The following is a 111132-nucleotide window of genomic DNA, read 5'->3' as shown; positions in this document are numbered from 1 at the left end:
GGGCCGGGTAGCCGACCCCGTAGTAGGGCCTATCCGCGGCGGGGAAGCCGGTCGTCGCGCGCTTGGCGTGATCGGCGACCACGCGCACGTCACGGGGGAAGAACGACTGGTAGTTCTCGTCCGCTCGCGCGGCGATATTCGTCCACCACAGGAACGTCCGGGTCCGCTCGCCGCGGTTGTACAGCCGCACCCGCAACTCCATGACGGCGCTGTCGGGCCGCATCCGGACGCCGTGCATCCCCTTCATCCGGTCGAAGGGGTCGTGGTCGGAGCACCACACGGTCACGGCACCATCGGGCTCGTGCTCGATCTCGACGTCGGCAGGCAGGAACGTGGCGGGGCGATGGTGCTGCGGCCAGTTGAACTCGACCCCGCCGGAGACCCACGGACCGGCCAGGCCGACGAGAGCGGGCTTGATCACCTGATTGCGGTAGAAGAAGTCGTAGTTCCGGGTGCGGTCGAAAGCGACGTGGATGCGGCCACCGAGTTCGGGCAGCACCATCAGCCGCAGCCAGCGGTTCTCCAGGTGCACCGCGTCCCACTCCGCCGGGGCCTTCACCGGGCTGATCCGGTCATGGAACGGCAGTGGGTACACCCGCCCGGAGGAGCCCTGATAGACGCGCCGGTCCAGGTAGGCGGGATACCGGCCGGGCGCCTCGGGAAGGTAGCTGTCGATCGTCACCCCCGCCCGCCACGCCGCGACCCCGGCCTCGGCGTGCTCGGCGGGTCGGGGCGGCAGGATCAGCGTCGATTCACCCTGTGACATGCGGCAACGCTATGCCGGGGCACCCGTTCGGCGGGATGGCCGATTCGACCGAGTCACCTGGACGATTCGACTGCCGGCTGTACGGTGAGCGGATGCTGCTGCCCGATGGCTTCCCAGGTCAGCGGTTGCGCGTGGTGCCGCGGCCGCTGGTGGCGTCGGCCCTGCGCAGGGCCCCGACCTCGGGCCTGCTCGTCACCGACGCCGGGTACTTCCCCAGCGCGGCCAACCACGGCATGCGCCGCCCGCGCAGCGCGCCGGAAGCCATCGTGATCGTCTGCACCGACGGGGTCGGGCACTGCGAGGTCGACGGCAGGGTGAGCGTGATCAGGCCGGGAAACGCCCTGGTCCTGCCCCCGTCCCGCCCGCATTTCTACTGGGCGGACTCGCGCGACCCCTGGACGATCTGGTGGCTGCACGCCGCGGGCTCCCAGGTCTCGGAACTGCTCTCGGTCGTCACGCCGGACGGCGGAGCAGCCATCGTCGAGGTGCGCGACGCCTACCGGGCCGTCGCGGCGATCGACGACGCCATCGGCTTCCTCGAACGGGACGAGACCTTCCCGCACCTCATCTCGGCCTCCGGCGCGGGCTGGACCCTGCTGTCGCAGCTGGCCGCGGACGCGCTGACCGAGGTCCACCGGCCCACCGAGCCGGTTCGCCAGGCGCTGGAGTACCTGCGGCACAACTTCGCGAAGCCGGTGATCGTCAAGGAGCTGGCGCGCACGGCGGGACTGTCTCCCTCGCACTTCGCGGCCCTGTTCCGGATGGCGGCGGGCTGCGGCGTGGTCGAATACGCCAAACGCCTGCGGATGGCCCGAGCGCGCGAACTGCTGGCCACCACGTCCCGCGACATCTCCGAGATCGCCAGGACCATCGGCTACAACGACGCGTTCTACTTCTCGCGCACTTTCCGCAGAGAACACGGTTGCAGCCCCAGCGAGTACCGGCGCGGAACCGGCCACAATGGACAGTGAGCCCTGCCGGTTCTGGTGCCCTCGGCCGCACTTCGGGATGTCTCAAAGGGGGCCTTCAGGACGTTGAACGTCTCAAAGGGGGCCTTCGAGACACGGTGCCCCACCGTCGGAAGTCAGGCTCGGGTGCCGATCACCGCGTTGTTCCGTTGCTCCGGTTGGGGGGCAAGTTCACCCGGTTGTAGGACATGACGGCTGCTGCGTCTGCGTGCCAAGGTGATCTCTTGTCCACAGGGTTGAGTGGGGCGGAAAACCCAAGCACCTCATACTTGTGATCAAGATCCATCGGCCTGGCCTGGGGAGGGGCAGAGACGGTGCCGTCCAGAACGCAACCCGCTGGTGTGTCGGTTGCCGAGTTACCGGAAACGCTGGCCAGGATCGCCGAGGACGGTGACTGGTCCGCGCTCGAAGCCTTGTGCGACCAGCACATCCTCGCCGTGGAGGGTGACCTCGCCGGTCGGCTGCTTTTCGTGCTCAGCCAGGTGCCGGACGAGGAGCTGCGCGCTCGTCCGCGCCTGATGATCTCGTGGATCAGCGCCTACCACGCGATGAACCAACCCCACGTCAGCGAACTCAGGCCCTATCTGCGCCACTACACGGAGCTCGGCACCCGCTTGGCCGCGACGATGGACATCGCGGGCGAGACTTCGGTGGCGACACTCGTCACCGTCGGCACCGCGGCGATGATCGGGTTGCGTATGCGAGGGGCGAGCGCCGAGGCCGAGGAGCTGGGCGAGCGCCTCATGGTCCGTGCGGCGCAGCTCAGCTCGCTGCCCGGCGCCGATGTGGAACCGCGCACCGGATGGCTTGCCATGCAACGAGGTCTGACGCGTTCGCTGATGGACGACTTCCCGGCCGCGGTGGGGTGGTACCGCCAGGCGTACGAGCGCGCGACGGTCGCGCCGGAAACGGCGGCCACCGCCCTCAACGCCGCCGCGAATCTCGCCATGATCTTCGCGCATCTCGGTCACGGTGCCCTCGCTCATCAGTGGCTTGAACGGATGCGTGGTTTCGAGTCGCCCTCCGAGCGGGTCCGTTTCTTGCTCACCGTCGGCGGGACGATCGCCGAGGGCTGGGACGCGCTGGACCGCCACGACCAGGCGGGCCTCGCGGACTGCCTGGAGATCACCGGGGACGGTACGAAGCAACTGGAGGTCTGGCCGTTCGTGGCGGCCTTGACGTTCGCGCACGGGTTGTACCTCGGAGATCCGGCGACGTCGCTGGCCCATCTGGGCACGCTCCCGTTCGGCCACGCGCCCGAGCTCGTCGAGCAGGGCACCGCCTTCCAGGTGATCCGACGTGCCCACATCGAGCTGCTGATCGCCACCGGCCAGGCCACCCGCGCACTGCGGTTGATCAAGGAGGCGGACCCGCAGGGATCGTGGCTGGCGCTGCCGACCGCCCGGCTCCGCCTGCTCAACGGCGAATACGAGGTGGTCCGCGCGATGGCCTCGCGTACGTCCTGGCACGAAACCACATCGCGCCGGGACGTCCGGCAGATGCTGCTGCTCAAGGCGATCGCCGCACTGCGTATGGGTGACGAGGACGAGGCACGCCGGTCGCTCGTGCCGGTCCGCCGCGTGCGGACGCCGGATGAGGTGCTCTCGCTCGCCTCGTTGTCGCCGGGCGATCGCGATGAGGTGATCCGGCTGGGCGAGCTTCCCCTGACCGATGAGGCGGTACAGCGTCTGGCGCGGGCCCGTCCGGTGTTCCCGGAACGCGTCGAGCTGGTGGAGCTGACCAACCGGGAGCAGGTGGTCCTCGGCGAACTGGACGCGGGCCTGACCATCGCGGAGGTCGCGCGCAAGCTCGTCGTGTCCGTCAACACCGTGCGCACGCAGGTGAAAAGCGCCTACCGCAAGCTGAACGCGTCCAGCCGCGAGGACGCGCTGATGCGGGCTTACGAACTCGGCGTGCTCTAGCGGAAGAGCGTGGCGCCAAGCGGCTTTTGCCGGTCGAACCCTGGGAGGATCAGGAAGCTCGCGCCGACGGTGGTGGTGGTGAACGGCAGCAGCGCGTCGCCGCTGTCCATCCGGGTGAGGGTGTTGGTGAATGTTCGGATGTCGTTCTGGAAGCTGACGAAGAGCAGGCCGGGTGCGGGTTCGTCGATGTTGTAGGAGCGGCGCAGCATGAGGCCGACGCCGACCGCGGTGGGGTGCGCTCTGCGCAGGTGGGCATCGGCCGGGATCAGATAGCGCCCGTCCGGCGTTTTGGCGCCGAGGTCTGGATCGGCGGCGATGGCGCCGCCGGAGAGGGGGGTGCCGGTGTCCCGGCGTCGACCGAAGACCGCCTCCTGTGCGGCGACGGGCAACGCGGCGAACCGTGACAGGTCGAGTTCCATGCGCCGGAGCACGGCGATGGTGCCGTGGGTGACCGGGGACGGCCCGGCCAGCCACAGGTCTCGTTCCTGTTCGGCGGCGGTGTGCGGACCCACGATGCCGTCGATGAAACCGAACACGTTTCGGGGCGCGGTAAGGCCCGGAGCCACTGGAATGGTCGAACCGCGACGCCCGGACTGGCGCCAGCGTTCGCGGACCCTGTCGCCTGCCTGGTGCAGGAGTGCGGCCGCGACGACCGGTATGACGACGGCGTCGCCGGCACAGATCTGCATCAGCAGGTCCCCGCCACGTGCCTGTGGGGCGATCCGTTCGCGGGAGAACTCGGGGAGTTCCGTGGTGCCGGGTAAGGCAGGATCGGCCATGCGCACCAGCCGGGGGCCCACCCCGATCGTCACGGTGAGATCGCCCGGTGACAGGCCGAGAAGTCGTGTGTCGGTCCCCGCGGTGAGGGTGCCGACGGCCTCGCCGAGTTCGGCCAGTAACGGGCCCACCGCCACACCATCGGCGACGTCGGCCACGACGGCCAGCAGGTTGGGCTGGGCTTGTTGCGGGAGCGTGATTCCAGCTTGATGAAGACCTGCCGGCGGCACCGGCGTGGTCGACGCGGAAGTGTCGGCCCGGCCCGGCTGGGCGGAATCCGATTCACACCCCGCGGTGAGGCCGGCGGCCAGCACGGTGGCGGTGGCACCGAGAAACGCACGGCGTGACGGGTTGTTTTCGGCTTGGCGCACGGATGTGGAGCGTGCCATATCCGCCCAGCCGCGGGCGAATTCGGCGGTGGTGCCAAACTGGAGAGCATGCCTCGTTTCGGTTTTCGCGTGATCGTGGCGGTATTCGGCACACTGACCCTCATGGTGGCGGGCTGCGCCGTCGATGCCGGATCGGGCCAGGGCAGCAGGCCGGCCGGTGCGCACGTGACGATCCGAGTGCCGTCCGACGCCTCGACGATCTCCGCCGCGGTATCCCTCGCCCAGCCCGGCGACCTGGTCTTGGTCGCGCCCGGTGTCTACCACGAGTCGGTCAAGGTCGGCACGGCTCAGATCACTCTTCGCGGCGAGTCACGCGACACGGTCGTGATCGACGGGCAAGTGCGGCAGCCGAACGGGATCGTCGTCACCGCGCCAGGGGTGGCCGTGGAGAACCTGACCGTGAAGAACAATACGCAGAACGGGGTTCTGGTCACCGGTTCGGCGAAGGCGGCCACCGGAACTCCGGGGCAGGGCGGCTACGACACCGGCGACGAGCCGGTCGCCTTCCTGAAGTCGTTCCTGGTTTCCCACGTGACCGCCACCCGCAACGGGCTGTACGGCATCTACGCGTTCTCCGCCCAAGACGGTGTCATCGAACACTCGTACGCGTCAGGTTCGGCTGACTCCGGGATCTATGTCGGGCAGTGCAAGCCCTGTCGCATCGTGGTGCGGGACAACATCGCCGAACTCAACGCGGTCGGTTACGAAGGCACCAACGCCAGCGGGGACATGTACGTGGTCGGTAACCGGTTCGTCGGTAACCGGGTCGGGCTCACCACCAACTCCGACCATCAGGAGAAGCTTCTCCCGCAGCAGGGTGCCCATGTCGCAGGCAACCTGATCGCGGCCAACCAGCAGACCCCGACTCCCGAACAGGCGGACGGCGGGTGGGGGATCGGCATCGGCATCGATGGCGGCAGTGACAATCAGGTCGTCCGCAACCGGATCGACGGCAATGTCAACGCCGGGCTGGTGCTCACCGCGACCGCCGACATCCCGCCGAACGGCAACCAGATCGTGGACAACACCTTCGCCGCCAACGGTGTCGATGTCGGCTGGACGTTCCCCACCGCCACCCAGGGACAGGGCAACTGCCTGCGCGGCAACGGTCTCGCGACGACGGTGCCCGCTCAGCTCGCGACGACCGCGTCCTGCCCGGTCGCCGACCGGTCGTCCGCGCCGTCCGGCACGTGGACGAGCCCGAAGCCGCCTCGCGGTATCCCGTTCACCGACGTGGCCGCGCCCGCCCCGCAGCCGCTGTTCCCGAATGCCGCCACCGGCGCCACCGCTGTTCCGGCCGTTCCCGTGCTACCGGACATCGCGAAGATCCCGCTGCCGTCGGCGTCACTGCTGGCCGATGGCGCGCTGGTGCGGACATCCTGAGCGGCGGCTACCGCGCCGGGGTGACTCCGGGTGCCGGCTGGACCGGAACGTAGGCCCTGGTGTCGAAGTCGATGGTCACCGGCTGCGGCTCGGAAGCCACGTCGGCCTGAACCCGGTGCATGGTGCCGTCCGAGCCGATCCAGTAGCGGACGTTGCCCGCTGTACCGGGCTTGGCAGGAGTGCCCGGCCCGGACATCACGTCCACCTGATGGCCGCTCACCTGGTCCGGACCAACCCAGGCGGCGCCGTTCTGCGGCAACAGTTCGGCGTTGTCCGGCCGGTCGCTACCGAGACCGAGCGCGATGAGCAACGAACTGTCCAGCGAACTGCCTGCCGTTTGCAAAGGGCGGCGATGCCAAGCAGATCCGGGTGGCGATGCCGGTGCCTCCGTCGGCGCGTTCGTCATCGGATGGACGAACACGGTGGCGGTATCCCATTGGATCAGCCCGTCGCCGGACGTATCCCGCCCGGTGCCGCGCACCACTCCGTAACCGAGTTTGGCCCGGTAGTCGATGGATCCGGTGATGACCAGCCCGCCGGCGGTGGTCGGCACGGTGATCGTCACCGCGCGGCCTCCCGCCTCGTAGTTGCGGAACCGCGTGATCGCCAGCCGGTTCACCTCGTCCGAGGTCAGCGCACGCGGACCAGAAGGCCCGGAATCGCCGCCGATGACGACGAACGTGGCAACGCCGACCGCCGCGATGACGATGACGGCCACCACCCAGCGCGGCCGCAGCCGTCGGTGCAGTGGGAAACGTCGCCGGGTTCTCGTGGTCCGCACGCGGCGCGACGTTAACAGGTTCGCTGATTCACCCCCTGATTCACCCGATTTCCGACACACGGGACAACGCCGCTCTGGTTGGCTATGACGGTTCACGACGACTTCACAAGGGGATACCGATGAGCCGAGCCGGCAGGAGAGTGAGCCGGAGAACCCTGGCGCGTATGGGTTTGCCGGCGCGGGTGGGGTTGGCTGGTCTGTTGTTGGCAAGCAGCGCCACCACCGGGGCGACGGCCGGGACAGCCGCCGCGTCGCCTGCTGACGGAACGCTGACGGTCCAGGTGTTACGGGACTTCTTCGGCACCGGCGTGATCAACACGACGATGGACGTGCCGCAGCAAGGCATGCGGGTCGACGTCTCCGACCCTGAAGGTCGTCACGTCACCGGCGTCACCGATGCCACCGGAAAGGTCGTCGTGCCGCCGTCCGCCGTGCTGAACGGTGGCCACTACCGCGTCGACGTCACTGTCCCGGCGCCCTACAGCAACTATTTGCGGGCAGCACCTGCCTCGACGGCGGCCAATCATTTCGACAGCTTCACGACCTTTGTGGACGTGTCGAACGGCGAGAACGATTCGGTGATCACCGGGGTCTGGAATCCCGCCGATTACAGCCTGCCGGATACCCGGTATTTCGTGCCGATCCAGAACGGTGCCGGCGGGGCGGACACACGGGCGCTGGTGGCGTTCGGGGTGAACACCCGCGGTACGTGTCCTGAGGATGTCGCGTGCCCGACCACGCTCGCCACCCAAGCCCAAGTGGGCACGACGTTCGGGCTGGCCTACGACAAGCACCGTCGCCAGTTGTTCCAGAGCGCGTTCGCCCGGCGGCACGCCTTGTACGGGCCGGGTGGCGGGGACGCGATCTACACCGTGCCGGTCGACGGCGGCGGCGCACCGACCCTGTTCGCGAAGGTGCCGGGCACCGCGGTGACGCCCCATGAAACCACCAACATGATCAAGGACGGCGGGTTCGTCGACGCGCCGGGCAAGGAAAGCATCGGCGGCCTGGCCCTCTCAGAGGACGGCTCCTCGCTGTACGCGCTGAACATGTTGACCCGGAGCCTGGTCAGCTTCGACGCCACCAGTGCCACCGCGCCGGCAGCACGGGCCACGGTCCCGGTCCCGGACCCTGGCTGCGCGGCGCCCACCGACTGGCGGCCCTTCGCTGTCGCCGCACACGACAGCACCGTGTACGTCGGTGGTGTGTGCAGCGCGGAAAGCACGCAGAACCGCGCGGATCTGAAGGCTGTCGTCTACGCCTACGACGGCACGCGGTTCACCACCGTGCTGACCCAGCCGCTCGACTTCAAGCGCGGCGAGGTCCTCAGCGGCCGGTCGGCTCCCGGCCAGACCGACCACTGGAACCCGTGGAACAACGACCTGGCGACCTGGGACGAACACGCCGTGGGCAGTGGCGGCACGATGATCGGTCCGCAGCCGGCACTGGCCAGCCTGGCCTTCGCGCGTGACGGGTCGATGATCCTCGGCTTCCGCGACCGGTTCATGGACGTGGTGGGCTGGGATTCGCTGGACCCCCGTCCGGGCAGGGACACCACGGAACGCGGCTTTGCCGGTGGTGACATCAACATGGCCTGTGTCAACCCCGCCGGTGGGTACTCCTGGGAAGGCACCGGGAACTGCCCCAACCACGCGAACAACGACATCACCGGCGGCCAGACAGGCGACGTGGTCGAGTACTTCCCCGGTGACTACTTCCGGCGCCCGGCAGCGCACCAGGAATCCGCACTGGGATCGGTCGCCTACATTCCGCAGCAGCAATGGGTCGTCAGCACGCAGATGGACCCGACCGTCAACGTCGCCACCGCCGGGACCGGTTACTACGACATCAAGACCGGGGTGGGGCCCGGTAACAACCCTGCCGCCAACGCCCACGAGTTCGTCGGTCGAAACCCGAGCCACGGGTTCGGCAAGGCCGGTGGGCTCGGGGCCATCGCGTACCAGGCGGCGAACGCGCCGATCCAGATCGGCAACCTGGTGTGGTTCGACGGCGACCACAACGGCATCCAGGATCCGGCGGACGTGCGGCTACCGGGCGCGACGATCAGCCTGGTGGACTCCACCGGTAAGAAGGTCGCCACGACCAAGACCGATGCGGCGGGCGAGTACTACTTCGGTGGTGTCGGTGCCGCCTACCAACTCGAGCCAGGCGCCAAGTACACCGTGCAGTTCGACGTCTGCACCGTGGACACCGGCAAGGTGCCAGGCCGCCCGCCGGCCACCGACCTTCGGTTCACGCTTCCGCTGGTCAAGACCGACCGGGTACACGACTCCAATGTGGACCCGCCGACCACCGGGCGACTCTGCGACGGATATGCCCCGGTCACGGCACCGGCAATCCCCGGAGGCGTTGATCACACGATCGACGCCGGTGTCTACATCCCACAGGCACCTCCGACGTCGACACCACCCGCGTCGACACCACCGACGTCCGTCCCGCCGACAACACCGGCCCCGTCCGGGAAAGCCTCGGGGCCACTGGCCTCCACCGGCATCTCCGGCCTGCCGTGGATTCTCCTCCTCGGTGTCCTGCTCCTCGGCACAGGCGCGACACTCGCGTTGCTGAGCCGGAAACGCCGCGCCAAGCAAGGCTGACAACAGGTGGTCTGCCCGCTCGCGATCCGGAGTCGCGCGGGCGGGCAGACCGCGTGCCGCGGCAGACGACACCAGCGTGTTGCCCTGCTTGGCGCATAACGGCGGAGCTGGCACTGGAAGCGGCCCGTATGCGCGGCCAGGCAGGCAAGAAACACGCCCGGCGACAAAGGAGACCGGAGTCGACGCAAAGAAGGCCAAGAAATAAAAGAGTGGCTGGTACGGCCCCACTCATGAGCAAAGCCCACCGGCAAGATCCTCTTCAAGGAGAAATCCTGCAGGTGGGCTTTGGTTTCTTACTGTGCGCCATCAGGGACTCGAACCCCGAACCCGCTGGTTAAGAGCCAGCTGCTCTGCCAATTGAGCTAATGGCGCCTGCTTGTTCCGTCGCTTTGGTGTTCCCCTTGGCGACGTGGAAAACATTAACACAGGGTTGCAGAGGCCCGTTTCAGGGGGGTCCCCTTACGGCGGGCCTGCCTGGATTCGGCCATCCGGCCGCAGGCGTTGCGGCCGGTCAGGCACACTATAGCCAGACGTTGGGGTTGGTACCACGCGAAACGGGCGGTGTGCATGAGGGTCTGGGGAGCGACGGGGCGGTCGCGGGTGGCGTTGGTGGCTTTGGTGGCCGGGTTCACACTGGCGGCCTGCACCAGTACACCGTCGGGTGAAACGCCGTCTCCGGGTGGCGCTCCTGGTGGCTCGCAGCAGAGCGGCGCGCCCGCTCCCGAGCCGAGGCCCGCCGCGGTGACGCTGACCCCGGCGCAGGGTGCGGCGGACGTGGCGCCCGGCGAGCCGGTCACGGTCGCCGTCGCCGACGGCAAGGTGGGCGAGGTCAAGCTGGCCGGCGCCGACGGCAAGGTCGTCGCGGGCAAGCCGAAGGAGGACGGTTCGGGCTGGGAGTCGGCGGAACCGCTCGGCTACGGCAAGACCTACACCGTCACCGCGGCCGCGACCGGGACCGACGGCAAGCCGGTCACCGCGACCTCGACGTTCTCGACGTCCAAGCCGGGCAAGCAGATCGGTGTCTCGATCAACCTGGTCGAGGGGGAGACCGTCGGTGTCGGGTTGCCGTTGATCTTCACCTTCACCGGCAACGTGCCGGACAAGGCGGCGACCGAGAAGGCGCTGAAGATCGTCACCGAGCCGCAGGCCGAGGGCGCGTTCCACTGGTTCGGCGAGAAGACCGTGATGTGGCGGCCCAAGGAGTACTTCAAGCCGGGCACGAAGATCTCGGTCAACGCGGCGATCTACGGCAAGAACCTCGGCAACAACACCTTCGGCCGTGAGGACAAGCCCGCCAAGGTGGTCGTCGGCGACAAGCTGGTCGCGACCGCGGACGGTGGCACGCACCAGATGAAGGTCGTGGTGAACGACCAAGAGGTCAAGCAGATGCCGATCTCGATGGGCAAGCCGTCGAGCAGCACCCCGGCCGGGACCTACACGGTGATGAGCGAGCACACCGGGTACACGATGGACTCGGGCACCTACGGCGTCCCGTCGGACAGCAAGGCCGGTTACCGGACGTTCGTGAAGTACGCGGTGCGGATGTCGAACAGCGGCATCTTCTACCACTCGGCGCCGTGGTCGGTCGGCTCGCAGGGCAAACGGAACGTGAGCCACGGCTGCATCAACCTGTCGACCGAGAACGCGAAGTGGCTGATGGACACTTCCAAGAAGGGCGACATCATCACGGTCGCCAACTCCGGCCCGCAGGTGCTGGAGCCGACCGACGGCTGGTCGGTGTGGCAGATGTCGTGGGACGACTGGAAGACCGGCGGCGACCGGAACTGACCTGATCCCCTGAGGGGTCCCCTTAGGACGATTTCCGTCCCAAGGGGACCCCTCATGGCGTTCCGGGCAGAGGTGTTCCGTTGAAGTGTTCCCACTGTGTCTCGCCGCTGGTCTTGTAGCGGCACTTCTGTGTGTGGGTGTCCCAGATCTTCTCCGGATCGCGTCGGCACTTCTGGTACTCGAGGTCGGCGAGGTACTTCTGGGACTGAGCCTTCGTGCAGTTCGGATAACCGGGCTCGCATCGCCACGGTGACTTCAGCGCCGAGGTCGACGGCTTCGCCGGTTTGGGCGGGCTCACCGTCACGGTCACCGGCGGCGGCGCCGAAGTGGACGGCGTCGCTGTCACGGTCGTGACGGGTGTCGACGCCTTCGCTGGTGCTGGTACTTGGTCCGGCGGGTAGGCCGTGCAGGCCCCGGCCAGTACGAAGAGTCCCGAGATCATCAAGACCGGCCATCGTCCCATGGCGTCCTCCGCGCGAGTTCTCCTCTGAACTCGCGTGAGGGCCACGCCGCGTTACCGGTACCCCTGGAAAAGCGAAACCCCAGCCTGCCGGAAAGACCGGCCGAACTGGGGTGATGGGGTGAGCGACGGGTTTCGAACCCGCGACCTCCTGGACCACAACCAGGTGCTCTACCAGCTGAGCTACGCCCACCATCGCCGGGCTCGGGAAGCTTCCCATCACCTCGGCCGCACTATATTAGCGTGCCCGTTTCCGGGGCTCGCAACGGGTTACCGTTCGTGGCGTTCCTGCACTTCAGCGGCCGCGGCCTTGGCCTGTTCGGTGGTCGGGCCGGGCTGCGGGACGAAGGCGGCGCGCCGGTAGTAGTCGAGCTCGCCGATGGACTCCTTGATGTCGGCGAGGGCGCGGTGCGCGAGGCCCTTTTCGGGCTTGGCGTAGTAGATCCGCGGGTACCAGCGCCGGACGAGTTCCTTCACCGACGAGACGTCGACCATGCGGTAGTGCAGGTGCCCGTCCAGGGCGGGCATGTCGCGGGTGATGAAGCCGCGGTCGGTGGCGATGGAGTTGCCGGCGAGCGGGGCGACGTTGGCCTCGGGCACGTGCGCTCGGATGTACTCGAGCACGCGCTGCTCGGCTTCTTCCATGGTGACGGTGGAGCGCCGTACCTCTTCGGTGAGGCCGGAGCGGGCGTGCATTTCGCGGACGACCTCCGGCATGCCGTCGAGGGTTTCGTCGTCGGTGTGGATGACGATGTCGACGCCTTCGCCGAGGACGTTGAGCTCGGCGTCGGTCACCAGCGCGGCTATTTCGATCAACGCGTCCTTGCCGAGGTCGAGCCCCGTCATCTCGCAGTCGATCCAGACTAGGCGGTCGTTCACTCCGAAACCCTAACCCGACACGGGGATTCGCGGCGCGCGACGTGCGGGTTCGGCGCGTTGCTGGCAGCGTGTGCATCCTCAGGTGAGCCATATCACAGACCAGGGAGCGACAGTGGCCGAACAGGGTCCAGCCCAGGAGATCGCGCAGGGTTACGTGAGCGAGGGGGCGGCGGTGGAGCTCGGCGCCGTCGTGATCGACGGGAAGGCCGACGCCGGGGCGACGGTCCGGCTGCCGCTGGCGACGCTGAACCGGCACGGGCTGGTCGCGGGCGCGACCGGTACCGGCAAGACCAAGACCTTGCAGCTGATCGCCGAACAGCTGTCGGCCGCCGGTGTGCCGGTGATGCTGGCGGATGTGAAGGGCGACCTGTCGGGTCTGGCCGCGCAGGGCGAGAGCAACGACAAGATCGCCAAACGCGCGGACGAGCTGGGGGACTCCTGGGAGCCTGCCGCGTTCCCCGTGCAGTTCCTGTCGCTGGGGACGGGTGGCAAGGGGGCGCCGATCCGGGCGACGATCACGAGTTTCGGCCCGATCCTGCTGTCGAAGGTGCTGGGGCTCAACGATACCCAGGAGTCGACGCTCGGCCTGATCTTCCACTGGGCCGATCAGCGCGGCTTGGCGCTGCTGGACACGAAGGACCTCCGCTCGGTCATCACGCACCTGACCAGTGACGAGGGCAAGGAGGACCTCAAGGGCATCGGCGGCGTCTCGGCCGCGACGGCCGGGGTGATCCTCCGGTCGTTGTCCAATCTGGAGGCTCAGGGCGGCGAGGACTTCTTCGGCGAGCCTGAGCTGGACGTCCACGACCTGATGCGCGAGGTCGACGGCAAGGCGATGGTGACCCTGCTGGAGCTGGACAACCTCCAGTCGAAGCCCGCGCTGTTCTCGACGTTCCTCATGTGGCTGCTGGCCGAGTTGTTCGAGGAGCTGCCCGAAGAGGGTGACCTCGACAAGCCGAAGCTGGTGTTCTTCTTCGACGAGGCACACCTGCTGTTCAACGGGGCGTCGAAGGCGTTCCTGGAGCGTATCGAGCAGACCGTGAAGCTGATCCGGTCGAAGGGCGTCGGCGTGTTCTTCTGCACGCAGCTTCCGACGGACATCCCGAACAACGTCCTGTCCCAGCTGGGCGCGCGGGTGCAGCACGCGTTGCGCGCGTTCACGCCCGAGGACCAGGCGGCGCTGACGAAGACGGTGAAGACATACCCGAAGACGAAGCACTATGAACTGGACTCGGCGCTGACTTCGCTCGGTATCGGCGAAGCGATCGTCACCGTGCTGTCCGAGCGTGGTGCTCCGACGCCGGTCGCGTGGACCCGCCTGCGCGCGCCGCGTTCGAAGATGGGGTCCATCGGCGCCGAGGCCATCTCCGCGGCGACGGCCTCTTCGGACCTGCACGCGAAGTACGCCGAGACGATCGACCGTGAGTCGGCCTACGAGAAGCTCGCCGCGAAAGTGGCGGCGCCGCCCGCCGGTGAGGCTCCGCCGCCGGAAGCGCCTCCCGCTCCGAAACCGGAGAAGGAAGCGCCGGGAATGGTCGAGCAGGCGATGAGCAACCCGGCGGTGAAGTCGTTCCTCCGCTCGGCGGCGAGCGCGCTCGGGCGGGAGATCACGCGCGGCCTGTTCGGGAACCGGAGGCGGTGAAAATACCTGACGCGTTCTGTCAGGTATGTCCGGCAGACTCGGAGTCATGACCAACACCGCGACAGCCGCGTTCACCGTGGACGGCTGGGACCCGCAAGCCACCGAGAAGCCCGAAGGCACCGAGTTCTCGCGTGTGCTGCTGACCAAGACGTTCACCGGAGCCGTCGAGGGGACCAGCGCCGTCGAGATGCTCACGGCGGTGAACGAGACGTCGTCGGCGTACGTCGCCTTCGAGCGGCTGACCGTGTCCGTCGACGGCCGCAAAGGTGGCTTCGTCCTGCATCACTCGGCGGGGGAGAACGGGCATCACCTGATCGTCTTGCCGGGCTCCGGTCACGGTGAACTGGCCGGCATCACCGGGACGGCGGAGATCGTCCAGGACGACGAGGGAAACCACACCTTCACCCTCACGTACGAACTCTGAAATCCGTGAAGGCCTCCTTCCCTACCCTGAAGGTAGGGAAGGAGGCCTTCACGGACATCGCCTGCTGGGCCGCCCCCTGACAGCGGTCCAGACGGCCGGGTCAGCCGACGATCTGCTCGACGATCTTCTTCGCGTCGTTGATGGGGATCGCGAAACCGATGCCGATGCTGCCCGTCGAGGACGGGTTGTACAGCGCCGAGTTGATGCCGATGACGTTCCCTTGCGCGTCCACCAGCGCTCCGCCCGAGTTGCCCTGGTTGATCGGGGCGTCGGTCTGGATCGCGGTGTAGCTCGGCCCGGCTTCGTTCGTGGTCCTGCTGTACGGCGAGCGCCGTTCCTGGCCGCTGCTGAGCTCGTCGAGCTTGCGGTTCAGCGCGCTTACGATGCCGGTGGTCACGGTGTTCTGCAGCCCACCGGGCGAGCCGATCGCGACGACCTGCTGGCCGACGGCGAGCTTGCCGGAATCGCCGAGCGAAGCCGCTGTCAGCCCGCTCGCGCCCTTCGCCTGCAGGACGGCGATGTCGGCCTTCGTGTCGGCGCCGACCACGCTCGCCTTGTACTGCTTGCCATCCGACAGTGTGACGGTGACGTCGCCTTGGGCGTCGGCGACCACGTGGGCGTTGGTCAGGATGCGCCCGTCCGCCGTCAGGATGACGCCGGAGCCGACAGCCTCACCCTGCGCGGTGGTCACGTTCACCTGGACGACGCTCGGCGTCACCTTCGCGGCGACCCCGCTGACGTCACCCGAAGTGGTGTTCCCGACGGACTGCCCGGTGGCCACCGTGGACGAGCCCGTGCCGGACGCCGACGACGCGGAGTTGAAACCGACGAGCGCCGCGCCGCCGACCCCGCCGACGAGGGCGGCGGCGAGCGCCGTCGCGCTGACGAGGACGGCGACCCGGCCGCCCTTCTTGCGCGGCGGCGGTGTCGGCGCCTGGGTCTGGGCCTGCTGCGGCGTGAAGAGCGGATTCGGCGCGGCCTGCCAAGGGGTGTAACCGGGGTACTGCTGCTGATGCGGCGGCTGGTGCCCACCGGTGGAGGCGGGGCCGGGCCGACTCTCGTTCTCGGTCATGGAACAAGATTCGCGCCCGTACTTGTGAACCTCCTGTGGAAAACCCCTGTGCTTTCCTGAGAAGAATTTCCTGAGAAAACTAAGCGTTCCTCAGCCAAAGAACGTGGGCACGTCCAGGGCGCCGCCCGACGCCTCGAATTCCTCGTGCACCGCGGCGCGGAGTTCCGCGTCGGCCAGATAGTCGACGGCGGTCAGTGCCAGTCCCAGCGCGCCGTCGACGACCGCGCGATCACCGTCCGGAGAACCGGCCGCGGCCGCGAATTCCTTGGTGTGCAAGGCGGTCGTCGGCCCGGCGATGGCGATCATCGGGTGGATCGCGGGCATCCGATAGGAAAGGTTTCCGAGATCGGTCGAGCCGGTGAGAAACTCGGGCACGATCCCCGGCGGCAGCGGTTTGCGGCCGGCGTCCACCTGATGCACCGACCAGCGCCCGGCGAGCGTGGTGTTGAACCGGATCGGCAGGTACGCGGGCTGGGCGTCCCATTTCAGTTCGACACCGCAACCGGTCATCTCCGCCGCGCCGCGCGCGATCGCGGAAACCCGCTCGGCGAGGTCGCGCAACGTGTCCGGCTGTGCCGACCGGAGGTAGAACAGCAGCGCCGCGCGTTCGGGAACGACATTCGGCCGCGCTCCACCGTCGGTGAAGACGCCGTGCGCGCGGTCGCTGGAGGGCAGATGCTGCCGGAGTGCCGCGACACCCTGGTACGCGGCGACGGCGGCGTCGAGCGCGTTGCGTCCCATGAACGGCTGAGCCGAAGCGTGCGCGCCGACACCGTGGAACACCATTTCCAGCTGCCGCCTGCCGAGGAACGGATGCATGGCGATGTCGTGGCTGAACGGGTGCAGCATGACCACCGCGTCGACGTCGTCGAAGACGCCCGCGCGGGCCATCGTCTCCTTGCCGCCACCGCCCTCCTCCGCAGGCGTGCCGATCAGCGAGACCCGGCCGCCCAGCCGCTCGGCGACCGCCGCGGCGCCGAGGAAACCGCCCGCGCCCGCGGTGCAGATGACGTTGTGCCCGCAGCCGTGCCCGAGTCCGGGAAGGGCGTCGTACTCGGAGAGGACCGCGATGTGCGGGCCGCTTCCTGGAGTGGTCGCGACCAGGGCGGTGTCCAGCCCGCCCGCGCCGATCGTCACCTCGTGACCGTGCCGCCGGAGCAGGTCCCCGAGAGCGCGAACCGAGCGGTGCTCGGCGAAACCCTCTTCCGGATGAGCGTGAAGGTCTTGGCTCAGCCCCACCAGATCCGCGGTCAGCGCGCGGATCTCGGCGCTTACGGCGTCACGGGTAGCGGGGTCCGCGCCCTCGTGCGGTGAGCCGAGCGGTTCGGCCGCGGCGACGGCGTCCGCGGTCGCGTCGACCAGCGAACGGAGGTAGCTGTCGTCGGGAGGAGTCGGCGAAGCGTGCTCAGAGCGGATCATTTCCGGATGTTAACCGGTAGCTGCCCCGCGACGATCTGCGTGACACCGGAATACCGCTCGTCGACGTGGCCGAATCCGCGCCGGAACAGCTTCAGCGCGATCTCGCCGCGGTCGAACATCCGCTGTCCGCTCAGCCTGCCGAGGAAGGTGTCCGCCAGCCGCATCGGCTGGTCACTGTGCCGGGCGCTGGTCAGCAGCACCAGTGAGCCACCGGGCTTCAGCACGCGGGTGAAGGAGTCCAGTGCCGCGTCGGGGTCGGCGAACATGTGCAGCGCGGCGAAACAGCAGACGGCGTCCACAGTGGAATCTTCGAGCGGAAGGTCGACGGCGTCGGCACGCAGATAGGTCACCGCGGCCGGATTGGGCGCGGCGAGCGCCTTCTCCAGCATGGTGACCGAACCGTCGAGCCCGATGGACAGCCCGTCCGGGCCGACCGCTTCGCCGAACGCGCGGGTGAACCGGCCGGTGCCGCAGGCGACGTCCAGCGCGACTTGGCCTTGGCCGAGGCCGAGCGCTTCGATCGCGATCCGGACCTCGTCCGCCATGCTCGGGCCGGTCAGTCCTTTCGCGACCCTGCCCAGCGTCGGCCGCCAGTACCGCTCGTAGATCATCGGCACGGCGGAGGTGCGCATCAGCCGCTGCGCGAGTCCGGTCGGCGGTCCCGCCTGCGGGATTTCGCCCAGCAGATCCAGGAAATCCTGCTCCGGCCCGGCAGTCGTGATGCCCGGCCGCAGCAGGCTCTGAAGACGTTCGCGATGGTCCGGCATGACTGCTCCCTTCACGGTGGTCACCCGAGAATCTGCCATGACCGGCCCGTTCGCGACATTCCCGCCGCCGCGACCCGAAACTGTCGGTGGCCGTCTCTAATCTCCCGTGAGTCGCCGTTCCCAGCCAAAGGAGCCCGAAATGACCGGCTCGATCCTGCAGCACACCGCCTCGACCACGCTTCGCATCCCGGTGCGCGGCCCGTTCGATCTCGACAAGTCCATCCGCTTCCTGACCGATTTCCCGCCCGCGTGCCGCACGGACGCCGCCGCCGAACCCGGCACCCTGCGCTTCGCCTTCCCCGCCGAAGCGGGTTGGGAGCACGTCGGTGCGGCCGTCAGACAGAGATCGCCGGGCTCGATCGAGGTGGAGGTCTTCGCCGAAGAAGGGCTCGCCGTCGAGGTCGGCGCCCAAGTGCGGCGGATCCTCTCCGTGGACGTCGACGGCGTCGGCTTCGCCAAGATCGGCACCGCGGATCCGGTGGTCCGCCGCCTGCAGCAGACGTTCCCAGGGCTGCGGCCCGTCCTGTTCCACTCCCCGTACGAAGCGGCCTGCTGGGCGATCCTGAGTCACCGGACGCAGATGTCGCAGGCCGCCACGGTGAAACGACGGCTCGCCGAGGAGTTCGGCAGGCCGGTGGACGTCGGCGGGAAGGTCCTCATGTCGTTCCCGGCGCCCGACGTCCTGGCCGGGCCGGAAGCCGGGCGCGGACTGCCGGAGGTGAAGGCCGAGCGGTTGCGCGCGGTGGCCAACGCCGCCAAGGACGGTCTGCTCGACGCCGCGTACCTGCGCGCGATGCCGGTCCCGGACGCGTTGCGCTGGCTGCAGCGATTGCCGGGGATCGGCCCGTTCTCGGCGCAGCTGATCCTGATCCGGGGCGCCGGGCATCCGGACGTCTTCCCCACGGGCGAGCCTCGGCTGCAGGAAGCCATGCGGGCCGCGTACGACCTGCCGGAGGCGCCACCGGAGGAACTGGAGGAGCTGTCCGCTGTGTGGCGGCCGTTCCGGAGCTGGGTGGCCTTCGCCCTGCGGAACGACCGGAGTTTCGCACGCGCGGGAACGGAGGTTCGATGACCGCCTGACACGGGACATATCCGGTCTGTGGTGAGCTGGTGGGGTGAGCTCGTCTCCCGCCGAAACGGTTTCCGACATCGCCCAGTCCACCCCGCCCGGCACGATCACTCTGGTCACCGGTGGTCTCGCACTGCTCGTGGTGCTGTCGGGCAGGCCATGGCGGATCGCCCGCAACCTGATCACGCTCGTCCACGAGGCGGGCCACGCGCTCGCGGCGGTGCTGGTCGGCCGTCGGCTGCAGGGCATCAAGCTGCACTCGGACACCTCCGGGGTCACCGTCTCCCGCGGCAAGCCGGAGGGACCGGGGATGGCGTTCACCGCGCTGGCCGGGTACCCGGCGGCCGCGGTGCTCGGACTGGTGTTCGCCGGACTGCTCTCGTCGGATCTGATCACCGTCGTGCTGATCGTGATGGCGCTGATGCTGCTGGGCGTGCTGGTGATGGTGCGCAACACCTACGGCGTGTTCGCCGTGGTCGCCAGCTCGGTGGTGCTCGGACTGGTCGCGCTGGTGGCGCCGTCGTGGTTCCAGGCGATCTTCGTCTACCTGCTGACCTGGTTCCTGCTGTTCGGCGGCGTCCGGCCGGTGGTCGAGCTGCAGATCAAGCGGCGCCGGGGAGCGGCGAGGGATTCGGACGCCGATCAGCTCGGCAGGCTCACCGCGGTGCCCGCGGTGCTGTGGGTGCTGGTGATGGCCGTGCTGACGGTGAGCTGTCTCTTCGCAGGCGGGTTGTGGCTGCTGGAGCCGACCGTCGCCTGACCGGGGCGGTACGGCAGACTGATGGCTCGTTCCGCGCGGAAGGAGTCGGAGATGGACGAGGTCGCCAAGGCCGTCGAGGAATGCGCTCGGTCGGCGAAACGGGCCGCGCCGTCGCTGGCCGCCGCCTCCGCGGAGGCGATCGACGCCGCGCTGAACGCCATGGCGGACAAGCTGGTCGAGCACGCCGACGTCGTGCTCGAGGCGAACCAGGCCGACATCGCCAAGGCGCGCGAGGACGGCATGAGCGCGGGCCTGCTCGACAGGCTCACCATCACCCCCGAGCGGCTGACAGGCATGGCCGAGCAGCTCCGTCTCCTGGCCGGTGCGCCGCACCAGGAGCGGTCCGTCGACGTGTCCACTTTGGACGGTGGACTGCGGCTGGTGGAACGCCGCCGCCCGGTCGGCGTGATCGGCGCGAACTACGAGGCGCGCCCGAACGTCACGGTCGACGTCGCCTCGCAGCTGGTGAAGTCACGCAACGGTGGCGTGCTCCGCACGGGTTCCGCCGCGCTCGGTTCGGCCCAGCGCCTGCGCGAGACCGTGATCGCCCCCGCGCTCGCCGAAGCGGGTATCGACGCGGACGTCATCCAGCTGGTGCCGCGCGCCGAGCGCGAAGCGGCTTCCGCGCTGGTCCGGTTCCCCGCGCTCGTGCCGCTGGTCATCCTGCGCGGCAGCGGTGACAGCACCCGTGCGCTGGCCACCGAGGCGGCCGTCCACGGCGTCCGCACGCTCGCCCACGCCGACGGCGGTGGCGTCCTGTACGTCGACGAGGCCGCCGACACCGACAAGGTGAGTGACCTGGTCTTCAACAGCCTCGACAGGCTGGGCGTCTGCAACCGGCTGAACCTGCTGCTGATCCACGAAGACGCCCACGACCGCGTCTGGCCCGGTATCTCGGGCGCGCTGGCCGAACGCGGCGTGACGCCGTCGCTCGCCCCGCACGAGCACGCCATCGGCTACGAATGGGCGCTCGACTCCGACCGCGAAGCGACCGTCACCGTCGCGAAGGTCTCGGGCCTGCCCGAAGCGGCCGAGATCGCCAACGAGCGCACCTCGGGCCTGGCCGCTGGCATCGCCACTGAAAGCAGCGAGGCCGCCGACGCGTTCTTCGACGCGTACACCGGCACCGGCGTGTTCTGGAACGCGCCCACCCGGCTGCTCGACGGCTTCAAACTCCTCGCCGTCCCCGAGACCGGCATCAACCTGGACAAGGTCCCTGGCCCGCGCGGTCCGGTCACCTACACCGACCTCTACGTGCGGCAATACGCCGTTCTCCCCGCCTGAACTCGCTTCACTCCGGCGGCTCCGCGGCTCCTCACTTGAGTGTCCCGAGCGCCACGCTCGGGACACTCAACGTCTCAAGCGTGGCGCTCGGGACACGAAGGCTGGCAGGGAGTCAGCGGCGTCGACGTCGCTTGGGCCGGGGCGGCAAGGAGGCCGCGGTGGCGTCCTCGACCTCGTCCACGACAGGGTCAGGAGCAGGAGTTGAGTCACCCAGCCCCAGCATCTCCGAGGCAAGCTGCTGCGAAGACGCGAACATGCCCGAAGGCCGCTCCCGCGCTCGACGCAGGGAAGAAGGCCGAAGCCGGTTGTAGCCCCGCACCGAAACCGGCCGCCGCGTGCGGACCTCGTACTGCGGGAGCCCCAGGAGTTCGGTGGCGAGTTCCTTGTCCACCAGGATGGTGCCCGGCCGCGCGGTCGAGGTGAGGCGGGCGGCGAGGTTCACGACCGAGCCGTAGACGTCGCCGAACCGGCTGAGGATCCGGCCCGAAGCGAGGCCGGCGCGCACGGCGGGCAGGGTCTCGTCGGCGTCGGCGCGTTCGGACAGGGCGAGGGCGATCTCGGCGCCGTCGACGGCGGAGTCGGCGACGAACAGGACCTCGTCGCCGATCATCTTCACGATCCGCCCGTGGTGATCGGCGACCACCTCGCTGGCGACGGATTCGAACCGGTCGAGGATGTCGGTCAGCTCGTCCTCGCCGACCTGCCTGGTCAGCCGGGTGTAGCCGACCATGTCGACGAACCCGACCACCTCTGTCCTCGCTTCGAGGTCTTCGTCGGGCAGGGCCAGCGCGCGGCCGGCGTAGGCGGCGAGGTGGCGGCGCCAGACGAAGTCCTGCACCTTCTGCAGTTCGGGAAGCAGCCTGTCGACGAGCCGCCCGATCTGGCGTTCGCTGCTGCCGATCTCCTTGTTCTCGGTGATCATCGTCCACAGCATGTGGACTTGCCATTCCGCGAGCCGCGAAAGGTGCTGGCCCAGCGCGCGCGTCACCGCCAGCTCGATGCTCGGGTCGACCAGCCCCGAGCTCATCAGCTGGTCCGCCGTGCGGATCGCCTCCACGTCGGCGTCGGTGAAGACGACCTCGTCGTCCTCGACGGTCGCGAAGCCCAGCGCACGCCAAAGCCGCCGAGAGCGTTCCTCGGAAACGCCTGCCTTCTCGGCGACTTCGAGCCGGGTGTACTTGCGCTTTCCGCCGAGCAGGATCCGTTCGAGACGCTGTTGCAGCGCGTCGGACGAGATCTCGCCGGGTTCGGGCATCAGGTGGTGTGGACGATGAGCACGTCCACCCCGGACTTTCGCGCGACCTCGGACGGTACGGAGCCCAGGATGCGGCCCGCGAGCGTGTTCAGCCCGCGGTTGCCGACCACCAGCAGGTCCGCGGAACGGTCGGCGACGACCTTGCGCAGCGCATCGACAGGGTCGCCGACGACCGCGGCGGTCTCGATGTTCTTCGCGCCGGCCTTCGCCGCCCTGTCGCGGGCGGACAGGAGGGTGTCCTCGGCCGGTGCCGAGCCCACCACCTGGTACGCCTCGTCACCGAGGACGTCCTGCGCCTTCTCCACGTCGCCCTTGTTGGCGGGGTAGTAGGCGCACACGATGACCAGGGTCGCTCCGGAGTCCCCGGCGACACCCGCCGCCCGGTCGACCGCGGCGAACGAAGAATCCGAGCCGTCCGTGCCCACGACCACGGTCCGATATGCAGCCATCCGCAACCTCCACCGATCTGACAGCCCGCGCCTGCGCGCGAGCAGCGACGATAACCGCTCGACGACGGCCTCGCAGGCCGTCGTGAGCTCGGTCGGGTGAGAAGGTTACTCGCCAGTCGGTTTCTGCGCTGCCGCAGGTCGCGGTGAAGGCTTCGCGCCGGATGTGGCCTTCGGCACATCGGCCGTGCGGAGCTGCACGGTGGCTTCCGAGTCGGGCGACGGCTTCGCCTTCAGGTCCGCCGGGACGTGCGGTTCGTCGCCGAGCACGTGTGTCGCCTCGGCGAGCGCGGTCCGCGCGGTGCGGACCTGCTCGGCGAGGCTGGAGCGCACCTTGCGGAGCGCTTCCACCCGTTCGGTGGCCTGGGTGATCCGCCGGTTGGACTCTTCGGTGGCCTGCCGGACGCGGCGGCGTGCCTCGTCGGCCGCCTCGGCGAGCCGGGCGTTGGCCTCGGTGATCGAGTCCTGCTTGCGCTTGTTGGCGTCGGCGACCGACTCCCGCTGGCGGCGCTCGATGTCGGCCTTGGCCGTTGTCTCCTCTTCGAGCACCTTCGCGCGGATGGTGGCGGCGTCCTCGGTGGCCTCGCGGACGCGGCGGGCTGCCTCGGCCTTGCTCGCGGCCTCCTGCTCGGCCAGCGCGTGCATGGCCTCGGTGCGCCGAGACGCCATCGCGATCTCGAAGTCCTCTTCGACCTGCGTGCGGCGCTGCTGCGACTCGGCGTCGAGCTTGTCGCGCTCGGCCTTCGCCTTGTCGGTGATGTCCTTCGCCTCGGCGCGGGCCGTCTCGAGCACACCGCGGTGCTCGGCCTCCATCTCCTTGCGGCGGAGGTCGAGCTCGTTGAGCAGCTGCTCGTAGCGGGCCCGCATGGCGCTCGCGTCGGTCTCCGCCTTGGCGCGGATGTGCCCGGCTTCGGCTTCCGCGCGCGCCTTGGTGTCGGCTGACTCGTCCTGCGCGAGCCGCAGCATGCGCTGCAGCCGCTCGGACAGGCCCTCGACGCTCGTCGGCGGCTGCGCGAGCCTGTCGACCTGCCCGCGCAGATCCGCGATCTCGCCGCGCGCGATCTCCAGCTGCCGTGCCAGGTCGCCCGACTGCCCGATGGCGGCATCGCGATCGGCGGTGAGCATCTTCAGATCGGCGTCAAGCCGTTCGAGATGCTCGTCGACCTGCGCACGGCTGTAACCGCGCTTCGCCACGTCGAAGCCGGCTCCCAGCGGCACTAGCTCCCGTTCCTCGCCAAGGCTCATCCTTCTACCGTAGTCGAGCAGCGGTCACGGAAGGGTGAGCACCCACGCAACGCGCGGCGAAAGTGCGTTCCGGCGCGCTAAACGTTCCGGAAAGCGTTGATCCCGTCGATGTGCTTCTCGCGCAACTCGTGGTTCCGGACGCCCAGACCTTCTTCCGGCGCAAGGGCGAGCACGCCGACCTTGCCCTGGTGGGCGTTGCGGTGCACGTCCAGCGCGGCCTGGCCGGTGTCTTCCAGCGTGTAGGTCTTCGACAGCGTCGGGTGGATCAGGCCCTTGGCGATCAGCCGGTTCGCTTCCCACGATTCGCGGTAGTTCGCGAAGTGGCTGCCGATGATCCGCTTCAGGTTCATCCACAGATAGCGGTTGTCGTACTGGTGCATGAACCCGGACGTCGACGCGCACGTGACGATCGTCCCGCCCTTGCGCGCGGCGTAGACCGACGCGCCGAAGGTCTCGCGGCCAGGGTGCTCGAAGACGATGTCCGGGTCCTCGCCGCCGGTCAGCTCGCGGATCTTCTTGCCGAACCGCTGCCACTCCTTCGGGTCCTGGTTGTTCTCGTCCTTCCAGAACCGGTAGCCCTCGGCATTGCGGTCGATGATCAGTTCCGCGCCCAGTTTCCGGCAGATCTCGGCCTTTTCGGGGCTGGAGACCACGCACACCGGGATCGCGCCGCCGTTGAGTGCGTACTGCGTCGCGTAGGAGCCGAGGCCGCCCGAGGCACCCCAGATCAGCACGACGTCGCCCTGCTTCATGTCCGCGCCGTTGCGCGACACGAGCTGGCGATAGGCCGTGGAATTCACCAGACCGGGGGAGGCGGCCTCTTCCCAGGTGAGGTGGTCCGGCTTCGGCATCAGCTGGTTCGCCTTCACCAGCGCGACTTCGGCGAGGCCGCCGAAGTTCGTTTCGAAGCCCCAGATCCGCTGCTCGGTGTCGAGCATCGTGTCGTTGTGCCCGTCCGGGCCCTCGAGCTCGACGTTGAGGCAGTGCGCGACGACCTCGTCGCCCGCCTTCCAGTTGTGCACGCCGACACCGGTGCGCAGCACGACGCCGGACAGGTCCGAACCGACGACGTGGTACGGCAGGTCGTGGCGCTTGGCCAGCGGCGAAAGCCGCCCGTAGCGCTCCAGGAACTTGAAGGTCGAGACCGGCTCGAAGATCGAGGTCCAAACGGTGTTGTAGTTGATCGCGCTCGCCATGACCGCGATCAGCGCCTCGCCGGGGCCGAGTTCCGGGGTCGGGACCTCGTCCACGTGCAGCGACTTGCGCGGGTCCTTGTCCCGGCTTTCGAGGCCGTGGAACATGTCGGCCTCGTCCTTGTGCACGGTGACGCCGCGATAGGACTCCGGCACGTCGAGCGACGCCACGGCGCCGAGGTCATCGTTCAGAATGGCCTGCTGGATCTCGCCGAGCTGCGACATCGGAACCTCCGCGAAAGGGGTGACGGCGTTGTGGCGCCTTAAATTACTCACGGGTAACCAAGACCACAACTGTACGAGACGTGGAGCACGTCCACATCCCGAAGCGTTATCGACCGGTCTTGACCGGCTGGCCAACCAAGCGGACCATGGGTGGTGGAGATCTCTCCGACCTGCAGGTTCAGTCGAATTTCGGAGGTGAGCACGCATGAACGAACCCACGACGCGCCCCTGGACCCGCCCCCATGACTGGGCGGAGGTGGTCATCGGTGTCGTCGTCGCGCTTTCACCCCTCTGGATGACCACGGACAACATCGCCATGTGGTCGCTCGTCGTCCTCGGCGCGCTGATCGCTCTCGACGGCCTCGCGTCGCTCGCGATGCCTGGCATGGTCTACGGCGAAGGCATCCAGATCGTCCTGGGCGCGCTGCTGTTCATTTCGCCATGGGTGATGGGCTTCGCCACCTTCATGGGCGCGTCCTGGACCGCCTGGGTGGGTGGTGTCCTGACCGTGGTGGCCGGGGCGGCCGCGATGCCGATCGCGCAGGCCACGCACAAGACGGCGGGACAGCACTGACCCCAGAGGAGAAGGCGTGAAAGAGGATTCGGCGAAACAGCGCATCCTGCGGGCCGCGGAGGCGCTGTTCGCCGAGTCCGGTTTCGACGCCACGCCCACGTCACGGATCGCCGAACAGGCGGGCGTGCCCAAGGGCCTGGTGCACTACTACTTCCGGCGCAAGTCGGATCTGCTGGCCGCGCTGGTCGCCGAACTTCCGGACGCCCGTATCGAACCGGCGGTCGTGGTGGTCCCCGGCGACCTCGCGGGCAGCCTGCGCGGCCTCGTCGTGGAACTGGACAGGCGGTTCAACCGGTCCTTGGCGCTGTCACACCTGCTGTGGCGCGAGGCCGACACGCACCGCGCGGTCCGCGACGCGCTGGCCGAACGGTTCCAGCAGCTCGTCCGCCAGGTGAAGGCGGTGATCGTCGCCGCGACCGGCGGCAAACTCGCGATCGCCGACGTCGATTCGGCGTCGGGCCTGCTCGCGCGGGCCGTCAGCCATCGGCACGCGACAGCGCGGCACAACGAAGACGGCGACCCCGCCGAGATCGATCGCGAGGTCGCCTTCATCGCCGAAGCGTTGACGCGGGGTCAGTGACCGTCTTTCGCGGGCTCGACCAGTTCCACCAGCACACCGCCGGCGTCCTTGGGGTGGACGAAGTTCACCCGGCTGTTGGACGTGCCCCGCTTCGCCTCGTCGTAGAGCAGCCGGAGTCCCTGCGCGCGCAGGGCCGCCGCGGCAGCGTCCACATCGGACACCCGATACGCCAGCTGCTGCAACCCCGGACCGCTCTTCGCGAGGAACTTGCCGATCGCGGAATCGTCGCGCAGCGGCGCGAGGAGCTGGATCGCGGTCTCGGTACCGGCGGTGCCCGGCGCGCGCAGCATCGCCTCGCGGACCCCCTGCTCCTCGTTGATCTCCTCGTGCGCGACCTCCAGGCCGAAATGCTCGGCGTGGAAGGCGATCGCGGCGTCGAGGTCGGGCACCGCGATGCCGACGTGGTCGATGGCGGTCACGAACGGTTTCAGCGCCTGGTTCATGCACAGCAGGATAGGTGCGCGGGCGGGCGGACCGGCGTGCGCCGCCTCACACTGGCTCCATCAAGACGCCCGTGAGCCGGGTATGGTCGCCGAGACCCCCTTTGCCCTTGCGCCGATGCTTGGAGGACGCCGTGTCCGGTTCCGTGATCCTGGGTGCCGCCCGTACACCGATCGGGCGATTGCTCGGTTCCCTGAAGGACTTCTCGGGCGCGCAACTCGGCGGCATCGCCATCAAGGCGGCGCTGGAGCAGGCCGGTGTCTCCCCGGACGCGGTCCAGTACACGATCATGGGCCAGGTGCTCACCGCCGGCGCGGGCCAGATCCCGGCCCGCCAGGCCGCGGTCGCCGCCGGAATCCCGATGAGCGTCCCGGCGCTGACCATCAACAAGGTCTGCCTCTCCGGTCTCGACGCCATCGCGCTCGCCGACCAGCTCATCCGCGCGGGCGAGTTCGACCTGATCGTCGCGGGCGGCCAGGAGTCGATGACCCAGTCGCCGCATCTGCTGCCGAAGTCCCGCGCGGGCTTCAAATACGGCGACACCACGCTCGTGGACCACATGGCCTACGACGGTCTGTTCTGCGCCTTCGACCAGGTCGCGATGGGCTCCTCGACGGAGAAGTACAACAGCCGCTACGGCCTCACCCGTGAGCAGCAGGACGAGTTCTCCGCGCGTTCGCACCAGCGCGCCGCCGCCGCCATCGAGGCAGGCCGGTTCGACGCCGAGATCGCGCCGGTGTCGATCCCGCAGCGCAAGGGCGACCCGGTCGTCTTCTCCCAGGACGAAGGCGTCCGCGCCGACACGACCGCCGAAGGTCTCGCGAAGCTGCGTCCCGCCTTCGCCTCCGACGGCACCATCACCGCCGGTTCGGCCTCGCAGATCTCCGACGGCGCGGCCGCGGTCATCGTCGCGAGCAAGGCCAAGGCCGAGGAGCTGGGCCTGACACCGCTCGCCGAGATCGGCGCGCACGGCGTGGTCGCCGGCCCGGACGCCAGCCTGCACGAGCAGCCGTCGAACGCGATCCTGGCCGCGCTGGCCAAGGAGAAGCTGACCGCGGACGCGCTCGACCTCGTCGAGATCAACGAGGCGTTCGCCGCCGTCGGCCTGGTTTCGGCCGACAAGCTCGGGCTCGACCCGGAGAAGGTCAACGTCGACGGCGGCGCCATCGCGCTCGGTCACCCGATCGGCGCGTCCGGCGCCCGGCTCGCCGTGCACCTGATCCACGAACTCCGCCGTCGCGGTGGCGGCCTCGGCGCGGCCGCTCTCTGCGGCGGTGGCGGCCAGGGCGACGCGCTGCTGCTCCGCGTCCCGTAAAGCCCTTGCCGGTACAGCTGGACATCGACGAACTGGTCGGTCGCGCGCGGGACGGCGTTCCCCGCGCGATCGCCCGGTTGCTGTCGCTGGTCGAGGACGCTCATCCGCAGTTGCCCGAGGTCGCGGCGAAGCTGACGCCGCATACCGGCAACGCGCGGGTCGTCGGGCTGACCGGTCCGCCCGGTGTCGGCAAGTCGACATCGACGTCCGCGCTGCTCACAGCCCTGCGAGCGCAGGGGCTGCGGGTCGGTGTGCTGGCGATCGACCCGTCGTCGCCGTTCTCCGGCGGGGCGCTGCTCGGCGACCGGATCCGGATGACCGAACACGCCACCGATCCCGGTGTGTTCATCCGTTCGATGGCCACCCGCGGGCATCTCGGCGGGCTTTCGTGGGCGACGCCGCAGGCCGTCCGTGTACTCGACGCGGCCGGTTTCGACGTCGTGCTGATCGAGACCGTCGGCGTCGGACAGTCCGAAGTGGACGTCGTGAAACTGGCCGACACCACGGTGGTCCTGCTCGCGCCGGGGATGGGTGACGGGATCCAGGCGGCCAAGGCAGGCGTGCTGGAGATCGCGGACGTGTTCGTGGTCAACAAGGCCGACCGTGAGGGCGCGGACGCGACCGTCCACGACCTCAAGCAGATGATCTCCTTGGTACGCAGGGAAATTCGCGGTCCGAGCTGGCGCCAGCCGATCGTGCGGACGGTGGCCTCGCGCGGTGAGGGCGTCGAGGACGTCGTCCGCGCACTGGGTGAACACCACGAGTGGCTGGTCCAGCGCGACGAACTGCCCCGTCGCCGCGCGGCACGGGCCCGTGACGAGGTCGAGGCGATCGCCGTGCAGCGGTTGCGCGCGGAGATCGTCGACCTGCGCTCCGGCGACCGGCTCACCGAACTGGCCGAACGCGTGGTGGCGCGGAAGCTCGACCCGTTCGCGGCGGCCGAAGAATTGATCGGGGACCTTCGCGACTCGTGAGTACGGCTATTGAGGGGCAGGGCGAACACGTCGTGCCCGGCTTCTCGGGTGTCTTGTCGGCTTCGGGTGTCGCGAAAGCCACTTTCGGGACGTGTGATGTCCCGAAAGTGGCTTTCGCGACACCTGCGGTGGTGGTGAGGCGTCGGCAGGGGTGGGGTTGCGTGGTTACGTGCCAGCGTGTTGTGAAAGCCACTTTCGCAACGCTGAAGGTTACGAAAGTGGCTTTCACAACCCCTCCCCGAGGAGCTTTACTCAGAGGATTTCGATGACGCGGACCTTCGGCGGGCGATTCGGGAAACTGATGTCGGTCCACCGGTTGATTCTGACGTCGGAACCATTGCTGTCGTAATAGATCAGGTCGTTGTTGCCGGTGTAGATCCGGTCGATCCACCAGTCGCCGAAGCTGATCCTGCCGCGGTTGGCGTAGCAGTCCACGCTGCTGCTACCGCCGAGATGCGACCAGATCTTGAGGAAGTTCTCCCCGTCCCGGCAAGGGATGTGGTCGATGGCGAAAGACGTGCCGGTCGGCACGAGCAGGCTGAACGCGGCGGCAGCGGCGGCCGCCGCGGCCAGAACGCGCCGCGCCGTCTTCTTGGTCGAGATCACGGTTTCTCCTTCAGTGCGAGGTCAGAGGATCTCGATGTAGTTCACGCGCGGCGGGCGGTTCGGGTACGTGATGATCGTCCACCGGTTGACTCTCACCGAATCGCCGTTGGCGTCGCTGTAGATCAGGTCGTTGTTGCCCGTCTCGATCTTGTCGACCCACCAGCCGCCGAACCCGATCTTGCCGCGGTTGGCGTAGCAGTCCACGCTGTCCCGGCCGCCGAGATGCGACCAGATCTTCAGGAAGCTCTCCCCGGCGCGGCAAGGGATGTGGTCGATGGCGAACGACGTCCCGGTCGGGACGACCATGGTGAACGTGGCGGCGGCCGCGGCCGCCACGGCCATGACGCGGCCGGCTGTCTTCTTGCTCGAGATCACGGAATTCTCCTTTAGTAAACGGAAAAGGAGGTGCATCGTGCGCTTTCGAGCATCTCGATCAGGTGTGGCGGTGTCAATTTCCCGGCGGTTTCCAGGGTGCGTTGGGACAGGCAAGTCTGGCCGTCCGTGCAGCGGTCAGAATTCGACGTACATCTTGATGTCGCCGAAGTCGCTGTCGAGGTTGTCCAGATGGGAGATCGCGTCCTCTTTCCAGACCTCGAGCTGGTTGGTCTCGCCGTAGGTGAGTTGTTCGCCGTCGGCGACCTTGTTCGCGTATTTCGTGATCGTGACCGTCTGCCCCCGGCAGAATTCGACGCGTTCCAGGAACCTGTCGGCCATGTCGGGGTCGAAGACGCGGCCCATCCGGACGTAGCCGTTGTTGATGTGCTCCTCGCAGTAGAAGTGCGCCGCGGCGGAGGCGACCCACTCGGTCAGCGACGGCTCGCGAGGCGGCCACTTCTCCCGGACGTGCGACTTGATCTCCCTGGCGAGCCGGATGACCCGGCGCCGTTCGAGGTCGGTCAGCCCGTCCTCCCTGCGGAAGTCGAGGATCATGTCGTCGACGACCTTGGCGAGCCGGAGCATACGCGGTTTGTCGAGGTCGGCCGGTTTGTCCGGCGGCAGCCCCGCCATGACCCTCTCGTGCACCAGGACGTACTGCGTGTACGCGTAGAGGAAGGTCAGCGCGTTCAGCTGCCACTGGTTCCGTTCGGCGATCTCCACGATCCCGACCCTAACCGCGCACCTACTTCCGGACCTGTGTGAGTGGAGGGGATTCACCCTATGCTCTCTTCTTCGTCCACGGCTGGGAGGCAGGAACCGTGCAGAGGATCGCGAAAGTCTTTGTGGCTGTGCTGGGCGCCGGGCTGATGCTCGCGGCCGGTACCGGAACGGCGTCCGCGGAGGGTGTTCCGCCGAAGGTCACGAAGGGGCCCTGTCAGTACACGCAGACCCCGGAGGACCCGGCCGTGCGCCCGGTCCCGCTGCCGCCGGACCCCCGTCACACGCCGAGCCGGGGCAAGGTGCCGGTGCAGCTGAAGACGAACCAGGGCAAGATCGACCTGACCCTCGATCGGGCGAAGGCGCCCTGCACGGTGCAGAGTTTCCTGCATCTGGCGACGCACCGGTTCTACGACCGCACGACGTGCCACCGGCTGACCTCGTACCCGACGTTGAAGGTGTTGCAGTGCGGTGACCCGAGCGGCACCGGCGAGGGCGGCCCCGGCTACAAGTACAAGGACGAACTGCCCGTCGGTCTCCCGCCCGCGCCGACCGACCCGACCGGCGAGCGCAAGGTGTACTCGCGTGGCGTCCTCGCGATGGCCAACGCGGGCCCGGCGACGAACGGGAGCCAGTTCTTCGTCGTGTACGGCGACTCCGCGCTGCGCCCGAACTACACGATCTTCGGCACGGTCGGTCACGAAGGCCTCGAAACCCTCGACGACGTCGCCGCCGGCGGGATCAAGCCGACCCCGGAGAACCCCGCACCGGTCGACGGCGCCCCGGTCCTGAAGACCGACATCCTCCGGGCACGCCCCTGGTTCTGCTAGGTGACCTCGAAGATGGCCTCACGCAAGGCCTGGGTGGCGCCGCCGAAAGCGTGCTTCGCGGCGGCGCCGTACCCGATGATGAGCCCTTCGCGCTGCGGCTCGCCGATCCAGTAGTTGCTGAGGCCTTCGACCCCGATCGCCCGACGGCGGCAGGCGGCGATCACCTCCATTTCACGGGGGAGCTCACCGGGGAACTGGAGGACCAGATGCAGCCCGGCGGAGATTCCCTGTGGCAGCACGGAATCCGGTAACGCCGCGAGCAGCCTGTCCCGCCGGGAGCGGTACTCGGCGCGGCAGCGGCGGATGTGCTGGTCGTAGGCGCCCGATTCGATCAGCTCCGCCATCGCCAGCTGGTCCAGCAGCGCGGGCCGCGCGCCGCTCGCGACCATCGCCGCGCGCACCGGCTCGACCAGGAACCGCGGCAGCACCATCCAGCCGAGGCGCAGGGCGGGCGCGAGCGTCTTGCTCGTCGTCCCCACGTACACGACCCGTTCCGGTGCCAGCGCCTGCAACGCGCCGACCTGTTGATGGTCGAACCGGAACTCGCCGTCGTAGTCGTCCTCGATGACGACGGCGCCGGTCTCCTCCGCCCATCGGGTGAGTTCCGCCCGGCGCCCTGGAGCGAGGGTGACGCCCAGCGGGTACTGGTGCGCCGGGGTGACCACCACCGCCGGACTGTCCAAAGCGGACACCGTGATCCCGTGGTCGTCGACCGGCACGCCGACCACCCGCGGACCGTTGGCGGCGGTGATGTTCCGGTAGATGTGCAGCGACGGGTTCTCGAACGCGATCTCGTCCGCGCCGCGCGCATGCAGGACCCGCGCCAGGATCGCGATCGCGTGGGAGAACCCGGAGCACACCAGGATGCGTTCGGGGTCGGCGACCACGCCACGGCTCCTGGCCAGATACGCGGCCAGTGTCTCGCGCAGTTCCGCCGAACCGGAGTCCGACTGGTAGTCGAACGCCGAATTCGGTGCCCGGTGCAGGGCCCGGCGGGTCGCCGCGAGCCAGGCCGAACGGGGGAACGCCGACAGGTTCGGCCTTCCGGGACGCAGGTCCCAGCGCGGGGCCGGGTCGCGGGGGACGGGCCTCGGCGGCGACGCTGGAAGCGCGCCCGCCGTCGCGACACGGGTCGGCGCGCCTTGCGCGGTCCGCAAGTACCCCTCGGCGGCGAGATCGGCGTAGACGCGGGTGACCGTTCCTCTGGCCACCCCGAGGTCCTGGGCCAGCGCCCTGGTCGAGGGCACCGCCGCGCCCGGCTGCCAGCGTCCCTCCCGGATGGCCGCGCGGATCGCCGCCGCGAGCCCGGTCCGGCCGCTTTCGGGCCGCCAGTCCAGGTGGACGTCCATTCCCGAACTGGACCAAGATTCCGCCATGCGACTGGACCATACTCGTGGGCCAGTTGGCACTAGATTCGCAGGTATGACAGAGCGAATCCACCTGGGCAAGCGAGTGCCCGAGATCTACCAGGCCATGGCGAAACTGCAGGCCGAAGTCGAAAAAGCCGCCGTCAACGCCGGTGTCGACCAGAAGATCCTCGAACTGGTGAAGATGCGCGCGTCGCAGATCAACCACTGTGCCTTCTGCCTCGACATGCACTCCCACGACGCGGTGCAGCAGGGCGAGTCGCCGAGGCGGCTGTACGTGCTCCAGGGCTGGCGCGAGACCGAGCTCTTCACCGAGCAGGAGCGCGCCGCGCTGGCGCTGACCGAGGCGATGACCAACGTCGCCACCCTCCACGACGTCCCGGACGACGTCTACGAGGAGGCGACCCGTGTCTTCGACGAGGCGCAGTACCGCGCCGTCGCGTGGGAGATCATCGCGATCAACAGCTGGAACCGGATGTGCGTGACCAGCCACGCGCCGCTGCCCGAGCGCGCCGAATGACCGCAGCCCGGCTGCGGGAGCTGCACGTCCCTGGCGAGCCGCTCCTCCTGCCGAACGCGTGGGACGCCGACAGCGCGCGTCTCGTGGAAGCCGCGGGTTTCCCGGTCGTGGCGACGAGTTCTTTCGCCGTCGCCAAGGTCCTCGGCTACGACGACGGGGAAGCCGCGCCCGTCGACGAGATGTTCGCCGCGGCGGCGAGGATCGCGCGCGCGGTCTCGGTCCCGGTGACCGTCGACGCGGAAGGCGGGTATGGCCTCGAAGCGGGGGAACTCGCGTCGAGCCTGGCCGAGGCGGGCGCCGTCGGCTGCAACTACGAGGACACCGATCACGCTTCCGGTGGACTCCGCCCGCTGGAGGAGCAGGCGGAGCGGGTCGCGGAGCTGCGCAAGGCCGCCGGGGACGCACTGGTGATCAACGCCCGTGTCGACGTCTTCCTCGGCGCGTCCGACGAGCGGGCCGTGCTGGACGACGCGATCGCGCGGGCCAAGGCGTATTTCGAGGCCGGGGCGGACTGCGTCTATCCGATCCTGGTGAAGTCGCCGGACGTGCTCGGCGAGTTCGTGAAGGCGGTCGCGCCGGGCGCGGTCAACGTCGCGCCGCTGCCGGGAGGCCCCGATCTCGCCGCGCTCGCCGCACTGGGGGTAGCGCGGATCTCCCTGGGCACCGGGCTGTGGAAGTCCGTTCGCGCGGACATCGAGGCGAAACTGGCCGGGATGGCAGCGGGGAAGCTGCCGTATTGAGAACCGGGACGGTGCGGCCGGGGGCGTTGGATGCCGGCCGCACCGCCCCGGCGACTAGTGGGAGACCGCCTTTTCGGCGCCCGCACCGGTGAGGGAGCGGACCTCCATCTCGGCGTACTTCTTCTGGTTGTGCTCCTTGGACAGCACGGTCCCGAGCCAGCCGAGGAAGAAGGCGATCGGGATCGAGACGATGCCGGGGTTGTCGAGCGGGAACCAGTGGAAGTCGACGCCCTGGATCATCGAGGCGCTCTTGCCGGTCTTCGCGTCGACGGGCTTGCCCGAGACCGCCGGTGAGAAGACGATCAGGATGATGCAGACCGCGAGACCGCCGTAGATGCTCCATAGCGCGCCTTGGGTGTTGAAGCGTTTCCAGAACAGCGAGTAGAGGATCGTCGGCAGGTTCGCCGACGCCGCCACCGCGAACGCGAGCGCCACGAGGAAGGCGATGTTCTGTCCGTTGGCGAGGATGCCGCCGAGGATCGCGACCGCGCCGATCACCAGCGCGGTGATCCGGGCGACCTTCACCTCCGAAGCCGGTGTCGCCTTGCCCTTCTTGATCACGTTGGCGTAGACGTCGTGCGCGAAGGACGCCGACGCGGTGATCGTCAGTCCCGCGACCACCGCGAGGATCGTCGCGAAGGCGATCGCCGCGATCAGACCGAGCAGGATCGGCCCGCCGAGCTCCAGCGCCAGCAGCGGAGCCGCCGAGTTCACGCCACCGGGCGCCGCCTTGATCTTGTCCGCGCCGACAAGCGCGCCCGCGCCGTAGCCGAGCACCAGGGTGAACAGGTAGAAGACGCCGATCAGGCCGATCGCCCACACCACGGAACGACGGGCTTCCTTCGCCGTCGGCACGGTGTAGAAGCGCATCAGGACATGCGGCAGGCCCGCGGTGCCGAGCACCAGCGCGATGCCGAGCGACAGGAAGTCCAGCTTCGTCGTGCCGGTCTTGCCGTACTGGTTGCCCGGTCCGAGCAGCGCCTCGCCTGCCTTGCCCGCCTTGTCCACGGCGCCCTGCAGCAGCGCGGAAAGGTTGAAGCCGTACATGCCGAGTACCCACAGCGTCATCGCCAGCGCGCCGACGATGAGCAGCGCCGCCTTGATGATCTGGACCCAGGTGGTGCCCTTCATGCCGCCGATGAGCACGTAGGCGATCATGATGATGCCGACGATCACGATGATCACGGCCTGCCCGGCCTTGCTCTCGATCCCGAGCAGCAGTGCGACGAGGCCACCGGCGCCCGCCATCTGCGCAAGCAGGTAGAAGAATGAGACGGCCATGGTGGACGTCGCCGCCGCGGCCCGCACCGGCCGCTGCTTCATCCGGAACGCGAGCACGTCGCCCATGGTGAACTTGCCGGTGTTGCGCAGCAGTTCCGCGACCAGCAGCAGCGCGACCAGCCACGCCACCAGGAAACCGATGGAGTAGAGGAAACCGTCGTAGCCGTAGACGGCGATCGCGCCCGCGATCCCGAGGAACGACGCGGCGGACAGGTAGTCACCGGCGATGGCGACACCGTTCTGCGGACCGGTGAACGCGCGGCCCGCGGCGTAGTAGTCCGACGCCGTCTTCGTGTTGCGGCTGGCGCGGAACACGACGAACAGCGTCACCACCACGAAGAGGCCGAAGATGGTGATGTTGAGTGCGGGGTTGCTTCCCTCGACTCCGGCGGCGAGTGTCATTTGGTCTCACTCTCGAGGTCCGTGCGGATCTTCTCCGCGATGGGGTCGAGTTTCTTGTTCGCGTAGCGGACATAGAGCCCGGTGATCACGAACGTCGAAACGAACTGCAGCAGACCGAAGACCAGGCCGACGGTGATGTTGCCGACCAGCTTCGTGCTCATGAAGCCGTGCGCGTAGTCGGCGAGCAGCACGTAGAGCAGATACCAGACGAGGAACAGCGCCGAGACGGGGAAGACGAACCGGCGCAGTCGCGAGCGCAGCTCCTTGAACTCGGGGCTGTCGTGGGCCTTGTCCCAGTCCACCTCAGGCGGACTGGGAGCGTCCGTTTCGGTACTCATCGTGCTCTCCTCGCGCCGCGAATGTGTTCCGCGACACGTTAGGGAGGGGGCATGAGGACCGGAACCTTCAGCGGTTCAAACGCCTGCCGAGACGACGAACGGTCGACGAACGGTACTCGGACCACGACGAAGGGGTCTCGGCTGTGCGATCGTCCAAATGCAGCCGCAGCATGGCGGCCGTGGACCAGGCAGGAGGCCTGCCCCGCCAGGAAACCACGATCATTACGCCGAATGCCAGTGGAACCGACCACGGCGCGGGCTGTGAGATCAGGATCGCGGGCAGGCCGCTCAGGCTCGGGGCGAACAGGGCGACGAGAATCGAGCCCGAAGACGCGACCAGTCCGGTGAGGACACCGCTGATCGCGCCTGCCGCGGTGAGCCGGTTCCACCAGATCCCGAGTACCAGCAACGGGCAGAACGTCGACGCGGCCACGGTGAAACCCCAGGTGACCAGGACGCCCGCGTCCAACCTTGCCGACGGCAGCGCGAGCAGGACCATCACCGCCGCGGCCCCGAGCACCGACCACCGCAGTCTCCGGAGGCCGCCGGGCGCCAGGTCGTGCGCGATCGCGCCGGAGATCACCAGCAGCAGCCCGAGCGACGTCGCCAGGAACGCGGCGAACGCGCCCGCGGTCAGCAGGCCGGTGAACAGTGACCCCGCCCAGCCGTCGTCGACCTGCGCCGGCAGCGCGACGACGACGGTGTCCGTCGCGCCGGAGACGTACAGCTCAGGCACCAGCACCCGGCCGAAAACGCCGTAAACCCCTGGGAACAGGTAGAAAACGCCGAGCAGGGCGACGGTGATCGCCGCGGTCCGGCGGGCGGCGCGGCCGTCCGGGCTGGTGTGGAAGCGCATCAGGACATGCGGCAGGCCCATCGTGCCGAGCATGGTGGCGATCAGGATCGCCCACGTGCCCAGCAGCGGGTAGCCGTGGTCGCCGAGGTCGAGCAGTGGCCGCTGCCAGTCCGGCCCGCCGAGCGGGGCACCGCCCCGGACGGCGGGAACCGGTGCACCCGCGGCGAATTCCACCGTCTCACCGCTCCTGGCCACGAGCTCTCCCGGCGGCACGACATGCTTTTCCGGGGTGAGCAGGGTGGTCGGCTCGCGCAGGGTCAGCGTCACGTCGATCTCGAAAGACAGGCTGGTGTCGCGCGCGAAGTGGGTGAACTCCACCGGGTGCACCGAAGCCGAACGTTCCTCGGGAGAGACCTGGGAGACCAGCCAGATCGCGGGGACGAGGAACAGCAGCAGTTTCAGCACGAACTGGAACGCCTGGACGTAGGTCGCCGCGCGCATCCCGCCGAGCGCCAGTGTCGCGCTGACGGCGGCGCCCGCGATGACGACGCCGACCCAGTACGGTGTGCCGCCCACGGCGGTCAGCACGAGCCCCGCGGTGCGGAATTGCGGTACCAGGTAAAGGGTTCCGATCACCAGCACGACGAACGCGGCGAGGCGGCGCAACGCGGGGGAGGCGAGCCGGGCTTCGGCGAAATCCGGCACGGTGAGCGCGCCGGAGCGCCGCATCGGCGCCGCGACGAGCACCAGCATCGCGATGTACCCGGCGGTGAACCCGACCGGATACCAGAGCGCGCCGATGCCGTCCTTCACCACCAGCCCCGCGACGCCGAGGAACGACGCCGCGGACAGGTACTCGCCCGAGACGGCGGCGGAGTTGACCAGCGGCGAGATCCGGCGCGAGGCGACCAGGAAATCCGACGTCGTGCGCATGGCGGCGACACCGCGCAACCCGATCAGCAAGGTGACCAGCACGACGGGGGCCACCGCGAAAGCCGCGGTGCTCATCTGTCGCGCGCTTCCGCGATCCCGTCGCCAGGGCGCGCCTTGATCGAGACGGTGGTTGACTGATTGCGGCGCACCCTGCCGCCGCGATCGCGGGGCCTGTCGGCCGACCGAGGGCGCGCGACGGTGAAGTCTTCGTCAGCGCTGGCGCGCTTGTGAAGACCGTGTGGCCGGTTCACCGTTCGTCCTCGATCTTTTCGGCCCGGCGCAATTGCCACCACGAAAGCAGCGCCATGGCCGGGTACGGGAGGACGGCGATCATCAGCCAGGACAGCGGGATCCCCAGCAGCCGCACCGAATCCAGACCGGGGAACAGCCCGAACACCAGCGGGAGCCCGAACACCAGCCCGAACATCCCGGCCAGCGCGGGAAGCCCGCGACGGCGCTGGGCCCGGTACAGTTGATCCGCGCGTTCGGCGTCGCCCGCCGCCAGCCGGGGGACACGCCAGCGCCCGCGTGCCCGGCGCCGCGAATGCGCGAGCCGGGTCTGCGGGCTGGTGACGGCCACCCGTTTGACGCGGCTCACGCGCGGCTCCCCCGGCCGAGTTCACCGCGTTGCGCGGCGGCGAGCAGCCGGTCACGCAGGTCACGGGCGTGGCGGCGGCTCACCGGGACGTCGCCTGCCTCGGTATGCGCGAGCAGCCCGCCGGTGGTGTCGCTGCGCAGTTCGAGCACCGCGTCCACGGCCAGCAGGAAACCCCGGTGCACGCGGGTGAATCCCGTTCCCTCCCAATACTCTTCGAGCCGGGAGATCGGCATCCGCGTGACGTGGACGCCGGATTTCGTGTGCAGCCGGACGTAGTCGCCGTGCGCCTCGACGAACTGGACGTCGTCGCGCCGGACGTACCGTGTGCGGCCGCCGGATTCCACCGGCAGCGCGGACATCGCGTCCGGCGCGGGTTTCGGCTCGTCGGCCTGGTTGCCCGCCATTCTGACCACTTTGGACAGTGCGGCGGACAGCCGTTCCGCGCGGACCGGCTTCAGGAGATAGTCGACAGCGCCGATGCCGTACGCGGCGACGGCGTGACCGTCGTGCGCGGTGACGAACACGATCACCGGCGGCACGCTGAGCCGGGCCAGCAGCGAGGCGAGTTCGAGCCCGTCGAGGCCGGGCATGGAGATGTCAAGGAAGACGGCGTCGAAATGACTGCCCTGCAACATCTTGAGCGCGGTGAGCGCGTCGCCGGCCGCGACCACCTCGGCGACTTCCGGTGCCTCGCGCAGCAGGCTGCACAGTTCGTCGAGGGCGGGCGGGACGTCGTCGACCGCCAGCACCCGCAACCCGTTCGTCACGGCAGCACCCCCGGCTGGAAACGGGGCACGCGCACCACGACCCTGGTGCCCGCGCCGGTCTCGGTCTCGACCGTCAGGCCGTACCACGGCCCGTAGACGCTGCGCAGTCGTCTGTCCACATTGGCCAGTCCGACGCCGTCGCCGCGGCCTGCCAGTATCGCCGCCGCGCGGGCCGGGTCCATGCCGGGACCGTCGTCCTCGACGCTGATCACGCAGTCGTTCCCTTCCGCCATTCCCTGCACCTGGATGAACCCGGCCTCCGCGCGCTGCTCGATGCCGTGCCGGATCGCGTTCTCCACCAACGGTTCCAGCACGAGATACGGCACCGCGACCGCCAGCACCTCCGGCGCGACCCGTACCTGCACCCGGAGCCGGTCGCCGAGCACCGCGCGCTGCAACGCCAGATACGTCTCGATGGCGCGGAACTCCTCGGCGACCATCGTGTACTCGCCGTGCCGGGCGAGGCTGTAGCGCGTGTAGTCGGCGAAGTCGAGCATCAGGTCGCGGGCGCGGTCCGGATCGGAGCGGACCAGCGACGAGATCACGGTGAGCGCGTTGTAGACGAAATGCGGGGAGATCTCGGCCCGCAGCGCGCGCAGTTCCGCCTCCGCGGCCTGCTCGGCGGAGGCCTCCAGCCGCCCGCGTTCGAGCGCGTGGACGACGAGTTCGGCGGCCTGACGGGCGACGGCGCTCTTCCCGCCGGTGACCAGGAGTACCCCGGCCAATTCGTCGTGGACGTGCAGCGGCAACGCCAGCAGCCCCGGCTCGGACACCGGAGTCTCGGAATGGAGGACCTCGTCGAGCGCGGCGACCACGACGTCGTCGGCCGCCGGGCGACCCGACCAGACGAGCGAGCCGGAGAGATCGCCGAGCCCGAGGCCGGGGACCCCGAACAGCCGCCGGAGGCCGTGCGTGGCGTGGCGGGCGCGGGGCCCGGCGAGGCCGTCCATGAGGTCGTCGGCGACTCGCTGGGCCGCGGCGAGTACCGGCACCGGATCCGCGCTCGCGGCGGGACGCCAGGGCAGACGGGTGGTCATCCGGCCTCCTCCGCGACGTCGAAGACTGGATCCTAACCTCGGTGCGTGGTTTCGCCGGTTACGCTCCGGACATGGTCCCCGGTGATGCTGTGGTGCTGCGCCTGGACGTCGTGATGCGTCGGCTCGCGCTGGTCGGTTTCGTGGTCTTCGGCGTGGGTGGGGTGGTGGCCGTCGTCGTGGCGCTGTCGACGCCTGGGGTGACCGGGGAGGTGTTCGGCCTGCTCAGCGTGGTTTTCGCGGGGTTGATCCTGCTCGCTCTCCGGCGGTCGGCCGTCTCTCTGGTGATCTCCGCTTCAGGATTGTCGGTCGCGGGGATCTTCGACGTCCGGTGGACCGAGGTGACGCGGCTGCGGGTGTGGCGCGAGAAGCGCCGGGTGGGGCGGTGGATGCACTGGTGGCACTACCGGCTCGAATGGACCGGTTCCGGGCCCGAGGACCTGCTTGAGGACGGCGAGTACGTGTACGCGCTGGGGCACCTTGGTGGGGGCGCTGCGCTGTACGCGGCTCTGACGCTCTTCGCGCCCGCTGGGGTGGTCGCCCGCAAGTAGCGAAGGCCTCCTTCCCTACCTTCAGGGTAGGCAAGGAGGCCTTCACGGCACGGCAGGGACCGGAAGCGGGTCAGCAGCTCTGCTTGTAGAAGTACTGCGCGTTCGCGTCCATGTTCGCCTTCGTGATCGAGTGCAGCGAAGCGGTCAGGTTCCGCGTCACCGGCTTGCCCTCCAGCGCCGCGATGGCCTGCTGCACACCCTGCTGCCCGATGGCGGCCGGGTCCTGCGCGATGAGGCCCTGGTACTCGCCCTTCTTCAGGCCCTCGATCTCCGACGGCGAAGCGTCGAAGCCGATCAGGTTGACGGCGCCGATCTTGCCCGCGTTCCGCAGGCCGGTCGCCGCGCCCTCACCGGTGTTGAGGTTGGTCGCGAAGATGCCGATCAGGTCCGGGGTGGACGCCAGCGCGGCGGTCACCTTGGACGCGGCCTGGTCGGGCTCGTTCTGGGTGAACTGCACGCCCGCCGACTTCAGGTTCGGGTAGTTCTTCAGCTCGTCCTCGAAGCCCTTCGCGCGGGTGTTCGTGGTCGAGGTGCCCGCGATGGTGTCGAGCACCAGCACCGAACCGGTCTTGCCCGCGGCCAGTTCCGACATCGTCTTGGCGGCGAGCTTGCCGCCTTCGGCGTTGTCCGAGGAGATCGACGACTCCGCGACGCTGGTGTCCTTCAGCGCGGTGTCGACCTCGATGATCTTCGCGCCGCGGGTCTTGACCTGCTGGATCGGCGCGAGCATCGCCTGCGCGTCGGTCGGCGCGATCAGCAGCGCGGCGGGCGGGTTGGAGCCCAGCGCGTTGACCAGCTGGGTCTGCATGGCCGCGTCGAACTTCTGCGGCGCCTGCGTGGTGATCTCGTAGCCGGACTTCTTGGCCTCGGCCTCGGCACCGCACTGCATCGAGATGTAGAACGGCTCGGCCTGCACACCGGGAATCAGCGACAGCTTCTTACTGGTGGTCTTGGCGCCGGAGTCGCCAGAGGACGATCCGCCGACCGTGCCGCCACCGCAGGCGGTCAGCAGAGCGGCGGCGGACAGGACGGCGCCGGTGACGAGCAGGGTCTTCTTCATGGGGATTGCACCTCTTTGTGCGTAGGGAGAACTAACGAGAGTTGCGGCGACGACGGCGCCGCTGGTCGAACCAGACCGCGGCGATCAGCACCGCGCCGACCGCGATCATCTGCCAGAAGTCCTGGACCTGCGTGATGTTGAAGCCCTTCTTCAGCACGGCCGGGATGAACACGCCGATCACCGTGCCCAGCACCGAACCGACACCGCCGAAGAGGCTCGTGCCGCCCATCACCGTGGCGGCGATGGCGTTGAGGTTGTCGGTGGTGTGCGCCGAAATCGTCGTCGACGCGTAGTACGCCAGCGAGAGGAAACCGGCGACACCGGCCAGGAAACCGGTGAGTGTGTACACCTTCAGCAGATGCGCGGTCACCCCGATGCCCGCCCGGCGCGCGCCCTCGGCGTTGGAACCGACGGCGAAGGTGTAGCGGCCGAATTTGGTGGTGTGCAACAGCCAGGCGCCGATCAGGGTGATCACCACGGCCACCAGCACCAGGTTCGGCACCCCGCCGAACGACGTCCCGTAGCCGAGCGTCTTGTTGAGCTCGGTCGGCACGCTGCGCACGTCGGACCCGTTGTTCAGCAGGTACGCGGCGCCGAGTGCGGCACCCATCGTGCCGAGCGTGACGATCAGTGGCGGGATGTTCGCCACCGCGATCAGGAAACCGTTGAGCAGGCCCCAGATCGTGCCCGCGACGACGGCGGCCACCAGTCCGGCGGTGATGACGCCCCAACCGGCCTTGGTCGCGTCGCCGTCCGGGCTCAGCGCCTCCATCGTCTTGCCCGCCACCATGCCCGCGAAGATCAGCACGGAACCGACCGACAGGTCGATGCCCGAAGTGATGATCACGAACGTCATGCCGACCGAGAGCACCAGCAGCACCGAGGTCTCGATGAGCAGCGTCTGGAAGGTGAACAGCGTCGCGAACTCGGCGGGCGCGATCGCGGTGAACACGATGACCAGCGCGAGCAGCACCAGCGCGATCCAGAACGTGTTGGCCCCGATCAGCCGCTGCCCGATCGACCGCTTGCCGAAGCCGCCGTCCACGGAGGACTGGATCTCGGGGTCCTTCTTCGTCGGAGTGGACACGGTCACGCCGCCTCCTCTTGTACGAGGGCGCCCGTCATCGCGGCGACCAGGTCTTCCAGTTTCGTGCCGTCGCCGGTGAACCGGGCGACGCGCTTGCCGAGCCGCAGCACCTCGATGCGATCGGACACCGACAGCACCTCGGGCATGTTGTGGCTGATCAGCACGACGGCGATGCCCTTGTCCCGCACCTTCTTGATCACGTCGAGCACGCGTTCGCGCTGCACGACGCCGAGCGCGGCCGTCGGCTCGTCCATGAACACGACCTTCGAGGCCCAGACGACCGAACGCGCGACGGCGACGCTTTGCCGCTGCCCGCCCGAAAGCGAGCCGATCGGGACGTCGGTGCTCTGCAGGGTCACGCCGAGCCGCTGGAATTCCTCCACGGCCTGACGGCGCATCTCGGCCTTGTCGAGCATGCCCAGTTTGCCGAGGATCCCCTTGCGGTGGATCTCCCTGCCGAGGAACAGATTCGCGGCCGGGTCGAGTTCCGGCGCCACCGCGAGGTCCTGGTACACCGTCTCGATCCCCATCCGCCGGGCGGTGGTCGGGGAGTCCAGGTGCGTTTCCTCGCCGTCGAGCAGGATCTTGCCCGACGTCGGCTGCTCCGCGCCGGACAGGCATTTGACCAAAGTGGACTTACCGGCGCCGTTGTCCCCGATGAGCGCGGTGACCTCGCCGGCGCGGGCCTGGAACGACGCGCCGCGCAGCGCTTCCACCGAACCGTATCGTTTGACCAGGTTCTGTGCGTCGAGCAGGAGTTCGCTCACGTCCGCTCCCTCTTCTCCGGGGACGGCGGCCGGCAGCGGATGACCGTGACGTCGCCATCCAAAGTGGACTGACCGGCGTCGTGCGGGACCACGAAGGTCTCGCCCTTGCCCAGTGCGTATTCGCCGCCGTGTTCGGTCCGGAGGGTTCCCGAACCGTCCATGACGACCAGCACCGCGAACGACGGGTCGAGTGACAACGTTGTCGCCCCACCGGAAGCGTCGGGGCGGAGCCGGTCGGCACGGAAGAACGCGTCACTGCCGTCGGCGAGCAGGTCCACAGTGGACGCCTGGTCGGCCGCGGTGCGCTTGACGATCGAGCCGAGCCGTTCTTCGTCCCAGCCCGAGGTGTCCAGGGTTTCGATGGCGGTTTCGAAACCGATCCCGAGATGCGCCTTCTCCGGGTTGGCCAGGAAGTCGCGCCATTCCAGGGTCAGCGAGAAGTCGGTCGGCTGCTGGAGCTCGACGACGAACACGCCCTCGCCGATCGCGTGCGGCAGCCCGGCCGGGATGTAGACCGTGTCGCCGGGGGTGACCGCGACGCTGTTCAGCGCCTCGAGCATGGCGGGCGCGTCCTGGCTGTGAGCCCACTCGTTGACGGTCGCTTTGTCGACAGTCTCCTTGAAGCCGGGGTAGACGCGGGGGTCGTCGCCGTAGGTGCCGACCACGATCCACGCCTCGGTCTTGCCGAAGTGCGAGTCGAAGTGCCGCTGTGCGAACGAGTCCGACGGGTGGAAGTGCACCGGCAGGCGCTGGCCCGCGTCGAGCAGCTTCACCAGCAGGCCGGTCGAATCGCCGAGTGCCTCGACGTGCTTGGCGCCGAGCCAGGCCGACGGGTTCTCGCGGATGGCGTCGCGCAGCCACACCCCGCTGGGGAGCTTGGTCAGGCCGTTGGTCTCTTGGCCGAACATCGTGGTGGCCGAGCCGACCCAGTCTTCGGGGCCGTACTTGGAGTCCGAGGAAGCGCCCCGCAACGCGGCGATGGCGTCGCCGCCGCGGTAGAACTGCGGCGGCTGGTTCGCCGGCAGGCGGATCGGTTCGAGGTGACCGCTCATGAAGGGGCGACCTCCCCGGAACCGCGGGCTACGAGATGCACGGGCAGAACTACCTTTCTCGGTGCGGATTGATCTCCCTGGACCCTGGCGAACAGCAGTTCCGCGGCCGCCCGGCCGAGGGCGCTCACGTCGTGTGAGATCACGGAGACCGGCGGATCCAGCAGATCCGCCAGTTCGAAGTCGTCGAAGCTGATCATCGCCGGGCGCCGCTGCGCGTGCGCCAGCGCGCGCAGCAGGTGCACGGCGACCCGGTTGTTGCCCGCGATCACGGCGGTGGCCGGATTCGGCCCGGTGAGCAGCCGCCGCACGGCGTCACCGACGCTCTCGGCGGTCGGTGTCCGCATCACGACGAGGCTCTCGTCGTAGGGGATCCCGTTGCGGACACAGCCCTCCCGGAACCCGCGCAGACGTTCGCCCGCGGTGAAGATGTCCGGGCTGTCGGCGAGGAACGCGATCCGGCGGTGGCCGTGTTTCACCAGCTGGGCGACCGCTTCGACGGTGCCGCCGATGTTGTCGACCAGCACCGTGTCGGCCACGATGTCGCCGGCGGGCCGGTCGAGAAACACCACGGGCGTGCCCGCGCGCATCTCGGGGACCAGGTACCCGTGCTGCATCCCCGCGGGGACGACGAGGATGCCGTCGACGCGGCGGGAACAGAACTCCAGCACCAGTTCGCGTTCGCGGTCGGAGTTCTCCTCCGACGAACCGGTCAGCACCTGGCGGCCGAACGAGGTCGCGATGCGTTCGACGGCCCGGTTGAGCTCCGAATAGAAGGGGTTCCCGACGTCTTCGACGATCAGGCCGATCGTCCCGGTCGTCGAGCCGCGCCGCAGGTTCCGCGCGCCGAGGTTGCGCCGGAACCCGAGCTGCTCGATCGCCGCCATGACGCGCTCCGCGGTGTCCGGATGGACGGCGGGCTCGTCGTTCACTACCCGCGAGACGGTCTTGATGCTCACGCCCGCGAGCCGGGCCACGTCACTCATCGTGGCCCGTCGGCTGGTGGTGCGGTGGACGTTGTCCGGTCCGCTGGAAGACAACGTTGTCATAGTGGCGGGAATTGAACGCGAGCGACGCGTCGATGTCAATGCCCGGTCTGCTTCGAAGACGCTTTCCGAGGTCGAACCGTTACTGCCGGGTGCCCCTGATACGCCTTCCGCGTGGTCATTGTCCTGAATCGGACAGGGTTTGACGGACCTCTTGACCGAATGGTCCGTCCTTGTCGAAAGTGGGCAAGCAGCGACAACGTTGTCAGGAGGCGGCCTTTCCCATGCCCGCAAGCACTTCGATCCGCGTCGTCGGATTGCTCACCGCGCTCGTCGTCCCCGCCGGGCTTTTCACGCCCGTCGCGGCGGCGGCGCCCGGTGGCGACCCCGTGGACGCGGTCAACACCTTCATCGGCACCAAAGACGACGGCAACACCTTCCCCGGCGCCTCGGCGCCTTTCGGGATGACGCAGGTCAGCCCCATCTCCTCGCATTACGCCGGCTACCGCTACGACGACACCGCGATCCGCGGCTTCGGGCATTTCTTCCTGTCCGGCGCGGGCTGCTGGGAGCAGGGCGGTCTCGTGTCGTCCTTGCCCACCACCGGCGCCGTCGGGCCCGGCGCGGCTTTCGACACCACGAAACCGGACACCTTCGACCACAAGAAGTACGCCTCGCCGTACACGCACGAGGGCGAGGTCGGGAAACCCGGCTACTACAAGGTGCGGCTCACCGGCTACGGCGGCGTCGACGCGGAGACCACCGCGACCACGCGGACCGGCGTCGAGCGGTACACCTTCGCGAAGTCCGGTGACGCCAATGTCTTCGTCAACGTCGGACAGGCCAACGACAAGGAACCCGTGACGGCGAGCCAGATCCGCGTCGTCGGGGACCGGACGGTCGAAGGAATGGTCGAGTCGCAGGCGTTCTGCGGCGGGAAGCCGTACAAGACCTGGTTCACCACGACGTTCGACAAGCCGTTCAAGTCCTTCGGCACCTGGTCGCCGACAGGCGGCGCGCCGGGCTCGAAGGAGTCCGCCGGTGGTGAAGGACTGCGCGGCGCCTGGCTGACCTTCGGCGGCGGGCAGGTCACCGCCACGACGGCGATCTCCCATGTGGACGCTTTCGGCGCCAAACTCAACCTGGCGTCCGAGAAAAGCCGTTCGTTCGACGCCGTTCGCGACGGCGCCCAGCGCGCCTGGCGCAAGGAACTGTCCTCAGTGGACATCAAGGGCGGGGCGAAGGACGACCGCACGGTGTTCTACACCTCGCTCTACCACGCGTTGCTGCAGCCGCTGACCGGCAACGACGCCGACGGCCGTTATCGCGGGTTCGACGACAAGATCCATCGCGCGCTGGGCTGGACGTACTACGAGTTCTTCTCGTTGTGGGACACCTATCGCACGCAGAACCAGCTGCTCGCCCTCCTGCGGCCATCGCGGGCGAAGGACGTCGCGAAATCCGTGCTCGCCATCCACGACCAGGGTGGCTGGCTGCCGCGCTGGGCGTACGCGAACCAGGAGACGAACACGATGACCGGCGATCCGGTCACCCCGTTCCTGGTCGACCTGTGGCGTTTCGGTGCGCTGTCCGGGCAGGAGTTCAAGGCCTACCAGGCACTTCTGCAGAACTCGCGCGAGATCCCGCCCGCGTCCTCGCCGTTCCAGGGCCGTTCGGGGAACGCGAGCTACCAGAAGGACGGGTTCGTCCAGTACGACAAGGACTTCCCGAAGAAGGGGCAGGACACCGACCCGAACCACGGTGCTTCGGCCACCCTGGAGTACGCGCTGGCGGACTGCTCACTGTCGATCATGGCCGCCGGTCTCGGCAAGAGGGACGACGCGAAAGCCCTGTCCGACAAGGGGCGCAGCTATCGCACGCTGTGGGACTCGTCGGTGACCGACCGCGGCTTCACCGGTTTCTACCGGCCCAAGGTCACCGGCGGCGACTGGTTCACCCCGGCGGACAAGCCGTACACCCCGCAGAGCCCGGACGGGTTCCACGAGGGCACGTCGTGGCAGTACCAGTGGTTGACCCAGCAGGACGTGCCCGGTCTGGTCGACCGCATGGGCGGCAAGGAGAACGTCGGCAAGCGGCTCGACGACTTCTTCGCTTACAGTGATCTGCTGAAGGATCCGGCGAAGACCGTGCGCGAGGAATGGGTCGTCGGCCCGTACAACTACTACAACCAATTCCGCTACAACCCGAACAACGAGCCGGATCTGCACTCGCCCTGGATGTACACGCTGACCGGGCAGCCGTGGAAGACCTCGGCCGTCGTGCGTGCGGCGCACACGTTGTTCACCAACGCGCCCAACGGTGTCACCGGGAACGACGACCTCGGGACCATGTCCGCGTGGTACGTCTTCAGCGCGCTGGGTCTGTATCCGGCGGTGCCGGGTACCGGGCAGTTCCTGCTCAACGCACCGCGGTTCGAGAAGTCGGTGGTGCATCTGGAGAACGGCCGTGACATCACGATCAAGGCCGACGGCGCGAACCCGTCGAAGCTCCAGTACGTCCAAGGACTGGGATCCGGCTCGCAGCGGGCTTACGTCGGCTTGGAGCAGCTGACGCGAGGGACCACTTTGGACTTCAGGCTCACCGGCGATGAGACGAAGGCCACGTGGGCGACAGGTCCGGAAGGCGCGCCGAAATCGCCGTGCGCCGGGTGATCCGAGTGGTTTAGACCGGTTCGTACCGGGGGTCGTGAGCAGTGTCACGGCCCCCGGTGTTCCGGTGAGGGCCGTCACGCCTCACACTGGTCTCACCACGTCCGACAGCGCTGTTGACGTCCCTGGCGAGTCCGCCTTGGACAGTGCTCGTCGGACGTAGTCATGTAGACACAAGCAGTGGTGAGACCCCACAGGAGGAGAAAGTGTCCAGCAAGGCCGCTCTAGTATTCCGCGTGGCCGCGGTAGCCGAAGCCCTCTCCTGGGCCGGGCTGCTGGTCGGGATGTTCCTCAAGTACGCCGTCAAGCTCGGCGAAGGCGGCGTTCCCGTCCTCGGCATGGTGCACGGCGTCGTGTTCGTCCTCTACGTGCTGGTCTCCCTGTCCGTGGCGAAGCCGCTCGGCTGGCGCCCGAAGACCCTGATCCTCGCGCTGCTCTCCAGCATCCCGCCGCTGTTCACCTGGCTGTTCGAGTCCTGGGCGCTGCGCAACGGCAAGCTCGACGGCCCGCAGCGGCTGTCGCACGGTGGTGTGGGCCTGTTCACCCGGACCCCGGAAACCGCCGCCGCCTGATCTTTTCGGTCCCCGCGAAAAGGCCCCCGTCCGATGGATGGGGGCCTTTCCGTACTTGCGGGGTTATTCGGTGAAGTCGCCGGTGGCCTTGCGGACCTTGGTCAGCAGGTCGGTCAGCTGCTCGGTCTGCTTGCCGGTGAGCCCGGTCAGCCCGAAGTCGATCTCGGTGACCGCCTTCGTGGCTTCCTCGCGCCGCGCGCGGCCGTCGTCGGTGATCTCGACCAGCGTGGTCCGGCGGTCGGTCGGATGCGGGACACGCTTGACCAGCCCGTCCTTCTCCAGCCTGTCGACGATGTTGGTGACGCTCGTCGGGTGCAGCTGCAGCCGCTCGCCCATCACCCGCATCGGCAGGTGGGACGCGCGGGCGAAAGTCAGCAGGACCAGCGCCTCGTACCGGGCGAAGGTCAGCCCATGCGGTTTGAGCGCGCCGTCCACGGCGGACTGGATGATCTGCTGCACGCGCATGATCCCGGTCACCGCGGCCATGGTTTCGGACGGCCCGATGCGGGCCTCCCACAGCTGCGCCGCGCGGGCGATCGGGTCGAACGGCAACGGACGGCTCATGGCGTTCGAAGTTACCAGTGGGTACCCGTGCCATGCCGCGCTACCGGGTGTTATGCGTGGGAAAAGTGTCTGAACGAGGAGCAGAAGATGATCGTGGCCTTCAGTGTCAGCCCGTCCGCCGCTGAGGAAGACGGCGGTGTCAGCGAAGCGGTTGCCCGCGCGGTGAAAGTGGTGCGCGAGTCCGGCCTGCCGAACTCGACCAACGCGATGTTCACGAATGTGGAAGGTCCGTGGGACCTCGTCATGGACGTCGTCAAACGCGCCGTCGAAGCCGCGGGCGAGGGTTCGTCACGGGTCGGACTGGTGCTCAAGGCCGACATCCGGCCGGGTTACGAGGGCCAGCTGACCGCGAAGGTGGAGCGGGTCGAGAAGCATCTGGCGGACTAGGGGAGCGGCGGGGTGAAGGAGATCAGCCACAGCTTGTCCTTCACCGCGACGGCCACCGGATAGCCGAACGCGCGGCCGTCGGCCAGTTTCCCGCTGACCGTCGCCGAAGTCGGTGCGAGATCGTCCGGCGCGAACTTCACCGTCACGTCGTGGGCGCCGCGACCGGCCAGCGCGTCGAGATAGGACTTCGCGAAGTCGCCCGCCGAGGCGGGCGGGTAATCGATGAGCTCGGAGAGGGCCTCGGCGTCGTGTTCGTTGAGCGCGGCGGTGAGGCCTTCCCGGAGTTGTCCAGGACTGCCGACGCCGGGATCGGGCTGATGGGCGATCAGCACCGTGATGACGCTCACCCAAACGATGGCGATGCCTATCGCGACGGCCACAGTGGCCGTCCTGCGTGTCGGAATGTCGATCACCCCCTCGCAGGGAGCCTGCCGGACCGGGACCCGTCCTGCCAAGCGGGCAGCCGGGGGCATGCGGTGAAACACTCGGGGATGCGTGCCAGGATGGAACCGTGACACACCCACGCGGATCAGCAGCGAAGACGGCGGCCCTTTCCGCCGCGCTTTCCGGCGCGGTCGACCTTTCCGCGCTCAAGGCGCGTGCCGAGGCGCCCCAGAAACAGCCTCCGGCCCCGCCGCGGCCACCGTCTGCCGACGGTGCCGCACCGGGCGCCCCGGCCGCGGGTGGCGCCGTGATCGACGTCACCGAAGCGACTTTCCAGACCGACGTCGTCGAGCGATCCCTGCAGCAGCTGGTGGTCGTCGACCTGTGGGCCGAATGGTGCGGCCCGTGCAAGCAGCTCAGCCCGGTGCTGGAGCGCCTCGCCGCCGAGTCCGGTGGCGCCTGGGTGCTCGCGAAGGTGGACGTGGACGCCAACCCGCGCATCGCGCAGCTCTTCGGCGCGCAGTCGATCCCGACGGTCATCGCCATCGGCGGCGGCCAGCCGGTCGACGCGTTCTCCGGCGCGCTGCCCGAACCCGAGATCCGCAAGTGGCTCGGTTCGCTGCTCGACGCGCTCCGTGACCGGCTCCCCGGCATCAAGGCCGCCGAGGAGAACGGCGGCGGTGTCGAGGTGCCGGAGGACGAGCGGTTCACGGAGGCCGAGGCGGCCTTCGAACGCGGTGACTTCGCCGCGGCGCAGGCGGCCTACGAGCGCATCCTCGACGTCGAGCCGGCCAACGAGGCGGCCAAGACCGCGCTCGCGCAGGTCAAGTTCACCGCGCGGGCCGAGGCCGCGGGCCCGGACGCGATCGCGAAGGCCGACGCCGACCCGGCCGACCTCGACGCCCAGCTCGCCGCCGCCGACCTCGAAGTCGCCGGGCAGCAGCCCGAGGCGGGCTTCGCGCGGCTGATCGCCGCTGTGCGGCGCAGCTCGGGCGACGAGCGCAACAAGGTGCGGGAGCATTTGGTGGCGCTGTTCGAGCTGTTCGATTCCGCGGACGAGCGAGTGATGAAGGCGCGGCGGGACCTGGCCAGCGCGCTGTACTGAGGATCTTTGGTACGTGAAGGCCCCCTTCACTGCGCTAGACGCAGCGAAGGGGGCCTTCACGTAGTTGGGGCGGGGCACGGTGGGTCGCGAGTGGTACGTCGCGTTCTGGTGGCGCGGTCCGGCGGGCAGGCGGCGTTGCGAAAGCCACTTTCGCAACCTTCAACGTTGCGAAAGTGGCTTTCGCAACGCGTTCCCACGGGCCGCGAGCTTGACCAGCAGCGCCGATCAGCCGTACTGCGTCGAGCAGACCGAAGAGCTCTCCAGGTAGCCCTTCCGCAGCGCCTCGATCCGCTCGAAACCGTTGTCCACGCGCTTGCCGTTGACGTCGGCCGAGACGAGGCTGTCCGGGCTCAGCAGGTCGGAGATGGCCTCGTCGAGGTCACCGGCCGAGAGCCGCAGCGTCCCGCCGGGCACCGAGCTGGCCTTCGCCCAGGCGCCGACCAGGCACGCGGTGCGCAGTCCCGCGTTCGCGTTGTCGATCGACGCGCCGACACCCTTCTGGATGCCCATCGCGTAGCGGGACGCGATTTCCGAGAACGCGGCGAAGTCGCCCTTGCCCTCGCTCTGCCCGCTCTTCCATTCGGCCTCTTGGTCGACCGGCTGGGCGAGTTCGCGCAGTTTGGCCATGTCGATGCTGACGGTGTTGTTCGACGGGCAGTACGACGCGGGCGGGGTGCTGGGGCCGCCGGAGCAGCTGCCGTTGCCGTCCTCGGTGATCTCCGGGCCGGGGACGCCGGCGCCCTTGAAGGCCTCGTCGAGGCTCTTCTTGAGGATCCCGATGATCTCGGCGTCGAGCTTCGCGTCGCCCTTGCCCTTGTCACCCTTGTCGAACGGGCGCTCGGTGATCCGCGCCTTGATGTTCTCCTCGTTCATCGCGGCGCATTCCTTCGGGCCCTTCTCGAACCCGACCTGGAACGCGTACGTGCGGTCGAACGCGGTGCCGTGCGCGCCTTGCTTCGTCGCGCTGGTGCCCGCCTGGTCGCGGATCAGGAACAGCGACGCCATGACCTGGTTGAGGCCCTCGGAGGTGGAGAGCCTGTAGAACTTGCTCTTCTCCTCGGCGACCCAGCGGAAGTAGCCGCCGGCGAAGCAGTCGGCCTGCTGCTCCTTGACGATCGAGGGGGTGTTCTTCTTGATGTTGGCCTTCTCGCCGAGCCGGTACTGCACGGCGTGCCCGAGTTCGTGCGCGAGCACGACGGCGCTCGCCATCTTCCCGAACCGCTCGCGCAACATCGGCAGCAGCACGCCGCGGTCCCACGCCACCGAGTCGTCCGGCGGGCAGTAGAAGGCGTTGACCAGGCCCTTGACGCTGCCGCACTTGGTGTCTTCGTCGTCGGAGCGCGCGCTGTAGGACAGCAGCGACTTCAGCGGCTCGTACTGCTGGCCGAAGTCGCGCGGCATGACCTCGGTCCAGTAGGTCTGGGCGTCGGCGATCGCGGCGATGGCGAGCTGGTCATCTTCGGAGCCGTCCTCGTTGCGGACCTGAAGGTCCGGCTTGGGGGCGTCCGGCTTCAGTCCGCTCTCGAAATGCGTGACCGGCAGACCGGCGATGTCACCGGCGCCGGGCTGGCTGCCTTCCTTGCCTGCGCTGGTGCCGCCCTTGTCGTTGCAAGCGCTGAGCCCGAGGGCCACCACCGCCACGATCGCGATCAGAGCCGGGCGCCGAAAGCCCCGCAATCCCCCTTGGATCATCTTCACTCGCTTGTCGTCAGGGCCCCGACCGGGCCGCGGGTACACCGGCAAGCTGGGACCCTACCCAGCGCTTATGGCCCGCGTGCAGGTAATCCCCGAAGTGGGTCTTGAGCGGGGCGGGGTGGGTCCCGATATGGTCGCTCCTCATGAGAGCAGTCCGCCGGTTCACCGTCCGCGCGAGCCTGCCGGAGTCGCTCTCCGGCCTCGGTGACCTCGCCACGAATCTGCGCTGGACCTGGCATCCGCCCACTCGCGACCTGTTCGCGTCGATGGACGCGGAGCTGTTCAACCGCGTCCGCGATCCGCTGCGGATGCTCACCGCCCTGCCCCCGGCCCGGCTCGACGAGCTGGCCGTGGACGAAGCCTTCCTCGCCCACGCGCGCGAGGCGGTCGCCGATCTGGACCGCTATCTCGCCGAGCCGCGCTGGTACCAGAAGCAGGACGACGCCGATCTCCCGCCTGCCGTCGCGTACTTCTCGATGGAGTTCGGCGTCACCGAAGCGCTGCCGAACTACTCCGGCGGCCTCGGCGTGCTCGCCGGGGACCACCTCAAGGCGGCGTCGGATCTCGGCGTGCCGATGATCGGCGTCGGGCTGCTCTACCGCGCCGGGTACTTCCGGCAGGCGCTGTCGCTCGACGGCTGGCAGGTCGAGCACTATCCGGTGATCGACCCCAACGCCTTCCCGCTGGAGCTGCTGACCGACGGCGGCAAGCCGGTGGTGGTCGACGTCGCGATGCCTGCCGGGCGGACGCTGCACGCGCAGATCTGGAAGGCCCGCGTCGGCCGGATCCCGCTGCTGCTGCTCGACACCGACACCGAGGCCAACGACGAGGACCTGCGCGCGGTCACCGACAGGCTCTACGGCGGCGACGCCGACCATCGCATCCGCCAGGAGATCCTGGCCGGGATCGGCGGCTTCCGCGCGGTCCGGCGCTACTGCGAGCTGACCGGGCATCCGCAGCCGAAGGTGTTCCACACCAACGAGGGCCACGCCGGTTTCCTCGGGCTGGAACGCGCCCGCGAGATCATCCAGGCCGACGGGCTGGCGTTCGACGAGGCACTGCCCGCCGTCCGCGCCGGCACCGTGTTCACCACGCACACGCCGGTCAGCGCGGGGATCGACCGGTTCCCCGTCGACCTCGTTCAGCGGTACTTCACCGACGGCAGGCTGGTCCCGGACGTCGACCCGCGCCGCGTGCTCGCGCTCGGCGCGGAGGACAACCCCGGCCTGTTCAACATGGCGCACATGGGCCTGCGGCTCGCCCAGCGCGCGAACGGTGTCTCGGCGCTGCACGGCCGCGTGTCACGGCGGATGTTCTCCCGGCTGTGGCCGGGATTCGACTTCGACGAGGTGCCCGTCTCTTCGGTCACCAACGGTGTCCACGGCCCGACCTGGGTCGCGCGCGAACTGAGCGCGCTGCTCGGGCGCAACCACGAGGAACTGGGTCTCGACGGCACGCAGGGGAAGCCGCTGCGGGACGGTGTCAGCGACGAGCAGTTGTGGGCGCTGCGGCGTGAGCTGCGCGAGAAGCTGGTCGCCGAGGTGCGGCGCCGGGTGCGGGCCGCGTGGATGCAGCGCGGCGCGTCCGCGCTCGAACTCGGCTGGACCGACACGGTCTTCGACCCGGATGTGCTGACCGTCGGCTTCGCGCGCCGCGTGCCGACGTACAAACGGCTGACGCTGATGCTGCGCGACCCGGAGCGCCTGCGCGCGCTGCTGCTGGACGAGCGGCGCCCGATCCAGCTGGTCGTCGCGGGCAAATCGCATCCGGCCGACGAGGGCGGCAAGCAGCTGATCCAGCAGATCGTCCGGTTCGTCGACGATCCCGAGGTCCGGCGCCGCATCGTCTTCCTGCCGGACTACGACATGTCCATGGCGCGCTACCTCTACCGCGGCTGCGACGTCTGGCTGAACACGCCGGTGCGGCAGCTGGAGGCGTGCGGCACCTCGGGGATGAAGTCCGCGCTCAACGGCGGCCTCAACCTGTCCATCCGCGACGGCTGGTGGGACGAGTGCTACGACGGCAGCAACGGCTGGGCGATCCCGACCGCGGACGGCGTCACCGACCCGCTGCGCCGCGACGAACTGGAAGCCGCGGCGCTCTACGACCTGCTGGGGCACCAGATCGCGCCGCTGTTCTACGACCGTGACGCCGGCGGCGTGCCCGGCGGCTGGCTGTCGATGGTGTGGCACACGCTGGAGAGCCTCGGGCCGCGCGTGCAGGCCGCGCGGATGGTGCGGGAGTACGTCGAATCGGGTTACCTTCCCGCTTCGCGGATGGTCGCGGAGGCGACCGGTGACGGGTATCGCGGCGCGCTTTCGCTGGCCGACTACCGGACCAAACTCGACGTCTCCTGGCCGCGGGTGCGGATCTTCGACACCGAACTGCTCGTCGAGGACGCCGCGCCGATGGTCACCGGGACCGAGGTGATCATCCGGGCCCGGATCGACCTCGCCGGTCTCGAACCGTCCGAAGTGGACGTCCAGGCCGTCGTCGGGAAAGTGGGCGACGGGGACGAGCTGACCGATCCCGTCACCGTCGGAATGTCCGGCGACGGGATCGGCGCGTTCGTGGCACGGCTGAAACTGCCGCACCCCGGCTCGATCGGCTACACCGTCCGGGTGCTGCCGAAACACCGTTTGCTCGCCACCCCGGCGGAACTCGCCAGGGTGGTCCACGCGTAGCTCATCCCAAGAACGGCGGCCCAGGACGAGGCGGGCGCCGGTGCGCCGCGACGTACTCCAGGTACCTCGCGTATTCCCACGCGGCCTCTGTGGACCGCACGAGTTCGGCCTGACGGCGCTGATGCCAGCGTGAGGAGACCAGCCAGGTCGCTCCGCCGCCCAGCAGCATCGCCTGCCCGACGATCACGGCGAGTTCCATTCCGTACTCCTTGTCTCGGGCCGCGCTCGACGCGCGGCCGGTACTTCGAAGCTAGGCAAGGTGATCGTCTTCGCACAGCCCTTGCCGTGCCTTGGTCAGGGAATGGTCAAGAGACGTACGTACGGTTTGTTTTTGTCACCGATTGGTCACCCGAGTTTGTTTGTCAAGTCGGTGGCAAACAAATGACAAACTTGCTCCAGGGTGCTGTCCAAAAAAGGACAAAGAAGCAGGTGGGAGCGGATTTTCGAAAATCTTCGACACCGCGTTTTCCGAAGTCAGGGCGCTTCGCGCATCGAATTGCGTTCGCCTAGGCTCTTCGTCCTTGAGGTCGCGAAGGGGAGGAATAGTGGCTTCGGTGAGGAAAAGGGAAAGACCAGAGGACAGGGTGCGCCGCATCCACGCTCGCAACGGCCTCTGGCAGGACGGGCTCTCCCGTGCGCTCGGGCCGGATTTGCTCGCGCGCTGGGGTATCGGCGAAGACGCCGACGCGTCTCGTGTGCGCGAGATCGTCCTCGTGCGACTGAACCGTGTCCTTGCCCAATTCTCGGAACCGGAGTTGTCCGTGATCGTCTGGACCGCCTACAACGTCGGTGCCGCTTCGCCCGACGAGAAAAGCGGCGTCGTCCAGCGGCTTGAGCGGTTGGTCGAAGAGGGCGGCGTCGACTGCGGCCTTCGGACCTGTACCCGCCGGTTCTACGAGAAGTTTCTGCCCGCCCTCGAAAAAAGCCTTGGCGCCGTCCAAAGGCCGGTGACCGATGAGGAGCTGGACCAGGCTTCGCGCCGGCTGGCCGGGAACAGCCGTCCCGGTGCCCCGGAACCCGCCGTCCAGGATGGACTGTCCGCGGCGATCCGGCGGCTGCGGGCGCCGGTGGAGCCGGTGCTGAAGATGTTTCTCGACAACACCGTTCACGGGCCCGCAGACGATGACGGCGTCCCTCTCGCCGCGAAGCCCGGCGGAATCGAGTGGTTCTGTGTCTTCACCGAGGAAAAGTTGCTGACCGGTTATCAGGAGTCCACTGGGGCGAACTGGCCCCGGACCTGCCGGTGGACGGGCCGGGACGTGGTGCGGACCGCGGCGGGCCGGATCTTGCCGACCGGGGTGCTGATCAATCCGAGCCCGGTGGTGGGTACCGGGATCGAAGCCACGCTGCCTCTCCCGCCGGAGGAGATCGCCCGGCTCGCCCGTGATTGCTGACCGAGGACGCCGGAAATGATCGATTTCGAAGCCGTGCCCGACAAGCTGACCCGAGCGGGCGATCGGTTCCACGACATCGCGGAGAGCTTCACCAAACAGCCTGCCTTGGGGTTCAAGGCCACGGCGAGTGAGGCGGGGGACCCCGTGCTCGCGAAGGCGCTGGAGAGCTTCCAGCACGCTTCCGCGCACAGCGTCGCCGTGCTCGCCGAGGACGTCCGGGGGCTCGGCGATCGGCTGGGCAAGGCCGCGCGTGATTACCGCGACGGGGAACTGGAGGCGATCGAAAAGGTCCGGGCGATCGAAGTCGCCGAAAGCCCCGCTTGGCCGGCTGTCGTCTCTTCGGACGGCACCGTCGGCACCAGGTCCATCCGAGCCGTTCTCGGCTGAGAAGAAGAGGACGGACGATGGAGACCGGACACCCGGAGGGCGAGCGCGCGCCCTGGACGGCGGGGATGATCAGCGTGCTCAGAAGCGAGGCGGAACGCATTCGGGCGATCTCCCGCTCGCTGGAGGATCTCGCCGTCGAGCTACGGCAGATCGACCCCGGTGGCTGGTCCGGCCGGGGGCACACCGCGTACTCGGCCAGGCGGGCCGAACTGGCCGCCCGGTGCCGGATGGTCGCGGAGGAACACGCCCGCGCCGCGCGGGCCCTTGACGACTTCGTAGCGATCCTGGAGCAGCTGACCAGAAGCGCGCGGTACACGGCCGACCAGTCACTCCTCGATCGGCTGGCCGCCCAGCGGACCGAGGCGGCGGCGCGGGCGGCGGCCACCCTGACCGAGGTGGGCGAGGAGTTGGCCGGGCTGCAGGCGGCGCTCGGGGGCTTCCCCCGGCACGCTCCTCGGCGATCCCTGCCGTCGCCCGCGCCCGAACCGCGGCCCGACGTGATTTCCGGGCGGCCCGGTCCGCGTCCGGGGCCCGGCATGGGTGGCCTGATCAAGGACGATCGATGGACCCAGACGATCAGCGACGGCGTTCATCGGTTCTGGTCCGGGCACTAGCCGGACTCGTCAAGCCGGTACCGAACAAAAGAAACGGTCGATTCTCGATTCCCGCCGAACAATGCGGAACGGGCAGGTGAAATACACTTTGCCGGGCCGATCCTGAATCGCGGAGGAATGGTGGCTTCGGCGAAGGAAACGAAAACATCGCGTAGGGCCAAGGATCGGCTGCATCACGTCCACGCCCGCGCCGGGATCCAGCAGGACGGGCTTCGCCGTGCGCTGGGGCCGGAACTGCGGGCGATCTGGGGTATCGCCGAGGACGCCGAGCCCGGCAGGGTGCGCGAGATCGTGCTGTTGCGGCTGAACCGCGTTCTCGAGCGGTTCGCCGATCCGCTCATGCCCGAAATCGTCTGGACCGCCTACAACCTCGGCGTGGATCCGGTGAGCGGCGGGGCGGGCATGGTCGGCCGGATCAGGACCATGGTCGGGCGCGGCAGGGTGGCGGTTTCCGAGCGGACCTGCACCAGGCGCTTCTACGACTTCCTGGGGACCGTCAAGAACAGCTTGGACGGTTTCCAGGAAGACCTCACCGGAGAGGACTTCCGGCTCGCGTCCCGATGGATCGCCGGGAACGTCCGCCCGGAGCGGGAGCAGACCGACGGCGGTCTGCGCGACCCCGTCCCCTCGGTCATGCGGATGTTCCTCGACGGCACGGTGTGGGGTCCGGCGGACGAGGCGGGCGCGCCGGTCCCGGCCCGCCTCGGCGCGCACGGCGACTGGCTCTGCGTCTTCACCGACGAGCGGCTGCTGGCCGAGTACCGCGCGCTCACCGGCGCCGGCTGGGCCCGGATCCGTCCCCGGACCGGCCGCGAGGTCGTGCTCGCGGCCGCCAGGCGGGAAGTGGCGACAGGTGTCCTGGTCAACCCCAGGCCGACGAGAGGCGCCGGGATCCACGCGGCGCTGCCGCTGTCCCCGGACTCGATCGCCCGGCTGGCGATCCGCCGCTAGGGAACCGCGGGGGTGCCACCCTCACGGACCGGGAGGCCCGCCGAACGCCAGGCGCGGAACCCGCCTTCGAGGTCGGTTGCGCCCGGCAGGCCGAGCCGCTTCAGGTCGGCGGCGGCCAGGCTCGACGAGTACCCCTCGTTGCACACGACGATCACGGTCGAGTCCGGTTTCACCTCCGGCAGCCGCCATTCGCTGTCCGGCGCGAGCCGCCACTCGAGGTGGATCCGCTCGACGATCACCGAGCCGGGGATCTCGCCCTCTTCGAACCGGTTCACGTGCGGGCGGATGTCCACGATCAGGGCACCGTCGCGCTGCAGCCGCAGCGCCTGCTCGGGCTCCGCCCGGTTCAGCCCGGACCGGGCGGCGGCCAGCAGTTCGTCGATGGCGGTCATCGGCCCAGTATCGGGGCCAGCGAGGGGATCTCGGCGGGGACGTCGGCGAGCGTGACGTATTCACGGGTCGCGACCAGCGGCGGCGAGTAGGCGTGGACGCTGGCGGCGGGCTCGGTGCCGATGCCGGTCACCTGGTGCGCGCGCCCCGCGCCGAAGCCGATGCCCTCGCCCGCGACATGCGTGCGGCGCCGGACCGGGCCGCCGGGATAGCGGTACTCCTCGCCGAGTTCGCCCTGCAGCACGGTGAACGAGCCGGACGCGCCGCCGTGGTCGTGCGGTTTGGTCTGCTGGCCTGGCAGCCAGGACAGCAGCCACAGTTCGACGCCGTCGGTCAGCGCGAGCCGCGCCCACCAGCGGCGGGCCTCGTCGAAGCGCAGCAGGCCGCGCAGGCCGGTGGTCAGTTCGGTGGTGACGGTGGAGGTCAGGTCGGCCAGCTCCCGCGGCGTCCAGAGCAGGCGCTCGGGGTGCAGCAGTTCCGGCAGCAGCGGGTCGGTCAGCTGCGGGTGGATCTCGAAGTCCTGACGGGACGAGACGGACGTGGTCACGGTGAGGCTCCTCGTGAAGGTTCGCGGGCAGGGCCGAACGCGGCGCGACACGGGTCTCCCGGCACGCGGGGTGCCGGGGAAAGAGCGGGACTTCAGCCGTGTCGCGCGGTGGTACACCCGGACGAGGCGACGAGGAGCAGGTCGATGGTGCGGCGGCGCCAGAAAGAGCCCCCGATGACGGGGAAGGCGGCGGCCACGGACCTGATCACGTCTTCGATGGTGCCACAGCCGCCGCCGCGGCGGTTACTCGGAACAGCTCTGTCCCACTCCCTGGACCAGCCGCTATCCCCTGACCGACGGCCCGGTGCACACGCGCGCGCCCGTGCGGACACAATGGGCCCGTGAGCGAGCCGATCCAGCCCAGCGAACTTGACGACCTCGTGGTGAGGATGACCGGTGTCGGGGTCCGCCGAACAGGCAACGACCTCCTCGCCGACCTCGACTGGACCGTGGAACTGGACGAACGCTGGGTGGTGCTCGGCCCGAACGGCGCGGGCAAGACCACCCTGCTCCGGCTGGCCGCGGCCGAACTCCACCCGACCTCGGGAACGGTCGACCTGCTCGGTGACCGGATCGGCAAGGTCAACATCTTCGAGCTGCGCCCGCGGATCGGGTTCACCTCGGCCGCGATCGCCCAGCGGGTCCCCGGTGAGGAGCGCGTCCTCGACGTCGTGGTGAGCGCCGGGTACGCCGTCGTCGGCCGCTGGCGTGAGGAGTACGACAGCCTCGACACCGACCGCGCCCGCGAACTGCTGGCCGCGCTGGGCATCCCGCACCTGGCCGAGCGCACTTTCGGCACGCTGTCGGAGGGCGAGCGCAAGCGGACGCTGATCGCGCGGTCGCTGATGACCGACCCGGAGATGCTGCTGCTCGACGAACCCGCCGCCGGACTCGACCTCGGCGGCCGTGAAGACCTCGTCGCGCGCCTGTCCGAGCTGGCCCTCGACCCGGAGGCCCCGGCCATGGTGCTCGTCACCCATCACGTGGAAGAAATCCCGCCGGGATTCACCCACGCGCTGCTGCTGCGTGACGGCCGCGCGGTCGCGTCCGGTCTCGTGGACGATGTCGTGACCAGCGACAACCTGTCCAAGACGTTCGATCAGGACCTCCTGCTCGAACGGTCCGGTGATCGCTTCTTCGCCCGTCGGCGCTGACAAGTCGTACTGACCGGTAGCCTGCAATCTGTCTCGGACGGTTAAGGAGGACGGCGTGGGAGAGTTCGTAAGTCTCGAGGTCGAAGGCGGGGTCGGCACGATCCGGCTGGACCGCCCGCCGGTCAACGCGCTGAACAACCAGGTGCAGGCCGAGCTGGCCGAGGCGGCCCGTGAGGCCTCCGAGCGCGACGACGTGCGCGCCGTGATCCTCTACGGCGGCGAGAAGACCTTCGCGGGCGGCGCGGACATCAAGGAGATGGCCGAGCGCACCTACCCCGAGATCGCGAAGTTCGGCGCGGCGCTGACCGCGTCGCTGGCCACCATCGCGAACATCCCGAAGCCGGTCGTCGCGGCCATCACCGGCTACGCGCTCGGCGGCGGCCTCGAACTCGCGCTGACCGCGGACCGCCGGATCGCCGGCGACAACGTCAAGGTCGGCCAGCCGGAGATCCAGCTCGGCGTCATCCCCGGCGCCGGCGGCACGCAGCGCCTGGCGCGGCTCATCGGGCCGAGCAAGACCAAGGACCTCGTGTTCACCGGCCGCTTCGTGAAGGCCGAAGAGGCGCTGGCGCTGGGCATCCTCGACGAGGTCGTGGCTCCGGACGACGTCTACGCCGCCGCGCACAAGTGGGCCGCGCAGTTCGCGAACGGTCCGGCCGTGGCCCTGCGTGCCGCGAAGGCCGCGATCGACGGTGGTCTCGACACCGACCTCGCGAGCGGACTCAAGCTCGAATCCCACCTCTTCGCCGCGCTCTGGGCGACCGAGGACCAGCGCAACGGCATGAAGTCGTTCATCGAAAACGGCCCTGGCAAGGCCACCTTCGAGGGGAAGTAAGCACGATGACCCAGGTGAACGACCCGGCGCCGAACCCGCACGCCACCGCCGAAGAGGTCAAGGCCGCCTTCGACGACCCCAAGCTCGCCAACGTGCTCTACCACGACTGGGAAGCCGGGACCTACGACGAGAAATGGTCCATTTCCTACGACGAGCGCTGCATCACCTACGCGACGGACGTGTTCAACGCCGTCGCCGGTGACGACGGCCAGCCGTACCCGACCGCGATGGAACTGGGCAGCGGCACCGGTTTCTTCCTGCTGAACCTGATGCAGGGCGGGGTGATCAAGAAGGGGTCGGTCACCGACCTCTCGCCCGGCATGGTCCAGGTCGCGCTGCGCAACGCCGAGAACCTCGGCCTCGACGTCGACGGCCGGGTCGCCGACGCGGAGCGGATCCCCTACGAGGACAACAGCTTCGACCTCGTCGTCGGGCACGCGGTGCTGCACCACATCCCCGACGTCCGCGCGGCGTTCGCCGAGGTGCTGCGGGTGCTGAAGCCGGGCGGCCGGTTCGTCTTCGCGGGCGAGCCGACGAAGGTCGGCGACTTCTACGCCCGCAAGCTCGGCCAGATCACGTGGTACCTCACCACCAACCTGACCAAGATCCCGGTGCTGAACGGCTGGCGCCGTCCGCAGGAGGAACTCGACGAGTCTTCCCGCGCGGCCGCGCTGGAGGCCGTGGTCGACATCCACACCTTCGACCCGTCCGACCTCGAGTCGATGGCCCGCGGCGCGGGCGCGCAGGACGTCCGCGCGGTCACCGAGGAGTTCGCCGCCGCGCTCGCGGGCTGGCCGATCCGGACCTTCGAAGCCGCCGTGCCGCAGGAGAAGCTGACGCTGCGCTGGCGTCTGTTCGCGTACCGGCTGTGGCTGCGGCTGTCCGCTTTGGACAAGAAGCTGCTCGCCAAGGTGCTGCCGCGCGAGCTGTTCTACAACGTGATGATCACCGGCACCAAGCGGCCGTAGGTAGTGCCGTATCAGTTCACCCTCGACGACGTCGCCTTCCTGCGCTCCGGCGCGGGAAGCGCGGCGCTCGCCGAATGCTCTTCACTGCCGCTGACCGACAAGACCCGCATCGCCGACGTCGCCGCCGTCCGCCGGATCGCCCCGGACCACGCGGCCGCCGTGCTGGAAACGGTGGTGCTGGGACGGAAATCGTCGGCCAAACTGGACTCCGCGGGTTCTTGGCTGTTCACCGGCGACGCCCTCCAGCAGGCCAGCGCCACGCTCGTCGCCCGGCACCGGGCTTCGCGGCTGGCCGGACGCGACGTGCACGACGTGACGTGTTCCGTCGGCGCGGACCTGATCGAGATCGCCCGCGTCGCCTCCCGCGCGCTGGGCTCGGATCTGGACGAGGTCCGGCTGGCGATGGCGCGGCACAACGCTTCCGAAGCCGGTGTTTCGCCTGTTTTGGTGCGTGCCGACGCGTTGCGCCCGGTCAGCCGGTCTTCGGTCGTCGTCGCCGACCCCGCCCGCCGCGACTCGGCCGGGCGCCGGGCCTGGAAGCCCGCCGATTTCCTGCCGCCGCTGGACGGCTTGGTCGAGGCGTACGCGGGTCGCGAACTTTCGGTCAAATGCGCGCCGGGTCTCGATTTCTCCATCGCGCCCTGGGCGGACGAGGTCGAACTGGTCTCTTTGGACGGTCACGTCCGTGAGGCGTGCCTGTGGCGCGGCGTGGGATCCACCGTGTCCCGGCGTGCGACGGTGTTGCGTTCGGACGGTGCACAGTGGACGGTGACCGACGCCGATCCCGACGAGATTCCCATGCATGAGCCGGGTGAATGGATCGTCGACCCCGACGGCGCCGTCGTCCGGGCGGGGCTCGTGCGGCATTACGCGGCGCGGCACGGTTTGTGGCAGCTCGACGAACGCATCGCGTACCTGACCGGGGACGTTCCGCCACCGGGAATCCGGGCGTTCCGGGTGTTCGAGTACGGACCGTACAGCGAGAAGAATTTGCGCGTACTGCTGAAGAAGCACGATATCGGCAGGCTGGAGATCCTCGTCCGCGGTCTCGACGTAGACCCGGATGCGTTGCGGCGCAAGCTGAAACCCCGTGGCGGTGAAGAAGCGACTTTGGTACTGACCAGAATCGGCCGTTCTGGAGTAGCGTTCCTCTGCCGCGCAAAGCTGACGTGAGGAGCACTTCCATGAGCCGGTTCACCGGTCTGCTGAAACTGGCCGCCGCAGCGGCCGCCGGAGCCGTCCTCGCGGGCGGTGCCACCGCCGTCGCGAACCAGGACGACGCGGCCTGGCGGCGAGGTCACGAACCCGCCAACATCGGCCAGGTCAAACTGGACGTCAAGGCCTACTACGGCGACGTCGTCGGCCCCGACGGCAAGCACCAGTACTCGGACGGCAGCCGGTTCGTCTCCGACACCAAGCGCCAGGTCGAGGACGCCAAGCGCTACCTCGCGCGGCGGCTGGACCGCGCTGTGAAGAACCCCGCCGTCGTGTTCGACGTCGACGACACCGCCGAAGTCACCTACGGCTGGGAGGCCGACAACGACTTCGGCTTCGACCCGAAGAAACAGCAGGAAGCGATCGACAAGGGCACCTTCGTCGCGAACAAGCCGGTGCTGGAACTGGCGAACTGGGCCGCGCAGCGCGGCGTGAAGGTCTACTTCCTGACCGGCCGCAACGAGTTCCAGGGCCCGCAGTCGCTCAAGAACCTCGCGAACGAGGGCTACCCGGCGCCCGCGGGGGCGTTCTTCAAGCCGAAGACCACCGCGCCGGACTACCTGCCGTGCGGGCTGACGTGCACCACCGTCCAGTACAAGGCGGGCACGCGGAAGCACATCGCCTCGACCGGCGCGACCATCCTCGCCAACTTCGGCGACCAGTTCAGCGACCTCGAAGGCGGTTACGCGGAGTTCCCGGTCAAGCTGCCGAACCCGATGTACTACCTGCCCTGAGGGAATATCCGCGCGGGCGGGGTCGCTGTGCCCGGTAGCGGAGAAACCCCCGAGGGAGCTGATCCATGCCTGACAAGAAGGTGTTGAAGCCCAGCGCGAGCCACCCGATCACGGTGGCGCCGAACAAGGCGCGAGTGGTCGTCACGGTCGGCGGGAAGGTCGTGGCGGACAGCGCGAACGCGCTCACGCTGCAGGAGGCGAACTACCCGCCGGCGCAGTACATCCCGCGCGCCGACGTCGACTTCGCCCTGCTGGAGCGGACGGACCATTCGACATACTGCCCGTTCAAGGGCGACGCGTCGTACTACAGCGTCCGCACCGGTGACGGCCTCGCCGAGAACGCCGTCTGGACCTACGAGGCGCCGCACGACGCGGTCGCCGAGATCAAGGACCACGTGGCGTTCTACCCGTCGAAGGTGGACGCGATCGAAGAGCGCTGACCCCGCTGTGACCGCGAGGCGGGTTCTTCCGCCTTGCGGTCACGCGAGGTGATTGATCCGGTCCCCGTCGGCCGCGAGTGACGTGTCGGGCTCGATCCGCCAGGCATCGAGGCCGGGCGAATCGAGGAGCGCGTCGATCAGGGCCTCCTCGCCCGCGACGAGGGTCGAATCGAAGTCGACCTCGGTGGCCACGCACCACGCGCGGTCGTCCGGCCAGAACAGGTTGGGCGACTGTGTCTCGAACCAGCTCGGCCGGGGCCGCCAGCCGAGTTCCGTCGCCGACGTCAACGGCCCGGTGAACAGCAGGTAGTCACGGCCGGGATGCCGCAGGCGCGGCGCGTCGAGGTGCTCGCGGGACAACGTCGCCTCGTCGGCCCAGCCGTAGCCCTCCCAGAGGCAGAACCAGGCGTCCGAAGCGGACGTGTGCTCGCCGAGGACGGCCAGCAGCGCGGTGAGGCTGTGCGACGGCAGAGTGCCGCGTCCCGGCGGGGAGCCTCGCCAGAGCGAGCCGGTGAGGTTCACCGGATCCGGGGAGCCGACGAGCGCGTGCCACTGCATGGCGCCGTGGGCGCGCCGCCCCGTTTCGGCCGCGGCGTCGCGCCAGCTCGCCCAGCCGCCGCGGTCGCGTTCGGCGGGATGGCAGAGCCGGGCGTAGGCGGGGTAACCACGCGGAACCGTGCGGCAAGCCGCGCCGAACGCCCCGCCGAGCCTGGAGGAGATCCACTCGGCGGGGGACGGGTCGAATACCGGCCTCAGCACGGCGGCAAGTCTTCAGCAAGATCAAGCGGGGCGCATCTTGTCGGTGGGCGGGGGCATAGTGGCGGGCGTGGGTGTTCCGCTGCGTCGCCGTTCGGGCCGTTCCGTGTACCGCGAAAGCGCGCCGGTCGCGAAGGTGGCCGGCGTGGTCGAGAGTGCCTGGACGGGCTGGGTGGGCCGTAGCCGTCCGCTGCGGGTGTTCCCGGACGGTTGCGCGGACCTCGTCTGGGACGGGCGAGGGCTCGCCGTGGTGACCACGGTGCGCGGTGTGCTGCGGCATGAGCTGCCGTCGGCGGAGTGGACCGTCGGGTTGCGCCTGCGGTGCGGTGCCGGTGGCGCGGTACTGGGGCTGCCGATGACAGATCTGGCGGCGGAGGCCACCCCGTTGCGTGACCTGTGGGCGGGGCGTGCCCGTCGAGCGGAATCCAAGCTGGCGGAGTGCGTGACGCCTGCCGCCGCACGGTCGGTCCTGGAGGAGCTGGTCGCCGAAAGGCTCCAGGACGTCGAGCTGGACGGGCTGTCGATCGCGGCCGCTCGCGCGCTGCGGTCGCCGGGCGCCCGCACCGACCGGGTGGCGGCGGAGCTGGGCGTGAGCGAACGTGGCCTCCGGCGGCATCTGTGGCACGAAGTCGGCGTCGGTCCCAAGGAACTGCAGCGGGTGCTGCGGTTCCACCGGTTCCTCAACCGGGTCGAGGACGTCGCGCGGGATCGTTCTTCGCTGGCCGGCGTCGCCGCCGACGTGGGCTACGCGGACCAGTCCCATCTCGGGCGCGAGTGCCGTCGGCTGTCGGGCGCCTCGCCCGGCGCGCTGGTGCGGTCTTGGACTGGCCGAAACGTTCCAGACTGAAGCGGCCGCCGAGACGAAGATCGGGGAGTGCCCGAACCTTTCCGCGTCACCATCGACATCCGCACGGACGATCTCGACATCAACGGGCACGTCCGCGGCCCCGCCTACCTCGCGTACGCCGATCACGCGCGCTGGGAATGCGTGTGGGCGGCCGGGGTGGACCCGCTGGCGCTCAAGGCCGCGAACCTCGGCCCGATCAACCTCGAAACGACGATCCGGTTCCGCCGCGAGCTTCGCGCCCGCGCGCGGATCGACGTCCTGACCCGGTTCACCTGGGAACCAGGCAAGGTGTCGCGGGTCGTCCAGGAATTCGTGGCATCGGACGGTGCCGTGGTGGCCGAGGTCGAAAGCCTTTCCGGACTGCTGGATCTCGAACTACGGCGTCTGGTCCCGGATCCCGGACAGCACTGGCGGAAACACGCGGCGCGGCCCGAAATCCTCGGCCTGACGTGATCACCCGCCGGTGGCCCGCTGATAGAGGCTGGTCGGCCATTTCGCCGCGGGCGGATCCGCCACGTGCTCGAATCCCGCGCGCTCGTAGAGTGCGCGCAAGGCAGGGTTGTCCCGCGTGGTCGCCACCCGGACGAAGGTCTTGCCCCGTGCGGCGGCCTTCTCGCCGACCCAGTCGATGATCCGGATCCCGAGCCCGGCCGCTTCCCGTGCCACCGCGAGACGGCCGAGATAGTAGGCCGGTTCCGTGGCCTCGCCCCAGAGCTCCGGCTCCGCTTCGGTGACCACGCCGGTCGCGATCGGCTTGTGGTGCCTGGTGATCAGCAGTGCCTCGCCCAGTTCGATCTGGCGGTGAACCGATTCTCGCGGGAAGCGGCGAGGCCATTGACGGATTCCGCGCCCGGCTAGCCAGGTGGCGGCCTCGGTGAGGAGGTCGAGCACCGCGTCCTCCTCACCTGGCAAGGCCGGACGGATGACGGTTTCGGGGGTGAGGTGCTCGGGGCCGGTGATGATCGGCATGGCATCGATGATGCCCGCGTTGGTTGGATGGCTGTCGTGAGAGATGCCATCGACGAGAACCTCGTACGCGCGTTGATCGCGGCACAGTTTCCTCGGTGGGACGGAGCACCGGTCGAACGGTGGCCGTCCGGCGGCACCGTCAACGCCATGTTCCGGCTGGGCGACGACATGGTCGTGCGGTTACCGCTCGTCGCGAGCGGAGCGAAGGACGTCGCCCTGGAGCAGCGGTGGCTGCCCCGCATCGCGCCTCGGCTGCCCACTTCCGTCCCTGAGGTGCTCGGGGCAGGACAGCCTGGCGAGGGCTACCCGTGGCCGTGGTCGGTGTACCGCTGGCTACCGGGGGAGCATCCGCCACTGGGCCGGTCCGTGCCGTTGGCCGAAGACCTGGCCGAGTTCGTGCTGGCGATGCGGCGCCTGCCCCTGACGGGAGCACCGAAGGCATACCGCGGCGGCCCGCTCGCGACGCTCGACACCGAAACCCGGTCGGCGATCGAGAGCTTGCGCGAGATTCCGGAGGAGAACGTCGACTGCGACGCCGTCCTGGCACTGTGGGAGAAGGCGTCGCGAGCACCGGACGGTGAGGAGCCGCCGGTCTGGCTGCACGCCGACCTCATGCCGGGCAACCTGCTGGTGGACGGCGACCGGCTCGCCGCGGTGATCGACTTCGGCTGCATGGGAGCGGGCGACCCGGCCTGCGATCTGTTCCCGGCGTGGAATCTGCTGCCCGCCGACGCGAGAGAGGTCTTCCGGGAAAAGCTGGGTGCGGACGACGCGACCTGGACACGGGGCCGTGCCCGGACGCTCTCGCAGGCACTGATCGCACTGCCGTACTACCGGACGACCAATCAGGCGATGGCGGGCAACGCGCGCTACGTGATCGGGGAAGTCCTGGAGGAGGCTGCGTGACGCGGACGCTCCGGCTGGCAGAGGTCACCGCCGAAAACTTCGACGCCGCGATCGAGGTGCGAGTTCACCCCGAACAGAACCATCTGGTCGCGCCGGTAGTGAAATCTCTCGCCGAGGCATACGTGTACCCCGGCGTAGCCTGGCCCCGCCTCATTCTCGATGGCGATCGGGTCGTCGGTTTCCTCATGGCCTTCCTGGACATCGACTTCGCTGGTGACGGGACAGGCACTGATCTTCGCTCGGGTCTGTGGCGCCTCAACATCGCGGCAGGAGAACAAGGTCGCGGTTATGGTCGCTTCGCGGTCGAGGCCGTGGCCGCTGAGATTCGCCGCAGGGGCGGTACTCGGATGACCACCACCTGGCACCCCGGCGGCGACGGCCCCGAGGACTTTTACCTGAGGCTCGGCTTCCTGCCTACAGGAGAGAAGAGCGGAGGGCAGACGGTCGGGGAGTTGGCGTTGGACTAGTCGCTGAAGCCTTTGCTGAAGGGTCGGGTGAGGGATCACAGGACGAAACCGGCGGGCTTGACGCGAGGCGCACACGATGCAGCGAAATTCCTCACTTGCCCTGATTCTGGGCAGTGGTTTCGGAGGCTTCACGCGGGTCGGCCTATGTTCTGAGGTGCATGGTGTTGCGTCTGGGTTGGCCGGTGGGGTCGAGGTAGGCGGGTGCGGTGAACTCCGGTAACCCGTCTTGGGCGATCTGGACTTTCCATTCGCTGCGGTGGATCAGCCGATGATGCTTGGTGCACAGGAGCACTAAATTGTCGATTTTGGTTTCGCCGTGGTGCCGCCAGAAAACAATATGGTGCGCCGTGCACCGTGGCACCGGCATATCGCAGCCAGGAAAGGCACAGCCACCATCACGAAGGGTGAGTGCGTATTTCTGGGCGAGGGAGACGGTGCGTTTCGACCGGCCGATGTCCAAAGGTTCACCCGCGGTGCCCAGTACGCCGGGGCGGACGCGGGCGTCGCAGGCGAGGATGCGGGCGTCGGTGGCGCTGATGGGCCCGACCAGATCCAGATGCGCTTCGCCCAGATCATTGATCAGGTCGTCGTAGGACATGGTGACCAGGATGTGGGTGGCTTCCCCGGCCTGGCCGGGAAGGTTCCGGCTGGTGGTCTTTAGCCGCACGTAGTCGGTGAAGGCATCCCCGTAGCGTTCGTCCTGGGTGCGGGAGTCCCGGACTCCGTCGATGGCCTTGTGGGGTTTGGCCATCGGATCAAGGTCGGACTTCAACCGCGCATACGTTTCCAGGTCGAGAGTGCCTTTCAAGCCGAGGGTGCCGTCGCGGTGCTTGACGAACCGCAGCTCCGGACGACCATCCTTCGGGTCCTCGTTGCGGGGCTCTTTCCCGTCGGGGTCGAGTTCGTCCAGCAGCCGCCGCCCGGCTTGCGCGATCGCCCGCGGCCCGGCGTGGCGAGCGAGATCCACGAGGATTTTCTCCCCGCCCCGCACGTCCTCTTCCGGGACGGCGGAAGGGATGCGGGCGAGGGTTTTGATGATCGCGTCGATCTGGCTGCCGCCGATCGCGCCTTCCGCGGAAGCAGCAGCAGTCAACGGCGCCAAAGGCGGCACAGGGTCACCGCCAATGGACGGGCCGGGATACAGGGCCAGGACCCGGTCGGCCCGATCGTCGGCTTCCTTCGCGGTGACACGGAAATCCTCATAGATCATCGACGCCAGCGTCGAATGACCCGAGCAGCCGCGAACCCCGCGGATGTTGATCTCCGCCAGGATCGCGTTCTGCTCCGCATCCAGCTGCCGCTTGAGGACTTCGAGTTCCTGCTTACGGGCATGCAGCGTCGCGGTGTCGGCACGCCACCACTCGGTGGGTGTCGTCGGGGATGTGCTGTCGATGGCCACGAGATCAATAGTACACCGATTCGAACACCTGTGCTATTGAATGTTTATGACAGGGGTGGTTTCTTTGGCAGGTCAAGTCATCTTGGTGTTTGTCATTGAGTTTGTCCTGTGAATATAAGAAAAAGTTGGCTCGGCGTCGCGAGCAGGGCGGGCAGATGCGCTGCGGACCGACCATGTGCTAGCGTCGTCCTTGAGCCCCGTATGGGCCTACGCATGGAGGTAACGGCTACTCGGCCACCAGAGATCGGCACACACCGTCTCTCGTATTCACTCATCCCCGCGTCGTGGGATGACGCCTCCATGCGGTGCGCCCGGAAAACGGGTGCGCCAAGGCTCGTGTGCTCTTCTTCGGTGATCATTCCGTGCCTCCTGTCGACACAGCGACGGGAAAGGACCGCATTGACCGGCTTCAACGACCAGGTGATCGAGGAATTCAGGCGGAACAAGGGAAAACTCGGCGGCATGTTCGAGGGGTGGAAGCTGATCCTGCTCACCACCATCGGCGCCAAGAGTGGCGAGCGGCGGACGAACCCGTTGGGGTGTCTCGAAATTGACGGCAAGACCGTCGTCGTCGCTTCGAATATGGGGGCGCCGAGGCATCCGGGGTGGTATCACAACATCCGGCGGGATCATCGGGTCACGATCGAGACGGGGACCGAGAGCTATGAGGCGATCGCGGCCGTCCCGCCCGCGGCTGAGCGTGAAGCGTTGTTCGCGAAGGTCATCGCCGAGGAACCTGGATTCGCCGAGTACCAGGCGAAAACGACACGCGAGCTGCCCGTCGTGATCTTGCACCGGATCGACGACCGGATGCGGGGGATGGGGGACTTCCTGGTGGAGGTCCATGACTGGCTGAGGGAGGAACTCAAGACGCTGCGCGCTGGGGTCGACGACCTGGTGTCCGGCCGCGCGGCTTCGCTCACCATGGAGAAATCCTTGCGGGCGCACTGTGTTTCGTTTTGCGAGGCGCTGACCAAGCATCACACCGGCGAGGATATGGGCGCGTTTCCGATGCTGGCGCAACGGTTTCCGGCGCTTGCTCCGGCGCTGACGAAGCTCGGGGAGGATCACGTCGTCGTCGCGACGTTGCAGAAGCGGATCCGTGAGCTCGTCGAGGGCTACGTCCACGGCCAGAGTGATCCCGCTCGCCTGCGCGACGACTTCGACGAGCTCGCGGAGAAACTCGAAGCTCACTTCGCTTACGAAGAACGAACCGTCGTGACGGTACTCAACGTGACGGCACCCGGCTGATCGAGGTGGATGCCCTGGGGTTTCGGCCCCAGGGCGTGTATCGTGGCAGGTGGCGGCGCTCTCAGCGTGACGCCGCGAGGCGGCGGAATTCGTCCCCGGCCTCGCCGAAGACCGCGAACCGGCGGTCCCCTTTGAAAGGTTTCACCGTCAAAACTCACAGCACGGACAGTGCACTGTTCAGCCATCCGCTCGATGCCCAGGCCGAGCGATACGACCCGAAGACTCCCCAGGGTGAGCGATACAGCGATCTTTTTCGCGAACCCTCCTACCCCGCACCGGAACCCTCGGCCGACGCCGTTCGTTGAGCGCGGCGGTCCAAGCGCGACGGGCTTGAGGCGGCCTCGGTGATCGCGCCTGTCACCACCGCGACCACGACGCACAGCGCGATGACGACCTCGGCCCACAGGAAGGCCGTGTAGTCCAGCAACGAGCCGATCGGTGGCGAGCCAGGGGCGAGATTGCGGAAACCGGCGAGCGCGAACAGCGTCGCGGCCATGAACCCGAACGACGGCCAGACTAGGCCTTTCCTGTGCGCGATCAGATGCCGCGCGCCGAGGAACACCGCGATGGCCAGTCCCCACATGGTGATCATCATGAACAGCGCGAAGACCAGCACGCTGGCGGAGCGGCTGAACCGGACATCGAGCCCGCCCTGGTCTTCGCCCGCGCGATAATTCGTGACGGAGAAGGAGAACAGACTGTCCACTTTGTCCAGTGTGAACAGTACCGGGGCGGGTTCCCCGTTGTGGACGGCCGCGAACTCGATCCGCGCCTCGTAACCGTCGAACGGGTAGTCGGTGACGGCTCCGCCGGTCAGCGCGATCGGGAGATCGAAACTGGAGATCCGGTGGTGCGCGGGGAAGACGCGGTCATCGCGAAGGCTGGAGGAAGACAGCAGCCGTAGTTCGCCGGTCGACGCGACGCCGTCGTCTTCCCCGAACCGGCCGAGCGGGACGACCAGCACGCGCAGCACGGCCTCGCGCGCGGCGGCGTCCACCTTGAGTACGGACGCGTTGACCTCGATCCGGTCCGGTTCGTGCGAGCCCACCCAGTGCCCGGTGTCGCCCGCGGTCCGGTCCGCGGCGTGCAGCCACAGGCCGAGCCCGGCGGCGATCGCCACGGCCAGCGCGGTGGCGACGATCTTGGACACCGGAGTGATCTTCCGCATGGCCGCCATCGTGGCAGGTCAGCGCCGGTTGGGCTGCCGTTGTCATGCGGAGGAGTGATCAGGGCTTCGTCGGCGGCAGACCGAACTCCGCGAACAGGGCCGGATCGAGGAACGAGGTGATCTCGTGGATCCGGTCGTCCCGCAGCGACAGCACGTTGATCGACCAGGCGTGGTGGACGGCGTCGGCCGATTCGCCGACGTAGCAGGCGACGGTCGGTTGCCCGTTGGCGCTGATGACCTCGTTGCGCCAGCTCGGGCACCGGCCGATCGGGACCTCGACGGCGAAGTCGGAGACGGCCTCGATGCCCCGGTACCAGTGCGTGAGCGGCGGCATGGACCAGGTGACGTCCTCGGTCAGCAGGGCCACGAGCGCGTCGGCGTCGCCGCGGTCCAGGGCGGAGGCGAAGTCCGCGGCGATCTCGCGGACCCGCGCGTCTTCGAGTTTCCGCAGCGTCTGCTGCTGGCTGGGCGACGGCACCTTCTCGGCCACGATCGCCCGTGCGCGCTGCAGCGCGCTGTTCACCGCCGCGACCGAAGTATCCATTGTGGACGCGATTTCGGCCGCGGAGAAGCCGAGGACGTCGAACAGCAGCAGCGCGGCCCGCTGGTTGCCCGGCAGATGCTGCAGCGCGGCGACGAACGCCAGCTCGACGGCCTCGCGCTGCTCGTACCGGGTGGCCGGCCCGGCGGGACCCCGGCCGAGGCTCCCGTCGGGGTACGGGCCGAGCCACGCGACCTCGGTCACCGGGGCGTGTTCGAGCACCGCCCGCTCGCTCGACGGGCCGAGATCCATCGGCAGGGCGCGTTTGCCGCGCGCGGCCGCGGTGTCGAGGCAGGTGCGGGTGGCGACGGTGTAGAGCCAGGTCCGCATCGAGCTCCGGCCCTCGAACCGGTCCAGCCCGCGCCAAGCCCGCAGGAGCGCGTCCTGCAGGGCGTCGTCGGCGTCGTGGGTCGAGCCGAGCATGCGGTAGCAGTGGGCGTGCAACTCGCGGCGCAGCGGCTCCACCAGGCGATTGAACGCCGCGTCGTCCCCGTTACGGGCTTCGGCGACGTCCGGATCCTCGGTGCGCAGGATATCTTCGCTCACAGTCGATGATTGTGCCCTTACTTGGCGCGAAGCGCGGTGAGGGCCGGGGTGAACATCGTCGTCTTGATCGCGGCGAGCGTGCCGCGGTCCTTGCCCGCCAGCGGGCGGACGAGGTCGGCCGCGTACTCCAGCAGCGCGGATTTCTCGGCGACGGCGTCCACGAGCCCCAGATCCCGCGCGTCCGTGCCGCCGAAACGCCGTCCCGTTGTCATCGACGCGATCGCGGCGGCGGGGGTGAGCTTGCTCTGGATGAGCCCGGCCATCCCCGGCGTGAAGGGGATGTTGATGTCGGCTTCGGGGAAACAGAAGAACCCGCGGTCGGCGCGCATCACCCGGAAGTCGTGCGCCATCGCCAGCATCGCCCCGGCGCCGAAGGCGTGCCCGTTGATCGCGGCGACCGTGTGCACGCCGAGGGTGAGCACGCGGGCCAGCAGTTCGTGGACGTCGGCGACGTACTGCGCGGCCTGGGCGGCGTTGCTGGTGAGCCATTCGAGGTCGAGGCCGTTCGAGTAGAACTTCCCGGAGCCGACGGTGACCAGGACGGCCGGATCCGGATAGGCGACGACCGTGTCCAGCTGTGAATGGACGGTCTCCAGCCAGGACGGCGAGAAGCGGTTCTCGTCGTCCCCGAGGTCCAGGAGGAACACCGGGGCGTCGTGGCGAAGGGTCGGCATGGTCAATCCTTTCGTGGGGGTGGGAGCAGGAGTATGGCGTGGACCGCCGCGGCCAGGCGGACGCGGGAGTCTTCGAGGATCGGCTCGCCCGCCGTGAACGCGCGGCGGAACAGGGCCGTCGGCAGGTCGACCACACAGGTCGTGAGTACCTCGACCGCTTGCGCGTCCCGCCGGTCCCAGAGCCGTTCCGCGAGCCTGACCAGCAGCGCGACCAGGCGTTTGTCGAGCGCCAGGAGGTCGCCGGCGAGGTCGTCGGGGACCTGCGGGCCGAGCAGATGCTCCTTCTTGACGGTGATGAGCAGGCGGGCGGCCTCCGGCCTGTGCTCGGCGAACGCGGCAGGCGCGTCCGCCGCTGCCGCGACCGCGGCGGCCGGGTCTGCCGCCTGATCGGCCAGTTCGGTCTGGAGGTCGAGGAAACCGCTCGCCGCGCGGAGCCAGACGCGGGCCAGCAAGGCTCCGACTGAGCCGAAAGCGTGGTAGATCGTGCCGTTGGGGACTCCCGCGGCGGCCGCGAGGGACCGGACGGTGACGCCGGGGGCGCCGCGCTCGACGACGAGGCTTTCGGCCGCGTCGAGCAGCCGCTCCAAGTCGTGCACGCGGGGGCGGGCCATGGCGCGAGAATAACAGAGCACTTGCTCTAAAACTCGCGATCCCGAGTTGTGACGTGCTTCACGCGCGGGGCTGTCACATCGGCCGGGCGGCCGGGGTCAACCCGACGAACCACCGAGACCCCAAGGAGAAACCGAAATGACCACCGCTTACGTCATCGTCACCATCGTCGGAGCGTTCATGGCCGCCTTCTCGGCCGCCTCGATCTTCTTCCGCGCCAAGTGGGTCGTGCAGCCGCTGGCCGACTACGGCGTTCCCCGCACCTGGTGGAACCCGCTCGGCGTCGCCAAGGCGGCGGGCGCGCTCGGCCTGATCGCCGGACTGTGGGTGCCCGCGCTCGGTGTCGCGGCCGGGATCGGCCTGGTGCTCTACTTCGCCGGCGCCGTGATCACCGTGCTCCGGGCGCACTGGGCGTCGCACGTCGCGTTCCCGCTGATGTACATGGCGCCCGTCGCCGCGTCGCTGGTGCTCGGCTTCGCCGCCTGAAAGTCAGACGCTGCGCAGAACCGAGACCACGACACCCAGCACCGCCGCGCGATCCCCGTCTATGACGTCGTAGGCGGGGTTGCGTGGTTCGAGGTACACGTGGCCGTCGCGGCGGCGGTACACCTTGACCGTGGCCTCCTCGTCGATCATCGCGGCGACGATCTGCCCGGAGTGCGCCTCCTGCTGCTGCTTCACCACGACGATGTCGCCGTCGCAGATCGCCGCGTCGATCATCGAGTCACCGCGCACCCGCAGCCCGAAGACGTTGCCCCGCCCGGTGAGTTCACGCGGAAGGGTCATCACGTCGTCGACGTGCTCGACGGCCGAGATCGGCGTTCCCGCCGCGATGTCACCGACGACCGGAACCGGCACGGAGTCCTCTGTGGATTCCCGCGACGTGGTGCCGTGCAGGAAGGCGCGGACGTCGATGGGGCGGGAGATCGAGCTGCTGCGTCGGAGGAAACCCTTTTCCTCCAAGGCGGCCAGATGCTTCGACACCGAGGACGTCGAGCGCAGGCCGACCGCTTCACCGATCTCGCGCGTGCTCGGCGAGTACCCGTGCTCCACCACCCATTCGCGGATGGTCAGCAGAATCTTCTGCTGGCGCTCCGGCAGCGAAGCGGCTTCCTCGAACAAGTCAAGATCGTGGTAGGCGGTCATCAACGGAATGTTAGTTCGTGCAGGCCGCCGCGATCGCCGCGGTATCCCAGTAGAACGGCCGCACCTCGGTGATGCGCCCGTCCTCGACGGTGATCGTCTGCAGGATCGGGAAGTCCAGCTCGCGGCCGGTCGCCCTGGACCGGACGTGCACCTGGGTCAGGACGACCAGCGGGCTGGTCTCGCTCAGGAAGCTCTGCTCCACCATGTCGAAGACGTCCCAGGTGTCGCTCATGGCGGTGAAGAACCGCTCCATGGCTTCGTGGCCGCGCCAGATTCCGCCGTACGGCAGGCCGTCCGCCTGATGCAGCACCACTTCGGGGGAGAAGAACGGGGCGAGCGGGGCGAACGTCGTCTTGCCGGGGCCACCGGCGGCGAAGTAGCTGGCTTCCGCCGCGTACATGCCTTTGAGTACGGACATGGCGTCTGTTGTCGAGGTCACGACGACCACTGTGGTGTGCGGCGCGCGGGCGTGCTGGCGGATTTCCGTCGTGAAGATCGGCCGGATGGCCGCCCCGGCCGGACCGAAAGTCCGATCCCGCGAGCCCTTCGGCGAGGTTGACTCGATGGTATGAACACGAAGATCACCGCCGCCGTCCTCGCCGCCGCGACCGCCACCGTCACCCTGACCGGATGCGGTCTCAAGGAAAGCCTGACCGAAAGGGCGAACGGACACGTCAAGACCGTCGGCTACGCCACCGGCGTGGAAGGCAAGCGTGACAAGGACGCACGGGTGCCCGACTGGGTGCCGGACCGGGCGAGGTCGATCACGGAGGTCATCCGGACGACGGGTTCGGAGCGGATCCTGCGGTTCGCCGGCGGGACACTGCCCGCCGGCTGCGTGCCGGGAGCGGCCGCGACCCAGCCCGCCACGCTCGTCGCCCAGTGGTGGCCGCAGGGGCAGGAGAGCCGGACCGACAAGGTCTGCGGCGAATGGCACGTCCTCGTCCAGGGCGACGACGTGTTCGCGTTCAAGCCGGAGACGCTGGTGAGCACACGGTCCTGAGCTGCCGCAGCAGCGCGAGCGCACTCGCGTCGGAGGAGCCCGCGGGGGCCGTGCACACGATCAGCAGCTGATCCGGTGAACGGGCGATCGACAGGGTCTGCTGGGTCACCGTCACCGTGCCGACGACCGGATGGTGCAGTTCGTAGGCCGCGGCGTCGCAGGGCTGCACACGGTGATCGCCCCAGAGCGAGACGAATTCCGGGCTCTTCATCGTCAGCTCGCCGATCAGCTCCGCGAGCAGCGGGTCTTCGGGATGCCTGCCGACCGAGATCCGCAGATTCCCGACCACGGCGCGGATCTTCCGCTTCCAGTCGACGTACAGCTCCTGGCTGTGCGGGTCCAGGAACAGCATCCGGCTCATGTTCGGCCGCCGTGCCGGGTCGTCCGGGGCGTGGAAGTCCAGATGCCCGCCCAGCAGGGCGTGGCCGAGGGTGTTCCACGCCAGGACGTCCGAGCGGCGACCGAGAATCAGCGCGGGAGCGTCGACGGTGCCCAGGAGGTCCCGCGTCTCGTCGTGGAGCTTCTCGGGCCGGGGACGGCGTGCCCGTGGTGTACGGCGAGCGGTGCCGGCGAGCCTTTCGAGGTGTTCGCGTTCGTGGCCGTCGAGCCGGAGCGCGCGGGCGATGGCGTCGAGCACCTCGGCCGAGGCGCCGCGCGACATGCCCTGCTCCAGCCGCGCGTAGTACGAGACGCTGACCCCCGCGAGCTGGGCCAGTTCCTCGCGCCGCAGCCCGGCCACCCGGCGGCGTGGCCCGAGGTCGCGCAGGCCGACGTCCGCTGGCCGCAACTGTGCTCGTCGAGCCTGAAGGAAGTCGCCGAGCGGGCCAGGTCCGTCCATGATCCCGAGTATCCGTGGCACGGCCCGTGTCAGCCACACCCTCCCAGTGGGAGGACAACGGGGGCGTGGCTCGCGCCCGGCCCGGTGACCAGGCTCGGTGGCATGGACGAGATCACCATCGGAGACGTCACGGTCACCCGCGTCAAGGAGTTCTACGGCTCGCTCGGCATGACCCCGGCCGAGTTCCTGCCGGACAGCCCGGACGGCTCCTGGGACGAACATCGCGGCTGGCTCGCGCCCGACTTCTGGAACCCCGAAACGAACGAATGCCACGCGGCGCTCCAGTCCTGGCTGATCCGCAGCGAAGGGCGCACGATCCTCGTCGACACCGGTGTCGGCAACCACAAGGACCGGCCCTACGCGGCGGTGTGGAACCGCCTCGACACCGCGTACCTCGACAACCTCGCGGCCGCTGGCGTGCGGCCCGAGGACGTCGACGTCGTCGTCAACACCCACCTGCACATCGACCACGTCGGCTGGAACACCCGGCTCGACGGCCGCACCTGGGTGCCGACCTTCCCGAACGCCACGTACCTGATGGCGCGGCCGGACTTCGAGTTCTGGAACCCCGCCGAAGCGCACGATTCCGTGCTGGGGCGCGGAAATCAGAACGTTTTCGAGGACAGTGTCGCGCCGGTCCACGAGGCGGGGCTGACCCATCTGTGGGACGGCACGTACCGGATCGACCGGAACCTGCGGCTCGATCTCGCGCCCGGTCACACTCCCGGCTCGTCCGTGCTCACCCTGGAATCGGGCGGGGAACGGGCGCTGTTCGTGGGCGATCTGGTGCACACCGCGCTGCAGATCGTCGAGCCGGACACCAATTCGCCCTATTGCGAAGACCCGGCCGGATCCAGGGCCACCCGGCACAAGCTGCTCGGGCAGGCCGCCGACGGCGACGCGCTCCTCTTCCCGGCGCACTTCGGCGCCCAGGGTGCGGTGCGGGTCGAGCGCCGGGGATCGAAGTTCGCGATCGCGCGATGGGCGGGCTTCTCCCACCTCTCCTGAGGAGTTTTCGTGTCCGTGCAAGCAGAAACCCCGGCGGGCGCCGTGCGCGGCCGCCGCGACTCCTTCGGCGAGTTCTACCGCGCCATCCCGTACGCGGCCGCTCCGCTCGGTCCCGGACGCTTTCTCCCGCCGGTGCCACACGCGGGCTGGTCCGGCGTCCGTGACGCGACCCGGCCCTCGCCGACGGCTCCCCAGCCTGTCCGCGACTTCGGCGAGCTCGACATGACGCCGTACTTCGGGCCGGGCTGGGTGCGGGGCGAGGAGTACCTGACCGTCGACGTCTGGACGCCCGCCGCGGACGGCGGCAAGCGTCCCGTGCTGGTTTTCGTGCACGGCGGCGGTTTCGTCACCGGCTCGACCCGCGCCGCGCTCTACGACGGAAGGGCGTTCGCCCGCGACGGCGTCGTCCTGGTGACGGTGAACTACCGCCTCGGCGTCCCCGGTTTCCTCGCTCTGGACGGCGCTCCGGCCAACCGGGGGCTGCTCGACGTGCTCGCCGCGCTCGGCTGGGTGCGTGACACGGTCGCGGTGTTCGGAGGCGACCCGGACAACGTCACCGTCTTCGGGCAGTCCGCGGGAGCGACGCTCACCGGCGCGTTGCTGGCGACGCCGGAGGCCGAGGGGCTGTTCCGGCGGGCGATCGTCCAGAGCGGCAGCGGGACCGGCGCCTTCACCCCGGAGCAGGCGGGACGGGTCACCGCCGCGGCGGCTTCGGCGCTGGGAGCCGCACCCACCGCGGAAGCGTTCGGGGAGATCCCGGACGAGCGATTCCTGGAGATCCTGCCCGCGCTGGCCGGTCTCGACCTGCGCACCGAGACCGCGCCGGATCCCTTGGCCGGGCTGAGCCCGTTCAGCCTGGTGCTGCCGGTCCAGCCCGCCGACGGTCTCCTCGGCGGCGACGTCGGGCTGCTCATCGGCACCAACACCGAGGAAGGAAACCTTTACGGCGTGGCGGATCCCGTCGCGCTCGGGGACACGCTGTTCGGGGCGGGGACGGCACGGCTGGCGCGGGCACACGCGCGGATCTCGGGCGGCCGCACCCACGTCTACTCGTTCGGCCATCGCTCGACGGCGCTGGGCGGACGGCTCGGCGCCGCCCACACCGTCGAGCTGCCGTTCGTCTTCGACGTCGCAGGCGAGCCGTGGCTGCACGGGGAGAACGGCCTGCTCGGTCCTGATCCCGCCCCGGAAGGCCTCGCGGCCAGGATGCACGGCGCGTGGGTCTCGTTCGCCAGGACCGGTGACCCCGGCTGGGCGCCGGACACCGTCGGGTTCTTCGGCTGACAGGACGTGCCAGGCCGGTGCCAGCGCCGTGTGCGTGGCCTGACAGCGGACCTCGACAGTCTCTGGAATGTCATTCCAGTCGCGAACCGAGGGAGTCACCATGAACACCACTGTCACCATCGTCGGCGCCGGTCTCGGCGGCCTCACGCTGGCCCGCGTCCTGCACATTCACGGCATCCCGTCCGAGGTCTACGAAGCCGAGGCATCACCCACCGCGCGCTTGCAGGGCGGGATGCTCGACATCCACGACTACAACGGCCAGCTCGCCCTCGAGGCCGCGGAACTCATGGACGAGTTCCGCGGCATCGTCCTGGAGGGGCGCCAGGCGCTGCGCGCCCTCGACATCGACGGGACCGTCCTGTTCGAGCGGGCCGACGACGGCACCGGCGGCCGTCCCGAGGCGCAGCGCGGGGACCTGCGGCGGATGCTGCTCGACTCGCTCCCCGAAGGCACCGTCCGCTGGGGTCACAAGGTCACCGGCGCCCGGACGCTGGACGACGGCCGCCACGAGGTCGCGTTCGAGAACGGCACCACCGTCGTCGCCGATCTCCTGGTCGGGGCCGACGGCGCGTGGTCACGGATCCGGCCGCTGCTCACCGGCGCCGTCCCCGAATACAGCGGGACGTCGATCGTCGAGACCTATCTGTACGACTCCGACACCCGGCACGCGGACGTGGCGAAAACGGTCGGCGGCGGTTCGATGTTCGGGAACGGGATCACGCCGGGCCTTGCCATCAACGCCCACCGGGAAACCGGCGACACCCTGCACGCCTACGTGGAACTCAAGAAGCCGCTGGACTGGTTCGACGCCGTCGACTTCACTGACGCCGAAGTGGCCAAGGCGCGGGTCGCGGCGGAGTTCGACGGCTGGGCGCCCGAACTCACCGCGCTGATCACCGAAAGCGACATCGCGCCGATCCACCGCCCCGCCTACGCCCTGCCGTCCGGGCTGCGGTGGGAGCGCGTCCCCGGCGTGACCCTGCTCGGCGACGCCGCCCATCTCGCCTTGGCGAATGGGGAAGGCGCCAACCTGGCCATGCTCGACGGCGCCGAGCTCGGCAAGGCCCTCGCCGCGAGCCCCGGCGACGTCGAGACGGCGCTCGCCGAGTACGAGCTGGCGATGTTCGTCCGCTGCGAAACGCCCATCGAGGAGGACTTCCTGCTCGAAAGCATCTTCGGCGACGAGGTCCCTCAGCAGCTGCTCAACATTTTCGAGAGCCAGCAGCGCGAGTCCTGACGTCAGGCCCAGCCTGCCTTTTCGTAGAACGGGGTGATCCACGCCCGGAACCGCTCCCCGTGGATCTCCCCGGCGGCGGCCACGACGGCGTCCGGATCGTCGGCCGGTTCCAGGCCACGCTGCCGAAGCCATTCGACGAACAGTTCGTGCGAGCCGCTGTGGCCGTCGTCGTCCTCCCGGAAGTAGTACGCCGAGTCGTGGTCGACGGTGATCTCGGTGTCGAACCCCAGCAGCCGCAGGAACTCCCGGAAGTCGCGGGCGATGACGTGTTCGCCGCCTTCGTCGCCGAAGACCACGACAGGCAGCAGAGCCAGGTCCGTCTCGTCGGAGCTGCGCCAGATCGCGTACGTCGAGCCGCTCCCGTTCGCCTGGGCGAAGGGGACCAGCCGCGACAGGAAGTCCGGGTCGTCCAGTTCCTGGGGAAAGTAGCGTCCCTTGTCGTCGTAGCCGTACAGCTCGAAGCCGTCGGCCAGGAATTCGCGGGTCGAGTCGTAGAGGTCCTTCAGCTCGTTCAGGACGGGGATCGGTGAATACACGCGGTCACTATAGGCACCGAATTTCGGTGGCGGGGCACGCTTCCCGATTCCCCGGCAGGCCGACTTCCGTGGCAGGAATATGTCGATAGGTGTCTTTCCTGACACTTGGCCGGAGCCGGACTCCGGGGAACAGTGGGCCCCATGGAGGGATTCCTTGAAACCGGCGTGTCGAGGAGCGCGGTACAGGTCGACGGCGAGAGCTGCAGCTACCTGACCGCCGGCCGGGACGGCCCCGCCGTGGTGCTGCTGCACGGGACGTACTGGAGCCGGGTGTGGCTTCCGGTGCTGGGCCACCTCGCGGAGGCGGGACTTCGGCCCTATGCCGTCGATTTTCCGGGGATGGGGCGGTCAGGGGGTGAGCTCACCCTGGAGACGGCGACTGTCCCGGCCCTGGCCGGTTGGGTGACGCGCTTCGTGTCCGCGGTGAAGATCTCCGGGCCGGTCGCGGTGGCGGGGCATGACATCGGAGGCGCCGTCGCCCAGCATCTCCTGGCGCACGATCGGATGGCGATTTCCCGGATGGCCCTGGTCAACTCGGTGCTCTACGACTCATGGCCGTCACCCCACGTCGCCCGGCTTCTGGACACGGCGGCCGTCGCCGAAGACTTCCTCGCGGCCCGCAGGGAGGCCGTGACGACCGATCTGGCAGGCGCCGCCACCGAGCAGCGGATCGCCGGCTATCTGGATCCGTGGACCGATCCGCGGGCCCGCCGCTCCTGGCTGGCCATGGCGGGCGCGGCGGAGAGCCGCCACACCCTCGATCTCGTCCCCGCGCTGCGGCGGTCCACCACGCCCAAGTTGCTGATCTGGGGCGAGGACGACCGCTTCGAGAAGGTGGAGTACGCCGAGAAGTTCGCCTCGGAGATCCCGCGAACCCGGCTCCTGCGCATCCCCGGAGCGGCGCACATCCCCACCGAGAACGCCCCCGGCCGGATCGCCCGCGCTCTCGTCGACTTCTTCGCGGACGGCAGCGGTCAGGTCGTCGGACGGCCCGCTCCGGCGTAATCGTCGCCTTGCTTCCGGTAGGTGTGCACCTGCACCGCCTGCCCGGTCTGCGGGGCGTCGATCATCTGCTGGTTCCCGATGTACAGCCCGACATGGTGGATCTTCGTGTTCGGCTCGCCGTAGAAGATCAGGTCGCCCAGCTGGGGATCGGTCACCTTGCTCACGCTGTGGTACTGCGTGTGGGCGGTGCGCATGAGCCTGACGCCCGCGCTGGCGTACGCGGCCGTCGTCAGGCCGGAGCAGTCGAAACCGGGGTCACCGCCGCCGGTGCCGTTGCCGCCCCAGACGTACGGCAGCCCGATCTTGTCGATGGCGAAGTTGACCGCGCTCAGCGCCGCCGCGTTCGGCGGCTGCGGGCTCTGGCCGACCGTGCCGTAGACGTTCACCGTCGCGAGGGTGCGGTGCATCAGCAGCGGCGCGGGCTGCAGGGTGCTGACCGCGCTCCACCAGGTCTGGCCCTGGCCGAGGTCGCGCCCGCCCGCGCACAGGGCGCGGCCGGCGGTCAGCGTGGCGTCGTCGATGTTCTGCGGATTCGGTTTCGCGCCGCTCGCCGAGGACTGGAACTGGCTCCACACCGCGGGGGTCAGCTGCAGCGGACCACTGGCGTTCGCGGACGAGACGACCTTGTTGTAGAAGTCGCGGACCTCGACGGCGCCGAGCGGGACGGTCATCACGCCGTCGGCGTTCACACTCGAACCGGTGGCGCGGCCGTGATCGGAGGCGATCTTCCCGAGCGCGGCCAGCGTCACCCAGGACAGGCGGCAGCCCGGCGTCTCCTTGCTCAGCGCCACGGTGGTCTTCGCGTAGCCGGTCATCGCGCGCAGCGGGATGTCCAGCCAGCCGCTGGTCTTCGACACCCAGGCGTCGAATTCCGGTCCCATCTGCTGCGGGACCTTCGGCTGTTCCTTCGGGATCTCCGCGGGTGCGGACGAAGGCGGCGGCGCGGGTTGCGTCGACGACTGGACGGCGGCGGCCTCCGACTTCGGCTCCTCCTTCGGAGCGAAGGTGATGGCGGCGACCAATGCGGCGCCCGCGACGACCACGGCGGCGATGATCACCGGAAGTCTGCGGCGGCGGGAGGTTTCCTGTTCCATCATCGGCCCCCGGTGAGCGAGCCCAGCACGAACTCACGGAAGGCTTCGACGTCGGTGGTCAGCGCGACGTCGATGACGCGGCCCGGCACGGCCTGCGGATCGGTGCTTCGTAGCCTTCGCCGGTCTACGAGTGTCGCGCCGCGCGCGGGGCCGAAGCCGCACTCGACGTCCACGGGGTACGACTCGGTGTCGAGGATGCCCGGCCGGATCGCCTCGGCCACGGCGACCGCGTCGTGCATGACCATCCCTGGGAAACCGAGGATCGGGGTGTAGTGCTTGACGTAGGTCGTGGTCAGCGCTTCGAGCGCCGCGCCGAGCGGGCCGGACGCGGCGAGTTTGCCGAGCCAGGCCGTGTCGACCGAGCATTGGTGCGTGATGTCCAGCGGCACCAGCACGGTCGGGATGTCCTCGTCGGCCAGCACCCGGCGCGCCGCCTCGGGATCGCTCCAGATGTTGAACTCGGCGGCCGTGGTGGAGTTCCCCTTGGTCACCCCGCCGCCCATGATGACGATCCGGCCGATCTTCTCGCGGATGCCCGGATGCGCCGCCAGCAGCAGCGCGATATTCGTGAGCGGGCCGATCGGGGCGATGGTCACCGGCTCGTCCGAGGCCTCCAGCAGATCCACCAGCAGGCGGACGGCGTCGCGTTCGTCGAGCGGGCGCTTCGCCTCCGGCAGCGTGCCGGAGTGGCCGGACAGGCCGTCCTCGCCGTGGACGAACCCGGCGGGCTTGGCGTTGTCGTAGACCAGCGGCCGCGAGGCGCCGGCGGCGACGGGAACGTCTTCGCGGCCGAAGAGCTGCAGCAGGCGCCGCGCGTTGGCGGTGGTGTGGCTCAGCGGTACGTTGCCGAACACCGTGGTCACACCGAGGAGGTCGACGTCCTCGGCTTGCGTGGCCAGTGCCAGCGCGAAGGCGTCGTCGACCCCTGGGTCGGTGTCGATGATCAGCTTGGTGCCCATGCGCGTGCTCCCCTTTGCGGTCGACGGCCTGATCACAGGTTACGGTCACCGGTATGACGTCCATGTGGGGTGCGCCCGCGCTGTCGCGGCTCCGCGCCTGGGGCCAGGCCCGTCGTGATCCGCGTCAGGCTAAGTTCCTGACCAAGGATTCGCTGCGCTGGGTGCTGCGGAACCGCGCGTACACGCCTTGGTACCTGGTCCGGTACTGGCGGCTGCTGAAGTTCCGCGTCGCGCACCCGCACATCATCCTGCGGGGGATGGTGTTCCTCGGCAAGGACGTCGAGATCCACTGCCGCCCCGGCTACGGGCGCCTGGAGATCGGCCGCTGGGTGCACATCGGCGACGGCAACGCGATCCGCTGCCACGAGGGTTCGCTGCGCATCGGCGACAAGGCGGTGTTCGGCCGTCAGAACGTCCTCAACGGCTACCTCGACATCGAACTCGGCGCGGCCACGCTCGTCGCGGACTGGGTGTACATCTGCGACTTCGACCACGTCACCACCGACATCACCGTCCCGATCAAGGATCAGGGCATCGTGAAGTCGCCGGTGCGGATCGGGCCGGACACCTGGATCGGCACCAAGGTCTCCGTGCTCAAGGGCACCAGGGTCGGCCGCGGCTGTGTCCTCGGCGCGCACGCCGTGGTGCGCGGCGACATCCCGGACTACTCGATCGCCGTCGGTTCGCCGGCGCGCGTCGTCCGGAACCGGCAGGACGACTACGCCGCCGACGCCGCCCGCCGCGAGGCTGTCGCGGACATGGCGCGCAAGGCGAACAAGGCGCTTCAGAAGACCCTGGGCGTGGACTCGTAACTCGCGTGATCAGAGGCGGAACTCGCGTGCTTGGAGACCGAACTCGCGAGTTCCGCCTTCAAGCACGCGAGTGCGGTTCTGATCACGCGAGTCACGTCCTCGCGCTGCCGCCGACTAGGCGCGGAGCTGCTCGCGGACCTCCATCAGCGCGAAGCCCAGGAGGTTCTGCCCGCGCCAGTAGTCGGGGCGGGTGGCGTTCTTGTCCTCGCGGGCGAGGCCGCTGCCCCAGACCAGGTCCATTTTCGACGCCTCGACGATCACCTTGTCGCCCGTGCTCAGCAGGAACTCCCGCTCCTCGGGGTGCTGGCGGAACTTCTCCAGGTTGCCGTCGATGACGATGTCGAAGCGGTGCCGCTCCCACAGTTCGGCGTCGAACGCCGAGACCTCGCGGCCGAGGATCTTGGCGGTCTTGGGGTCCGGCGCCTGACGAATGGCGTCCGCGGCCTCGTGATCGCCGAACAGTTCCGCCTTGCTCGCCATCATGTAGTGCTCGGCCGTCGGGTACCGCTCGCCGCCCGCGACGAACGGCGCGAGCCACCACTGGCTCAGACAGGCCGCGTTGACCCGTCCGCTCTTGAGTGGGGTGTGGCCGTAGAAGAGCTGGTACTCGGGCTCCGCGCCACTGTGGACCAGCTCGCGCAACGCATCGAGACTCCGGACTCCGTCGACCTTGCTCACCATGGCGCCCAGTTGACCACAGACCACCGACAACTCGCGAACCACCCACTGGACCACTCTCGGCCGTGGGCCGGGGCGGTCAGTACATTCAGCATTCGTGCAAGGGATCGAAACCGTGAGCGCCCGAACGGTCGAAGAGGCCGCCAAGCGATTGGCCGGGGTGGTGACCCGCACGCCGCTCGAACCGAACGAGCGGCTCTCGGCGCGGGTCGACGCCAGGGTCTGGCTCAAACGCGAAGACCTCCAGACCGTGCGCTCGTACAAGATCCGCGGCGCCTACAACTTCATCGTCCAGCTCGACCCGGAGCACCGGGAACGCGGCGTCGTCTGCGCCAGCGCGGGCAACCACGCGCAGGGTGTCGCGTACGCGTGCCGCCGCCTCGGCGCGGACGGCCGCGTCTACGTTCCCGGCACGACTCCCCGGCAGAAGCGCGAGCGGATCGCGACGCTGGGCGGGTCGCATATCGAGGTCATCGTCGTCGGAGAGACCTACGAAGACGCCTTCACCGCCGCGAAGCAGGACGCGGAACGCACCGGCGCGACGCTGGTCCCCGCCTTCGACGCGCCGGAGACGGTCGCCGGACAGGGCACGGTCGCGATGGAGGTCGTGGCGCAGCTCGGGTTCGTCCCGGACGTCATGGTGGTGCCGGTCGGCGGCGGTGGCCTGCTCGCCGGGATCGCCGCTTGGGCCGCGGAACGGGCGCCGGAGATGCGGATCGTCGGCGTCGAACCGGCGGGCGCGACCTGTATGGCGGCCGCGCTGGCTGCCGGTGAGCCGGTGCGGCTCGAAACCGTGGACACGTTCGTGGACGGCGCGGCGGTCGCGCTGGCCGGAGCGGTGACGTATCCGCTGGTCCGCGACGGCGGCGTCGAACTCACCGACGTCGCCGAGGGCGCGATCTGCACGGAAATGCTCGCGATGTACCAGTCCGACGGCGTGATCGCCGAACCCGCGGGCGCGCTCGCGACCGCCGCGCTGGGCACGACGGTGAAGATCGACCCCGGCCAGATCGTGGTGTGCGTCGTGTCCGGCGGCAACAACGACGTCAGCCGCTACGGCGAAGTGCTCGAACGGTCACTGATCCACGAAGGGTTGAGGCACTACTTCCTGGTGGGGTTCCCGCAGGAGCCCGGCGCGCTGCGGCGGTTCCTCGACGAGGTCCTCGGGCCGGACGACGACATCACGCGGTTCGAGTACGTGAAGCGCAACAGCCGGGAGACCGGCCCGGCGCTGATCGGCATCGAACTCGCGCGGCCCGGCGACCTGGAAGGCTTGCTGCACCGGCTGGAGGTGAGCCCGTTGCAGGTGGAACGGGTGGAGCCGGGCAGCCCGCTCTTCCACTTCTTGGTCTGACCCACGCGGCTAGCGGAAAGCGGCGAGGTGGTTTCGGGCCCAGGCCGCGAACGGCCGCGGCTCCCGTCCGGTGAGGTCCTGGACGGCACCCGTGACCACGGAGTCGTCGAACTCGCCCTCGGCGAAGAAGCGGAAGAAGGCGTCGACGTACTTCTCCGGCATCTCCGTGCTCATCGTCACCCGCGCTTCGGCGTCCGGCAGCGGTTCCAGCCGTAGTTTCCGCTCCAGCAGTTCACTCAGCACACGAAGCCGGTCGGCGGGCCGCAGTGAACCCGGACCCGTGATGGCGTACGCCCGGCCTTCGTGTCCCGGCGTGGTCAGGGATTCCGCGGCGACGGCGGCGATGTCGTACGGATCGATCGTCGCCACCGGCACGTTCGCGAACGGCTCGCGGACGACGTCCCCCGCCCGGAGCTGCGGGACCCACTGCAGCGTGTTGGACATGAACCCGCTCGGCCGCAGGAAGGTCCAGGCCAGCTTCGATTCGCGCACCGCCGCCTCGGCCGCCATGTGCATCCCGGCGACGGCGTTGTCCGGGTGCCCGCCCACGACCGAACGCGACGAGAGCAGCGTGACCTGCTCGACGCCCGAGTCCCGCATCACCGTGAGCGCGCCGGGCATGTCCTCGTAGCCGCCGAGCAGGAAGACCGCGCGGACACCCTCCAGCGCGGGTTTCAGGCTCGTCGGTTCGTTGAGATCGCCCATCACCCCTTCGACGCCGCCGGGCAACGGCCGCGGCGTGCGGACCAGCGCTCTGACGGGATGTCCGCCGCGCGTCAGGATTCCGGTCAGTTCCGAGCCGACGTTCCCGCCTGCCCCGGTCACCAAGATCATGCAGTTCTCCCCAGTGTGGTGGCCGCCGTCACACCGCGGCCGTCGTCGGCAACCCTGCCAGGGAGATCAAGACGGCTCAAGGCGCCTTCGGCACCGCCGGGTACGGGACGAAGGTGCTCGTGTTCTCGTCCACGGTCAGCTGCTTGCCGATCGTCGGGAACGCGCGCTGCGAGCAAGCCGGGCGTTCGCAGACTTTGCAGCCCATGCCGATCGGGGTGGCCGCGGCGCGGTCGTCGAGGTCGAGCCCGGTCGAATAGATCAGCCGTTTCGCGTGCCGCAGTTCGCAGCCGAGGCCGACGGTGAACGTCTTGCCGGGACTGCCGTAGCCGCCGATGTTGCGCGAGACGGTCCGCGCGATCCAGAAGTAGCTCTTGCCGTCGGGCAGGGTCGCGATCTGGGTGAGGATCTTGCCGGGCTGGGTGAACGCCTCGTAGATGTTCCACAGCGGGCACGCGCCGCCGACGCGGGAGAAGTGGAAACCGGCCGCGGACTGGCGTTTCGACATGTTCCCCGCCCGGTCGACGCGCACGAACGAGAACGGCACGCCGCGGTTCTTCGGCCGCTGCAACGTCGAGAGCCGGTGGCAGACCGTCTCGAAGCCGACGCCGAAGTGGTCGCACAGCCGCTCGATGTCGTAGCGGAAGCGTTCCGCGCTGGCCAGGAACGGTCCATAAGGGAGGATCAGCGCGCCCGCGAAGTAGTTCGCGAGCCCGACGCGCGCCAGCGAACGCGCGGCGGGACCGGAGAACGCCCAGGAGTCGGCGAGTTCGGTGATCAGGTCGTCGTATTCGAGCAGGGCGATCTGCGAGGCCATCCGGAACGCCTGCTGCCCGACGCGCAGGCTCGGCGCGAGGCGCAGCACGCGCGGGCCCGGTTCGTACCGGTGCTGCTGGCCGTTGGCCTCGTCGATGCCTTCGCTGGTGACGTCGACGCCGTAGCGCTGGATCAGTGTTTCCTTCAGCGACGCGAGCACCTGACCGCGCTGCAGCGGGATGTCGTGCGCCATCCGTTCGGCGCGTTCGTCCAGCTCGGCGACGTAGTTCTCCCGTTCGTAGAAGAAGTCGCGGACCTCCTCGTGCGGGAGGGCGGTGGCGGCGCTGCCGTGCAGGCCGAGGCCGTTCTCCATGGTCAGCGCGGCCGTGTTCTCGACGGCGTTGCGGTAGCTGCGATGCAGTTTGACCAGGGCCTGGGCGATCGTCGGGAGGTTCGTGGCGAGGTCGTTGAGCTCGCTGTTCGTGACGTCCACGCCGAGCACCTCGTCGAGCAGCGCTTCCTTCACGTCGGCCACCAGGCGGGCGGTGTCGTTGTTCGCGAAGAACTCGGTGTCCACTCCGAACGCCTGCGTGATGCGAAGGAGCACGGGGACGGTCAGCGGGCGCGAGTTGTGCTCGATCTGATTGAGGTAACTGGGTGAGATCTCCAGCACACGGGCGAGATCCGCCTGGCTCATCGACCGGCTTTCGCGCAGATGCCGCAGCTTCGCTCCGGCGAAGGTTTTGTCCACTGAGGCCTCTCTGTCCGCAAGGTTTCCGGGCCTGAACGATTCAGTGAACGGTCAAGCCCGTGGATTTTCGCTCCGCTTGCGAACGCAAGATTCGCAACCTTTGCAAGATGCTACGGAAGCTTCGCAGAAATTGGCAAATTGGAGACCTGGATCGGATTTCCCCTGTCATGTCAGGGTCGAGTCAGGAAAGGCGATCACTCGCAAACTTCGCAACACCGGGAGAATCCGATGACTCAGCACGCGCAGCAGCTGGAGCAGGCGGCCGCCGAACTGGCCAAGCAGTGGGAGACCGACCCCCGCTGGGCGGGCGTGAAGCGTTCGTACTCCGCGGCTGACGTGGTCAAGCTGCGCGGCAGTGTGGTCGAAGAGCACACGCTCGCCCGCCGCGGTGCCGAGAAGCTGTGGGACCTCCTGCACACCGAGGACTACGTCCATTCGCTGGGCGCGCTGACCGGTAACCAGGCCGTGCAGCAGGTCCGCGCCGGCCTGAAGGCCATCTACCTGTCCGGCTGGCAGGTCGCCGCCGACGCCAACCTCTCCGGTCAGACCTACCCGGACCAGAGCCTCTACCCGGCCAACTCGGTGCCGGCCGTCGTCCGCCGCATCAACAACGCGCTGGGCCGCGCCGACCAGATCAACTGGGCCGAGGGCAACACCGACACCGACTGGTTCGCCCCGATCGTCGCCGACGCCGAGGCGGGCTTCGGTGGCCCGCTCAACGCCTTCGAGCTGATGAAGGGCATGATCGCCGCCGGTGCCGCGGGTGTGCACTGGGAGGACCAGCTCGCTTCCGAGAAGAAGTGCGGTCACCTCGGCGGCAAGGTGCTGATCCCGACCAAGCAGCACGAGCGCACGCTGAACGCCGCCCGCCTCGCCGCGGACGTGCTGAACGTGCCGTCGCTGATCGTCGCCCGCACCGACGCCCAGGCCGCCACGCTGATCACCAGCGACGTCGACGAGCGTGACCGCAAGTACGTCACCGGCGAGCGCACCGCCGAGGGCTTCTACAACGTCACCAACGGCATCGACCCCTGCATCGACCGCGGTCTGGCCTACGCCGAGTACGCCGACCTGCTGTGGATGGAGACCTCCAAGCCGGACCTCGAGGTCGCCCGCCAGTTCGCCGAGGCGATCAAGGCGAAGTACCCGGACCAGATGCTGGCCTACAACTGCTCGCCGTCGTTCAACTGGAAGAAGCACCTGGACGACGCGACCATCGCGAAGTTCCAGCGCGAACTCGGCCACATGGGCTACAAGTTCCAGTTCATCACGCTGGCCGGTTTCCACGCCCTGAACTACTCGATGTTCGACCTGGCGCACGGTTACGCCCGCGAAGGCATGACCGCCTACGTCGACCTGCAGGAGCGCGAGTTCGCTTCGGAGGACCGCGGCTACACCGCCACGAAGCACCAGCGCGAGGTCGGCACCGGCTGGTTCGACAACGTCGCGACCGCGCTGAACCCGGAGAGCTCGACCACCGCGCTCAAGGGTTCCACCGAGGCCGAGCAGTTCTGATCCCTCGCAAGTAGGTGCCAGGTGGCGGTCTCCGACCCCCAGGGAGACCGCCACCGCCCTTCCCCTTCTATCTCTCGCGAAGCCCAGCGGAGGCACACCATGGTTGAGAAGCTGAACTACCGGATCGACGTCTGCGGACCTGCCGGTGACCGGTTCGACGAGATCCTCACCCCGGCCGCGCTGGACTTCGTGGCCAAGCTCGACAACGCGTTCGCCGGTCGCCGCCGCGAGCTGCTCGACGCCCGCCGTCTGCGCCGCGAAGAGCTGCAGTCCGGCGAGAAGCCGCTGGACTTCCTGCCCGAGACGCGCTCCGTCCGCGACGACAGCAGCTGGTCGGTCGCCCCGGCCGCGCCCGGTCTCGAAGACCGCCGCGTCGAGATCACCGGCCCGACCGACCGCAAGATGACGGTCAACGCGCTCAACTCCGGCGCGAAGGTCTGGCTCGCCGACTTCGAGGACGCGACCTCGCCGACCTGGCACAACGTGATCGACGGCCAGCTCAACCTGTTCGACGCGATCCGCCGCAACATCGACTTCACCACCGAAGCGGGCAAGCGCTACACAATCGGCGACGAGCCCGCGACGATCGTCGCCCGTGCGCGCGGCTGGCACCTGGTGGAGAAGCACATCCGCATCGACGGCCGCCCGGTTTCGGCGAGCCTGGTCGACTTCGGCCTCTACTTCTTCCACAACGCGCGCCAGCTGCTGGCCCGCGGCAGCGGCCCGTACTTCTACCTGCCGAAGCTCGAGAACCACCTCGAAGCGCGGCTGTGGAACGATGTCTTCCTTCTGGCGCAACGGGAACTCGGCATCCCGCGCGGCACGATCCGGGCGACCGTGCTGATCGAGACGATCACCGCCGCGTTCGAGATGGAGGAGATCCTCTACGAACTGCGCGAGCACATCGCCGGGCTGAACGCCGGCCGCTGGGACTACATCTTCAGCGTCATCAAGAACTTCTCCTCGCACGGCGCGGACTTCGTGCTCCCGGACCGCGCGCAGGTGACGATGACCGTCCCGTTCATGCGGGCCTACACCGAACTGCTGGTGCGCACCTGCCACAAGCGCGGGGCGCACGCGATCGGCGGCATGGCCGCGTTCATCCCGAGCAAGGACCCGGAGATCAACGCGACTGCGCTCGAAAAGGTCCGCCAGGACAAGGAACGCGAGGCGAACGACGGTTTCGACGGCTCCTGGGTCGCGCACCCCGGCCTCGTCCCGGTCTGCCGCGAAGTGTTCGACGGCGTGCTCGGCGGCTGGCCCAACCAGCTCGGCAAGCTCCGTGAGGACGTCGTCGTCACCGCCGAGGACCTGCTCGACGTCGCCAGCGCCGGCGGCGAGGTCACCGAAGCCGGTGTCCGCGCCAACATCAACGTCGCGCTGCGCTACATCGACGCCTGGCTGCGCGGGACCGGCGCCGCGGCGATCCACAACCTGATGGAGGACGCCGCCACCGCCGAGATCGCGCGCTGCCAGATCTGGCAGTGGATCCGCAACGGCACCAAGCTCGAAGACGGCACCGCGCTCACCCGTGAGCTCACCGTGTCCTATTTGGACGAAGAGCTGGCGTCGGTGCGGGCCGAACTGGGCGAGGGCAACCGGCTCGGCGACGCCTACGAGATCTTCACCGAGACCGCGCTGGGCGAGAAGCTGCCGAGCTTCCTGACGACCGGTGCGTACGCGCGGTACCTGACCACGCACTGAAAGGCTCCGGCCGCCCCTACCTGACGCGGGGCGGCCGGGTTCCACACCGGTTTGGGACGGTGTGGCCCAACGGGTCCGATGGCGGAGGCTCCCCGCCATCGGACCCGCTTCACGCGCGCGCTCTTCCGGTAGCGCTGTCGGGCGTGCGTTCCGTGGTCCGTGAAGGCCTCCTTGAGGGACTCAGAGTCCCTCAAGGAGGCCTTCACGGACCTGGTGCGAGCCGTCACGGATCGCGAATAGGTAGCAGTACTCAGTGAAACCCCTGTTGTTTCCTCGGCGGGGCGCGCGGATGCTCGGCGCCGGGTGGGAATTCCGCCCGTTTCCCCGAGGAGTCACCATGAAGAAGCAGTTGAGAAGCGTCTTGGCCGCAGCCTTCGCAGTCCTCGCCGTCGTCCTCGCCGCGCCGGCCGTGTCCGCCTCGGCGACGGTCGCGGCCCAGCCGGACTGCGTCCGCCCCTGCCACTTCTGATCTTCGCTACCCAGAGCAGCCCGTGGGTCGCGCCCCTCGCGACCCGCGACGCTCGTGGAGGGGGGATCCGGTTCCCCCGACGTACCGGGTTCCCCCTCCGCCCCCGGTCCTCTGGATGCGGTTTACGGCTCGAAAGCGTTGCCTGTCGCGATCTTCGGGCGCCCCAGTTCCACCGGCTCCCCGACACGGGCACGCCGGTAGACCGCGACCGTCGCTTCGGCGATGCGGCCCCAGTCGAAGTCCGCGGCCAGGCGCGACTGCGCTGTCAGCGCCCGGCGGGCCGCGGCGACCTCGTCGTCCAGCACCGCCTCGACGGCGTCCCCGAGGGCGTCGACGTCGCCGGGGCTGAACGCCAGACCGGTCTCGCCGTCGACGACGACCTCGCCGAGCCCGCCGGCCGTGGACGCCACGAGCGGCGCCTTCGCGGCGGCGGCTTCCAGCGCGACGATCCCGAACGGTTCGTACCGGCTGGGCAGCACGACGGCGTCGGCCGCGGCCAGCACGGCGCGCAGTTCGCGGTCGGACAGGTGCCCGACGAAGTCCACCGCCCGGCGGACGCGCAGTTTGCGCGCCTGGTCGACCAGTTCCTCCAGATGCCTGCCCTTGCCGGCGACGACCAGCCGGGTCCCCGGTTTGGCGCGGCGGATCCGGGGGAGCGCGGCGAGCAGGTCCTGCACGCCCTTCTCCCATTCCAGCCGCCCGAAGTACAGCAGCAGCGGGGCCCCGGAAGGGCTGTAGACCTCGCGCGCGTGCGCGACCTCTTCCTCGGGCACCTGCCAGGTGCGTTCCTCGATGCCGTTGTGGATGACGGTGACCGCGTCGCCCTCGACCTCGAACAGATGCGCCACTTCGCGCCGCATCGCCTGCGAGCAGGTGATCAGCGCGTCCGAGCGGTTCGCGAGCCACCATTCGACCGAGTGCACCTGCTGGTTCAGCGGATGCGAGAGCCAGCCCGAGTGCCGCCCGGCCTCGGTGGCGTGGATCGTGCCGACCAGCGGGACCCGCGCGGCCTCCGCGATCGCGATCGCGGGATGGGTGACCAGCCAGTCGTGCGCGTGGACGACGTCCGGCTGCCAGGTGCGCAGCAGGTCGGTCGCGGCGCGGACCATCGCGTGCCCCATGGCCAGCGTCCACGCGACGAGGTCCCGTTCGAAGGTCACGTGCATCGGATCCTCGGCGACGCGGATGATCCGCACGCCCTCGACCACGCGATCGGTCCTCGGATGGGTCTCGGCGTCGGTGCCCGCCGTGTGACGGCACAGGACGACCACGTCGTGCCCTTGCCGGGCGAGGTGCCTGGCCAGGGCGTGGACGTGCCGTGCGAGTCCGCCGACGACCACGGGTGGGTACTCCCACGACAACATCAGCACGCGCATGGGTGGAGGTTACTCGTGAGTCAGCCGTCACCGGGACGGGGAGATCGCCCGCCGGTGGAAGCCGGGCGAGGGCGACAGGGGTGACGGTTGTGCTCAAGGTCACAGGCGGGGCGCGGGTGGAGGCGACCGAGATGACGGCGACCTCGGCACAGCTCGTCGAACGCCATGCCGAGGTCGGCGCGCACCTCGAACGGATCGTCGGGTGGAACCGGCCGCCGCCTCCACCCGCAACGGCGCGGTCGTCGAAGCGGGTCAGTCCGGCTGAATCTCCACCGGGCCGCCGGAGTCCTTGACCCGGACGGGCACTCCGAGCAGCTGAGAAGGCAGCCGCCCGGAGTCGTGACCGGGGGTCATCCACACGTCGATCGTGGGTGCCCCCTCGGCCTCGCCCTGCCCGACCCCGACCACTCCTGGAACGTCGTCGAGCCATCGTGACGCCGTGGCGAGCGCGGCATCGACGGTGTCGGAAGTATCGGAATCGGACACTACGGGTACACCCGGATCCCGAGCGCGGCTTCGACCAGCGTGATCCGGTTGACCACGGTGACCGCGGGCGAACCCGCGAACAGCAGGCCGACGGCGAAGTCGTTGTCCAGCTCCGCCACGATGCTGCCCGAATCGCCACCGGCCGACATGTTGGTGGTGAGCAGCTGGTTCGCGAACCGGGCCACCCGGCCGCCGCCGTAGTTGACGTCGACGGTGGCGTTGATGTTCGTGATCCGCCCGGTCGTCCAGCTGGTGGTCCGGCCGGTCTTCTGCACCACCAGGCCGACGGTCGGCGCCGGGTTGACGCCCCGGAGGTCGCCGACCCAGAAGATCCGCCGGTCGAGGTCGTGGAACTGGCCTTCGGCGACGGCCGCGTCGACGAAGTTCAGCGGGGCCGGCTGTCCAGGGGTGATGAACTTGATCGGCACGTACCGGCTCAGCCGGGCGATGATGTCACTGGGAATGACGCCGCCGTCGAACGGGCCCGGCTGCAGGATCGGGTCGCCGATGGCCGCGGCGTTGGTGTTGGCCAGCACGTGGTTGTTGCTCAGGATGTAGAACCTCGGCGGTATGCCGGGCAGCGAAGTGGCGTCGTAGACGGCGGTGCCGTACGTGCCGGCGGTGATCTGGAAGTGACCGACACTCAGCCCGCCGAACGCCGGGCGGAAACGCCTGGCCAGCGTCAACGGGTCGACGGCCTCACGGGGAGCTTCGACCTGGCGGAGCGGCGGCGCCGGTGCTTCGGCGAGCGAAGGGGAAGCGCCGTTGACCTTCGGTGTCGCGATCGTCCGGCCCGCTTGCAGCACGCCGACCTGCTGGACGTCGGTGGGCACGCCGGAAAGCTTCGCCGGGATGAGGTCGTCGTCGCGGAGCAGTTCGCTCGGCAGCTTCGTGTCGACCAGGACCGTGATCGCCTTTTCCCCGGTGTCGGTTCCGCCCGACCATTTGGTGCCGAGTGCGACACCCACGACGTTCTGCCGGTCGAGAAGAGCGCTCTCTTCGGACGCCTGTACGCTCGCGAGTGAGAGGTATTCCTGCGGAAGCATGTTCTTTTCGATCATGTCGGCCACACTTTTCTGGTTGTCGGCGGTGACGAAGTGCGGGAGCCCCGACGAAAGAGTCTTCCCCTGGTCGCAGGGGCGCGCCATAGTGCAATCGGGTACACCGATTCAGCCTCTTATGGTGAGTTTTCCCTTACGTGACAAGGGTTTGTGAATGATCAACCGGCCATCGTGCCGATGGTGGGGATATTTAGGGACTTTGGTCACCGGTTTACCGGAAAAGGAAACGGGCGGGTTTCCGGAAGTCGCTCCGGAAACCCGCCCGCGCGGTGTCGAATCGTGAGTCAGCCGATCGCGGCGTCGATCGCCTCGGTGATCGACGCGTCTTCGGGTTCGGTGCGCGGGCGGAACCGGCCCACCACTTCACCGGACGGGGCGACGAGGAACTTCTCGAAGTTCCACTGCACGTCGCCGGCGGCGCCCTCCGCGTCGGCCGCCTTGGTCAGTTCGGCATAGAGCGGGTGACGCGATTCCCCGTTGACGTCCAGCTTCGCGAAGAGCGGGAACGAAACCCCGTACGTCGTCGAGCAGAAGGTCTGGATCTCCTCGGCGGTGCCCGGTTCCTGGCCCGCGAACTGGTTGCAGGGGAACCCGACGACGGAGAACCCCTTGTCCGCGTAGCGTTCCTGCAGCTTCTCCAGTCCGGTGTACTGCGGCGTCAGCCCGCATTTCGACGCCACGTTCACCACCAGCAGCGTTTTGCCGTCGAGCGCGCCGAGCGTCGTGTCCTCACCGGCGAGCGTCTTCAGCGGAATGTCGTGGATCGCCATGATTCCCTTTCGTCATTTCCTCAGCAGGTCGCGCGCGTCGACGTGCCCGAACGGGCCGTCGTCGCGCCGGAACGCGGCCGCGGTCTCCCGCGCCCGGTGGAGCGCTCCGTCGCGGAGCAGCCCGGCGAGTGTGTCGAACCGGTCGGTGTGCGCCTTCGCGCGCCGCCGCGCGTAGTCGGCGGCGGAATCCTTGGTGACCATGAACGCCCAGTCGCTCGAAAGCGCCAGCATCGCCTCGGCGACGGCCTGATCGCGGACCGGGTCGCGTGTCGTCGTGTCCATCCCCGTGACGAGATCGAGCATCCGCTGCTGCAGCGCGGTGTTGTCCCGCACCATGTCGGCGACCTGCTCGCCGTCCCAGACCCGCCAGTCCTTGCCCGAGCCCCACGAGGACGCGGGAAGATCGACCCGCCCGCCGAGGTGGCCAGCTTCGAGCGCGCCCTTGAGGGTGGTGACGCGGACCCCGGCCTCGGGCAGCGCGCGCAGCACCCCTTCGAGCCAGGCCGGTCCTTCGTGCCACCAGTGTCCGAACAGTTCGGTGTCGTACGCGGCGACGACGAGCGACTCGCGCCCGTGCTCGGCCTTGAGCGAGCGCAGGCGGGCGACCACGGTGTCGACGAAGTCCTGGACATGGCCGCCGAGCGTGGCCGCCGCCATCGCCGGTTCGTAAGGCGCCTTGTCCGGCGGTTCGACGGTCTTCCCGGTCACGCGTGACGGTTTGAGGCCGACCTCGTGCGCCCACGTGTGGAAGTCGCGATAGGCGGCGTGGCCGGGATATCCGGCCTTGGGTGACCAGACGCGGTACGTGACTTCGAGGTCGCGGCCGAAGCAGACGACGTCGGAATCGCCGACGGTCCGCGCGGCCGAAGTGTCGCCGTGCAGGGACGGCCCGTCGACCATGAACCGCCGGACGCCCGCGGCGGCGTAGCCGGCCTCCATGCCGGGCGCGTAACCGCATTCAGGCGCCCAAATGCCTTCGGGGCGGCGGCCGATCCGCAACGCGGTGTCGTCGAGACCGCCGCGCAGCATGAAGTCGCGGACGGCCGGGTCGAGCAGCGGCTGGAACGGATGCGCCAGCGGGCCGCCGAGCAGTTCGATCGTCCCGTTGTCTGCAAAGGACCGGAGGATCGGTGAGAAACCGTGGCGCCAGCGGGTTTCGAGTTCTTCCGACGCCTTGATCGCCGTCCGGTACTCGCTCGCGGCGAGGTCGCGCAGCAGCGGGTCGCCGCGCCAGAGCGTCGACGCGTGCCAAGCCCGCAGCTGCCAGTGGCCGAGCCAGTCGTGGAAGGCGTCGATGCAGTATGGGTCGTCGAGCTGGGCGGCGAGGATCGGCGTCATGCCGAGGGTGAGGACGTCTTCGCGGCCTTCGTCGGCGAAGCGACGCAAGAGATCGACCATCGGCAGATAGGAATGCGCCCAGGCCTGGTAAAGCCATTCTTCGCCGACCGGCCAGGATCCGTGGTGCGGCAGCCACGGCAGGTGGCTGTGCACGACGAGGCAGAACGTGCCCTCGTACTCGCTCATGCCCGCACCGCCACGGCGACCAGGTCGAGGCTGGCGTCGAGGTCTTCGCCGTGGATGGCGAAGCCCGACGCCTGAATGCTCTCGACGTCGGCGAGCAGTTCCGCGGGCCAGGTCGCCTGTCCGGGCAGCTGTCCCATGACGACGTCGAGCTGGGCGTCGATGATCGAGCCGCCGTACTTGGCGTCGAGCTTCGCGACGCCTTCCCCGTGGTGGAGGCCGTGCAGGGTCTCGACCTCGAAACCGGCCTCACGCAGCAGTCCGTCCAATTCGGACGGTGCGAGTTCCCTGGTGTGGAACGGGTTGAGCGGGGTGTCGCTGTCCGGGGTGAAGGTCAGCCGGTTGGGCGTGGTGACGATCAGCCGTCCGCCGGGGGCGATCACGCGCCGGCATTCGGCGAGGAAGGCGCCTTGGTCCCAGAGGTGCTCGATCACCTGGAAGTTGGCGACGACGTCGACCGAGGCGTCCCGCAGCGGCAGGAACACCAGGTTCGCCCTGGCCACGCCGACGCTCGCGTAGCGGCGGGCGACGTGCTCGGTGGTGAGGACGTCGTAGTCGAGCGCGAGCACCCGCTCGGCGACGGTGGCGATGAGCCCGGCGCCGTAGCCCTCGCCGCAGCCCGCCTCCAGGACGGTCTTGCCCTCGCAGAGCGGGAGGAGCTTTTGATACGCGGCCTCGTGGCGGCGGAACCAATAGTTCTCCTCGGCGATGCCCGGCACGGTGCGTTCACCGGTGAGGTGCAGCGCTTCGGCCCTGGTGGCTGGGGTGGTCACGCCGCGACCCTACCGGCCGGTCACTTGGGCCCGCGTGTCACGTTTCGCGCGCTGCCGGAGTCCAGAAGACATGCAACGGACAATCACCCGCGTACTGCTCGTCGTCTTCGGTCTCGTCGAACTGCCCGTCGGCCTGTGGCCGCTGCTCAGCCCGGACGGCTTCTACCGGGACTTCCCCGGTTTCCGCACCGGCTGGGTCGCCATGGACGGCCCCTTCAACGAACACCTGCTCCGCGACTTCGGCGGCCTCAACCTGGCGCTCGCCGCGATCCTGATCGGCGCCGCCGTGATCGGGACGACCGCCGTGGCCAGGCTCGCGGCGCTCGCGACCTTCCTCTTCGGCTTGCCGCACTTCCTCTACCACCTGGGCCACGTCTCGCATTTCGAGCCGGTGGACCAGGTGCTGATCGTCGCGATGACGGCGCTGGGCGCGGTGCTCCCGCTGGTGCTGGTGCTGATCCCGTCGCGTGTGTCGATCCCGGAAGAAGGCCCTACACCGGCGACACCGTGATGCCGATGGCGCCGGGGCCGAGGTGGGCGCCGAGGATCATGCTGGCGTCCACCAGGGTGCTGTCGACCATTTTGGGCAGCCGCGCCCGCAGCCGCCCGCCGATCTCCAGGTCGCGCTCGTCCGGGCCGAACCGGGTGATGGCGATTTCGACGTCCTGATCGCCCGCGCAGTCCACCGCGAGGTCGACGAGCTTGTTGAGCGCCCGGCGCTGACCCGGCACGCGGGTCAGCGGGGCGACCTCGCCGTTCTTCAGCGTCAGCAGGGGTTTGATCGAGAACGCGGAACCGAGGAACGCCTGCGCGGCGCCGATCCGGCCGCCGCGGCGCAGGAATTCCAGCGTGTCGACGTAGAGGATCTCCCGGCTGCCGCGGAACCGGCGCTCTGCCGCGTCGATGACCCGGCTCGCCTGGCCGCCCGCGGCGGCGACCTTGGCCGCCGACGTCGCCGCGAAACCGAGGCTCATCCCGGTGGTCCCGCTGTCGAGGACGTGGACCGGGATGTTCACCTGCTGGGCGGCTTCGCGGGCGGCGTTCACCGTCTCCGACATCCGTCCCGAGATGTGGACGCTGACGATCGCCGAGGCGCCCTTGCTCGCGGCGTCCTGGAACGCCCAGAAGAACGCGGCGACCTCGGGCGGTGCCGTCTTCACCGGGGTCCCGGCGCGCAGCTGGTCGATGATTTCTTCGCGGTCGTAGCGGTTCTCCTCGTCGAACTGCTCTCCGACCTGCAATTGAACCTGTACGACGCCGATTCCCCAGCGTTCGGCGACCGGGGCGGGAAGGCAGGCGGTGGAGTCCGTGATCACGGCGACAGGGCCGGGCATGGAACGCATGGTGGGGCAGGTTAGCCCGTCACCCTCTCCGGGAGTACCCCGGAATACGGCCGTTCGGGTTAGTCGCCCGGTTACACTCACTTCCGGGTGAAAAACCTGGACGATGGTCCCGATAAAACGTGCATCCAGGTGAATGAGGTCACCTCGGCGGGCCGCGGCACCGAAATAGCCCTAATCTACCGGCCAGTAGAGCTGTTGCCCCGTGGCCGACGCCGGCCACCAACGGGAGGTCGAAGTAGACCCATGACGAACATCGTTGTCCTGGTCAAGCAGGTACCGGACACCTACTCGGAGCGGAAGCTCTCCGGTGCCGACAACACTCTTGACCGCGAATCCGCCGACGCCGTGCTCGACGAGATCAACGAGAAGGCCGTCGAAGAAGCCCTGAAGATCAAGGAAGCGGGCGAGGGCGAGGTCACCGTCGTCTCGGTGGGTCCCGACCGCGCGACCGACGCGATCCGCAAGGCGCTGTCCATGGGTGCCGACAAGGCCATCCACGTCTCCGACGCGGCCCTTCACGGCTCCGACGCGATCGCCACCGCCAAGGTGCTGGCCGCCGCGATCTCGAAGGTCGAAGGCTTCGACCTGGTCATCACCGGTAACGAGGCCTCCGACGGCCGCGGTGGCGCCGTGCCTGCGATCATCGCCGAGCTGCTCGGCCTGCCGCAGCTGACCCACGTGAACGAGCTGACCGTCGACGGCACCTCGATCAAGGCCGACCGCTACACCGAGGACGGCGTCACGCACCTCGAGGCGAACCTCCCCGCGGTGGTGAGCGTCGGCGAGAAGATCAACGAGCCGCGCTACCCCTCCTTCAAGGGGATCATGGCCGCCAAGAAGAAGCCGGTCGAGACGCTGACCGTCGCGGACCTCGGCCTCGACGCCGGTGAGGTCGGCCTGGGCAACGCCTGGTCGTCCGTGCTCGAAGCCTCCCCGAAGCCGCCGCGCACCGCCGGTGAGCGCGTCGAGGACGAGGGTGACGGCGGCAGCAAGGTGGCCGCCTACCTGGTCGCGCAGAAGCTCATCTGAGACAGGTTTCGAGGAGGAATAGGGAAATGGCTGAAGTACTCGTCCTCGTCGACCACGTCGACGGTGAAGTCAAGAAGGTCACGCTCGAGCTGCTGACCGCCGCTCGTGAACTGGGTGAGCCGTCCGCGGTCGTCGTCGGCCCGACCGGCACCGCCGCCAAGGCGAAGGAAGCCCTCGCCGCGCACGGCGCCGCCAAGGTGTACGTCGCCGAGGGCGACAACGCCACCGGCTTCCTGGTCACCCCGAAGGTGGACGTTCTCGCCGCACTGGCGGAGCGGACCTCCCCGGCCGCCGTGCTCGTCGCGGCCAGCGCCGAGGGCAAGGAGGTGTCCGCCCGTGTCGCGGTCCGCCTCGGCTCCGGTCTGCTGTACGACGCCGTCGGCGTGAACAGCGACGGCAGCGTCGACCAGTCCATCTTCGGTGGCGCGTTCTCCGTCAAGGCCAAGGCCACCAAGGGTGTCCCGGTCATCTCGGTCCGCCCCGGCGCGGTCGAGGCGACCCAGGCCGACGGTGCCGCCGCCGAGGAGACCGTCGAGGTCCCCGCAGGCGACCCGGCGAAGTCCGCCAAGATCACCGGTGTCGAGCCGATCGTCGGCGGCGACCGGCCGGAGCTGACCGAGGCCTCGGTCGTCGTCTCCGGTGGCCGCGGTGTCGGCTCGGCCGAGAAGTTCGACGTTGTCGAGACGCTGGCCGACTCGCTCGGCGCGGCCGTCGGTGCTTCCCGCGCCGCCGTCGACTCGGGCTACTACCCGGCGCAGTTCCAGGTGGGCCAGACCGGCAAGACGGTCTCGCCGCAGCTGTACATCGCGCTGGGCATCTCCGGTGCGATCCAGCACCGGGCGGGCATGCAGACCTCGAAGACCATCATCGCGGTCAACAAGGACGCCGAGGCGCCGATCTTCGAGATCGCCGACTTCGGTGTGGTGGGCGACCTGTTCAACGTCGCGCCGCAGCTGGCCGAAGAGGTCCAGAAGCGCAAGGGCTGAGTCTCGCATTCAGTGAAGGGGCCGTCCAGAGATTATTTCCCTGGCGGCCCCTTTTCTGTGACCCGGAAGTGATCTTCCACCCTGAGAGAAGCCTGAGAACCCGCAATTAACTGAACGTGCACTAATCGGCCATCGGGCGCATTGTCGTTGGTACCCCTCCGGGGGTAGACCTTGATTATGACGACGTCACAGCTCCTCGTCAGTACTGACCAGGCAGGTGTCGAACTCCCGGCCGATGCGCCGCGTTACTCCCTTCTCGTCGCGAACGGAAACGAAGAAGTCGTTGCCGCGCAGCGCCTCCGTCACCAGGTGTTCGCCGAGGAAATGGGAGCGACGCTCAATTCGCTCGAACCCGGCCTCGATGTCGACTACTTCGACGAGTTCTGCGATCACCTCGTGGTACGGGACGACAACACCGGCGAGATCGTGGGCACGTACCGGATGCTGCCGCCCGATCGGGCGGCGCGAGCGGGAAAGCTGTACTCCGACAGCGAATTCGACCTCACGGCCCTCGATTCACTGCGGCCTTCGCTGGTCGAGACGGGGCGCTCGTGCGTGCACCCCGACCACCGCAGCGGCGCCGTGGTGAGCCTCGTCTGGGCGGGGATCGGGCGCTACATGCTGCTGGCGGGGCACCGGTACCTCGCGGGCTGCGCGTCCGTGCCGCTGAACGACGGCGGGGCCTACGCGGCGGGCGTCTGGGATGTCTTGCGTGCCAAGCACTACGCGGACGAGTCGCGCCGGGTGACCCCGCTGCACCCGTGGCGGACCGAGGGCGTCGAGCGGCCCGCGCGCGCGATCATTCCGCCGCTCATCAAGGGCTACACGCGACTGGGCGCGAAAATCTACGGCCCGCCCGCGCTGGACGAGGATTTCGGTGTCGCGGACTTCTTCGTCCTGCTGGATCTGCACAACGTCGACGAGCGGTATCTCAAGTTCTTCCTGGGGGAGCAGGGATGACCCACGCCTGGATGCCGAAGTCGCCGTGTGGCGACGGCTGCCTGACCGAAGGGGCGCCGACGGTGGCGTTCCCCCGGCGTGTCCTCCGGTTCACCGCGGCGATCGGCGTCATCTTCGGCGCTTTCCTGTCCGCGCCGCTGGTGCTCGTGCTGCGCGGCATGCCGCGGGAACGGCTGGTGCGCCTGCTGTTCGCGGGGATCCTTCGCTCGTTCGGGGTACGGCTGCGCGTGCTCGGTGACGAAAGCTTCCGCGCCGTGCCCGGCCGCGGCGCGCTCGTGGTGAACAACCACATCTCGTGGCTGGACATCATCGCGATCAACGCCGTCCAGCCGATGCGGGCGCTCGCGAAGAAGGAGGTCGGCACCTGGCCGGTGCTCGGCCTGCTGGTCCGGCGCGGCGGCAGCATCTTCCTCGACCGGGAGAACCTGCGGAGCCTGCCCGCGACCATGGACGAACTCGCCGGCGCGATGCGCGGCGGATCACTCGTCAGCGTGACCCCGGAAGGCACCACCTGGTGCGGTCTCGGCTCGGGCAGGTTCCGCCCGGCGACGTTCCAGGCCGCGATCGACGGCGGTGTCCCGGTGCGGCCGCTCGCGCTGCGCTTCCGGCTCGCCGACGGGCGGGAGACGACGCAGCCGGCGTTCATCGGGCCCGAGTCGCTCATCGCCTCGCTGCGGCGGGTGGCGGCGTTGCGCGGTCTGGTGCTGGAGGTGCACGTGTGCCCGGAGATCGCGCCGGGCCGCGCTTCGGACCGGCGGGAACTGGCCGCGCTGGCGGAATCCGCGGTACAGGCGGCACTGGGGCGGGTGCAGATCCCGGCTCAGCGGCGGCGCCGTGGCGCTCCGGCCCCGGTTCCGGTGGTGCTCCCGGCGCCAGTGCCGGCCGCGAAGGTGCCTGGCTCCTGAGCGGGTCACGCGGCACCGCACTCGCGTGATCGAAGCCGGATCTCACGTGATCAGAGCCGGATCTCGCGTGATCGGGCCCGCATCTTCGAGTGCGGTGTCCAGTCACGCGAGTTCCGGCTCCACGCACGTGAATCACGGCTCTGATCACGCGAGTCACGCCCTCGCCACTCACGAGGCTTCAGAACGTCAGCGTGATCTTCCCGCTCGCGTGCCCCGTGGCGCTCTCCCGGTGCGCCTCCGCGACATCCGCGAGTGCGTAAGCGGACCCCAGCTTGAGCTTCAGCCCCCGCGAGACGAGATCCTCCAGCACCGCGGGGGTCTGCTCCCCGCCGGCCGAGAACTTCAGCCCCTGCGCGTACGCGGCAGGGTCGGCGATGGTGATCAGCCGGTCGGTTGAACCGAGCAGCTCGACGGAGTCGCTCAGAACCCCGAAGCCCGCGGCGTCGAACACCGCGTCGACGCCGTCCGGCGCGACCGAGCGGACCCGCGAAACCCAGCCGTCGCCGTACTCGACCGGCACCGCGCCGAGCGCCTTCACCTCGTCCAGTGACGAAGCACCCGCCAGCCCGATGACCGTGGCGCCCAGCGCGACGGCGGCCTGCGTCGCGACCCGGCCGACCTGGCCGCTCGCCCCGTGGAGCACGAGCGTCTCGCCCGGCTTGACCTCCAGTTCGCCCAGCACGCGCAGCGCCGTCTCGCCGGCGACGGGCAGCGCGGCGGCTTCGGCCCACGAAAGCCCGGCGGGTTTACGGGCGACCGCGCTCGCCAGCGCGTACTCCGCGTACGTCCCGGTGTCCGGCCAGCCGAAGACCTCGTCCCCGACGGCGAATCCGGCGCCTTCGCCCACCGCGTCCACCACGCCCGCGAATTCGAGGCCGAGGATGTGCGGGAATTCGACCGGGAGGACCTCCGCCATGGCACCGGTCCGGATCTTCCAGTCGATCGGGTTGACCCCGGCGGCCTTGACCGCGACCCGCACCTGACCCGTGCCCGGAACCGGCACCGGGACCCCGGCGGACTTGAGGACGTCGGTGTCGCCGTACTCGGTGATGGTGATCGCTCGCATGTTCACTCCTGTTTTCGGATTTTCTTCGCTGCGATCAGTCAACCGGCGCCCGGAGGCCGCCCGAACCGCTCGGACGAGCAGTGTTCACTAGCCGGGCGAGCAGCGGCGCGCACGGGGAACGCGCCTACTGTGGACCCATGGACGAGTGGTCGGATCCGCTGTACGTGCTGAACCAGGTCGAGCACCTGCTCGCTGCCACGCGCGCCGAATTCCTGCCGCGGTTCTCCGCGACGGCCGCCGCCGTCCTGCCGCACCGGGCCGCCGCGATGGAGACCGGCGACTGCTCCCGTATCCCGATCAAGGTCGACGGCGATCCGGTGATCACCGGATCGGTCACGAGCGCGGAACTTCAGCGGCTCGCCGCGCTCGGCGTCCCCGGCCAGGCGGTGGTCGCCGAAGAGACCCTCGGCGGGAAGCGGCGGAAACTCGTCGTCCTGACCTCGGCGCCGGTGATCGGCAAGGGGGCGATGATCGCGCTCGTCCCCACCGAGGACGCGCCCGCCGATCGCGCGCTCGGGATCGTCGCCGGGCTGTGGGACATCGTCAGCGTGAACGCCGCCCAGCGCGCCACGGATCCCGAACCCGAGATCCTCGCGAGCAACCTGGCGGCCGCGACGGCGCGGGCGCAGACGATCACCGATCTGGGACAGACCCACGCGACCACGCTGGCCTCGCTGCTCGCCGTGCTGCGCTCACGGCGGCTCGGCGACGCCGCCGCTCGCCAGACGGCCACCGACCTCGCCGCGGCCGCGCTGGTCGACCTGCGCTCGGTCGCCGACCGGGATCAGGAGCTCTCGGCGGAACCGGCGTCGGCGGCGTTCGACACCCTCGCCGCGCAGCTGGATCCCTTGGTACGCCACAACGACGTGACCGTCGACCTCGCCGGGCCCGGTGACGAACGCCCGCTCCCGCAGGACATCGCGCACACTTCGCGCACGGTCACCCGCGGCCTCGTGCTCGCCGCGCTGGAACGCGGCAGCTCCCGTGTCCGGGCCTCGTGGCTGATCGACGGCGGGACGCTGCGGATCACCGTGCGCGACGACGGCCCGGACGTCGTCCGCGCCGTGCCCGCCACCGGTCTCACCGAGCGGATCACCCCGCTCGGCGGCCGCTGGGAGGTCGACGCCGTCCCCGGCTGGGGTGCCACGATCACCGCGATCCTGCCGCTGGGGGTCGCGGAGACCCCGGAGCTGCGCCCGCTGGACAGGCTGAACTCGAGGGAACTCGAAGTCCTCGCGGGGATCGCCCTCGGCAAGCGGAACCGGCAGATCGCCGAGGAACTGCGGCTGACCGAGCACACGGTGAAGTTCCACGTGCGGAAGATCCTGGGAAAGCTCGAAGTCACGTCGCGCGGCGAGGCCGCCGTGCTGGCGCGGGAGCTGCGGCTGGCACCCGTCGGTCAGGTGTCGTGAGTGGTGAGGACGGTTAGAGCGGACCAGCATTTTCCTACCCACGCCTGACCTGAGCGAAGGTGGCGGTTTCGCGGCTGTAGGGCTCGACCGGTCTTGAATCTTGATCAACGGAAGATCCGGGACACTCACCGTCCCCAATCCTCCGTTGATCAAGGTCGCACCGGTCACGGGGGAAGCTTCCGGACGTACAACGTCCCGAATCCTCCCCGCTCGACCGCCAGTCGCCACTCACGACCCGCCCGGCCCGTGCCTTCCGGCGGTGCCGCGTCGGGCAGGGGGCACCGGAACCTGGCGGGCGTGACGCGAAGGGAGCCTTCAGCCCTCACTGACCGGCGTCCGAACCGCTTGACCTCCACCGAACTGGAGGTTGCACGCTTTTCCCATGACGATCACTGGGGACAAGGCGAAGCCGAAGGGTGTCCTGTGGACGCCGGAACACCGCGTGACCACGATCGGGCTGCTGCTCATGGTCACGCTCATCGCGTTCGAGAGCATGGGCGTCGCCACCGCGATGCCGACGATGGTCGCGGACCTCGACGGGCTCGCCCTGTACGCCTGGCCCTTCACCACCTTCCTGGTCGCCAGCGTCGTCGCGACCGTCCTGTCCGGACGGCTCGGTGACCGCAAGGGCCCGGCACCCGCGCTGCTCGCCGGTACCGCGCTGTTCGCCGTCGGGCTGCTGGTGGCGGGGCTCGCGCACGACATGCCGCTGCTCCTGCTCGGCAGGGGACTGCAGGGCTTCGGCGCCGGGCTCCTGCTGGTCTCGGTGTCGCTGCTGATCGCGCTCACCTTCAGCGACCGCGAACGCCCGGTGATCTACGCCGCCAACGCCGCCGCCTGGGTGCTGCCCGCGGTGATCGGGCCGTCGATCGCGGGTGTGGTGACCGTGAGCGTCGGCTGGCGCTGGGTGTTTCTCGGGCTGATCCCGCTGACCGCCGTCGGCGTCGGGCTGCTGGTCGTCGTCACGCGCAAACTGCCCCGGCACGTGCCCGGCGAGTCCGCGCGCCGCGCCGGTGTCGTGCCCGCGGTGGTCGCCGCGCTCGGTGTCGCCGCGCTCACCTGGGCGGCGCAGCACCCGTCGCTCGCGGCACTGGCCTACGGCGGCGCCGGACTCGTGGCCCTGGCGTACGCGCTCCGCAAACTCCTGCCGCACGGGACACTGACGTCGCGGCCGGGGTTGCCGACAGTGATCGCCTCCCGCGGGCTGATCGCGGGCGCGTACGCCGGGATGGAGGCGTACTTGCCGCTCACGATGACCGAGGTCCACGGCTACAGCCCCGCGCTGGCCGGGCTGCCGCTGACGGTGACGGCGCTGGGCTGGTCGGCGGGTTCGATGCTGCAGGGCCGCTTGCTCGACTGGTCGCGCGAGGCTTCCCTGCGGACCGGGTTCGCGCTGGTCGCGGCCGGTCTGGCGATCTTCGTCTTCGTGCCGCTGCCGTCGTTCCCCGCCTGGATGGCGTTCGTGGCGTCGGCGGTCGGCGGCTCGGGGATGGGCATCGCGATGCCCGCGATCTCGGTCCTGCTGCTCCGCTACTCGTCGGAAGCCGAACGCGGGTTCAACACCTCGGCGCTGCAGCTCGGCGACTGGGTCGGATCGGCCCTGACCATCGGTTTGGGTGGCGTTCTGCTCGCTTCGGTGGCCTCGGCGAAAGAGCCGACGGTGGCGATCCTGGTGCTTTCGGTGCTGCTGACGGGCATCGCGCTGCTCGGGGTGCGCCTGACCGGCCGGTGGCCTTCGGGTATGAGCGCGGCCACCCGGTGACCAAGGGTGGGCTTGGTCACGCCCCGGAACGGTCTACCCTGGTAAGGCGATGACCTATCTCGACCACGCGGCGACCACCCCGATGTTGCCCGAAGCCGTAGCGGCGATGTCCGAGGCGCTGTCCACTGTGGGCAACGCCTCCGCGCTGCATTCCTCGGGCCGCCAGGCCCGCCGCCGGGTCGAAGAAGCCCGCGAAGTGATCGCGGAGGCGCTGGGCGCCCGGCCGTCCGAGGTGATCTTCACCGCCGGCGGCACGGAGAGCGACAACCTCGCGGTCAAGGGCATCTTCTGGGCCCGGAACGGCGAAGACCCGAAGCGACGGCGAGTGCTGTGCAGCACCGTCGAGCATCACGCGGTCCTCGAATCCGTCGAGTGGCTGGAGCAGCACGCGGGCGCCGAGATCGTCTGGGTCGAGGTCGACCAGGCGGGCCGGGTGACCCCGGAGTCGCTGCGCGCCGCCATCGGCGAGGACCCCGAGACGGTCGCGCTGGCCACCGTGATGTGGGCGAACAACGAGGTCGGCACGGTCAACCCGATCGCCGCGCTCGCCGCCGTCTGCGCCGGACACGAGATCCCGCTGCACACCGACGCCGTCCAGGCCGTCGGCGCGGTGCCGGTCGGCTTCGCCGAGAGCGGCGCCGCCGCGCTGACCCTGACCGC

115 protein-coding genes and 2 tRNA genes (2 of these 117 only partly in view) are annotated in these 111132 nt (G+C 69.0%); 57 read left to right on the top strand and 60 right to left on the bottom strand.

Annotation, left to right across the window (positions count from 1 at the left end):
• Positions 1-766 carry the start of a DUF5107 domain-containing protein gene (locus AMYAL_RS0109200; protein ID WP_020631014.1) on the bottom strand. It extends 2549 nt beyond the left edge of the window, so 766 of the gene's 3315 nt are visible here — the first part of the coding sequence; it begins with the start codon at positions 764-766; its stop codon lies off the left edge, out of view.
• 92 nt (positions 767-858) lie between these two features.
• On the opposite strand from AMYAL_RS0109200, the gene AMYAL_RS0109195 reads away from it, so the two are divergent.
• On the top strand, positions 859-1737 hold the full coding sequence (locus tag AMYAL_RS0109195; RefSeq protein WP_039795384.1) for an AraC family transcriptional regulator: 879 nt from the start codon (positions 859-861) through the stop codon (positions 1735-1737).
• Positions 1738-2075: 338 nt separating this feature from the next.
• Positions 2076-3656 carry a helix-turn-helix transcriptional regulator gene (locus AMYAL_RS0109190; RefSeq protein WP_020631012.1) on the top strand — a complete coding sequence of 527 codons (1581 nt, stop codon included), beginning with the start codon at positions 2076-2078 and terminating at the stop codon, positions 3654-3656.
• Here the strand turns inward: AMYAL_RS0109190 and AMYAL_RS0109185 are convergent.
• Positions 3653-4987, bottom strand: a complete 1335-nt coding sequence (locus tag AMYAL_RS0109185) for a Dyp-type peroxidase (protein ID WP_245192852.1) — start codon at positions 4985-4987, stop codon at positions 3653-3655. The genes AMYAL_RS0109190 and AMYAL_RS0109185 overlap by 4 nt on opposite strands.
• Here AMYAL_RS0109185 and AMYAL_RS0109180 point away from each other — a divergent pair.
• Positions 4871-6205: a right-handed parallel beta-helix repeat-containing protein gene (locus AMYAL_RS0109180; protein ID WP_026466887.1), complete on the top strand. Its 1335-nt coding sequence runs from the start codon at positions 4871-4873 to the stop codon at positions 6203-6205. The genes AMYAL_RS0109185 and AMYAL_RS0109180 overlap by 117 nt on opposite strands.
• A gap of 7 nt (positions 6206-6212) precedes the next feature.
• Here the strand turns inward: AMYAL_RS0109180 and AMYAL_RS0109175 are convergent, their stop codons facing one another.
• Positions 6213-6986, bottom strand: a complete 774-nt coding sequence (locus AMYAL_RS0109175) for a hypothetical protein (RefSeq protein WP_245192848.1) — start codon at positions 6984-6986, stop codon at positions 6213-6215.
• Between the two features lie 200 nt (positions 6987-7186).
• On the opposite strand from AMYAL_RS0109175, the gene AMYAL_RS0109170 reads away from it, so the two are divergent.
• On the top strand, positions 7187-9601 hold the full coding sequence (locus tag AMYAL_RS0109170; RefSeq protein WP_245192846.1) for an SdrD B-like domain-containing protein: 2415 nt from the start codon (positions 7187-7189) through the stop codon (positions 9599-9601).
• A 299-nt stretch (positions 9602-9900) separates the two neighbouring features.
• Here AMYAL_RS0109170 and AMYAL_RS0109165 read toward each other — a convergent pair.
• Positions 9901-9973, bottom strand: a tRNA-Lys gene (locus tag AMYAL_RS0109165).
• Positions 9974-10168: 195 nt separating this feature from the next.
• Between AMYAL_RS0109165 and AMYAL_RS0109160 the strand changes: the two genes are divergently transcribed.
• Entirely contained in the window at positions 10169-11389 is a 1221-nt protein-coding gene (locus AMYAL_RS0109160) for a L,D-transpeptidase (protein WP_209447230.1), read from the top strand.
• Positions 11390-11441: 52 nt separating this feature from the next.
• Here AMYAL_RS0109160 and AMYAL_RS0109155 read toward each other — a convergent pair whose 3' ends face one another.
• From AMYAL_RS0109155 to orn, 3 genes are all read right to left on the bottom strand, one after another.
• Entirely contained in the window at positions 11442-11852 is a 411-nt protein-coding gene (locus tag AMYAL_RS0109155) for a hypothetical protein (RefSeq protein ID WP_020631006.1), read from the bottom strand.
• Between the two features lie 114 nt (positions 11853-11966).
• Positions 11967-12042, bottom strand: a tRNA-His gene (locus AMYAL_RS0109150).
• A gap of 77 nt (positions 12043-12119) precedes the next feature.
• Complete coding sequence (orn, locus tag AMYAL_RS0109145; protein WP_020631005.1) at positions 12120-12728, bottom strand: oligoribonuclease; 609 nt, start codon at positions 12726-12728, stop codon at positions 12120-12122.
• A 112-nt stretch (positions 12729-12840) separates the two neighbouring features.
• Between orn and AMYAL_RS0109140 the strand changes: the two genes are divergently transcribed.
• Positions 12841-14370 (top strand): helicase HerA-like domain-containing protein, encoded by a 1530-nt coding sequence (locus AMYAL_RS0109140; protein WP_020631004.1) that lies wholly within the window; start codon positions 12841-12843, stop codon positions 14368-14370.
• A 46-nt stretch (positions 14371-14416) separates the two neighbouring features.
• Complete coding sequence (locus AMYAL_RS0109135; RefSeq protein WP_026466884.1) at positions 14417-14794, top strand: DUF3224 domain-containing protein; 378 nt, start codon at positions 14417-14419, stop codon at positions 14792-14794.
• 100 nt (positions 14795-14894) lie between these two features.
• On the opposite strand, the gene AMYAL_RS0109130 is transcribed toward AMYAL_RS0109135, so the two are convergent.
• From AMYAL_RS0109130 to AMYAL_RS0109120, 3 genes are all read right to left on the bottom strand, one after another.
• A complete protein-coding gene (locus tag AMYAL_RS0109130; protein ID WP_020631002.1) occupies positions 14895-15866 on the bottom strand; it encodes a S1C family serine protease in 972 nt (323 codons plus the stop codon).
• 90 nt (positions 15867-15956) lie between these two features.
• A complete protein-coding gene (locus AMYAL_RS0109125) occupies positions 15957-17285 on the bottom strand; it encodes a M20 family metallopeptidase (RefSeq protein ID WP_020631001.1) in 1329 nt (442 codons plus the stop codon).
• The gene (locus AMYAL_RS0109120; RefSeq protein WP_020631000.1) at positions 17282-18052 is read right to left on the bottom strand and encodes a class I SAM-dependent methyltransferase; all 771 of its coding nucleotides are present in this window, start codon (positions 18050-18052) and stop codon (positions 17282-17284) included. Before AMYAL_RS0109120 ends, AMYAL_RS0109125 begins: the two co-directional genes overlap by 4 nt.
• Positions 18053-18191: 139 nt before the next feature.
• Here AMYAL_RS0109120 and AMYAL_RS0109115 point away from each other — a divergent pair, with 139 nt between their 5' ends.
• The 3 genes from AMYAL_RS0109115 to AMYAL_RS0109105 are packed head-to-tail and all read left to right on the top strand — an operon-like array spanning position 18192 to position 21165.
• Positions 18192-19124, top strand: coding sequence for a DNA-3-methyladenine glycosylase family protein (locus AMYAL_RS0109115; RefSeq protein ID WP_020630999.1), 933 nt, complete (start codon positions 18192-18194; stop codon positions 19122-19124).
• 43 nt (positions 19125-19167) lie between these two features.
• Entirely contained in the window at positions 19168-19881 is a 714-nt protein-coding gene (locus AMYAL_RS0109110) for a M50 family metallopeptidase (RefSeq protein ID WP_020630998.1), read from the top strand.
• Positions 19882-19932: 51 nt separating this feature from the next.
• Positions 19933-21165, top strand: coding sequence for an aldehyde dehydrogenase family protein (locus tag AMYAL_RS0109105; protein ID WP_020630997.1), 1233 nt, complete (start codon positions 19933-19935; stop codon positions 21163-21165).
• 112 nt (positions 21166-21277) lie between these two features.
• Here the strand turns inward: AMYAL_RS0109105 and AMYAL_RS0109100 are convergent, their stop codons facing one another.
• The 4 genes from AMYAL_RS0109100 to ccrA form a co-directional block, all read right to left on the bottom strand.
• On the bottom strand, positions 21278-22420 hold the full coding sequence (locus AMYAL_RS0109100; protein WP_020630996.1) for an adenylate/guanylate cyclase domain-containing protein: 1143 nt from the start codon (positions 22418-22420) through the stop codon (positions 21278-21280).
• Positions 22420-22869, bottom strand: coding sequence for a universal stress protein (locus AMYAL_RS0109095; RefSeq protein WP_026466883.1), 450 nt, complete (start codon positions 22867-22869; stop codon positions 22420-22422). Before AMYAL_RS0109095 ends, AMYAL_RS0109100 begins: the two co-directional genes overlap by 1 nt.
• 105 nt (positions 22870-22974) lie before the next feature.
• Complete coding sequence (locus AMYAL_RS0109090; protein WP_020630994.1) at positions 22975-24084, bottom strand: hypothetical protein; 1110 nt, start codon at positions 24082-24084, stop codon at positions 22975-22977.
• Between the two features lie 104 nt (positions 24085-24188).
• Positions 24189-25529 carry a crotonyl-CoA carboxylase/reductase gene (gene ccrA, locus AMYAL_RS0109085; protein WP_020630993.1) on the bottom strand — a complete coding sequence of 447 codons (1341 nt, stop codon included), beginning with the start codon at positions 25527-25529 and terminating at the stop codon, positions 24189-24191.
• Positions 25530-25734: 205 nt separating this feature from the next.
• Between ccrA and AMYAL_RS0109080 the strand changes: the two genes are divergently transcribed.
• Entirely contained in the window at positions 25735-26103 is a 369-nt protein-coding gene (locus AMYAL_RS0109080) for an SPW repeat protein (protein WP_020630992.1), read from the top strand.
• 16 nt (positions 26104-26119) lie between these two features.
• Complete coding sequence (locus tag AMYAL_RS0109075) at positions 26120-26683, top strand: TetR/AcrR family transcriptional regulator (RefSeq protein ID WP_020630991.1); 564 nt, start codon at positions 26120-26122, stop codon at positions 26681-26683.
• On the opposite strand, the gene mce is transcribed toward AMYAL_RS0109075, so the two are convergent.
• Complete coding sequence (gene mce / locus AMYAL_RS0109070) at positions 26677-27126, bottom strand: methylmalonyl-CoA epimerase (protein WP_020630990.1); 450 nt, start codon at positions 27124-27126, stop codon at positions 26677-26679. The genes AMYAL_RS0109075 and mce overlap by 7 nt on opposite strands.
• Positions 27127-27257: 131 nt before the next feature.
• Between mce and AMYAL_RS0109065 the strand changes: the two genes are divergently transcribed.
• The gene (locus tag AMYAL_RS0109065; RefSeq protein WP_020630989.1) at positions 27258-28439 is read left to right on the top strand and encodes an acetyl-CoA C-acetyltransferase; all 1182 of its coding nucleotides are present in this window, start codon (positions 27258-27260) and stop codon (positions 28437-28439) included.
• 5 nt (positions 28440-28444) lie between these two features.
• Entirely contained in the window at positions 28445-29413 is a 969-nt protein-coding gene (meaB, locus tag AMYAL_RS0109060; protein ID WP_020630988.1) for a methylmalonyl Co-A mutase-associated GTPase MeaB, read from the top strand.
• 252 nt (positions 29414-29665) lie between these two features.
• On the opposite strand, the gene AMYAL_RS0109055 is transcribed toward meaB, so the two are convergent.
• The 3 genes from AMYAL_RS0109055 to AMYAL_RS0109045 form a co-directional block, all read right to left on the bottom strand.
• Positions 29666-30019, bottom strand: coding sequence for a beta/gamma crystallin domain-containing protein (locus tag AMYAL_RS0109055; protein WP_020630987.1), 354 nt, complete (start codon positions 30017-30019; stop codon positions 29666-29668).
• A gap of 21 nt (positions 30020-30040) precedes the next feature.
• Positions 30041-30394 carry a beta/gamma crystallin domain-containing protein gene (locus tag AMYAL_RS0109050; protein ID WP_020630986.1) on the bottom strand — a complete coding sequence of 118 codons (354 nt, stop codon included), beginning with the start codon at positions 30392-30394 and terminating at the stop codon, positions 30041-30043.
• Between the two features lie 135 nt (positions 30395-30529).
• A complete protein-coding gene (locus AMYAL_RS0109045) occupies positions 30530-31117 on the bottom strand; it encodes a hypothetical protein (protein WP_020630985.1) in 588 nt (195 codons plus the stop codon).
• Positions 31118-31263: 146 nt separating this feature from the next.
• Between AMYAL_RS0109045 and AMYAL_RS0109040 the strand changes: the two genes are divergently transcribed.
• Complete coding sequence (locus AMYAL_RS0109040) at positions 31264-31944, top strand: peptidylprolyl isomerase (protein WP_051137653.1); 681 nt, start codon at positions 31264-31266, stop codon at positions 31942-31944.
• Here AMYAL_RS0109040 and pdxR read toward each other — a convergent pair.
• The gene (pdxR, locus tag AMYAL_RS0109035) at positions 31941-33320 is read right to left on the bottom strand and encodes a MocR-like pyridoxine biosynthesis transcription factor PdxR (RefSeq protein ID WP_026466881.1); all 1380 of its coding nucleotides are present in this window, start codon (positions 33318-33320) and stop codon (positions 31941-31943) included. The two genes, AMYAL_RS0109040 and pdxR, sit on opposite strands and share 4 nt — an antisense overlap.
• 46 nt (positions 33321-33366) lie before the next feature.
• Here pdxR and AMYAL_RS0109030 point away from each other — a divergent pair, with 46 nt between their 5' ends.
• Positions 33367-33831 carry a carboxymuconolactone decarboxylase family protein gene (locus AMYAL_RS0109030; protein ID WP_026466880.1) on the top strand — a complete coding sequence of 155 codons (465 nt, stop codon included), beginning with the start codon at positions 33367-33369 and terminating at the stop codon, positions 33829-33831.
• Positions 33828-34571 carry an isocitrate lyase/PEP mutase family protein gene (locus tag AMYAL_RS0109025; protein ID WP_020630981.1) on the top strand — a complete coding sequence of 248 codons (744 nt, stop codon included), beginning with the start codon at positions 33828-33830 and terminating at the stop codon, positions 34569-34571. The genes AMYAL_RS0109030 and AMYAL_RS0109025 overlap by 4 nt, the downstream gene beginning before the upstream one ends.
• Positions 34572-34625: 54 nt before the next feature.
• Here AMYAL_RS0109025 and AMYAL_RS0109020 read toward each other — a convergent pair whose 3' ends face one another.
• The 6 genes from AMYAL_RS0109020 to AMYAL_RS0108995 all read right to left on the bottom strand — a co-directional run bounded on the left by AMYAL_RS0109020 (position 34626) and on the right by AMYAL_RS0108995 (position 40723).
• Positions 34626-36254 (bottom strand): solute symporter family protein, encoded by a 1629-nt coding sequence (locus AMYAL_RS0109020; protein ID WP_020630980.1) that lies wholly within the window; start codon positions 36252-36254, stop codon positions 34626-34628.
• The gene (locus tag AMYAL_RS0109015) at positions 36251-36592 is read right to left on the bottom strand and encodes a DUF485 domain-containing protein (protein ID WP_026466879.1); all 342 of its coding nucleotides are present in this window, start codon (positions 36590-36592) and stop codon (positions 36251-36253) included. The genes AMYAL_RS0109020 and AMYAL_RS0109015 overlap by 4 nt, the downstream gene beginning before the upstream one ends.
• Positions 36593-36659: 67 nt before the next feature.
• The gene (locus tag AMYAL_RS0109010) at positions 36660-38396 is read right to left on the bottom strand and encodes a sodium/solute symporter (protein WP_020630978.1); all 1737 of its coding nucleotides are present in this window, start codon (positions 38394-38396) and stop codon (positions 36660-36662) included.
• A gap of 172 nt (positions 38397-38568) precedes the next feature.
• The gene (locus AMYAL_RS0109005; protein ID WP_020630977.1) at positions 38569-38919 is read right to left on the bottom strand and encodes a membrane protein; all 351 of its coding nucleotides are present in this window, start codon (positions 38917-38919) and stop codon (positions 38569-38571) included.
• Positions 38916-39686, bottom strand: a complete 771-nt coding sequence (locus tag AMYAL_RS0109000) for a LytR/AlgR family response regulator transcription factor (RefSeq protein WP_020630976.1) — start codon at positions 39684-39686, stop codon at positions 38916-38918. The genes AMYAL_RS0109005 and AMYAL_RS0109000 overlap by 4 nt, the downstream gene beginning before the upstream one ends.
• Positions 39683-40723 (bottom strand): sensor histidine kinase, encoded by a 1041-nt coding sequence (locus AMYAL_RS0108995; RefSeq protein WP_020630975.1) that lies wholly within the window; start codon positions 40721-40723, stop codon positions 39683-39685. Before AMYAL_RS0108995 ends, AMYAL_RS0109000 begins: the two co-directional genes overlap by 4 nt.
• Positions 40724-40764: 41 nt before the next feature.
• Between AMYAL_RS0108995 and AMYAL_RS0108990 the strand changes: the two genes are divergently transcribed.
• Positions 40765-41271 carry a hypothetical protein gene (locus tag AMYAL_RS0108990; protein ID WP_020630974.1) on the top strand — a complete coding sequence of 169 codons (507 nt, stop codon included), beginning with the start codon at positions 40765-40767 and terminating at the stop codon, positions 41269-41271.
• A gap of 70 nt (positions 41272-41341) precedes the next feature.
• On the opposite strand, the gene AMYAL_RS0108985 is transcribed toward AMYAL_RS0108990, so the two are convergent.
• From AMYAL_RS0108985 to AMYAL_RS0108965, 5 genes are read right to left on the bottom strand one after another with little or no spacing between them, the layout of a single operon-like run.
• Positions 41342-42331 carry an ABC transporter substrate-binding protein gene (locus AMYAL_RS0108985; protein ID WP_020630973.1) on the bottom strand — a complete coding sequence of 330 codons (990 nt, stop codon included), beginning with the start codon at positions 42329-42331 and terminating at the stop codon, positions 41342-41344.
• A gap of 31 nt (positions 42332-42362) precedes the next feature.
• On the bottom strand, positions 42363-43424 hold the full coding sequence (locus AMYAL_RS0108980; RefSeq protein WP_020630972.1) for an ABC transporter permease: 1062 nt from the start codon (positions 43422-43424) through the stop codon (positions 42363-42365).
• The gene (locus AMYAL_RS0108975) at positions 43421-44185 is read right to left on the bottom strand and encodes an ATP-binding cassette domain-containing protein (protein WP_020630971.1); all 765 of its coding nucleotides are present in this window, start codon (positions 44183-44185) and stop codon (positions 43421-43423) included. The genes AMYAL_RS0108980 and AMYAL_RS0108975 overlap by 4 nt, the downstream gene beginning before the upstream one ends.
• Positions 44182-45237: a class I mannose-6-phosphate isomerase gene (locus tag AMYAL_RS0108970; RefSeq protein WP_020630970.1), complete on the bottom strand. Its 1056-nt coding sequence runs from the start codon at positions 45235-45237 to the stop codon at positions 44182-44184. The genes AMYAL_RS0108975 and AMYAL_RS0108970 overlap by 4 nt, the downstream gene beginning before the upstream one ends.
• On the bottom strand, positions 45234-46220 hold the full coding sequence (locus AMYAL_RS0108965; protein WP_020630969.1) for a LacI family DNA-binding transcriptional regulator: 987 nt from the start codon (positions 46218-46220) through the stop codon (positions 45234-45236). The genes AMYAL_RS0108970 and AMYAL_RS0108965 overlap by 4 nt, the downstream gene beginning before the upstream one ends.
• Before the next feature lie 284 nt (positions 46221-46504).
• On the opposite strand from AMYAL_RS0108965, the gene AMYAL_RS0108960 reads away from it, so the two are divergent.
• Both AMYAL_RS0108960 and AMYAL_RS0108955 read left to right on the top strand, forming a co-directional pair.
• Complete coding sequence (locus AMYAL_RS0108960) at positions 46505-48892, top strand: GH92 family glycosyl hydrolase (protein WP_020630968.1); 2388 nt, start codon at positions 46505-46507, stop codon at positions 48890-48892.
• A gap of 203 nt (positions 48893-49095) precedes the next feature.
• Entirely contained in the window at positions 49096-49461 is a 366-nt protein-coding gene (locus tag AMYAL_RS0108955; RefSeq protein ID WP_026466878.1) for a DUF3817 domain-containing protein, read from the top strand.
• A 63-nt stretch (positions 49462-49524) separates the two neighbouring features.
• On the opposite strand, the gene AMYAL_RS0108950 is transcribed toward AMYAL_RS0108955, so the two are convergent.
• Positions 49525-50025 carry a MarR family winged helix-turn-helix transcriptional regulator gene (locus AMYAL_RS0108950; protein ID WP_020630966.1) on the bottom strand — a complete coding sequence of 167 codons (501 nt, stop codon included), beginning with the start codon at positions 50023-50025 and terminating at the stop codon, positions 49525-49527.
• Between the two features lie 87 nt (positions 50026-50112).
• Between AMYAL_RS0108950 and AMYAL_RS0108945 the strand changes: the two genes are divergently transcribed.
• A complete protein-coding gene (locus AMYAL_RS0108945) occupies positions 50113-50412 on the top strand; it encodes a thiamine-binding protein (protein WP_020630965.1) in 300 nt (99 codons plus the stop codon).
• On the opposite strand, the gene AMYAL_RS0108940 is transcribed toward AMYAL_RS0108945, so the two are convergent.
• Positions 50409-50792 carry a hypothetical protein gene (locus AMYAL_RS0108940; protein ID WP_425332177.1) on the bottom strand — a complete coding sequence of 128 codons (384 nt, stop codon included), beginning with the start codon at positions 50790-50792 and terminating at the stop codon, positions 50409-50411. The two genes, AMYAL_RS0108945 and AMYAL_RS0108940, sit on opposite strands and share 4 nt — an antisense overlap.
• Positions 50793-50923: 131 nt before the next feature.
• Here AMYAL_RS0108940 and AMYAL_RS0108935 point away from each other — a divergent pair, with 131 nt between their 5' ends.
• The gene (locus tag AMYAL_RS0108935) at positions 50924-51901 is read left to right on the top strand and encodes a tetratricopeptide repeat protein (protein ID WP_020630963.1); all 978 of its coding nucleotides are present in this window, start codon (positions 50924-50926) and stop codon (positions 51899-51901) included.
• A 225-nt stretch (positions 51902-52126) separates the two neighbouring features.
• Here AMYAL_RS0108935 and AMYAL_RS0108930 read toward each other — a convergent pair whose 3' ends face one another.
• Complete coding sequence (locus tag AMYAL_RS0108930) at positions 52127-53593, bottom strand: neutral zinc metallopeptidase (protein WP_039795375.1); 1467 nt, start codon at positions 53591-53593, stop codon at positions 52127-52129.
• Between the two features lie 146 nt (positions 53594-53739).
• On the opposite strand from AMYAL_RS0108930, the gene glgP reads away from it, so the two are divergent.
• The gene (gene glgP, locus AMYAL_RS0108925; protein WP_020630961.1) at positions 53740-56280 is read left to right on the top strand and encodes an alpha-glucan family phosphorylase; all 2541 of its coding nucleotides are present in this window, start codon (positions 53740-53742) and stop codon (positions 56278-56280) included.
• Between the two features lies 1 nt (position 56281).
• Here the strand turns inward: glgP and AMYAL_RS0108920 are convergent, their stop codons facing one another.
• The gene (locus AMYAL_RS0108920; protein ID WP_020630960.1) at positions 56282-56479 is read right to left on the bottom strand and encodes a hypothetical protein; all 198 of its coding nucleotides are present in this window, start codon (positions 56477-56479) and stop codon (positions 56282-56284) included.
• A 355-nt stretch (positions 56480-56834) separates the two neighbouring features.
• Between AMYAL_RS0108920 and AMYAL_RS0108915 the strand changes: the two genes are divergently transcribed.
• From AMYAL_RS0108915 to AMYAL_RS0108900, 4 genes are all read left to right on the top strand, one after another.
• Positions 56835-57674 carry a hypothetical protein gene (locus AMYAL_RS0108915; protein ID WP_342364858.1) on the top strand — a complete coding sequence of 280 codons (840 nt, stop codon included), beginning with the start codon at positions 56835-56837 and terminating at the stop codon, positions 57672-57674.
• A gap of 15 nt (positions 57675-57689) precedes the next feature.
• Positions 57690-58061, top strand: coding sequence for a DUF6317 family protein (locus AMYAL_RS0108910; protein WP_020630958.1), 372 nt, complete (start codon positions 57690-57692; stop codon positions 58059-58061).
• Between the two features lie 17 nt (positions 58062-58078).
• Positions 58079-58675, top strand: a complete 597-nt coding sequence (locus AMYAL_RS45775) for a hypothetical protein (protein ID WP_020630957.1) — start codon at positions 58079-58081, stop codon at positions 58673-58675.
• 117 nt (positions 58676-58792) lie between these two features.
• The gene (locus AMYAL_RS0108900; protein WP_020630956.1) at positions 58793-59626 is read left to right on the top strand and encodes a hypothetical protein; all 834 of its coding nucleotides are present in this window, start codon (positions 58793-58795) and stop codon (positions 59624-59626) included.
• Here AMYAL_RS0108900 and AMYAL_RS0108895 read toward each other — a convergent pair.
• Both AMYAL_RS0108895 and AMYAL_RS0108890 read right to left on the bottom strand, forming a co-directional pair.
• Positions 59623-60018, bottom strand: a complete 396-nt coding sequence (locus AMYAL_RS0108895) for a rhodanese-like domain-containing protein (RefSeq protein ID WP_020630955.1) — start codon at positions 60016-60018, stop codon at positions 59623-59625. The genes AMYAL_RS0108900 and AMYAL_RS0108895 overlap by 4 nt on opposite strands.
• The gene (locus AMYAL_RS0108890; protein WP_020630954.1) at positions 60015-60563 is read right to left on the bottom strand and encodes a cysteine dioxygenase; all 549 of its coding nucleotides are present in this window, start codon (positions 60561-60563) and stop codon (positions 60015-60017) included. Before AMYAL_RS0108890 ends, AMYAL_RS0108895 begins: the two co-directional genes overlap by 4 nt.
• Positions 60564-60904: 341 nt before the next feature.
• Between AMYAL_RS0108890 and AMYAL_RS0108880 the strand changes: the two genes are divergently transcribed.
• The 6 genes from AMYAL_RS0108880 to AMYAL_RS0108855 all read left to right on the top strand — a co-directional run bounded on the left by AMYAL_RS0108880 (position 60905) and on the right by AMYAL_RS0108855 (position 65909).
• Positions 60905-61717, top strand: coding sequence for an ABC transporter ATP-binding protein (locus AMYAL_RS0108880; protein ID WP_020630953.1), 813 nt, complete (start codon positions 60905-60907; stop codon positions 61715-61717).
• 55 nt (positions 61718-61772) lie between these two features.
• Entirely contained in the window at positions 61773-62552 is a 780-nt protein-coding gene (locus AMYAL_RS0108875; protein ID WP_020630952.1) for an enoyl-CoA hydratase/isomerase family protein, read from the top strand.
• Positions 62553-62557: 5 nt separating this feature from the next.
• Positions 62558-63520 (top strand): class I SAM-dependent methyltransferase, encoded by a 963-nt coding sequence (locus tag AMYAL_RS0108870; RefSeq protein WP_020630951.1) that lies wholly within the window; start codon positions 62558-62560, stop codon positions 63518-63520.
• A gap of 3 nt (positions 63521-63523) precedes the next feature.
• The gene (locus tag AMYAL_RS0108865; RefSeq protein WP_020630950.1) at positions 63524-64693 is read left to right on the top strand and encodes a class I SAM-dependent methyltransferase; all 1170 of its coding nucleotides are present in this window, start codon (positions 63524-63526) and stop codon (positions 64691-64693) included.
• 11 nt (positions 64694-64704) lie between these two features.
• Positions 64705-65469 (top strand): HAD family acid phosphatase, encoded by a 765-nt coding sequence (locus AMYAL_RS0108860; RefSeq protein WP_020630949.1) that lies wholly within the window; start codon positions 64705-64707, stop codon positions 65467-65469.
• Between the two features lie 65 nt (positions 65470-65534).
• Entirely contained in the window at positions 65535-65909 is a 375-nt protein-coding gene (locus AMYAL_RS0108855) for a DUF427 domain-containing protein (protein ID WP_020630948.1), read from the top strand.
• 39 nt (positions 65910-65948) lie between these two features.
• Here the strand turns inward: AMYAL_RS0108855 and AMYAL_RS0108850 are convergent, their stop codons facing one another.
• Positions 65949-66668 carry a hypothetical protein gene (locus AMYAL_RS0108850; RefSeq protein WP_020630947.1) on the bottom strand — a complete coding sequence of 240 codons (720 nt, stop codon included), beginning with the start codon at positions 66666-66668 and terminating at the stop codon, positions 65949-65951.
• Positions 66669-66735: 67 nt separating this feature from the next.
• Between AMYAL_RS0108850 and AMYAL_RS0108845 the strand changes: the two genes are divergently transcribed.
• Together AMYAL_RS0108845 and AMYAL_RS0108840 are read left to right on the top strand one after the other, a co-directional pair.
• Positions 66736-67512: a helix-turn-helix domain-containing protein gene (locus tag AMYAL_RS0108845; RefSeq protein ID WP_026466876.1), complete on the top strand. Its 777-nt coding sequence runs from the start codon at positions 66736-66738 to the stop codon at positions 67510-67512.
• Positions 67513-67539: 27 nt separating this feature from the next.
• Complete coding sequence (locus AMYAL_RS0108840) at positions 67540-67965, top strand: acyl-CoA thioesterase (protein WP_020630945.1); 426 nt, start codon at positions 67540-67542, stop codon at positions 67963-67965.
• Here AMYAL_RS0108840 and AMYAL_RS0108835 read toward each other — a convergent pair whose 3' ends face one another.
• Positions 67966-68481 (bottom strand): GNAT family N-acetyltransferase, encoded by a 516-nt coding sequence (locus tag AMYAL_RS0108835; protein ID WP_020630944.1) that lies wholly within the window; start codon positions 68479-68481, stop codon positions 67966-67968.
• 27 nt (positions 68482-68508) lie between these two features.
• On the opposite strand from AMYAL_RS0108835, the gene AMYAL_RS0108830 reads away from it, so the two are divergent.
• Together AMYAL_RS0108830 and AMYAL_RS0108825 are read left to right on the top strand one after the other, a co-directional pair.
• On the top strand, positions 68509-69387 hold the full coding sequence (locus AMYAL_RS0108830) for an aminoglycoside phosphotransferase family protein (RefSeq protein ID WP_020630943.1): 879 nt from the start codon (positions 68509-68511) through the stop codon (positions 69385-69387).
• The gene (locus AMYAL_RS0108825; protein ID WP_020630942.1) at positions 69384-69854 is read left to right on the top strand and encodes a GNAT family N-acetyltransferase; all 471 of its coding nucleotides are present in this window, start codon (positions 69384-69386) and stop codon (positions 69852-69854) included. The genes AMYAL_RS0108830 and AMYAL_RS0108825 overlap by 4 nt, the downstream gene beginning before the upstream one ends.
• A gap of 142 nt (positions 69855-69996) precedes the next feature.
• Here the strand turns inward: AMYAL_RS0108825 and AMYAL_RS0108820 are convergent, their stop codons facing one another.
• A complete protein-coding gene (locus AMYAL_RS0108820) occupies positions 69997-71253 on the bottom strand; it encodes an HNH endonuclease signature motif containing protein (protein ID WP_020630941.1) in 1257 nt (418 codons plus the stop codon).
• Positions 71254-71652: 399 nt separating this feature from the next.
• On the opposite strand from AMYAL_RS0108820, the gene AMYAL_RS0108815 reads away from it, so the two are divergent.
• Positions 71653-72504: a nitroreductase/quinone reductase family protein gene (locus AMYAL_RS0108815; protein WP_020630940.1), complete on the top strand. Its 852-nt coding sequence runs from the start codon at positions 71653-71655 to the stop codon at positions 72502-72504.
• 265 nt (positions 72505-72769) lie between these two features.
• Here the strand turns inward: AMYAL_RS0108815 and AMYAL_RS0108805 are convergent, their stop codons facing one another.
• From AMYAL_RS0108805 to AMYAL_RS0108790, 4 genes are read right to left on the bottom strand one after another with little or no spacing between them, the layout of a single operon-like run.
• Positions 72770-73672: a DUF4436 family protein gene (locus AMYAL_RS0108805; RefSeq protein WP_245192841.1), complete on the bottom strand. Its 903-nt coding sequence runs from the start codon at positions 73670-73672 to the stop codon at positions 72770-72772.
• Between the two features lie 58 nt (positions 73673-73730).
• Positions 73731-74759 (bottom strand): sigma-70 family RNA polymerase sigma factor, encoded by a 1029-nt coding sequence (locus AMYAL_RS0108800; RefSeq protein ID WP_020630937.1) that lies wholly within the window; start codon positions 74757-74759, stop codon positions 73731-73733.
• A gap of 17 nt (positions 74760-74776) precedes the next feature.
• The gene (locus tag AMYAL_RS0108795; protein WP_020630936.1) at positions 74777-75433 is read right to left on the bottom strand and encodes an enoyl-CoA hydratase-related protein; all 657 of its coding nucleotides are present in this window, start codon (positions 75431-75433) and stop codon (positions 74777-74779) included.
• Positions 75434-75435: 2 nt separating this feature from the next.
• On the bottom strand, positions 75436-76044 hold the full coding sequence (locus tag AMYAL_RS0108790; protein ID WP_020630935.1) for a TetR/AcrR family transcriptional regulator: 609 nt from the start codon (positions 76042-76044) through the stop codon (positions 75436-75438).
• A 136-nt stretch (positions 76045-76180) separates the two neighbouring features.
• Here AMYAL_RS0108790 and AMYAL_RS0108785 point away from each other — a divergent pair, with 136 nt between their 5' ends.
• Positions 76181-76528, top strand: coding sequence for a DoxX family protein (locus AMYAL_RS0108785; protein WP_020630934.1), 348 nt, complete (start codon positions 76181-76183; stop codon positions 76526-76528).
• Between the two features lie 3 nt (positions 76529-76531).
• Here AMYAL_RS0108785 and lexA read toward each other — a convergent pair whose 3' ends face one another.
• Both lexA and AMYAL_RS0108775 read right to left on the bottom strand, forming a co-directional pair.
• The gene (gene lexA / locus AMYAL_RS0108780) at positions 76532-77188 is read right to left on the bottom strand and encodes a transcriptional repressor LexA (RefSeq protein ID WP_020630933.1); all 657 of its coding nucleotides are present in this window, start codon (positions 77186-77188) and stop codon (positions 76532-76534) included.
• A gap of 10 nt (positions 77189-77198) precedes the next feature.
• Positions 77199-77627 (bottom strand): nuclear transport factor 2 family protein, encoded by a 429-nt coding sequence (locus tag AMYAL_RS0108775; RefSeq protein WP_245192840.1) that lies wholly within the window; start codon positions 77625-77627, stop codon positions 77199-77201.
• A 129-nt stretch (positions 77628-77756) separates the two neighbouring features.
• On the opposite strand from AMYAL_RS0108775, the gene AMYAL_RS0108770 reads away from it, so the two are divergent.
• Positions 77757-78191, top strand: coding sequence for a hypothetical protein (locus AMYAL_RS0108770; protein ID WP_020630931.1), 435 nt, complete (start codon positions 77757-77759; stop codon positions 78189-78191).
• Here AMYAL_RS0108770 and AMYAL_RS45770 read toward each other — a convergent pair.
• On the bottom strand, positions 78157-79029 hold the full coding sequence (locus AMYAL_RS45770; protein ID WP_039793893.1) for a helix-turn-helix domain-containing protein: 873 nt from the start codon (positions 79027-79029) through the stop codon (positions 78157-78159). The genes AMYAL_RS0108770 and AMYAL_RS45770 overlap by 35 nt on opposite strands.
• A 102-nt stretch (positions 79030-79131) precedes the next feature.
• On the opposite strand from AMYAL_RS45770, the gene AMYAL_RS0108760 reads away from it, so the two are divergent.
• The 3 genes from AMYAL_RS0108760 to AMYAL_RS0108750 all read left to right on the top strand — a co-directional run bounded on the left by AMYAL_RS0108760 (position 79132) and on the right by AMYAL_RS0108750 (position 82558).
• Positions 79132-80037, top strand: a complete 906-nt coding sequence (locus AMYAL_RS0108760) for an MBL fold metallo-hydrolase (RefSeq protein ID WP_026466874.1) — start codon at positions 79132-79134, stop codon at positions 80035-80037.
• Between the two features lie 9 nt (positions 80038-80046).
• Entirely contained in the window at positions 80047-81321 is a 1275-nt protein-coding gene (locus AMYAL_RS0108755) for a carboxylesterase/lipase family protein (protein ID WP_020630928.1), read from the top strand.
• A 100-nt stretch (positions 81322-81421) separates the two neighbouring features.
• Positions 81422-82558, top strand: a complete 1137-nt coding sequence (locus AMYAL_RS0108750; protein ID WP_020630927.1) for an FAD-dependent oxidoreductase — start codon at positions 81422-81424, stop codon at positions 82556-82558.
• A 2-nt stretch (positions 82559-82560) separates the two neighbouring features.
• On the opposite strand, the gene AMYAL_RS0108745 is transcribed toward AMYAL_RS0108750, so the two are convergent.
• Positions 82561-83094, bottom strand: a complete 534-nt coding sequence (locus tag AMYAL_RS0108745; RefSeq protein ID WP_020630926.1) for a hypothetical protein — start codon at positions 83092-83094, stop codon at positions 82561-82563.
• 141 nt (positions 83095-83235) lie between these two features.
• On the opposite strand from AMYAL_RS0108745, the gene AMYAL_RS0108740 reads away from it, so the two are divergent.
• The gene (locus AMYAL_RS0108740; RefSeq protein ID WP_020630925.1) at positions 83236-84099 is read left to right on the top strand and encodes an alpha/beta fold hydrolase; all 864 of its coding nucleotides are present in this window, start codon (positions 83236-83238) and stop codon (positions 84097-84099) included.
• On the opposite strand, the gene AMYAL_RS0108735 is transcribed toward AMYAL_RS0108740, so the two are convergent.
• The gene (locus AMYAL_RS0108735) at positions 84069-85193 is read right to left on the bottom strand and encodes a C40 family peptidase (RefSeq protein ID WP_020630924.1); all 1125 of its coding nucleotides are present in this window, start codon (positions 85191-85193) and stop codon (positions 84069-84071) included. The genes AMYAL_RS0108740 and AMYAL_RS0108735 overlap by 31 nt on opposite strands.
• Entirely contained in the window at positions 85193-86152 is a 960-nt protein-coding gene (locus AMYAL_RS0108730) for a nucleoside hydrolase (protein ID WP_020630923.1), read from the bottom strand. Before AMYAL_RS0108730 ends, AMYAL_RS0108735 begins: the two co-directional genes overlap by 1 nt.
• A 53-nt stretch (positions 86153-86205) precedes the next feature.
• Between AMYAL_RS0108730 and AMYAL_RS0108725 the strand changes: the two genes are divergently transcribed.
• Complete coding sequence (locus AMYAL_RS0108725) at positions 86206-86964, top strand: acyltransferase (RefSeq protein WP_020630922.1); 759 nt, start codon at positions 86206-86208, stop codon at positions 86962-86964.
• A gap of 114 nt (positions 86965-87078) precedes the next feature.
• Here the strand turns inward: AMYAL_RS0108725 and AMYAL_RS0108720 are convergent, their stop codons facing one another.
• Positions 87079-87645: a riboflavin biosynthesis intermediates N-glycosidase gene (locus AMYAL_RS0108720; protein ID WP_020630921.1), complete on the bottom strand. Its 567-nt coding sequence runs from the start codon at positions 87643-87645 to the stop codon at positions 87079-87081.
• Between the two features lie 94 nt (positions 87646-87739).
• Here AMYAL_RS0108720 and ilvA point away from each other — a divergent pair, with 94 nt between their 5' ends.
• Complete coding sequence (gene ilvA / locus AMYAL_RS0108715) at positions 87740-88996, top strand: threonine ammonia-lyase IlvA (RefSeq protein WP_020630920.1); 1257 nt, start codon at positions 87740-87742, stop codon at positions 88994-88996.
• 9 nt (positions 88997-89005) lie between these two features.
• On the opposite strand, the gene AMYAL_RS0108710 is transcribed toward ilvA, so the two are convergent.
• On the bottom strand, positions 89006-89830 hold the full coding sequence (locus tag AMYAL_RS0108710) for an NAD(P)H-binding protein (protein ID WP_020630919.1): 825 nt from the start codon (positions 89828-89830) through the stop codon (positions 89006-89008).
• A 76-nt stretch (positions 89831-89906) separates the two neighbouring features.
• Positions 89907-91334, bottom strand: coding sequence for a short-chain fatty acyl-CoA regulator family protein (locus tag AMYAL_RS0108705; RefSeq protein ID WP_020630918.1), 1428 nt, complete (start codon positions 91332-91334; stop codon positions 89907-89909).
• A 228-nt stretch (positions 91335-91562) separates the two neighbouring features.
• Here AMYAL_RS0108705 and aceA point away from each other — a divergent pair, with 228 nt between their 5' ends.
• The 3 genes from aceA (at position 91563) to AMYAL_RS50790 (ending at position 95022) form a co-directional block, all read left to right on the top strand.
• Entirely contained in the window at positions 91563-92849 is a 1287-nt protein-coding gene (gene aceA / locus AMYAL_RS0108700; RefSeq protein ID WP_020630917.1) for an isocitrate lyase, read from the top strand.
• Positions 92850-92948: 99 nt separating this feature from the next.
• The gene (gene aceB / locus AMYAL_RS0108695; RefSeq protein WP_020630916.1) at positions 92949-94553 is read left to right on the top strand and encodes a malate synthase A; all 1605 of its coding nucleotides are present in this window, start codon (positions 92949-92951) and stop codon (positions 94551-94553) included.
• A gap of 337 nt (positions 94554-94890) precedes the next feature.
• Positions 94891-95022, top strand: a complete 132-nt coding sequence (locus tag AMYAL_RS50790) for a hypothetical protein (RefSeq protein WP_020630915.1) — start codon at positions 94891-94893, stop codon at positions 95020-95022.
• A gap of 122 nt (positions 95023-95144) precedes the next feature.
• Here AMYAL_RS50790 and AMYAL_RS0108685 read toward each other — a convergent pair whose 3' ends face one another.
• The 6 genes from AMYAL_RS0108685 to AMYAL_RS0108660 all read right to left on the bottom strand — a co-directional run bounded on the left by AMYAL_RS0108685 (position 95145) and on the right by AMYAL_RS0108660 (position 101009).
• A complete protein-coding gene (locus AMYAL_RS0108685; RefSeq protein ID WP_020630914.1) occupies positions 95145-96398 on the bottom strand; it encodes a glycosyltransferase family 4 protein in 1254 nt (417 codons plus the stop codon).
• A gap of 252 nt (positions 96399-96650) precedes the next feature.
• On the bottom strand, positions 96651-96884 hold the full coding sequence (locus AMYAL_RS0108680; protein ID WP_020630913.1) for a hypothetical protein: 234 nt from the start codon (positions 96882-96884) through the stop codon (positions 96651-96653).
• Positions 96884-97945, bottom strand: coding sequence for a chymotrypsin family serine protease (locus AMYAL_RS0108675; protein WP_026466872.1), 1062 nt, complete (start codon positions 97943-97945; stop codon positions 96884-96886). The genes AMYAL_RS0108680 and AMYAL_RS0108675 overlap by 1 nt, the downstream gene beginning before the upstream one ends.
• 284 nt (positions 97946-98229) lie before the next feature.
• On the bottom strand, positions 98230-98715 hold the full coding sequence (locus AMYAL_RS0108670; protein WP_020630911.1) for a glutathione peroxidase: 486 nt from the start codon (positions 98713-98715) through the stop codon (positions 98230-98232).
• A 12-nt stretch (positions 98716-98727) separates the two neighbouring features.
• Positions 98728-100239 (bottom strand): 1,4-alpha-glucan branching protein domain-containing protein, encoded by a 1512-nt coding sequence (locus AMYAL_RS0108665; protein ID WP_020630910.1) that lies wholly within the window; start codon positions 100237-100239, stop codon positions 98728-98730.
• The gene (locus tag AMYAL_RS0108660; RefSeq protein WP_020630909.1) at positions 100236-101009 is read right to left on the bottom strand and encodes a class I SAM-dependent methyltransferase; all 774 of its coding nucleotides are present in this window, start codon (positions 101007-101009) and stop codon (positions 100236-100238) included. Before AMYAL_RS0108660 ends, AMYAL_RS0108665 begins: the two co-directional genes overlap by 4 nt.
• Positions 101010-101079: 70 nt before the next feature.
• Between AMYAL_RS0108660 and AMYAL_RS0108655 the strand changes: the two genes are divergently transcribed.
• Positions 101080-101520, top strand: a complete 441-nt coding sequence (locus AMYAL_RS0108655; protein ID WP_020630908.1) for a hypothetical protein — start codon at positions 101080-101082, stop codon at positions 101518-101520.
• Here AMYAL_RS0108655 and AMYAL_RS0108650 read toward each other — a convergent pair.
• Positions 101501-102352, bottom strand: coding sequence for a DegV family protein (locus AMYAL_RS0108650; RefSeq protein WP_020630907.1), 852 nt, complete (start codon positions 102350-102352; stop codon positions 101501-101503). The two genes, AMYAL_RS0108655 and AMYAL_RS0108650, sit on opposite strands and share 20 nt — an antisense overlap.
• Before the next feature lie 243 nt (positions 102353-102595).
• Between AMYAL_RS0108650 and AMYAL_RS0108645 the strand changes: the two genes are divergently transcribed.
• The 4 genes from AMYAL_RS0108645 to AMYAL_RS0108630 all read left to right on the top strand — a co-directional run bounded on the left by AMYAL_RS0108645 (position 102596) and on the right by AMYAL_RS0108630 (position 106232).
• On the top strand, positions 102596-103381 hold the full coding sequence (locus tag AMYAL_RS0108645) for an electron transfer flavoprotein subunit beta/FixA family protein (RefSeq protein ID WP_020630906.1): 786 nt from the start codon (positions 102596-102598) through the stop codon (positions 103379-103381).
• Between the two features lie 26 nt (positions 103382-103407).
• Positions 103408-104367 carry an electron transfer flavoprotein subunit alpha/FixB family protein gene (locus tag AMYAL_RS0108640; protein ID WP_020630905.1) on the top strand — a complete coding sequence of 320 codons (960 nt, stop codon included), beginning with the start codon at positions 103408-103410 and terminating at the stop codon, positions 104365-104367.
• Between the two features lie 324 nt (positions 104368-104691).
• Positions 104692-105327 carry a GNAT family N-acetyltransferase gene (locus tag AMYAL_RS0108635; protein ID WP_245192838.1) on the top strand — a complete coding sequence of 212 codons (636 nt, stop codon included), beginning with the start codon at positions 104692-104694 and terminating at the stop codon, positions 105325-105327.
• Positions 105324-106232 (top strand): lysophospholipid acyltransferase family protein, encoded by a 909-nt coding sequence (locus tag AMYAL_RS0108630; RefSeq protein ID WP_020630902.1) that lies wholly within the window; start codon positions 105324-105326, stop codon positions 106230-106232. Before AMYAL_RS0108635 ends, AMYAL_RS0108630 begins: the two co-directional genes overlap by 4 nt.
• Before the next feature lie 178 nt (positions 106233-106410).
• Here the strand turns inward: AMYAL_RS0108630 and AMYAL_RS0108625 are convergent, their stop codons facing one another.
• The gene (locus AMYAL_RS0108625; protein WP_026466869.1) at positions 106411-107298 is read right to left on the bottom strand and encodes an NADP-dependent oxidoreductase; all 888 of its coding nucleotides are present in this window, start codon (positions 107296-107298) and stop codon (positions 106411-106413) included.
• 137 nt (positions 107299-107435) lie between these two features.
• Between AMYAL_RS0108625 and AMYAL_RS0108620 the strand changes: the two genes are divergently transcribed.
• From AMYAL_RS0108620 to AMYAL_RS0108610, 3 genes are all read left to right on the top strand, one after another.
• A complete protein-coding gene (locus AMYAL_RS0108620; protein ID WP_020630900.1) occupies positions 107436-108710 on the top strand; it encodes a helix-turn-helix transcriptional regulator in 1275 nt (424 codons plus the stop codon).
• A 367-nt stretch (positions 108711-109077) separates the two neighbouring features.
• Positions 109078-110472, top strand: a complete 1395-nt coding sequence (locus tag AMYAL_RS0108615; RefSeq protein WP_280632804.1) for an MFS transporter — start codon at positions 109078-109080, stop codon at positions 110470-110472.
• 49 nt (positions 110473-110521) lie between these two features.
• Positions 110522-111132: the 5' portion of a cysteine desulfurase family protein gene (locus AMYAL_RS0108610; protein WP_020630898.1), read on the top strand. The gene runs 586 nt beyond the window's last position; the window shows 611 of its 1197 coding nt (coding positions 1-611); its start codon is at positions 110522-110524; its stop codon lies off the right edge, out of view.

It is taken from the genome of Amycolatopsis alba DSM 44262 (genome assembly GCF_000384215.1).
Taxonomy (GTDB): domain Bacteria; phylum Actinomycetota; class Actinomycetes; order Mycobacteriales; family Pseudonocardiaceae; genus Amycolatopsis; species Amycolatopsis alba.
This window is presented reverse-complemented; position numbering and strand designations above follow the sequence as displayed.

Bases quoted from the DNA above. Each gene is read 5' to 3' on its own strand.
- AMYAL_RS0109020 (WP_020630980.1), bottom strand. From the start codon at position 36,254: ATGACACTCGCCGCCGGAGTCGAGGGAAGCAACCCCGCACTCAACATC.
- AMYAL_RS0108625 (WP_026466869.1), bottom strand. From the start codon at position 107,298: ATGCGAGCGATCACCATCACCGAGTACGGCGACACCGACGTCCTCAAG.
- AMYAL_RS45770 (WP_039793893.1), bottom strand. From the start codon at position 79,029: ATGGACGGACCTGGCCCGCTCGGCGACTTCCTTCAGGCTCGACGAGCA.
- AMYAL_RS0108920 (WP_020630960.1), bottom strand. From the start codon at position 56,479: ATGGAACTCGCCGTGATCGTCGGGCAGGCGATGCTGCTGGGCGGCGGA.
- AMYAL_RS0108970 (WP_020630970.1), bottom strand. From the start codon at position 45,237: ATGAGCGGTCACCTCGAACCGATCCGCCTGCCGGCGAACCAGCCGCCG.
- AMYAL_RS0108910 (WP_020630958.1), top strand. From the start codon at position 57,690: ATGATCGATTTCGAAGCCGTGCCCGACAAGCTGACCCGAGCGGGCGAT.
- AMYAL_RS0108805 (WP_245192841.1), bottom strand. From the start codon at position 73,672: ATGCGGAAGATCACTCCGGTGTCCAAGATCGTCGCCACCGCGCTGGCC.
- AMYAL_RS0108985 (WP_020630973.1), bottom strand. From the start codon at position 42,331: ATGAAGAAGACCCTGCTCGTCACCGGCGCCGTCCTGTCCGCCGCCGCT.
- AMYAL_RS0109120 (WP_020631000.1), bottom strand. From the start codon at position 18,052: ATGCCGGACCATCGCGAACGTCTTCAGAGCCTGCTGCGGCCGGGCATC.
- AMYAL_RS0109010 (WP_020630978.1), bottom strand. From the start codon at position 38,396: ATGAGCACCGCGGCTTTCGCGGTGGCCCCCGTCGTGCTGGTCACCTTG.
- AMYAL_RS0108835 (WP_020630944.1), bottom strand. From the start codon at position 68,481: ATGCCGATCATCACCGGCCCCGAGCACCTCACCCCCGAAACCGTCATC.
- AMYAL_RS0108620 (WP_020630900.1), top strand. From the start codon at position 107,436: ATGGACGAGTGGTCGGATCCGCTGTACGTGCTGAACCAGGTCGAGCAC.
- AMYAL_RS0109030 (WP_026466880.1), top strand. From the start codon at position 33,367: ATGACAGAGCGAATCCACCTGGGCAAGCGAGTGCCCGAGATCTACCAG.
- AMYAL_RS0108965 (WP_020630969.1), bottom strand. From the start codon at position 46,220: ATGAGTGACGTGGCCCGGCTCGCGGGCGTGAGCATCAAGACCGTCTCG.
- AMYAL_RS0108760 (WP_026466874.1), top strand. From the start codon at position 79,132: ATGGACGAGATCACCATCGGAGACGTCACGGTCACCCGCGTCAAGGAG.
- AMYAL_RS0109025 (WP_020630981.1), top strand. From the start codon at position 33,828: ATGACCGCAGCCCGGCTGCGGGAGCTGCACGTCCCTGGCGAGCCGCTC.
- AMYAL_RS0108730 (WP_020630923.1), bottom strand. From the start codon at position 86,152: ATGGGCACCAAGCTGATCATCGACACCGACCCAGGGGTCGACGACGCC.
- AMYAL_RS0108790 (WP_020630935.1), bottom strand. From the start codon at position 76,044: ATGGCCCGCCCCCGCGTGCACGACTTGGAGCGGCTGCTCGACGCGGCC.
- aceA (WP_020630917.1), top strand. From the start codon at position 91,563: ATGACTCAGCACGCGCAGCAGCTGGAGCAGGCGGCCGCCGAACTGGCC.
- AMYAL_RS0108635 (WP_245192838.1), top strand. From the start codon at position 104,692: ATGGGAGCGACGCTCAATTCGCTCGAACCCGGCCTCGATGTCGACTAC.
- AMYAL_RS45775 (WP_020630957.1), top strand. From the start codon at position 58,079: ATGGAGACCGGACACCCGGAGGGCGAGCGCGCGCCCTGGACGGCGGGG.
- AMYAL_RS0108855 (WP_020630948.1), top strand. From the start codon at position 65,535: ATGCCTGACAAGAAGGTGTTGAAGCCCAGCGCGAGCCACCCGATCACG.
- AMYAL_RS0109180 (WP_026466887.1), top strand. From the start codon at position 4,871: ATGCCTCGTTTCGGTTTTCGCGTGATCGTGGCGGTATTCGGCACACTG.
- AMYAL_RS0108950 (WP_020630966.1), bottom strand. From the start codon at position 50,025: ATGAGCCGTCCGTTGCCGTTCGACCCGATCGCCCGCGCGGCGCAGCTG.
- lexA (WP_020630933.1), bottom strand. From the start codon at position 77,188: ATGACCGCCTACCACGATCTTGACTTGTTCGAGGAAGCCGCTTCGCTG.
- AMYAL_RS0109095 (WP_026466883.1), bottom strand. From the start codon at position 22,869: ATGGCTGCATATCGGACCGTGGTCGTGGGCACGGACGGCTCGGATTCT.
- AMYAL_RS0108740 (WP_020630925.1), top strand. From the start codon at position 83,236: ATGGAGGGATTCCTTGAAACCGGCGTGTCGAGGAGCGCGGTACAGGTC.
- AMYAL_RS0108670 (WP_020630911.1), bottom strand. From the start codon at position 98,715: ATGGCGATCCACGACATTCCGCTGAAGACGCTCGCCGGTGAGGACACG.
- AMYAL_RS0108735 (WP_020630924.1), bottom strand. From the start codon at position 85,193: ATGGAACAGGAAACCTCCCGCCGCCGCAGACTTCCGGTGATCATCGCC.
- AMYAL_RS0109115 (WP_020630999.1), top strand. From the start codon at position 18,192: ATGACCGGCTCGATCCTGCAGCACACCGCCTCGACCACGCTTCGCATC.
- AMYAL_RS0108830 (WP_020630943.1), top strand. From the start codon at position 68,509: ATGGCTGTCGTGAGAGATGCCATCGACGAGAACCTCGTACGCGCGTTG.
- AMYAL_RS0109105 (WP_020630997.1), top strand. From the start codon at position 19,933: ATGGACGAGGTCGCCAAGGCCGTCGAGGAATGCGCTCGGTCGGCGAAA.
- AMYAL_RS0108685 (WP_020630914.1), bottom strand. From the start codon at position 96,398: ATGCGCGTGCTGATGTTGTCGTGGGAGTACCCACCCGTGGTCGTCGGC.
- AMYAL_RS0108895 (WP_020630955.1), bottom strand. From the start codon at position 60,018: ATGACCGCCATCGACGAACTGCTGGCCGCCGCCCGGTCCGGGCTGAAC.
- AMYAL_RS0108675 (WP_026466872.1), bottom strand. From the start codon at position 97,945: ATGATCGAAAAGAACATGCTTCCGCAGGAATACCTCTCACTCGCGAGC.
- AMYAL_RS0108785 (WP_020630934.1), top strand. From the start codon at position 76,181: ATGACCACCGCTTACGTCATCGTCACCATCGTCGGAGCGTTCATGGCC.
- AMYAL_RS0108725 (WP_020630922.1), top strand. From the start codon at position 86,206: ATGACGTCCATGTGGGGTGCGCCCGCGCTGTCGCGGCTCCGCGCCTGG.
- AMYAL_RS0108650 (WP_020630907.1), bottom strand. From the start codon at position 102,352: ATGCGTTCCATGCCCGGCCCTGTCGCCGTGATCACGGACTCCACCGCC.
- ccrA (WP_020630993.1), bottom strand. From the start codon at position 25,529: ATGTCGCAGCTCGGCGAGATCCAGCAGGCCATTCTGAACGATGACCTC.
- AMYAL_RS0108630 (WP_020630902.1), top strand. From the start codon at position 105,324: ATGACCCACGCCTGGATGCCGAAGTCGCCGTGTGGCGACGGCTGCCTG.
- AMYAL_RS0109155 (WP_020631006.1), bottom strand. From the start codon at position 11,852: ATGGGACGATGGCCGGTCTTGATGATCTCGGGACTCTTCGTACTGGCC.
- AMYAL_RS0109015 (WP_026466879.1), bottom strand. From the start codon at position 36,592: ATGAGTACCGAAACGGACGCTCCCAGTCCGCCTGAGGTGGACTGGGAC.
- AMYAL_RS0108960 (WP_020630968.1), top strand. From the start codon at position 46,505: ATGCCCGCAAGCACTTCGATCCGCGTCGTCGGATTGCTCACCGCGCTC.
- AMYAL_RS0108750 (WP_020630927.1), top strand. From the start codon at position 81,422: ATGAACACCACTGTCACCATCGTCGGCGCCGGTCTCGGCGGCCTCACG.
- AMYAL_RS0108710 (WP_020630919.1), bottom strand. From the start codon at position 89,830: ATGATCTTGGTGACCGGGGCAGGCGGGAACGTCGGCTCGGAACTGACC.
- AMYAL_RS0108995 (WP_020630975.1), bottom strand. From the start codon at position 40,723: ATGACCACCCGTCTGCCCTGGCGTCCCGCCGCGAGCGCGGATCCGGTG.
- AMYAL_RS0109195 (WP_039795384.1), top strand. From the start codon at position 859: ATGCTGCTGCCCGATGGCTTCCCAGGTCAGCGGTTGCGCGTGGTGCCG.
- aceB (WP_020630916.1), top strand. From the start codon at position 92,949: ATGGTTGAGAAGCTGAACTACCGGATCGACGTCTGCGGACCTGCCGGT.
- AMYAL_RS0109160 (WP_209447230.1), top strand. From the start codon at position 10,169: ATGAGGGTCTGGGGAGCGACGGGGCGGTCGCGGGTGGCGTTGGTGGCT.
- AMYAL_RS0109130 (WP_020631002.1), bottom strand. From the start codon at position 15,866: ATGACCGAGAACGAGAGTCGGCCCGGCCCCGCCTCCACCGGTGGGCAC.
- AMYAL_RS0109040 (WP_051137653.1), top strand. From the start codon at position 31,264: ATGCTCGCGGCCGGTACCGGAACGGCGTCCGCGGAGGGTGTTCCGCCG.
- AMYAL_RS50790 (WP_020630915.1), top strand. From the start codon at position 94,891: ATGAAGAAGCAGTTGAGAAGCGTCTTGGCCGCAGCCTTCGCAGTCCTC.
- AMYAL_RS0109100 (WP_020630996.1), bottom strand. From the start codon at position 22,420: ATGCCCGAACCCGGCGAGATCTCGTCCGACGCGCTGCAACAGCGTCTC.
- AMYAL_RS0108900 (WP_020630956.1), top strand. From the start codon at position 58,793: ATGGTGGCTTCGGCGAAGGAAACGAAAACATCGCGTAGGGCCAAGGAT.
- AMYAL_RS0109135 (WP_026466884.1), top strand. From the start codon at position 14,417: ATGACCAACACCGCGACAGCCGCGTTCACCGTGGACGGCTGGGACCCG.
- AMYAL_RS0108945 (WP_020630965.1), top strand. From the start codon at position 50,113: ATGATCGTGGCCTTCAGTGTCAGCCCGTCCGCCGCTGAGGAAGACGGC.
- AMYAL_RS0109125 (WP_020631001.1), bottom strand. From the start codon at position 17,285: ATGATCCGCTCTGAGCACGCTTCGCCGACTCCTCCCGACGACAGCTAC.
- AMYAL_RS0108640 (WP_020630905.1), top strand. From the start codon at position 103,408: ATGGCTGAAGTACTCGTCCTCGTCGACCACGTCGACGGTGAAGTCAAG.
- AMYAL_RS0108860 (WP_020630949.1), top strand. From the start codon at position 64,705: ATGAGCCGGTTCACCGGTCTGCTGAAACTGGCCGCCGCAGCGGCCGCC.
- AMYAL_RS0108645 (WP_020630906.1), top strand. From the start codon at position 102,596: ATGACGAACATCGTTGTCCTGGTCAAGCAGGTACCGGACACCTACTCG.
- AMYAL_RS0108930 (WP_039795375.1), bottom strand. From the start codon at position 53,593: ATGATCCAAGGGGGATTGCGGGGCTTTCGGCGCCCGGCTCTGATCGCG.
- AMYAL_RS0108665 (WP_020630910.1), bottom strand. From the start codon at position 100,239: ATGAGCGAGTACGAGGGCACGTTCTGCCTCGTCGTGCACAGCCACCTG.
- pdxR (WP_026466881.1), bottom strand. From the start codon at position 33,320: ATGGCGGAATCTTGGTCCAGTTCGGGAATGGACGTCCACCTGGACTGG.
- mce (WP_020630990.1), bottom strand. From the start codon at position 27,126: ATGAACCAGGCGCTGAAACCGTTCGTGACCGCCATCGACCACGTCGGC.
- AMYAL_RS0108720 (WP_020630921.1), bottom strand. From the start codon at position 87,645: ATGGTGAGCAAGGTCGACGGAGTCCGGAGTCTCGATGCGTTGCGCGAG.
- AMYAL_RS0108795 (WP_020630936.1), bottom strand. From the start codon at position 75,433: ATGCCGACCCTTCGCCACGACGCCCCGGTGTTCCTCCTGGACCTCGGG.
- AMYAL_RS0108655 (WP_020630908.1), top strand. From the start codon at position 101,080: ATGCAACGGACAATCACCCGCGTACTGCTCGTCGTCTTCGGTCTCGTC.
- AMYAL_RS0108870 (WP_020630951.1), top strand. From the start codon at position 62,558: ATGACCCAGGTGAACGACCCGGCGCCGAACCCGCACGCCACCGCCGAA.
- glgP (WP_020630961.1), top strand. From the start codon at position 53,740: ATGAGAGCAGTCCGCCGGTTCACCGTCCGCGCGAGCCTGCCGGAGTCG.
- AMYAL_RS0109080 (WP_020630992.1), top strand. From the start codon at position 25,735: ATGAACGAACCCACGACGCGCCCCTGGACCCGCCCCCATGACTGGGCG.
- AMYAL_RS0108770 (WP_020630931.1), top strand. From the start codon at position 77,757: ATGAACACGAAGATCACCGCCGCCGTCCTCGCCGCCGCGACCGCCACC.